Origin of the sequence: Rhodococcus sp. OK611 (genome assembly GCF_003050885.1) — a bacterium.
In the GTDB taxonomy this organism is placed as follows: Bacteria; Actinomycetota; Actinomycetes; order Mycobacteriales; family Mycobacteriaceae; genus Rhodococcus_G; species Rhodococcus_G oryzae.
Map to the genome: position 1 here is coordinate 114,295 of NZ_QAOZ01000003.1, position 115,343 is coordinate 229,637.

General features: G+C 68.8%; 101 protein-coding genes (2 of these 101 only partly in view). 52 read left to right on the plus strand and 49 right to left on the minus strand.

What is annotated here, in order from left to right:
- Positions 1-195, minus strand: the 5' portion of a protein-coding gene (gene nox / locus C8K38_RS04440; RefSeq protein WP_097210759.1) for a 4,4'-dithiodibutanoate disulfide reductase. 1,011 nt of this gene lie to the left of the window's left edge; the window shows 195 of its 1,206 coding nt (coding positions 1-195); it begins with the start codon at positions 193-195; its stop codon lies off the left edge, out of view.
- A 94-nt stretch (positions 196-289) separates the two neighbouring features.
- Between nox and C8K38_RS04445 the strand changes: the two genes are divergently transcribed.
- On the plus strand, positions 290-856 hold the full coding sequence (locus tag C8K38_RS04445) for a TetR/AcrR family transcriptional regulator (RefSeq protein WP_097210760.1): 567 nt from the start codon (positions 290-292) through the stop codon (positions 854-856).
- A 12-nt stretch (positions 857-868) separates the two neighbouring features.
- On the opposite strand, the gene C8K38_RS04450 is transcribed toward C8K38_RS04445, so the two are convergent.
- The 5 genes from C8K38_RS04450 to C8K38_RS04470 form a co-directional block, all read right to left on the minus strand.
- Positions 869-1,618, minus strand: coding sequence for a hypothetical protein (locus C8K38_RS04450; protein ID WP_097210761.1), 750 nt, complete (start codon positions 1,616-1,618; stop codon positions 869-871).
- Positions 1,619-1,674: 56 nt separating this feature from the next.
- Positions 1,675-2,259 (minus strand): RNA polymerase sigma factor SigM, encoded by a 585-nt coding sequence (gene sigM / locus C8K38_RS04455; protein WP_097210762.1) that lies wholly within the window; start codon positions 2,257-2,259, stop codon positions 1,675-1,677.
- Positions 2,260-2,314: 55 nt separating this feature from the next.
- A complete protein-coding gene (gene murJ / locus C8K38_RS04460; protein ID WP_097210763.1) occupies positions 2,315-6,253 on the minus strand; it encodes a murein biosynthesis integral membrane protein MurJ in 3,939 nt (1,312 codons plus the stop codon).
- Between the two features lie 206 nt (positions 6,254-6,459).
- A complete protein-coding gene (locus C8K38_RS04465) occupies positions 6,460-8,850 on the minus strand; it encodes a glycoprotein (RefSeq protein WP_097210764.1) in 2,391 nt (796 codons plus the stop codon).
- Complete coding sequence (locus tag C8K38_RS04470; RefSeq protein ID WP_097210765.1) at positions 8,847-9,404, minus strand: NUDIX hydrolase; 558 nt, start codon at positions 9,402-9,404, stop codon at positions 8,847-8,849. Before C8K38_RS04470 ends, C8K38_RS04465 begins: the two co-directional genes overlap by 4 nt.
- A gap of 93 nt (positions 9,405-9,497) precedes the next feature.
- Between C8K38_RS04470 and C8K38_RS04475 the strand changes: the two genes are divergently transcribed.
- The gene (locus tag C8K38_RS04475; RefSeq protein WP_097210766.1) at positions 9,498-10,946 is read left to right on the plus strand and encodes a CCA tRNA nucleotidyltransferase; all 1,449 of its coding nucleotides are present in this window, start codon (positions 9,498-9,500) and stop codon (positions 10,944-10,946) included.
- A 3-nt stretch (positions 10,947-10,949) separates the two neighbouring features.
- On the opposite strand, the gene C8K38_RS04480 is transcribed toward C8K38_RS04475, so the two are convergent.
- Both C8K38_RS04480 and C8K38_RS04485 read right to left on the minus strand, forming a co-directional pair.
- A complete protein-coding gene (locus C8K38_RS04480) occupies positions 10,950-11,672 on the minus strand; it encodes a hypothetical protein (RefSeq protein ID WP_097210767.1) in 723 nt (240 codons plus the stop codon).
- Between the two features lie 18 nt (positions 11,673-11,690).
- Entirely contained in the window at positions 11,691-13,190 is a 1,500-nt protein-coding gene (locus tag C8K38_RS04485) for a DUF4185 domain-containing protein (protein WP_097210768.1), read from the minus strand.
- 152 nt (positions 13,191-13,342) lie between these two features.
- Between C8K38_RS04485 and C8K38_RS04490 the strand changes: the two genes are divergently transcribed.
- The 3 genes from C8K38_RS04490 to C8K38_RS04500 are packed head-to-tail and all read left to right on the plus strand — an operon-like array spanning position 13,343 to position 16,183.
- On the plus strand, positions 13,343-13,945 hold the full coding sequence (locus C8K38_RS04490) for a TetR/AcrR family transcriptional regulator (protein WP_097210769.1): 603 nt from the start codon (positions 13,343-13,345) through the stop codon (positions 13,943-13,945).
- A complete protein-coding gene (locus C8K38_RS04495) occupies positions 13,942-15,144 on the plus strand; it encodes a DUF418 domain-containing protein (RefSeq protein WP_218840951.1) in 1,203 nt (400 codons plus the stop codon). Before C8K38_RS04490 ends, C8K38_RS04495 begins: the two co-directional genes overlap by 4 nt.
- Complete coding sequence (locus tag C8K38_RS04500) at positions 15,137-16,183, plus strand: alpha/beta hydrolase family protein (protein WP_097210770.1); 1,047 nt, start codon at positions 15,137-15,139, stop codon at positions 16,181-16,183. The genes C8K38_RS04495 and C8K38_RS04500 overlap by 8 nt, the downstream gene beginning before the upstream one ends.
- Positions 16,184-16,202: 19 nt before the next feature.
- Here C8K38_RS04500 and C8K38_RS04505 read toward each other — a convergent pair whose 3' ends face one another.
- Positions 16,203-16,577 (minus strand): nitroreductase family deazaflavin-dependent oxidoreductase, encoded by a 375-nt coding sequence (locus C8K38_RS04505; RefSeq protein ID WP_097210771.1) that lies wholly within the window; start codon positions 16,575-16,577, stop codon positions 16,203-16,205.
- A 111-nt stretch (positions 16,578-16,688) separates the two neighbouring features.
- Here C8K38_RS04505 and C8K38_RS04510 point away from each other — a divergent pair, with 111 nt between their 5' ends.
- Positions 16,689-17,348 (plus strand): TetR/AcrR family transcriptional regulator, encoded by a 660-nt coding sequence (locus tag C8K38_RS04510; RefSeq protein WP_257017167.1) that lies wholly within the window; start codon positions 16,689-16,691, stop codon positions 17,346-17,348.
- 53 nt (positions 17,349-17,401) lie between these two features.
- The gene (locus C8K38_RS04515) at positions 17,402-17,965 is read left to right on the plus strand and encodes a hypothetical protein (RefSeq protein WP_097210773.1); all 564 of its coding nucleotides are present in this window, start codon (positions 17,402-17,404) and stop codon (positions 17,963-17,965) included.
- Positions 17,966-17,975: 10 nt separating this feature from the next.
- Here the strand turns inward: C8K38_RS04515 and C8K38_RS04520 are convergent, their stop codons facing one another.
- Complete coding sequence (locus tag C8K38_RS04520; protein WP_097210774.1) at positions 17,976-19,238, minus strand: hypothetical protein; 1,263 nt, start codon at positions 19,236-19,238, stop codon at positions 17,976-17,978.
- Positions 19,239-19,346: 108 nt separating this feature from the next.
- Positions 19,347-20,294, minus strand: coding sequence for an NAD-dependent epimerase/dehydratase family protein (locus C8K38_RS04525; protein ID WP_097210775.1), 948 nt, complete (start codon positions 20,292-20,294; stop codon positions 19,347-19,349).
- Between the two features lie 136 nt (positions 20,295-20,430).
- Between C8K38_RS04525 and C8K38_RS04530 the strand changes: the two genes are divergently transcribed.
- Both C8K38_RS04530 and C8K38_RS04535 read left to right on the plus strand, forming a co-directional pair.
- A complete protein-coding gene (locus tag C8K38_RS04530; protein WP_097210776.1) occupies positions 20,431-21,135 on the plus strand; it encodes a TetR/AcrR family transcriptional regulator in 705 nt (234 codons plus the stop codon).
- A gap of 63 nt (positions 21,136-21,198) precedes the next feature.
- Entirely contained in the window at positions 21,199-21,804 is a 606-nt protein-coding gene (locus C8K38_RS04535) for a YqgE/AlgH family protein (protein ID WP_097210777.1), read from the plus strand.
- 19 nt (positions 21,805-21,823) lie between these two features.
- On the opposite strand, the gene C8K38_RS04540 is transcribed toward C8K38_RS04535, so the two are convergent.
- The 3 genes from C8K38_RS04540 to C8K38_RS04550 are packed head-to-tail and all read right to left on the minus strand — an operon-like array spanning position 21,824 to position 24,337.
- Positions 21,824-22,822 (minus strand): bile acid:sodium symporter family protein, encoded by a 999-nt coding sequence (locus C8K38_RS04540; RefSeq protein WP_097210778.1) that lies wholly within the window; start codon positions 22,820-22,822, stop codon positions 21,824-21,826.
- A gap of 28 nt (positions 22,823-22,850) precedes the next feature.
- Positions 22,851-23,819, minus strand: coding sequence for a DUF1648 domain-containing protein (locus C8K38_RS04545; protein ID WP_097210779.1), 969 nt, complete (start codon positions 23,817-23,819; stop codon positions 22,851-22,853).
- Between the two features lie 38 nt (positions 23,820-23,857).
- The gene (locus tag C8K38_RS04550) at positions 23,858-24,337 is read right to left on the minus strand and encodes an SdpI family protein (RefSeq protein ID WP_097210780.1); all 480 of its coding nucleotides are present in this window, start codon (positions 24,335-24,337) and stop codon (positions 23,858-23,860) included.
- A gap of 129 nt (positions 24,338-24,466) precedes the next feature.
- Between C8K38_RS04550 and leuS the strand changes: the two genes are divergently transcribed.
- Positions 24,467-27,313, plus strand: coding sequence for a leucine--tRNA ligase (leuS, locus tag C8K38_RS04555; protein WP_097210781.1), 2,847 nt, complete (start codon positions 24,467-24,469; stop codon positions 27,311-27,313).
- 70 nt (positions 27,314-27,383) lie between these two features.
- Here the strand turns inward: leuS and C8K38_RS04560 are convergent, their stop codons facing one another.
- Positions 27,384-28,853 (minus strand): lipase family protein, encoded by a 1,470-nt coding sequence (locus tag C8K38_RS04560; protein ID WP_257017171.1) that lies wholly within the window; start codon positions 28,851-28,853, stop codon positions 27,384-27,386.
- 202 nt (positions 28,854-29,055) lie between these two features.
- Here C8K38_RS04560 and C8K38_RS04565 point away from each other — a divergent pair, with 202 nt between their 5' ends.
- On the plus strand, positions 29,056-29,430 hold the full coding sequence (locus C8K38_RS04565; RefSeq protein WP_077039956.1) for a nuclear transport factor 2 family protein: 375 nt from the start codon (positions 29,056-29,058) through the stop codon (positions 29,428-29,430).
- Between the two features lie 132 nt (positions 29,431-29,562).
- Entirely contained in the window at positions 29,563-30,780 is a 1,218-nt protein-coding gene (locus C8K38_RS04570) for a heparan-alpha-glucosaminide N-acetyltransferase domain-containing protein (RefSeq protein ID WP_097210783.1), read from the plus strand.
- Here the strand turns inward: C8K38_RS04570 and C8K38_RS27495 are convergent.
- Positions 30,773-31,384, minus strand: a complete 612-nt coding sequence (locus C8K38_RS27495) for an FAS1-like dehydratase domain-containing protein (protein WP_245221094.1) — start codon at positions 31,382-31,384, stop codon at positions 30,773-30,775. The genes C8K38_RS04570 and C8K38_RS27495 overlap by 8 nt on opposite strands.
- Before the next feature lie 241 nt (positions 31,385-31,625).
- Between C8K38_RS27495 and C8K38_RS04580 the strand changes: the two genes are divergently transcribed.
- From C8K38_RS04580 to C8K38_RS04605, 6 genes are all read left to right on the plus strand, one after another.
- On the plus strand, positions 31,626-32,789 hold the full coding sequence (locus tag C8K38_RS04580; protein WP_097210784.1) for a Rieske 2Fe-2S domain-containing protein: 1,164 nt from the start codon (positions 31,626-31,628) through the stop codon (positions 32,787-32,789).
- Between the two features lie 48 nt (positions 32,790-32,837).
- A complete protein-coding gene (locus C8K38_RS04585) occupies positions 32,838-34,019 on the plus strand; it encodes an acyl-CoA dehydrogenase family protein (RefSeq protein WP_097210785.1) in 1,182 nt (393 codons plus the stop codon).
- Between the two features lie 42 nt (positions 34,020-34,061).
- A complete protein-coding gene (gene bphC / locus C8K38_RS04590; protein WP_097210786.1) occupies positions 34,062-34,967 on the plus strand; it encodes a biphenyl-2,3-diol 1,2-dioxygenase in 906 nt (301 codons plus the stop codon).
- Between the two features lie 111 nt (positions 34,968-35,078).
- On the plus strand, positions 35,079-36,587 hold the full coding sequence (locus C8K38_RS04595) for an FAD-dependent oxidoreductase (RefSeq protein ID WP_097210787.1): 1,509 nt from the start codon (positions 35,079-35,081) through the stop codon (positions 36,585-36,587).
- A 235-nt stretch (positions 36,588-36,822) separates the two neighbouring features.
- A complete protein-coding gene (locus C8K38_RS04600; RefSeq protein WP_097210788.1) occupies positions 36,823-37,686 on the plus strand; it encodes an IclR family transcriptional regulator in 864 nt (287 codons plus the stop codon).
- Entirely contained in the window at positions 37,683-38,615 is a 933-nt protein-coding gene (locus C8K38_RS04605; protein ID WP_097210789.1) for an alpha/beta hydrolase, read from the plus strand. Before C8K38_RS04600 ends, C8K38_RS04605 begins: the two co-directional genes overlap by 4 nt.
- A 4-nt stretch (positions 38,616-38,619) precedes the next feature.
- Here the strand turns inward: C8K38_RS04605 and C8K38_RS04610 are convergent, their stop codons facing one another.
- Positions 38,620-39,237, minus strand: a complete 618-nt coding sequence (locus C8K38_RS04610; RefSeq protein WP_097210912.1) for a PadR family transcriptional regulator — start codon at positions 39,235-39,237, stop codon at positions 38,620-38,622.
- A gap of 250 nt (positions 39,238-39,487) precedes the next feature.
- On the opposite strand from C8K38_RS04610, the gene C8K38_RS04615 reads away from it, so the two are divergent.
- The gene (locus tag C8K38_RS04615) at positions 39,488-39,985 is read left to right on the plus strand and encodes a flavin reductase family protein (RefSeq protein ID WP_097210790.1); all 498 of its coding nucleotides are present in this window, start codon (positions 39,488-39,490) and stop codon (positions 39,983-39,985) included.
- Positions 39,986-39,994: 9 nt separating this feature from the next.
- Here C8K38_RS04615 and C8K38_RS04620 read toward each other — a convergent pair whose 3' ends face one another.
- Positions 39,995-41,590, minus strand: coding sequence for an AMP-binding protein (locus C8K38_RS04620; protein WP_218840952.1), 1,596 nt, complete (start codon positions 41,588-41,590; stop codon positions 39,995-39,997).
- A 183-nt stretch (positions 41,591-41,773) separates the two neighbouring features.
- On the opposite strand from C8K38_RS04620, the gene C8K38_RS04625 reads away from it, so the two are divergent.
- From C8K38_RS04625 to C8K38_RS04635, 3 genes are read left to right on the plus strand one after another with little or no spacing between them, the layout of a single operon-like run.
- Complete coding sequence (locus C8K38_RS04625) at positions 41,774-42,145, plus strand: nuclear transport factor 2 family protein (RefSeq protein WP_077039968.1); 372 nt, start codon at positions 41,774-41,776, stop codon at positions 42,143-42,145.
- A gap of 20 nt (positions 42,146-42,165) precedes the next feature.
- Positions 42,166-43,830: an FAD-binding protein gene (locus C8K38_RS04630; RefSeq protein ID WP_097210792.1), complete on the plus strand. Its 1,665-nt coding sequence runs from the start codon at positions 42,166-42,168 to the stop codon at positions 43,828-43,830.
- Between the two features lie 14 nt (positions 43,831-43,844).
- Entirely contained in the window at positions 43,845-44,102 is a 258-nt protein-coding gene (locus tag C8K38_RS04635) for a hypothetical protein (protein WP_097210793.1), read from the plus strand.
- Between the two features lie 85 nt (positions 44,103-44,187).
- Here C8K38_RS04635 and C8K38_RS04640 read toward each other — a convergent pair whose 3' ends face one another.
- Complete coding sequence (locus C8K38_RS04640) at positions 44,188-45,036, minus strand: alpha/beta fold hydrolase (protein WP_097210794.1); 849 nt, start codon at positions 45,034-45,036, stop codon at positions 44,188-44,190.
- On the opposite strand from C8K38_RS04640, the gene C8K38_RS26795 reads away from it, so the two are divergent.
- The 3 genes from C8K38_RS26795 (at position 45,035) to C8K38_RS04650 (ending at position 48,052) form a co-directional block, all read left to right on the plus strand.
- Positions 45,035-45,343 (plus strand): hypothetical protein, encoded by a 309-nt coding sequence (locus C8K38_RS26795; RefSeq protein ID WP_143548394.1) that lies wholly within the window; start codon positions 45,035-45,037, stop codon positions 45,341-45,343. The genes C8K38_RS04640 and C8K38_RS26795 overlap by 2 nt on opposite strands.
- A gap of 119 nt (positions 45,344-45,462) precedes the next feature.
- Positions 45,463-46,983 carry an MFS transporter gene (locus tag C8K38_RS04645; protein ID WP_097210913.1) on the plus strand — a complete coding sequence of 507 codons (1,521 nt, stop codon included), beginning with the start codon at positions 45,463-45,465 and terminating at the stop codon, positions 46,981-46,983.
- A gap of 190 nt (positions 46,984-47,173) precedes the next feature.
- On the plus strand, positions 47,174-48,052 hold the full coding sequence (locus tag C8K38_RS04650; protein WP_097210795.1) for an alpha/beta fold hydrolase: 879 nt from the start codon (positions 47,174-47,176) through the stop codon (positions 48,050-48,052).
- A 70-nt stretch (positions 48,053-48,122) separates the two neighbouring features.
- Here C8K38_RS04650 and dmpG read toward each other — a convergent pair whose 3' ends face one another.
- The 3 genes from dmpG to C8K38_RS04665 are packed head-to-tail and all read right to left on the minus strand — an operon-like array spanning position 48,123 to position 50,919.
- Positions 48,123-49,157 carry a 4-hydroxy-2-oxovalerate aldolase gene (dmpG, locus tag C8K38_RS04655; protein WP_077039973.1) on the minus strand — a complete coding sequence of 345 codons (1,035 nt, stop codon included), beginning with the start codon at positions 49,155-49,157 and terminating at the stop codon, positions 48,123-48,125.
- Positions 49,154-50,098 (minus strand): acetaldehyde dehydrogenase (acetylating), encoded by a 945-nt coding sequence (locus C8K38_RS04660; RefSeq protein ID WP_097210796.1) that lies wholly within the window; start codon positions 50,096-50,098, stop codon positions 49,154-49,156. The genes dmpG and C8K38_RS04660 overlap by 4 nt, the downstream gene beginning before the upstream one ends.
- On the minus strand, positions 50,095-50,919 hold the full coding sequence (locus tag C8K38_RS04665; protein ID WP_097210797.1) for a 2-keto-4-pentenoate hydratase: 825 nt from the start codon (positions 50,917-50,919) through the stop codon (positions 50,095-50,097). Before C8K38_RS04665 ends, C8K38_RS04660 begins: the two co-directional genes overlap by 4 nt.
- Positions 50,920-50,988: 69 nt before the next feature.
- Between C8K38_RS04665 and C8K38_RS04670 the strand changes: the two genes are divergently transcribed.
- Both C8K38_RS04670 and C8K38_RS04675 read left to right on the plus strand, forming a co-directional pair.
- On the plus strand, positions 50,989-51,750 hold the full coding sequence (locus C8K38_RS04670) for an IclR family transcriptional regulator (RefSeq protein ID WP_097210914.1): 762 nt from the start codon (positions 50,989-50,991) through the stop codon (positions 51,748-51,750).
- 128 nt (positions 51,751-51,878) lie between these two features.
- The gene (locus C8K38_RS04675; protein ID WP_097210798.1) at positions 51,879-52,556 is read left to right on the plus strand and encodes a PaaI family thioesterase; all 678 of its coding nucleotides are present in this window, start codon (positions 51,879-51,881) and stop codon (positions 52,554-52,556) included.
- A gap of 85 nt (positions 52,557-52,641) precedes the next feature.
- Here C8K38_RS04675 and C8K38_RS04680 read toward each other — a convergent pair whose 3' ends face one another.
- The 8 genes from C8K38_RS04680 to C8K38_RS04715 all read right to left on the minus strand — a co-directional run bounded on the left by C8K38_RS04680 (position 52,642) and on the right by C8K38_RS04715 (position 59,907).
- On the minus strand, positions 52,642-54,096 hold the full coding sequence (locus tag C8K38_RS04680; RefSeq protein WP_257017177.1) for an HNH endonuclease signature motif containing protein: 1,455 nt from the start codon (positions 54,094-54,096) through the stop codon (positions 52,642-52,644).
- A gap of 131 nt (positions 54,097-54,227) precedes the next feature.
- A complete protein-coding gene (locus C8K38_RS04685; protein WP_097210799.1) occupies positions 54,228-54,905 on the minus strand; it encodes an SDR family oxidoreductase in 678 nt (225 codons plus the stop codon).
- Positions 54,906-54,937: 32 nt separating this feature from the next.
- Positions 54,938-55,699: an ABC transporter permease gene (locus C8K38_RS04690; RefSeq protein WP_097210800.1), complete on the minus strand. Its 762-nt coding sequence runs from the start codon at positions 55,697-55,699 to the stop codon at positions 54,938-54,940.
- Entirely contained in the window at positions 55,696-56,664 is a 969-nt protein-coding gene (locus C8K38_RS04695; protein WP_245221096.1) for an ATP-binding cassette domain-containing protein, read from the minus strand. The genes C8K38_RS04690 and C8K38_RS04695 overlap by 4 nt, the downstream gene beginning before the upstream one ends.
- Positions 56,665-56,703: 39 nt before the next feature.
- On the minus strand, positions 56,704-57,852 hold the full coding sequence (locus C8K38_RS04700) for a sulfate/molybdate ABC transporter ATP-binding protein (protein ID WP_097210802.1): 1,149 nt from the start codon (positions 57,850-57,852) through the stop codon (positions 56,704-56,706).
- Positions 57,849-58,661 carry an ABC transporter permease gene (locus tag C8K38_RS04705; protein WP_097210916.1) on the minus strand — a complete coding sequence of 271 codons (813 nt, stop codon included), beginning with the start codon at positions 58,659-58,661 and terminating at the stop codon, positions 57,849-57,851. The genes C8K38_RS04700 and C8K38_RS04705 overlap by 4 nt, the downstream gene beginning before the upstream one ends.
- 23 nt (positions 58,662-58,684) lie before the next feature.
- On the minus strand, positions 58,685-59,485 hold the full coding sequence (gene modA, locus C8K38_RS04710; protein ID WP_097210917.1) for a molybdate ABC transporter substrate-binding protein: 801 nt from the start codon (positions 59,483-59,485) through the stop codon (positions 58,685-58,687).
- Positions 59,486-59,502: 17 nt separating this feature from the next.
- Entirely contained in the window at positions 59,503-59,907 is a 405-nt protein-coding gene (locus C8K38_RS04715; RefSeq protein WP_097210918.1) for a TOBE domain-containing protein, read from the minus strand.
- Positions 59,908-60,138: 231 nt separating this feature from the next.
- On the opposite strand from C8K38_RS04715, the gene C8K38_RS04720 reads away from it, so the two are divergent.
- Positions 60,139-61,776 carry a GMC family oxidoreductase gene (locus C8K38_RS04720; RefSeq protein WP_257017179.1) on the plus strand — a complete coding sequence of 546 codons (1,638 nt, stop codon included), beginning with the start codon at positions 60,139-60,141 and terminating at the stop codon, positions 61,774-61,776.
- Between the two features lie 34 nt (positions 61,777-61,810).
- Positions 61,811-63,310 (plus strand): aldehyde dehydrogenase family protein, encoded by a 1,500-nt coding sequence (locus C8K38_RS04725; RefSeq protein ID WP_097210804.1) that lies wholly within the window; start codon positions 61,811-61,813, stop codon positions 63,308-63,310.
- A gap of 39 nt (positions 63,311-63,349) precedes the next feature.
- Here C8K38_RS04725 and C8K38_RS04730 read toward each other — a convergent pair whose 3' ends face one another.
- The 6 genes from C8K38_RS04730 to C8K38_RS04750 form a co-directional block, all read right to left on the minus strand.
- Positions 63,350-64,864, minus strand: a complete 1,515-nt coding sequence (locus tag C8K38_RS04730; protein WP_097210805.1) for an MDR family MFS transporter — start codon at positions 64,862-64,864, stop codon at positions 63,350-63,352.
- Positions 64,865-64,999: 135 nt separating this feature from the next.
- Positions 65,000-65,779 (minus strand): thioesterase II family protein, encoded by a 780-nt coding sequence (locus tag C8K38_RS04735; protein WP_097210806.1) that lies wholly within the window; start codon positions 65,777-65,779, stop codon positions 65,000-65,002.
- A gap of 2 nt (positions 65,780-65,781) precedes the next feature.
- On the minus strand, positions 65,782-68,127 hold the full coding sequence (locus tag C8K38_RS27500) for an aminotransferase class I/II-fold pyridoxal phosphate-dependent enzyme (protein WP_257017225.1): 2,346 nt from the start codon (positions 68,125-68,127) through the stop codon (positions 65,782-65,784).
- On the minus strand, positions 68,019-70,157 hold the full coding sequence (locus tag C8K38_RS27505; RefSeq protein WP_257017180.1) for a type I polyketide synthase: 2,139 nt from the start codon (positions 70,155-70,157) through the stop codon (positions 68,019-68,021). Before C8K38_RS27505 ends, C8K38_RS27500 begins: the two co-directional genes overlap by 109 nt.
- The gene (locus C8K38_RS04745; RefSeq protein ID WP_097210807.1) at positions 70,154-70,441 is read right to left on the minus strand and encodes an acyl carrier protein; all 288 of its coding nucleotides are present in this window, start codon (positions 70,439-70,441) and stop codon (positions 70,154-70,156) included. Before C8K38_RS04745 ends, C8K38_RS27505 begins: the two co-directional genes overlap by 4 nt.
- A 45-nt stretch (positions 70,442-70,486) precedes the next feature.
- Positions 70,487-72,223, minus strand: coding sequence for a fatty acyl-AMP ligase (locus C8K38_RS04750; RefSeq protein ID WP_097210808.1), 1,737 nt, complete (start codon positions 72,221-72,223; stop codon positions 70,487-70,489).
- A 209-nt stretch (positions 72,224-72,432) separates the two neighbouring features.
- Between C8K38_RS04750 and ggh the strand changes: the two genes are divergently transcribed.
- From ggh to C8K38_RS04770, 4 genes are all read left to right on the plus strand, one after another.
- Complete coding sequence (ggh, locus tag C8K38_RS04755; protein WP_077039987.1) at positions 72,433-73,773, plus strand: glucosylglycerate hydrolase; 1,341 nt, start codon at positions 72,433-72,435, stop codon at positions 73,771-73,773.
- 106 nt (positions 73,774-73,879) lie between these two features.
- Positions 73,880-74,755, plus strand: coding sequence for a TIGR03619 family F420-dependent LLM class oxidoreductase (locus C8K38_RS04760; protein WP_097210809.1), 876 nt, complete (start codon positions 73,880-73,882; stop codon positions 74,753-74,755).
- 74 nt (positions 74,756-74,829) lie between these two features.
- Positions 74,830-75,573 carry a glycoside hydrolase family 25 protein gene (locus tag C8K38_RS04765; protein ID WP_097210810.1) on the plus strand — a complete coding sequence of 248 codons (744 nt, stop codon included), beginning with the start codon at positions 74,830-74,832 and terminating at the stop codon, positions 75,571-75,573.
- A 90-nt stretch (positions 75,574-75,663) separates the two neighbouring features.
- Positions 75,664-76,968 carry a DUF2254 domain-containing protein gene (locus tag C8K38_RS04770; RefSeq protein ID WP_097210811.1) on the plus strand — a complete coding sequence of 435 codons (1,305 nt, stop codon included), beginning with the start codon at positions 75,664-75,666 and terminating at the stop codon, positions 76,966-76,968.
- Positions 76,969-76,979: 11 nt separating this feature from the next.
- Here C8K38_RS04770 and C8K38_RS04775 read toward each other — a convergent pair whose 3' ends face one another.
- Both C8K38_RS04775 and C8K38_RS04780 read right to left on the minus strand, forming a co-directional pair.
- Positions 76,980-78,092 carry a serine hydrolase domain-containing protein gene (locus C8K38_RS04775; RefSeq protein ID WP_097210812.1) on the minus strand — a complete coding sequence of 371 codons (1,113 nt, stop codon included), beginning with the start codon at positions 78,090-78,092 and terminating at the stop codon, positions 76,980-76,982.
- A 168-nt stretch (positions 78,093-78,260) separates the two neighbouring features.
- A complete protein-coding gene (locus C8K38_RS04780; protein ID WP_097210813.1) occupies positions 78,261-80,342 on the minus strand; it encodes a PhoX family protein in 2,082 nt (693 codons plus the stop codon).
- A 397-nt stretch (positions 80,343-80,739) separates the two neighbouring features.
- On the opposite strand from C8K38_RS04780, the gene C8K38_RS04785 reads away from it, so the two are divergent.
- A complete protein-coding gene (locus C8K38_RS04785) occupies positions 80,740-82,488 on the plus strand; it encodes an AIPR family protein (protein ID WP_097210814.1) in 1,749 nt (582 codons plus the stop codon).
- Positions 82,489-82,752: 264 nt separating this feature from the next.
- Here C8K38_RS04785 and C8K38_RS04790 read toward each other — a convergent pair whose 3' ends face one another.
- The 4 genes from C8K38_RS04790 to C8K38_RS27355 form a co-directional block, all read right to left on the minus strand.
- Complete coding sequence (locus C8K38_RS04790) at positions 82,753-83,493, minus strand: amino acid ABC transporter ATP-binding protein (RefSeq protein ID WP_179800475.1); 741 nt, start codon at positions 83,491-83,493, stop codon at positions 82,753-82,755.
- 3 nt (positions 83,494-83,496) lie between these two features.
- Entirely contained in the window at positions 83,497-85,299 is a 1,803-nt protein-coding gene (locus C8K38_RS04795; RefSeq protein WP_097210815.1) for an ABC transporter substrate-binding protein/permease, read from the minus strand.
- Positions 85,300-85,365: 66 nt separating this feature from the next.
- Entirely contained in the window at positions 85,366-86,160 is a 795-nt protein-coding gene (locus C8K38_RS04800) for an LLM class F420-dependent oxidoreductase (RefSeq protein ID WP_097210816.1), read from the minus strand.
- Between the two features lie 92 nt (positions 86,161-86,252).
- Positions 86,253-87,473 (minus strand): low temperature requirement protein A, encoded by a 1,221-nt coding sequence (locus C8K38_RS27355; protein ID WP_097210817.1) that lies wholly within the window; start codon positions 87,471-87,473, stop codon positions 86,253-86,255.
- A gap of 151 nt (positions 87,474-87,624) precedes the next feature.
- Here C8K38_RS27355 and C8K38_RS04810 point away from each other — a divergent pair, with 151 nt between their 5' ends.
- Positions 87,625-88,497, plus strand: coding sequence for an alpha/beta hydrolase (locus C8K38_RS04810; RefSeq protein WP_218840953.1), 873 nt, complete (start codon positions 87,625-87,627; stop codon positions 88,495-88,497).
- A gap of 103 nt (positions 88,498-88,600) precedes the next feature.
- On the opposite strand, the gene C8K38_RS04815 is transcribed toward C8K38_RS04810, so the two are convergent.
- Complete coding sequence (locus tag C8K38_RS04815; protein WP_097210818.1) at positions 88,601-89,257, minus strand: maleylpyruvate isomerase family mycothiol-dependent enzyme; 657 nt, start codon at positions 89,255-89,257, stop codon at positions 88,601-88,603.
- A 157-nt stretch (positions 89,258-89,414) separates the two neighbouring features.
- Here C8K38_RS04815 and C8K38_RS04820 point away from each other — a divergent pair, with 157 nt between their 5' ends.
- The 6 genes from C8K38_RS04820 to C8K38_RS04845 all read left to right on the plus strand — a co-directional run bounded on the left by C8K38_RS04820 (position 89,415) and on the right by C8K38_RS04845 (position 96,614).
- Positions 89,415-90,488, plus strand: a complete 1,074-nt coding sequence (locus C8K38_RS04820) for an ABC transporter ATP-binding protein (protein WP_097210819.1) — start codon at positions 89,415-89,417, stop codon at positions 90,486-90,488.
- A gap of 146 nt (positions 90,489-90,634) precedes the next feature.
- Complete coding sequence (locus C8K38_RS04825; RefSeq protein ID WP_097210820.1) at positions 90,635-91,912, plus strand: ABC transporter substrate-binding protein; 1,278 nt, start codon at positions 90,635-90,637, stop codon at positions 91,910-91,912.
- Positions 91,913-91,980: 68 nt separating this feature from the next.
- Entirely contained in the window at positions 91,981-93,066 is a 1,086-nt protein-coding gene (locus C8K38_RS04830; RefSeq protein ID WP_097210821.1) for a carbohydrate ABC transporter permease, read from the plus strand.
- A 185-nt stretch (positions 93,067-93,251) separates the two neighbouring features.
- Positions 93,252-94,052 carry a carbohydrate ABC transporter permease gene (locus C8K38_RS04835; protein WP_097210921.1) on the plus strand — a complete coding sequence of 267 codons (801 nt, stop codon included), beginning with the start codon at positions 93,252-93,254 and terminating at the stop codon, positions 94,050-94,052.
- A gap of 10 nt (positions 94,053-94,062) precedes the next feature.
- Positions 94,063-94,257, plus strand: coding sequence for a hypothetical protein (locus C8K38_RS04840; protein ID WP_097210822.1), 195 nt, complete (start codon positions 94,063-94,065; stop codon positions 94,255-94,257).
- Positions 94,258-94,343: 86 nt separating this feature from the next.
- Positions 94,344-96,614, plus strand: a complete 2,271-nt coding sequence (locus C8K38_RS04845) for a transglycosylase domain-containing protein (protein WP_097210823.1) — start codon at positions 94,344-94,346, stop codon at positions 96,612-96,614.
- A 79-nt stretch (positions 96,615-96,693) separates the two neighbouring features.
- Here the strand turns inward: C8K38_RS04845 and C8K38_RS04850 are convergent, their stop codons facing one another.
- From C8K38_RS04850 to C8K38_RS04865, 4 genes are all read right to left on the minus strand, one after another.
- A complete protein-coding gene (locus C8K38_RS04850; RefSeq protein WP_097210824.1) occupies positions 96,694-97,794 on the minus strand; it encodes an inositol-3-phosphate synthase in 1,101 nt (366 codons plus the stop codon).
- Positions 97,787-98,347, minus strand: a complete 561-nt coding sequence (locus C8K38_RS04855) for a PadR family transcriptional regulator (protein WP_027502104.1) — start codon at positions 98,345-98,347, stop codon at positions 97,787-97,789. Before C8K38_RS04855 ends, C8K38_RS04850 begins: the two co-directional genes overlap by 8 nt.
- A gap of 128 nt (positions 98,348-98,475) precedes the next feature.
- A complete protein-coding gene (locus C8K38_RS04860; protein WP_097210825.1) occupies positions 98,476-99,270 on the minus strand; it encodes a DUF1707 SHOCT-like domain-containing protein in 795 nt (264 codons plus the stop codon).
- Between the two features lie 27 nt (positions 99,271-99,297).
- Entirely contained in the window at positions 99,298-100,155 is an 858-nt protein-coding gene (locus tag C8K38_RS04865) for a DUF1707 SHOCT-like domain-containing protein (protein WP_143548395.1), read from the minus strand.
- 201 nt (positions 100,156-100,356) lie between these two features.
- Between C8K38_RS04865 and C8K38_RS04870 the strand changes: the two genes are divergently transcribed.
- From C8K38_RS04870 to C8K38_RS04880, 3 genes are all read left to right on the plus strand, one after another.
- The gene (locus C8K38_RS04870; RefSeq protein ID WP_027502101.1) at positions 100,357-100,785 is read left to right on the plus strand and encodes a DUF5318 domain-containing protein; all 429 of its coding nucleotides are present in this window, start codon (positions 100,357-100,359) and stop codon (positions 100,783-100,785) included.
- An 88-nt stretch (positions 100,786-100,873) separates the two neighbouring features.
- Positions 100,874-103,483, plus strand: a complete 2,610-nt coding sequence (locus tag C8K38_RS04875; protein ID WP_257017228.1) for a transglycosylase domain-containing protein — start codon at positions 100,874-100,876, stop codon at positions 103,481-103,483.
- Positions 103,484-103,657: 174 nt separating this feature from the next.
- Positions 103,658-105,148 (plus strand): glycosyltransferase family 87 protein, encoded by a 1,491-nt coding sequence (locus C8K38_RS04880; RefSeq protein ID WP_257017230.1) that lies wholly within the window; start codon positions 103,658-103,660, stop codon positions 105,146-105,148.
- Here C8K38_RS04880 and C8K38_RS04885 read toward each other — a convergent pair.
- Both C8K38_RS04885 and C8K38_RS04890 read right to left on the minus strand, forming a co-directional pair.
- Complete coding sequence (locus tag C8K38_RS04885) at positions 105,138-105,722, minus strand: GNAT family N-acetyltransferase (protein ID WP_097210827.1); 585 nt, start codon at positions 105,720-105,722, stop codon at positions 105,138-105,140. The genes C8K38_RS04880 and C8K38_RS04885 overlap by 11 nt on opposite strands.
- A complete protein-coding gene (locus tag C8K38_RS04890; RefSeq protein WP_245221100.1) occupies positions 105,719-107,101 on the minus strand; it encodes a glycosyltransferase family 87 protein in 1,383 nt (460 codons plus the stop codon). Before C8K38_RS04890 ends, C8K38_RS04885 begins: the two co-directional genes overlap by 4 nt.
- Positions 107,102-107,288: 187 nt before the next feature.
- Between C8K38_RS04890 and rpsF the strand changes: the two genes are divergently transcribed.
- The 8 genes from rpsF to C8K38_RS04930 form a co-directional block, all read left to right on the plus strand.
- Entirely contained in the window at positions 107,289-107,576 is a 288-nt protein-coding gene (rpsF, locus tag C8K38_RS04895) for a 30S ribosomal protein S6 (protein ID WP_027502097.1), read from the plus strand.
- Between the two features lie 65 nt (positions 107,577-107,641).
- The gene (locus C8K38_RS04900; RefSeq protein ID WP_097210828.1) at positions 107,642-108,166 is read left to right on the plus strand and encodes a single-stranded DNA-binding protein; all 525 of its coding nucleotides are present in this window, start codon (positions 107,642-107,644) and stop codon (positions 108,164-108,166) included.
- A 64-nt stretch (positions 108,167-108,230) separates the two neighbouring features.
- Positions 108,231-108,473: a 30S ribosomal protein S18 gene (gene rpsR, locus C8K38_RS04905; RefSeq protein ID WP_027502095.1), complete on the plus strand. Its 243-nt coding sequence runs from the start codon at positions 108,231-108,233 to the stop codon at positions 108,471-108,473.
- Between the two features lie 13 nt (positions 108,474-108,486).
- Positions 108,487-108,942: a 50S ribosomal protein L9 gene (rplI, locus tag C8K38_RS04910; RefSeq protein WP_097210829.1), complete on the plus strand. Its 456-nt coding sequence runs from the start codon at positions 108,487-108,489 to the stop codon at positions 108,940-108,942.
- Between the two features lie 539 nt (positions 108,943-109,481).
- Positions 109,482-110,870 (plus strand): replicative DNA helicase, encoded by a 1,389-nt coding sequence (gene dnaB, locus C8K38_RS04915; RefSeq protein ID WP_077043362.1) that lies wholly within the window; start codon positions 109,482-109,484, stop codon positions 110,868-110,870.
- A 1,155-nt stretch (positions 110,871-112,025) separates the two neighbouring features.
- Complete coding sequence (locus tag C8K38_RS28030; protein WP_373560236.1) at positions 112,026-112,550, plus strand: TnsA-like heteromeric transposase endonuclease subunit; 525 nt, start codon at positions 112,026-112,028, stop codon at positions 112,548-112,550.
- 135 nt (positions 112,551-112,685) lie between these two features.
- Positions 112,686-114,788, plus strand: coding sequence for a Mu transposase C-terminal domain-containing protein (locus C8K38_RS04925; RefSeq protein ID WP_097210831.1), 2,103 nt, complete (start codon positions 112,686-112,688; stop codon positions 114,786-114,788).
- A protein-coding gene (locus tag C8K38_RS04930; protein WP_097210832.1) for an AAA family ATPase crosses the window boundary here: on the plus strand, positions 114,785-115,343 show its 5' portion. Its footprint extends 575 nt past the window's final position; 559 of the gene's 1,134 nt are visible here — the first part of the coding sequence; its start codon is at positions 114,785-114,787; the stop codon falls past the right edge of the window. Before C8K38_RS04925 ends, C8K38_RS04930 begins: the two co-directional genes overlap by 4 nt.

The following is a 115,343-nucleotide window of genomic DNA, read 5'->3' on the forward strand; positions in this document are numbered from 1 at the left end:
CGCCACCGTGGTGAGCGCCGCTCCCCCAGCGGCCACCGCTCGGTGGAACTCGATGAGCTCGTCCGAGACGGCCCCGCGTGGCATCACACCCTCGAAGGTGGCGGCCTTGATGATCCGGTTGCGCAGGGTGAGCGGGCCGAGCCGGGCGGGCTCGAAGACGCGCGTCGCGGCTGGCGTCTCGTTCGGGGAGGTCATGTCGGATCCTTGCGTCGCGGAATTACGATGCCACCGGCCTCGTAATAGGACACGGTATAGCCCCGAGGCCGGACATGGAAGAGAATTCGGGGCAATGACTAAAACCGGATCGGGTCGGCCGCGGGACCCACAGATCGATGCTGAGGTGCTCGCGGCCGCTCGCGAGCTGCTGGTCGACGTCGGATTCGACCAGCTCAGCATGCGCGCGATCGCCGCGAGGGCCGGGGTGAGCCGGGCGGCGATCGACCGTCGATGGGACTCGAAAGCGCAACTCGTGCTCGACGCGGTACTGGGCGTGACCCCGGACCTGACCCCGTTCGCGGGGGCCGATCGGGAGGGATGGATCAGATGGGTGGTGACCGGGAGTTCGGAGCTGTTCCGCAGGCCCGAGGTGCGGGAGGCGGTGCCGGGACTGCTCGCCACGTTGCGCGATCAGGAGGATCTGCGTAACACGCTGTGGCGGGGCTTCAGCGGTCCGAGCAGCGCGCTGTACGCCGAGTCCTCCGGTCCGGATGACCTGCTGGATGCGCGCGCCCTCCTGGTCCTCGGGGCAGGTGCGGCGCTGTTCCTGTCGCTGATCGCCGTCGAGGAGGACACCCCCGAGATGCGGGAGCGGGTGTTGCAGATCCTGCTGCCGGTCGCGCGGGGCGAGCAGGGATGACCGCGCGGGCCGTCAGCCGATGTCGCTGCGCGCCAAGGTTTCCGGGCGCGATTCCGTGCACTCGGCACCGACCACCAGTGCGGTGATCTGAGGCGGTCGCGGACCCGCGAACAACATCAGGATGCCGCGGATCCCCCGGATCCGCACCGGGCCGGACCCGAGCAACGGGGTGGCCGGATCGACGCCGTTGGCGCGCAGACAACCGGCGAGCGCGTCGGGGCCGGACAACGGGCCGAGCGAGGACCGTCCCATCATGATGAGGGCGGCGCCGGGCGTCAGATCCGCACCCAGATCCGGCTCGTCGGTGCGGGGCAGGAACGGCTGGGCCATGGTCGGTGCCGGTGCTTCGGGATCTTCGTCGAACACCCCCGTACCGAGGGCGATGCCCCCTGCCAGCAGCAGGATCGCCGCGGCCGCGGCGGCGGGGATCCACGCTCGCCTGCGTCGGGGGTGCTCGGCGAGGGCCACCAGGGGGACCGTGTCCACCGGGGCCGGGGCGCCCTCGGCTGCCAACGCCGCGTGAATTCGGTCGAGCACCTCCGGGGGCGCCGGGGGTGCGGGGGTGTTGTCCGCACGGAGCTCGGCGAGCCGGGTGCTGACCGAATCGAGGGCGGCGAGGACTTGTCGGGCCTGCGGGTCGCTCGCCACCGCGGCGCCGAGGCGTGCCTCGAACGGGGGGTCGAACAGCCCTGCGTGCAGGTCGGCGATCAGTTCGGGGTCGAAAGGGGGCTGCAGGAGCGCTTCATCACCCTGACCGACCATGTCACCTCCCTGCTGAGTCCTCGAGTCTTACGGGCACGTCATTATGATTAGACCCCTCAAGGATGGATTTGGTTCCGCTCATTCTGCAAATATTTCAACTGCTGGGCCAGCTTCAGCCGGGCCCGGGCGCAGCGGCTCTTGACGGTGCCCTCCGGAACCCCGAGTAGTGCCGCCGCCTCCGTGACCGAATACCCCTCCAGGTCGACCGCCACCACGGCGGCCCGCTGCTCGGGCGACAGGGTGAACAGGGCGGCGTCGATGGCCATCGCGGTCTCGCAGTCGTCCATCGGGTCGCGGGGTCGCGCCGGCTCCTGGTGGTCGTCCTCCAGTGGCACGGTCGGTCGGGCCCGGTTGCGGCGGATCCGATCGAGACACGCATTCACCACGATCCGGTGCAGCCAGCTGCGCACGGCGGCATCCGCCCGGAACGACGCCGCCGTCCGGTGGGCGGACAGCAACGCCTCTTGGAGCGCGTCAGCCGCGTCTTCCGGCGTGTAGCTGGTCCGCTTCGCCGTCTGCCACAAATGGTCCTGATGTCTGCTCAACAACTCCGCAAACGCGCGTGCGTCCCCCGACGCGTGCGCTGCCAGGAGCTCGGCATCAGACATGCCAGCCCCGGCGACCCCCCTATAGATTCGCACGAGAAATGCTAACCGACCGTAAGGTCTGGAGTCACTCCGAGGGCTGAACCGACGTTCAGGGGGCCTTCGTGAAGCCGATCTCCGCGAGCGAAGACTGGTTCTTTCCGCCCTCGCTCGCCAGCTTGGTGATCCACACCAGGACCTTGCCGGTCTTGCCCTCGGCGGTCACCGGAATCGTGGTGACGCCCTTCCCGAGGACCGCCGCACCGATCACCTGGGTCTGGTCGAGGGTGGGGTTCGCCGTTGCGGCGGTGCGGATCTCGACGGAGGTGCCCGCGCTCGGCGAGTTGATCGAGACCTCGCGCAGCGCGCTCGGCTCGGCCAGGTCGATCATCAGGCCGACACCGTTCTTGAAGGTGGGGAACTGGTCGAAGTAGCCGTCCGTGGTCCACGCGGTGGCCGGGTTGCCGTCGATCGCCTGCTTCGCCGTTGCCGGGTTGTCCGGTGAGCCCTGCGGCGAGTACACGGCGGCGCCCGCGGGCACCACCGATGCCCCCGCGGGGACGGGCCCGGGTTCGGCGGTCGCCGACACGGAGGCCTCGGACGGGGCGGTCGTGAGGCCGAAGTTCTGGTCCGTCAGCGGTTCGCTGGAGCCGCCGCCCGCCAGGAAGTTGGCCAGCCACCAGCCGACCAGGGCCAACACGACGACGGTGAGGACACCGAGCGCGGACAGCGCGATGATCATCTTGTTGTCCTTGGCCCGCTTCGCCTCGGCCTCCTCGGGATCGAGAAGGGCGCGGCTGGTCGCCCCAGCGGGGCGCTGGCCGAGTCGCAGTGCGGGCATGAGGTCGGTCTTCTGGTCCACCACGGACGCCTGGTCCAGCACGTGCTGGACGGTCGCGGCCGTGCGGATCCCGCCGCCCTGCTCGAGGGCGCGGACGGCGACGGCGGAGATCTCGAACGGAACCTCGGGCCGGAGGCGTCGCGGCTCGACCGGCAGTCCGTCGTCGCCGCGGTCAGCCAGCCTCATCCCGCCCACGGTGCCTGCCGCGTGCGGCGTGCGCGGGTCGGTGCCCGTCTGGGGGGCCGCCGCCGGGCTACCGGACTCGGGCGCCGGTGCCGGCTCGCCGAGCGGCCACCGTGCGGTGATCAACGCGTACAGCATGGCGCCGAGTCCGCGCACGTCCGAGCTGGGATCGGCGTCGGCCAGGGTGGCGGGGAAGGCGAGCACAGCGTCGCCACCCGCGGAGATCCGGATCCGGTCCGGATGGTCGATCGACAGCGATCCGCCGCCGCGATGGGCTGCCTCCGCCGCCGAGGCGAGCGCACGGATCGCCCTGGCCGCGCCGATCGGAGACGGTTCGGTCTCGGCCATCTCCCGCAGCGACCGTCCGGGCGTCCACTCGGCGACGACGATGCCGCCCGAGCTGCCGCGGACCACGTCCAGGACCCGGGCGAGGCCGGGCGAGTTGATCCGACCGAGCCGCAGGGTGCGCGACAGGACCGCCTGCGGTCCCTCCGACTCGGACGTCGAGGAACTCGCGCGCTGGTCGGCGTCGACGAAGGTCAGTGCGACCTCGCGATCGAGCTTGATGTCGTGGGCCTGCCAGAACTTGAGTCCGCGGGCACCGCCGTGCGGGGCGAGGAGGCGGTAGCGCCCGCCCGCCACCGAGGCACCGGGGATCAGCTTGGGGCCACGCGTGGGCTTGGCCGTCCCGGTGGAGTCGCCGCCCACCCGCAGCGGGGGCAGTGTCGGCGAACCGATCGGGATGACACCGGTGTCGACGGTCAGGTCGCGCTCGGGGCGCTCCACCGCCGGCTTGTCGGCCTTGGCGGCAGCCTTGGCCCCATCGCCGTCCGGGGTCACCGTGGTGGGCCCGTCGTCCGTTGCCTCGATCTTCCGCGGGGCCGATTCGGGCACGGACGCCTTAACAGCGGACACGCCGGACTGGCCGTCGGCAACGTTCTCGTCGCTCACCCTCACTCCTTCGCGCATTAGTCCCGAAATCTCTCCTGTTGAGAACTGGTCCCCAGACCGCCGTGGATCAGCGTACGGGAGTGCAATCCCGCCGCTGAGGGGTATCTGAGCACCATCGATGACGGGGATCAACTCCGTCTCTGCCTCATAGAGTGGCACGACCTTCGGCGTATCGACGCGCGATTCCGGCGCCGACCGACCGAGAAGTCTGTTCACCACACGCCCCACCGCCACTGTGCCCGCGACCACCTCGGGCACCCGGGCGATACGCAGCAGCCCGAATGTCAGTCCGAGCATGATGACCGCGCCGATACCGACCTGGACGAAGGCACCCGGCCCGCCGAACCGGTCGCCGAGGCGGTCGAGTCGCAGCAGCTCCTCGGCCGTCAGCATCGTGATCCCGCCCGCCACCGAGGCGACGACGACCAGGAACGCGGTCTTGCCGACGTTCGCCATCCGCAGGTTACCGAGGCTCCGCCGGAGCAGGTATCCGCCGATCAGCGCGCCAACGGTGAAGCCGAGGCCGTTCGCGACGCCGAGCAGGCTGACGACCTGCTCGTCGCTGGTGGCCACCACTGGCGCCAGCATCGAGAGCCCGACCTTCACCCCGGTGATGCCGAGGATGATCCAGGTCGGTGTCCAGGCCTGCTCGCGGGCGTAGAACACCCGTAGGTGGATGAGGACGAGGGCGTACGGGATCAGGGTGAACGCGGACCAGCTCACGGCGTGTCCGAGCCGCTCGGCGTCGGCCTCACCGAAGTTGCCGTAGCCGAACAGGGCATGGCCGACCTGCGGGCCCGCGAAGGTGAGGAACACCACCACCGGCACCAGCGACACCATCGTCAACCGGGTCGAGACGGACAGGTCGTCGACGACCGCCGGGGTGTCCTCCGCGGCCGCATTGCGACTGAGCCGCGGCATGATCGCGGTGAGCACCGTCACGCCGAGGATGCCGTACGGCAGCTGCAGCAACAGCCAGGCCTGCTGATAGATCACCGGGCCAGCCGCGTCCGCCGCTGCGGCGATCCGGGTGCCGATGCTGAAGCCGATCTGGCTGATCAGGACGTACAGGACGATGGCGACGCCCATCCCGGCGAACATCTTCAGCCTGGCGTCGATCCCCCACAGCGGCTTCAGGCTGATGCCCTCGCGCCGGATGGCGGGCAGCAGGGTCGCGGCCTGGGTCACCACGCCGAGCGTCACGCCCAGCCCGAGCAACAGCACGCGCCCGGTGGTCATCTCGTCGGAACCGCGGGTGACCAGCCAGAAGACCGCGAGCACGCACAGCACAACGAGGTTGTTGAGCACCGGCGCCCACGCGCCGGGCTTGAACACGCCCCTCGTGTTGAGCAGCGCGGTCAACAGGGCCGACAGTCCGTAGAAGAGGATCGCGGGCAGCAGCAGGTAGGCGAACGAGGTCGACAGTTCGGCATCGACCTTGCCGTCCTCCGGGAGGAAGATCCGGGTCAGCAGCGGTGCAGCGACGACCGCGATCACCGAGGCGACGCCGAGTATCAGGCAGGTGATGGTGAACAGCCTGCGCACGAAGGCCGCGCCGCCATCGTCGTCCTCCTTCTCGGCACGCACCAGGACCGGCACCACGATCGCGGTCAGCACCGCGCCGAGGACCAGTTCCGAGATCATGGTCGGCAGCTGGCTGGCCACGGTGAACGAGCTGGCGGTCGCGGCGCCGAGCACGGTCAGCAGCAACACCTGCTTGAGGAAGCCGGTGATCCGGCTGACCAGGGTGGCCACCGCGATGGAGCCGGTGGACGCGAGAAGACGGGAGTTCGAGTTCGAGGCCGAGCTCTGCTCCTGCGGCTCCTGCGGCTCCTGCTCGGGAGTCGGCGCCGGATCCGGCGCTGGAGCCGCAGGCCTGTTGACGGCCGGGCCGGCCACGGGCTGTGTGGGCGGTCCCCCGCGCTGATGCGGGGGCGGCGGCAGGTAGCGCTGCGGGGCGGCCCGCGGCGGCGCGGGCTGCGGTCGGTAGGTCTGAGGCTGGGCGGGGCGGAACGGGCGCGGCTGGCCCGGCGGGAACGGCGGCTGCGGCCGGGGCGGTCCGGAGGGCGGCGGCATTCGTCCGGCCTGGTCAGGCGGCGGTACCGGCCGCGGTTCGGCGGGTCCGTGCGGTGCCGGGTTGGCCCGCTCCCACGGGGCGGGCGGCGCCGGTTCGGTTTGCTGAGGGGCCGGATTCTGGGGTCGCTGCGCGGGCTCCGCGCCCGGATTCTGGGGTCGCCCGCTTGGGTCCGCTCCCGTGCCCGGTGGGCGACGCGTGCTCCCCGTCATCGAGCTTCGTACCCTTCATCCGCTGGGTCTGGCTGACCCCGGAATCGGTGCCACAGGCGCCGTCCCGCAAGTAGCAACAGTAGTGCGCCCGCGCAGGCGGTGATGATCGCCAGCGCCTTGCCGTACGCGTTCGTCCGGATCGACACCGAGGTCGGCTCGCCCAGTTCACGGCCGTTCGTGGTGGTCAGCGCGACATCGACCACCAGCTTGCCGACGTTCTCGACGGTCGCCGGCACCTGCAGCGTCCGGCTGCCGCGCGGCGGCAGCTGCTGATCGCCGATGTCGGTGACCGTCATCTCCGGCGGCGCCGAGATCTGCAGCCGCACGTTGATCCCCACCGGCAGGTCGTTGCGCGCGACCAACAGCAGCGGGCTCTGCTCCGAGGCGAGGGTGTAGGCGCCGCCGGGGGGAAGCACCGTCACCGACGCGTAGATCTCGGTCAGCGCCTTCTCGACGTCGCTGACCCGGGTCTCGGCGGCGGCCGTCGCGGCGCCCCGGTCCCGGTCGCGTCTCCCGGACGTGCTCAGCGCCCGCAGCAGGTCCTCGCTCAGCGGCGCGGTGTAGCCGCGCGGGGTCAGCGCCGACTGCGGATCGTTCACCAGCGTCTCGGTGAGCGCATTGATCTCGGGGGCCACCGCGGCGGCTCCGGTCTGCACCCGCTCGGGCGCGCCGTCCTTAGCGGCCTGCGCCGGATAGTCGAGGTCGACCGGCGACTGTGCGGTCGGTCGATCGAGCAGGTCGGCGAGCGGGCGCGGGTTGGCCAGCCCCGAACGCATCAGGGTCGACACCGTCGAGAGGACGGTGCGCGCCTCGTCACCGTTCACAGACCAGTTCTGCGGCGGCACCACGAGCAGGCCGTGGTCCGCGTTCGGGGTGGCGTTCGGCGGCGGCGTCAGTGCCGGCCAGGCGATCGCGCCGAGTGCGTCCTGGAGTCGGGCGGTCCGCGAGTCGTCGGACAGGTCGTATCGAACATCCGCCGGGGTGTACGTGGGTGTCTGCGGGGTGGCACCGACGGCGGCGAGGGCGGTGGCCGCGGGCACATCGAACAGCGCCGCGGACAGCGGTCGATCGGCGGTTGTCCCGGCCAACGGCGCCGTCGACCGCGTGGTCTCCTCGGCCACCGCGTTGTCGGCCAGCAGCGCGGTCGGACCGAGCCCCCGGAGACCCGCCGCCTCGGGGTTGAGCACACCCGAGTCCGGCCAGGTCAGGCCACGGCGCGAGGTGATCCCCAATATGCCGTCGACGATCCCCGCCGGTGCCGACAGGGCTCGCTCCACCAGCGTCGGGTCGTCGGTCTTCTGCAACGCCGCGAGATCGACCTGCGCGAACGGCACTGCGGTCGTGCACAGTCGGGAAGACAGCGATCTCAACCGTTCGAGCCACTCGGTGGCCGGGGTCTGTCCGGTCCCCTCGTGTGCGGGGCCGTTCGGATCCGAGGGATCGTCGACCACCAGGTATCCCCTGGTCATGTTGCTCACGGTGATCAGCAGATCCGGGTCGACGGCCAGGCACATGCTGTCGGCGAGCTTGTGGTCGCGGTCGACGCTGTCCCCGGTGGCGAACTCGGCGGCGGCGAGCAACTGCTCGAGCCGCCCTCCGTCCGCCAGCGAGTCCGCCAGGTCGTCGTCGACGAGTCGGACCTTCTCGTCCGAGGATCCCGGGATGCCGGACGCGAGCCGGGGCTTGTCGGCGAACGGCCACATCAGGGTGATGGCCACGGGGTCGGTGATGCTCGGCGGGACCGCCGCCGCGTCGGGGCGATCGGCGCCGCGGATGCTGGGGTCGCGCGGGAGCCCGAGCACCGGCAGCAGGAATCGGGCGTCGTCGAGCCGGGCCTGGCCGCCGTACTCGGGTGTGCCGTTGACGTTGACCAGCAGGGGGTACACCCCGGGCTCTGTGATGCCGAGCGACACCGAGGAGGCCGACCGCAGCGGCATCGCAAGGGTGAACCGGCTGGACTGCCCCACCTGCAGCTTCTCGGTGACGGTGGTGAACTCCCCGACCGTGTCGTAGGCCTCCTGGTCGGCCGTGAGCATGGACCTGAGCTGCTCGGACTCCGAGACGGCCGGTGCGGCCTGGAGCCGCACCTTCACGTCGTGGACGGGACGGTCGCCGACGTTGCTGACCGAACCGGTGACCGTGACTAACGGTTCGCTGGAGGTGGTGACGGCCGTCGGGGTCACCTTGTCGATCGTCAGGCCCACGAACTCGCGCTCGTCGGTGTTCGACCGCACCCCTGAGGACGCGGGTTCGGTGGCAGCGGACTCGGCGCCGCTGTCGGGTCCGTGTGTGGGTGCGGCGGCGGCAACCGCGGCACCCATCGGGGCGGCGGCCAACGCCAAGGCGGACAGGGTCGTCACAGCAAAGCGACGCAGGGTGGCCCTCATCCGTTCTCTCGGGACGCTTCGCCGGTAGCGGACGCCATCTGGTCGATCAGCTCCCCCGCGACTCCCGCGAGCCGGCGTTCGTCGGCGTAGGCGAGACGGGACTCCAACTCGGCCAACGGAACCCACGCCACCTCGGTCACCTCGACGTCGGCGTCGGAGAGCTCGCCGCCCTGGAACCGGAGCAGATAGTGGTGCACGGTCTTGTGGACGCGCCTGCCCTCGGTCACGAACCAGTAGTCGATGCTGCCCAGTTCGGCGAGCACCGTGCCCTGGATCCCGGTCTCCTCCGCCACCTCACGCATCGCCGTCTGCTCGGCGGTCTCGCCCTGCTCGATGTGCCCCTTGGGCAGTGACCAGAGCAGCCGTCCCCGCCGGTCGGTCCGACCGATCAGCGCGGCGCACTGCTCGTCGCGGGGGCCGTCGAGGCCGTCGACCACGAGTCCGCCCGCCGACGTTTCGCGGACCGTACGCATGCGCGTGTTCGAGCGGTCGCCGTGCCCACTTCGTCGCCGCGGGTTGCGGCGACTGCGATTCGCGCGTTCGGCAGCAGACACCCAATCAATACTAGTTGCCCAGCGGGACCTGCCCCGAATCCCACACCGGCCGAGCGGCAAGCCGTCCCCCGCGCGTCGGTAAGCTGCGTACTCGTGGTTTCCCCTACTCCCGACGCCGATCGACGTGCCCGACTCCTCAAGGATGCCTCCGTGACCCTGCGGGGCCTCGCGGACGTGCTGACCCCCTTGGGTGCGCGGTTCGCCGCCGCCGGGCACGAGCTGTACCTGGTTGGCGGCAGCGTGCGGGACGCGGTGCTCGGCAGACTGGGCACCGATCTGGACTTCACCACCGACGCGCGGCCGGAGCAGGTGCAGGCAATCCTCAAGGGCTGGGCCGACAACCAGTGGGACACCGGCATCACGTTCGGGACGATCAGCGCCGCCAAGGGTGATCAGCAGATCGAGATCACCACCTTCCGCACCGATGCCTACGACGGGGTCACCAGGAACCCGGAGGTCGTGTACGGCACCAGCCTCGAGGAGGACCTGGTCCGCCGCGACTTCACGGTCAACGCGATGGCCGTCCGTATCGGCGCGGACGGATCGCAGGAATTCACCGATCCGCTCGGCGGCATGGACGCACTGCTCGACGGCGTGCTCGACACCCCCGCCGCGCCGGAGATCTCGTTCAACGACGACCCCCTCCGCATGCTGCGGGCCGCCCGGTTCGTCTCGCAGCTCGGCTTCGCCCTTGCGCCCCGGGTGCATCAGGCGATCGTGGAGATGGCCGGACAGATCGACCGGATCACGGCCGAGCGGGTGCGTGCCGAACTCGACAAACTGATCCTCGGCGAGTTCGCGATCGACGGCATCAACGTGATGTGCGAGACCGGACTGGCAGCCCGGGTCATCCCCGAGATCCCGAAGATGAAGCTGGAGATCGACGAGCACCACCAGCACAAGGACGTCTATCAGCATTCGCTCACCGTGCTGCAGCAGGCGATCGACCTCGAGGACGGCGACCCGGACCTGGTGCTGCGCTGGGCCGCGCTGCTGCACGACATCGGCAAGCCGGACACCAAACGCAACGAGCCTGCGGGCGGGGTCAGCTTCCACCACCACGAGGTGGTCGGGGCCAAGATGGTGCGCAAGCGGATGCGCGCGCTCAAGTACTCCAAGCAGATGATCGACGATGTCGGCCAGCTGGTGTTCCTGCACCTGCGTTTCCACGGCTACGGCGAGGGGCAGTGGACCGATTCCGCTGTCCGCCGCTACGTCACCGACGCAGGCGAACTGCTGCCGCGCCTGCACAAGCTCGTCCGCGCGGACTGCACCACCAGGAACAAGCGTCGTGCGGCGAAGCTGCAGGCCACCTACGACGACCTCGAGCAGCGGATCGCTCGGATCGCCGAGCAGGAGGACCTGGGCCGGGTCCGGCCCGACCTGGACGGCAACGCGATCATGAAGCTGCTCGGCATCCCCGCCGGGCCCGAGGTCGGCAAGGCATGGACCTTCCTGAAGGAACTGCGCCTGGACCGCGGCCCGCTCAGTCCGGAAGAGGCCGAGGCCGAGCTGCTCGCGTGGTGGGCACAGCAGCAGTAACCGCTATCCGATCAGCCGGAGCAGCTGAGTCAGATCGAACGAGCTGCTCAGCATCGGGATCTCGAGGGTGAAGCGGACGACGTGGCCGTCGCGGGTGGCGCGGACGTTGCGGGCGTCGTTGGGCAGTGGCGGCAACGGGATGACCGGCGCGGGCAGGTAGCGCCCCGGCACCGGGACCCCCCGCCAGCGGGCCCGGATCACCTCGATGCGCAGCACGTCGTCGGCGATCGAGGCGTCGACGAGGGCGGTCAGTCGGCGGTGCCGGTGCTCGGCGCGGATCAGTCCGGATTCCTCGGCGAACAGGATCCAGTCGAGGTTGCTCTGGAGATTGACCTGCGCCAACAGCGCCGACAGCGCGACGCGGCCCTCCAGATCGATCTGTGCGGTCCGGACCCGGGTCGGCGCGCCCGGCACGAGCCGAACCCCGTTGGCGACCGCCGTCACCTCCTCCAGCGCATGCCCGCCCCAGTCGATGCCCGTGAGCCGGGCCCGTGACTCGAAATGCGCGCCCTGACGTCGCACGCGAAACGAACCCAGCCGGGCCGTGACCGGCACGCCCTGCAGGGTGACGGTGACCTCCCGCCCGACGTACCGCCGCGCGATGCCGAGGCTGAGCGCGGTCATCACGCTGTCGGGGACCAGCGCCGTCATCGTGCCCGCGCCGAGGGTCGCCACCGGGTCGACCCAGGAGGTGGTGATCGACGACAACGACCATCCCGTGCCCATGACAGGCAACGATAGGCCTCAGCGCAGCCTCGCGTGCATCAGATAGACGTTGTAGCTGTCCCACTCCGACATGGTGAAGTACACATCGTCGGCGGTGGACCACGGATGCAGGAAGCCGCCGTACAGGTCCGGGTAGTCGGCGCTGCTCACCAGCGGGACTCCCGCCGACCACGCGCCCTGCGGGCTGTTCGCCTGGCGCAGCACGATGGTCTCGGCCGGTGCGTCCAGGTAGCTCATCTGCCACAGGTCGCGGGACCCGTCGTAGCGCACCGACACCTCCGAGGCCACACCGTCGAGGATGGGTGTGGGCGAATGCTCGCCGATCGGGGTCCAGGTCCCGTCGACCCAGTACTGGTAGGCCGACTTGTCGAGCACGTCGTCGGTGGCGACCCGGGCGAGGGCGATGGTGCCGAGCCGCCCGTTCGGGGTGCCGAACATGTAGACGTGGTCACCGGCAGGGACCATGCTCGTGACCTGGAATTGGTTCATCCCGAAGATGTTCTCCCACTTGGCATACGGGTCCTTGGTCCAGGTCTGGCCGCCGTCGTCCGAGTAGGCGATGCCGCCGTGGTTCGTGTACCACCTGCCGGGGACCATGCTCCAGCGCCGGACCGACATGTAGCTCATGTACTGCCGGTCGCCGATCGCGAAGCCGGAGGTCGGGATGGTCGTGGTCTCCCAATTCTTGACCTTGCGGCTGCCGAGCAGTTCGGCGGCGTGGCATGCGCTGTCCTGCACCATGGAGTCGAGGGTCAGGCCGTCGGAGAGGTCGCGGTCGGTGCTGTGCCCCAACACATTCGAGCGCCAGTCCTGGCCGTTCGCGCCCGGTGGTGCCCAACCCCGGCCGAAGGTGTCGCCGAACGCGATGGCCACCTCGCCCGGCCTGCTCTCCCACATGATGCCGAGGTCGGTGCCGTTGACCTGCCACCGCTTGTCGGTGCGGTTGATCGAACCGGGGCCGGTCAGCTGGGCCACCAGGGTCACCTCGTCGACCGTCGGTGCCGCGGCGGGGGTGCCGACCGGTCCCGGCTCCCATGGTGGGAACCGCGGGACCGGCGGCGGAGGCGGCGGCAGGCCGGGCCCGGGGATCGGGATGGGGATCGGTTCGGGGTCGGGGGCGATGGAGAACCGCGGTATCGACGATCCCCACGAGCCCGAACCCGAGGAGGAGGAACCGGACTCGGACGAGCCCGCGGGACCGGGTCCGGGCTGCTCGGGCGCGGTGTCGGTGATGTCCGGGCACGGATCGGCGCACGGGTCCGCGGGCAGCGGGGCCTGTGGGATGCGGGTCAGGTCCTGCGGCGGGTCGGGCACAGGGACCGGGACTATCTGGGGCCAGGGCACCTTGATGTCGATGCCGGGCGGCTCGGCGGACTCGTCCTTGGCGGACGGGTCGAAACCGGTCTCCCCGCAGGCGTTGGTGGGCGCACGCGCCCCCGTCGCGGTCGCCGGGGCGAGCACCGAGCCGGAGGCGGCGAGGGTGAGCACGAGCAGTGGTGCGCTCAGGCGACGGATCACGAAGCCCCCTTAGGCCTTCCCGATCGCCCACCGCCTCCGGACCGGCCACCGCGATCGTTGAGATGAATTTAGCAGTGGCCAACGACTCGCCGAGGGATTGATTAAGTGACCACTCAATGTATTATTGGCCACTCCGAGTACCAGGAGGACAGATGCGCACAGTCGACGTTGCCGCCAGGGCGGCCAAGCGGACCGCCCTGATGGACGCCGCGGCGCGGTGTTTCGCCGAGCGCGGCTACAGCGCCACCAGGACGGCGGACATCTGTTCGGGCGCGGGCATGAGTTCGGGCAATCTCTTCCACTACTTCCCCACCAAGCACGATGTGCTGCTCGCCCTCGTCGAACGCGACGGCGAGCAGACAAGCGAGGCGATGACCGATCTCGCGCAAGCCGGTGACCCCATGGCCGCGCTGCTTTCGCTCCTCGACGAGATCTGCGGGCTCGCGGGCGATCCGGTGTACTCCGGTCTCGCGCTGGAGATCTCGGCCGTCGCGCATCGCGACGAGGAGGTCGCGGCCCGGTTCAAGGCGAACGACCTCACCTTCCGGTACGGGCTGGCGACGCTGGTGGAACGGGCCGGGGATGCCGGTCAGCTGTCCACCGATCTCACCCCGGAGCACGCCGCGACCTGGCTGGCCGCGCTCGCCGACGGCATGTTCGCCCGCGTGGCCGCCGACCCGGATTTCGATCCCTCGGCCCAGGCCCCGATCCTGCGCCGGATCGTCACCCAACTCCTCGTGGGCGGTCCCGAGTGAGCCTGCGCACCGGCACCGTTTCCGCACCGGTCGCTCCCGACCGGCTCCGCAATGTCGATGCGCTGCGCGGGTTCGCGCTGTTCGGCATCCTTGCCGTCAACATCTGGGCCTTCGCCGATCCCTACTACGCCTCGCCGGAATCGAACCCGGCGTTCGATTCCGGGCTCGATCACGTCGTCCGGTTCACGGTCTCGCTGCTCTTCGAGACCAAGTTCTACCTGCTGTTCTCGTTCCTGTTCGGTTACAGCTTCACGCTGCAGATGGCGGCCGCCGAGCGGGCAGGAACGGCCTTCCTCCCGCGGATGCTGCGCAGGCAGAGCGGGCTGCTCGCCATCGGCCTCGTACACGGGGCCGTCCTCTACTACGGCGAGATCCTGTCCACCTACGCGATTCTCGGCCTGATCCTGTTGGCGTGCAGGCACATATCGCCCCGCCGTGCCGTGCAGATCGGCGTCGGACTGGTGGCGGCGGTGGGCGTGGTGTGGATGCTCCTCGGGCTGCTGACGCTCGCGGAAGGCGGGGGCGAGGGCGTCGCCGCATCGGATGCGGCGGTCAAGCTGACGGCCTTCGGCGGTGACGCGGCCGCGACCCTCGGCTTCCATTCCGGGCACCTGCCGGAGACCATCTCGGCTCTGGTGGCCCTGCAGGCACCGAGCGCGATGGCCATGTTCTTCTTCGGATTCGCCGCCGGCCGGGTGCAGGCGTTCGCGGACCCGGACCGCTTTCGGCCGCTGATGCGGCGGATCCTGGTCTTCGGGTTGCCGGTCGGGCTGATCGGCGCGCTCGCCTACGCGCTGGCCGCGGCCTACGCGCCCGGCGGCGGCGTGGAGACCTTCGCGTTCGGGCTCGGGCAGCTGACGGCGCCGATGCTCACCGCGTCCTACGTCGTGGCAGGGGTGATGCTGTTCCGTACCGCCCCGGGCAGGCGGATCGAGTCGGCACTGGCCCCGATGGGCACGATCGCGCTCACCAACTACCTGCTCCAGTCGCTGGTGCTGGGCGTGCTGTTCACCGGCTACGGGTTCGGCCTGATCGACCGGATGCCACCGCTCGCGGTCCTGACGGCCGTGCCGGCGATCTTCGCGACCCAGCTCGTCCTCAGCCGCTGGTGGCTGCGCGGGCACAGGTACGGTCCGGCGGAGTGGGCGCTGCGCGCGATCACCATCGCGGGCATCCCGCCCTGGCGGCGTCGTGGCTAGCGGGTCGCCGTCGCCCCGCCGCCGACGGCGTCGCCGCGGCGTTGGCGGCCTCGCGGCGCTCCTGGCCCTCGTCCTGATCGGCGGGTTGGCGGTCGTCGCGGGCAACAGCTACGCGCTCCGCGAGGAGCGGGTCACGATCTCGACCGCCGCGGGCGCGCTCCGCGGCGTCCTCGCCCTCCCCCGCGATGCGGAGGGGCCGGTCGGACTCGTCGTCTTCGTGCACGGGGACGGGCCGGTGGAGGCGACCAGCGAGGGGTTCTATCGGCCCATCTGGGAGGCCCTGGCCGAGGCCGGCTATGCGTCGCTGTCCATGAGCAAGCCCGGAGTCGGCGGCTCCCAAGGCAATTGGCTCGAACAGTCCCTCCACGACCGTGCCGTCGAGGCCGGGGCGATGATCGACTGGGCGCTCGATCGCCCCGAGATCGACCCGCGGCGTATCGGGCTCTGGGGAGCGAGTCAGGGCGGCTGGGTCCTGCCCGAGGTCGCCGTCGACCGGCCGGAGGTGTCCTTCGTCATCGCGGTTTCACCGGCGGTCAACTGGCTCGACCAGGGCCGGTACAACCTGCTGGCCGAACTCGATGCCACCGGTGCGGGCGAAGCCGAACGTCGGGCCGCGATCGCCGAGAGCGACGCGGTCCGCGCCCTCCTGAATCGGGGCGCCCCCTACGAGGAGTATCTCGAGGCGTCGGCCGACGACGAGCCCATGGACCGCGACCGCTGGGGCTTCGTCCTGCGCAACCACACCGCCGACGCGACGGCCGCGCTCGGGGAACTCGGGCGCAGGGACATCCCGGTGCTGCTCGTCCTCGGCGAGGACGACCGCAACGTCGACGTCGGCGACACCAAGCGCGCCTACGAGCGTCTGCTCGGCGCCCGGCTCACCACGGCGCGTTTTCCCGGCGCCGCGCACACCCTCGCCCGGTCCGGCGTCGAGGAATCGGAGCTGTGGGGAGTCCTGGTCGGCACGTTCGCGCCGCGCCAGGTCTTCGTGCCCGGATATCTCGACGCCCAGCGCGACTTCCTCGCCGGCCTGCCATGACCACCGCTCCCACCTCTCGTCAGTCCCCGACCAGGTCCATGCGGAGGAACTCGCTGATGCGGAGCAGCCTCGGTGGGCGGGCCACGTCGTCCGAGAGGGCCTGGAACGCCTCGGCCTCCTCGACCAGGCGTGGCGCGGCGAGATCGACCTCCCGCCCATCGACTCGGAGCCGCGCACCGTCGGCCGCCAGGACGTTCTGCACCCAGTCCGAGCGCGATCCGTACACCAGAACGAACAGGTAGCCGCCGTCGACGGGAAAGGCGTCGAGCGGTGTGCGGTAGGTGGCGCCGGAGGTGCGACCCACGTGGGTCAGCACCGGCCACTTCCCGCCCGCGATCGCGCGAGGGTTGAACACCCGCTTGTTGATGTGCCCCCACCACCTCGGCATCGGCATCGGGTTCTCCTTCCCTCGTTCGGTTGATTCCCGGCGGGAGTCCTTACAGATGTAAGGCTGACTTACGCCTGTAAGCTTGTCAACATTTCCGCACCCTGGAGTTGAGCCCTCGTGTCACCATCACCGCAGCCGCCACGGCAACCACTCAGCCGAGATCTCGTGTTGGAGGCCGCGATCCGGGTCGCGGATCGTGGTGGCGTGGAGGCGATCACGATGCGCCGGGTGGCGCAGGAACTCGGCGTGGAGGCGATGTCGCTCTACCACCATGTGCCGAACAAGGACGCGATCCTCGACGGTGTGGTCGACGCGGTGTTCGCGGCGATCGCACTACCCGATGCCCGGTGCGACGACTGGCGCGACGCGATCCGGGTCCGCGCTTCCTCCGCGCGCACTGTCCTGTCACAGCACAGTTGGGCCCTCGGCCTCATGGACTCCCGTCGCAACCCGGGTCCGGCGACGCTACGCCATCACGACGCAGTCCTCGGCGTCCTCCGGGAGGCCGGATTCACGCTGCCGATGGCCGCGCACGCCGTCTCGCTGGTCGACAGCTATATCGGCGGGTTCGTCCTCCAAGAGGCGAACCTGCCGGTGACGACGCCGGGCGATGTCGAGGAAGTGGCGGGCAGCATCCTCGAGCAGCTCCCTGCGGCCGAGTTGCCGTACCTCACCGAGATGATCGTCGACCACGCCCTGCAGCCGGGCTACGACCACACGAGCGAGTTCGGCTACGGCCTGGACCTCATCCTGGACGCGCTCGAGGCCAGGAGGTAGCGCGCAGGAAGTCGCGGTCGGAACCGGCGTCGCCGCTCGCGCGTCCAACACGTATGGGACTGGTGGAGTACTCGTTCGGCACCGGCGAGGGCGCGCCGCGGGACTGGGTGTCCGAGGCGGACCTGGACCTCGGCGGCATCGGGGCCGCGGACGCGGTGAGCCTCGACTTCGACGGCGACGGTCTGCTCGACGACGCGATGTGGGACAGCGACGGGGACGGGGGCGCGGATCGTTCGGTGCTGGACGTGGGTGACGAGGGTCGGTACTTCGAGGACGCCTCGGGTACCGGGGTCTGGGACCTCGAGGTCCCGCCGCCTCCCGCCGAGGCCGGGCACGAGCTGCGCTGGACCGACCCCGGGGGCGTGGACCGTAGAGTGCCGGGCGGCGAGGACGCGCTGCCGGTGGAGGTCGACCTCGACCTCGACGGTGCCCCCGACATCGCGGTGATCGACACCGACGGGGACTCGCTGGTCGACGTCACCCTGCTCCGGTCGGGCCCGGGCGGCCCCTACGCCGCGATCGAGGTCGACGAGCGGTTCGACGGGGCGGCGGACGTGACGCTGTCCGATACTGACGGCGACGGCCGGCTGGACACAGTCGTCCGCGGTTCCGGTTGATCGCGGGCGCTCAGCGTGGCGCCCGACGCAGCGAGTTCGCCGCAACCCCCGCCAGGCCGAGCCCGTACACCGCGGCCCCGGCGAAGACGAGTCCCGGTGAGTGCCCGTCGGGGGCGACCACCGTCGCCGCGGCGGCCAGCGCGCCGATGAACGCCATGTTGAACACGGTGTCCTGCAACGCGAACACCTGCCCGCGCCGGGCGTCGTCGATGTCGATCTGCATCGCCGCGTCCCCGGTGAGCTTGATCGTCTGCCCGGCGAGGCCGAGTAGGAACGCGCCGACCAGCAGCATCGGCTGGGTGAGCCCGGAGATCACCCCCAGTTGCACGGCGGTCGCGAACACCAGCGCGCCCACGACAGTCGGGGACCTGCCGATGCGTGGGATGAGAAACGGGGTGACGGCCGCGGCGAGCAGCATGCCCGCCGCCGCGGCGCCGACCGCGACCCCGAATCCGGCGAACCCGCCCGGCAGCGCGCCCGCATACGAGGGATCCCGGAGGATCAGCACCATGATCAGCGTGTTGATCCCGAACACGATGCGGTGCACGCCGATTCCGATCATCGCGGTGGTGACGCCGGGGGCGCCCCACACGGCGGTGGCCCCGGTGCGCAGGCCTGCCAGCACCGCCCGGACGGCGTCGAGGCCGGTCGGACCCGCATCGGCGAGGTCGCCGGTCGGTCCGAGGCGGTGCGCGGCGAAGCCGACCGCGGCGAGGGCGCCGATCGCGGAACCGACGGAGGCGATGGCGACCGTGAGGCCGGAGCCCCGATCCCCCTCGCCTAGCACTCCGAGGAGCGCGACCGCCGTCCCGGCCCCCGCGGCGGACACCCCGGCCCCCGCGGTCGCCAGCACGGAATTCGTTGACACCAGCCAGGATTGGCGCACCACGTTCGGCAGTGACGCCGAGACCCCCGCCAGCACGAAGCGGCTGACCCCGACCGCGGCGAGCGCGAGCAGCAGCAACGGGGTCTGAGGTCCGCCGGTCAGGAGCACGGCCGCGGCCGCCAGGATCAGGCCGCCGCGCAGCAGGTTCGCCCACATCAGGACGGCGCGCCGGTCCCATCGGTCGAGCAGGGCGCCGGCGAAGGGGCCGACCAGCGAGTAGGGCAGCAGCAGGACCGCGAACCCCGCGGCGATCGCGATGGGATCGGTCTCCCGTTCGGGGTTGAACAGGATGGCGCCGCCGAGCGCGGCCTGGAAGAGCCCGTCGCCGAACTGGCTCGCGAAGCGGACGGTGGTGAGTCGGCCGAGTCCGGGTGACCGGCGCAGCATGGAGCGCAGGCCGCCGTGCTCGCGCGTCGGGTCGGTCGGGGTCGGATCGGGTGGCGTCGACTCCCCCGGCGTCGCGCTTCCCGGCGTCGAGTTCACCACCAGCTGACCCTATCGCGGCGCCGGCGCGAGCTCCCGTGTGCGCCACCACGCGACGGTGGCGGCGGCCGCATCGGCCAGTGGGGTCGGCGCCAGCCCCAGCAGTCGCTCGCTGCGGCCGGAGTCCAGCACGAACGGTCGCTCGAACTGGTACAGCATCTCCGCCAGTTCGCGGCTGTCGCGGTGAACGAGTCCGGCGCCGCGGAGCAGCCAGCCGGGCAGCACGCCGGTCTTCGGGTCAGGCACGCCCGCCGCCGAGGCGTAGGCGTGCACCATCGCGCGCTGGGTGATCGCGGGGCCGGTCGGCGCGTGCAGGACCGAGTTCCACAGCGAGGGGTCGGCGGCCGCGGCGATCATGGCCGCCGCGAGGTCCGGCACGTAGGTGAACGAGTGTGGGGTGTCGAGGCCACCCATGACGCGAACGGTCTTGCCCGACAGAATGATCGGCACCATTCGTTCGCCCGCATGCGCCATCAGCACCCGCGGCCCGAAGAAGTCGGAGGCGGCCACGCTGACAGTGGCGGTGTCCGAGGCCTCGCGCTGGCGCAGCAGTTCGGTGCGGATGCCCAGCTTGCCGTCACGGGCCTCGCGCGGGGTGTCCTCGGTGATGGGACCGTCGACATGCCCGTAGGAGTACAGGCTCTCCGGGCACACCACGACTGCCCCTGCCCGGCCGGCGGCGGCGAGCACGGCCCGCTCTGTGGAGGGCAGCTCGCGACGCCAGGCCTCGGCCGAGTACGCCGAGCCGTGGGTGCAGTGGAACACCGCCGCGGCGCCCTCGAGAGCGGCGTCGAGCGCGCCAGGCACGGAGACGTCGACGCGGAGCCGCTCCACGTTGGGGCGCTCGGGTCCGGAACCGGACCTGGTCAGCACGCGGACCCGGTGTCCCTGTGCCGCCAACTGGTCGGCGACCGTCCATCCGACGGGTCCCGCGCCGGTCACTACCTGCACTGTCGACATCGCAATCACTCCTTGGTGTGGTTTCGGATATTCGAGAGCACTGCTCTCGAAACAACAGTGCGCCGGCTTCGAGAGAATGTCAAGAGCACTGCTCTCTTTTGTTGACAGTGCTCACGAAACCGGTCAGGCTGGGGCGGTGACCGGTACCCCGCGCGAACGCGCACGCGAGCAGACCCTGGCCGACATCACCCGGATCGGCCGGGAGCACCTGGCCAGGGACGGGGCGGCGGCGCTGTCGCTACGCGCGGTCGCCAGGGACCTCGGGGTGGTCTCCTCGGCCGTGTACCGGTACGTGGGCAGTCGCGACGAACTGCTCACCCTGCTCGTCGTGGAGGGATACACCGAGTTGGGTGACGCGGTGGACGCGGCGGTGGCCGCCGTGCCCGCAGGAGATCCGCGTGCCCGGTTGCACGCCGTCGGGCATGCGGTCCGGGACTGGGCGCTGGCGGAGCCGGCGTGCTACGGGCTGCTGTTCGGTAGTCCCGTGCCTGGTTACCGGGCCCCGGCCGAACGCACCACCGGGCCGGGCACCCGCGTCGTCGGCGTGCTGGTCCGAATCTTCGACGACGCCAACCGATCCGGTGAACTCGTTGTCCCACAGACAATTCCGATTGGTGAGTCGCTGCGTGCGAACCTGCGGGCGATCCGGGCGGAGCTGGGTCTCGACCTGTCCGAGGAGGCACTGGCGCGCGGGGTCCTGGCCTGGTCCTCGCTGTTCGGCGCGGTGAACTTCGAGGTGTTCGGTCAGTACGGGGTGGACACCTTCGCGGACCCGCGGGCGCTGTTCGAGCACCATCTGTCGGTGCTGGACGAGATGGTCGGGCTCACCCCGCCGGAGTGAGGCGGCCGGCCGGGCGGCGCGTTACCCGGCACGCGTGTCGTCCGCCGGTGCGATGATTGTCCGGTGGACCACGCAGAAGAACCCGAGGACCGGATGGCGCCGACCGAACCGATCGTGCGCCCGGGCAGCCTGCTGATCTCCTCGACCGAGCTCACCGAGCCGGCCTTCCGCCGCACCGTGGTCTACGTCATCGAGCACAACGACGCGGGCAGCCTGGGTGTGGTGATCAACCGGCCGAGTGAGACCGCGGTGCAGGCGGTGCTGCCCCAGTGGACCGAGCTGTGCGCCAATCCGCGGGCGCTGTTCATCGGCGGCCCGGTGAAGCGGGACTCGGCGCTGTGCCTGGCCACGCTGCGTACCGGCGCGAACATCGACGGGGTGTCCGGGGTGCGCCGGGTGGACGGCCGGGTGGTCATGGTCGACCTCGATTCCGATCCGGACGCCGTCGGCCCGCTCATCGAGGGCGTGCGGGTCTTCGCGGGGTACTCGGGCTGGACCATGGGGCAGCTGGACTCGGAGTTGCAGCGCGACGACTGGACAGTGCTGTCCGCGCTGCCGTCCGATGTGATCGGCCCGCCGCGGATCGATCTCTGGGCGCACGTCCTGCGCCGCCAGCCGCTCCCCCTCGCGCTGCTCGCGACCCACCCGATCGACGTCGACCGGAACTGACCAGCCCGGCCCGCTCGGTTCACCGGCCGGGCGCCGCGCCCGCCGGTTCCGGGTCCTGGCGGCGGGCGAACCGCTGCGCCAGCGCGGCGCAGACGATCAGCTGGATCTGATGGAAGATCATCAATGGCAACACGATCAGGCCGACCGGCTGCCCGGCGAAGAGCACCGAGGCCATCGGCAGCCCGGTCGCGAGCGACTTCTTGGAGCCACAGAAGAGGATCACGATCCGGTCCGGCAGCGAGAACCCGAGCGCGCGCCCGGCGAAGGCCGTCACCCCGAGCACCGTCGCGAGGATCGCGCAGCAGACCGCGACCAGCGCCAGCACCCGCCAGGCGGAGAGCCCGCTCCATGCGTGCTCGTTCATGCCCGCGCTGAACGCCGAGTACACCACCAGCAGGATCGAGCCGCGGTCGACGATCTTGGTCGGTGCGGCATGCCGCTGCAGCCAGCCGGTCACCCACGGCCGGATCAGCTGACCGATGACGAACGGCAGCAGCAGCTGCAGCACGATGTCGACGATCGAGGACGCGTCGACGGTCGCCTCGCCGGTGGTGTTCATCAGCAAGATCACCAGCAGCGGCGTGATGAACACCCCGATGAGATTCGAGAACGACGCGCTGACGACCGCCCCCGCGACGTTGCCGCGCGCGATCGAGGTGAACGCGATGGACGACTGGACCGTCGAGGGCACCAGGCACATGTAGAGCACGCCGGTGTACAACTCGTCGGTGAGGACCGTGGGTGCCAGCACGCGCAGCGCGAGCCCGATCAGCGGGAACAGCAGGTAGGTCGACGCCAGCACCACCGAGTGCAGGCGCCAGTGCTTGAGCCCCTCGAGCGCCTCGCGCGGGTGCAGCCGGGCGCCGTAGAGCAGGAACAGCAGCGCGATCGCGATCTTGGTGGCCCAGTCAAGTGCCGTCTGCCCGCCACCGGATGCGGGGAAGATGCTGGCCACGACGGCCACCGCGATGATCGACAGGATGAACCCGTCGATGTAGAACCTGCTCAAGAACTTCACATCGGTAACGGTAATCCGGGGCCGAATGTCAGCGGTCGGCCAGCCGCCGGTCCGCGAGGGCGTTCAGCGCGCCTGCCATCTCCTCTGCCCGTGGCGTGGTGACCGTCAGCCGCTGCCCGTTCGCGGCGGTGAAGACGACCGCGGGCCCGGTCGTGGTGACCACCCCGTAGTTGCCGCGGCCCTTCAGGCGCAGACCCCATCCGCCGAAATCCCTGGACGGGTTCACCTCCTCGACGTGGGCCCCGGCCAGCTCCTCGATCCCGTACCCGACCGCGGTCATGCCCAGGTTGCGCACCCACAGCCCCGTCTCGTCGAGGGTGACGCGGAAGCGCAGCAGCCCGACCATCAGCACCGAGACCGGCACGAAGACCGCCAGCGGCCACCACGAGCCCGCCCGCGCGCAGAGCCCGGCGGTGATCGCCGCGCCGACCCCGAGCAGCACCGCCGTGGTCATGGGCCCGAGCCCGAGCCGCTGGGTGATCGGCAGGTTCACCTGCCCGCGGGGCAGCCGGGGGTCCGGCGGCATGGTCGCCGAGGATCGTTCGCGATAGTCGCGCAGGGACGAGGCCCCGAGGATGCCGACGGCGGCGCCTGCCACGATCCCGAGCCCGATCCACGACATCGGCAGCGTCACGTTCACGGCCGTAGCGAGATCCAGTTGCGCGGCGAGCAGCGCGATCCACAGGGTGAACAGCAGGCCGACCACGGTCAGGCCGACGATCAGCATCGCGCGGCGCATCATCAGCATCGCGCCCGCGAGGGCGGCGATCGCGCTGGCGCCGCATCCGACGAGGAGGATCACGATCACCATGGTCGCGGCCAGCGACCCGGGCGTGCTGAAGCCGTCGGGGCCGGTCCCGGACCAGTGCGTGGCGATGGTCTCGGGCAGGCGTGCGGACCAGAGCCTGGTGAGCGTCAGGCCTCCGCCGGCCGCGAGCGCGGGCACACCGATGCCGAACAGGACGCCGGCCGGATCGAAGGTCCGGGAATTGCTCATGGGCGCCGATTCAACCAGGTGCTCGCGCGCGGACCCCTTCAGCTGGGCAGGCAGGCGCCCTTGAGGGCGCACGATCCGCAGGAGTCCATGCCGCAGTCCGCGGCGGCCGCGGCGTCGGCAGCGTGGTCGGCGGACTCCGGCTCGGCGGGGCTGCCGCAACCGCAGTCGTGGCCGCAGCCACCGGCAGGGGCGGCCGCGGCGGCTGCGCGGGCTCCCATGGATCCGCCGTACCCGGCGGTGACCAGGGCCGCGACCACGGCGACGGCGACGGCGAGAAGTCCGCCGGCCGTGCCGAAGGCGAGGGCGCCGATACCGCCGATGACCAGCAACAACGCGGCCGCGGCCATGGTGGGCGCGGCGATGCGGTTGGCGAGGCGGAAGGCGTCGTCGCTGGCGAGGGCCTCGGGGGTGGTGACCCCGGCCCAGCGGTTGCGCGGCAGCCGGCCGGCGATCCCGGCGACCGCCACCACGCCGACGGCGAGGGCGACTACGAACAGCACGGTTGCGACGATGACCACGGGTCCAGGGTACGGCGGGGACCGATGACCGGGACTATTCGGGTGACACCTTAGGCTGGTCGACGGTAATCCATGCCCGAGAACCAGCGCCGAGACGCCGAGCTCAGCGCAGAGTAGATAGCGAAACACGTGACCGAGCCAGTGCAGCAGCCAGCGGACGACGCCACCCCTCAGCACCGATACACCGCGGAGCTCGCGGGTCGGATCGAGCGGCGGTGGCAGGAGCTGTGGAGTGAGCGCGGCACCTTCAACGCGCCGAACCCGGTCGGCGATCTCGCCGGGGAGCTGCCCGCGGACAAGCTCTTCGTCCAGGACATGTTCCCGTACCCGTCCGGCTCGGGCCTGCACGTCGGGCACCCGCTCGGCTACATCGCGACCGACGTGTTCGCGCGCTTCCACCGCATGCACGGGCACAACGTGCTGCACACCCTCGGCTACGACGCCTTCGGCCTGCCCGCCGAGCAGTACGCGGTGCAGACGGGCACCCACCCGCGCACCACCACCGAGTCGAACATCGAGAACATGAAGCGGCAGCTGCGCCGGCTCGGGCTCGGCCACGACGAGCGGCGCTCGCTGGCCACCACCGATGTGGACTTCTACCACTGGACGCAGTGGATCTTCCTGCAGATCTTCAACGCCTGGTATGACATCGACCTCAAGCGGGCCCGCCCCATCGCGGAGCTGGAGGCGGAGTTCGAGTCCGGTGCGCGCACCGCCCCGGACGGCCGGTCCTGGACCGCGCTCGACGCGGGTGAGCGCCGCACGGTGATCGACTCGTATCGCCTTGTCTACCGGTCGGATTCGATGGTCAACTGGTGCCCCGGGCTCGGCACCGTGCTGGCCAACGAGGAGGTCACCTCCGACGGTCGCAGCGACCGCGGCAATTTTCCGGTGTTCCGTAAGCATCTGCAGCAGTGGATGATGCGGATCACCGCGTACTCGGACCGCCTCGTCGACGACCTCGAGTTCCTGGACTGGCCGGACAAGGTCAAGGCCATGCAGCGCAACTGGATCGGGCGCTCGCACGGTGCCCAGGTCCGGTTCGGGGTCGACCCGGCGGTCGACGACGTCGCGATCGAGGTCTTCACCACCCGTCCCGACACCCTGTTCGGTGCCACCTACGTCACCCTCGCCCCCGAACACGAGCTGGTCGATCGCCTGGCCTCGGGCTCGTACGCGGACGACGTGGACCCCCGCTGGACCGGCGGCGCGGCCACCCCGGCCGAGGCCGTCGCCGCCTACCGCGCCTCCATCGCCGCGAAGACAGACCTGGAGCGGCAGGAGAACAAGGAGAAGACCGGCGTCTTCCTCGGCGAGTATGCGGTGAATCCCGTGAACGGGCACCGGCTTCCGATCTTCATCGCGGATTACGTGCTCACCGGGTACGGCACCGGCGCGATCATGGCGGTGCCCGGGCACGACCAGCGCGACTGGGAGTTCGCGACCACCTTCGGCCTCGACATCGTCGAGGTCATCGCAGGCGGCGACATCACCGAGGCCGCCTACACGGGCGACGGTCCGCTGGTGAACTCGGACTACCTGGACGGCCTCGACGTCGCGGCGGCCAAAGCCGCCATCACCGCGCGCCTGGAGGCGGACGGCACCGGCAAGGGCACCATCCAGTACAAGCTGCGGGACTGGCTGTTCGCCCGTCAGCGGTACTGGGGCGAGCCCTTCCCGATCGTCTACGGTGCGGACGGCGTCGCGCACCCGCTGCCGGAATCGATGCTGCCGGTGGAACTCCCGGAGGTCGAGGACTACGCGCCGGTCTCCTTCGACCCGAACGACGAGAACTCCGAGCCGTCCCCGCCGCTGGCGAAGGCCACCGACTGGGTGAACGTCGAGCTCGATCTCGGCGACGGACTGCAGAGCTACCACCGCGACACCAACGTGATGCCGCAGTGGGCGGGCAGCTCCTGGTACCAGCTGCGCTACATCGACCCGACCAACAACGACGAGTTCTGCGCCAAGGAGAACGAGCAGTACTGGATGGGTCCGCGTCCCGAGCTGCACGGCCCGAACGACCCGGGTGGCGTCGACCTGTACGTCGGCGGCGTCGAGCACGCGGTGCTGCACCTGCTGTACTCGCGGTTCTGGCACAAGGTCCTCTTCGACCTCGGCTACGTGAGCTCGAGCGAGCCGTACCGCCGGCTGTACAACCAGGGCTACATCCAGGCCTACGCCTACACCGACTCGCGGGGCGTCTACGTGCCCGCGGAGGAGGTCACCGAGCGCGACGGTGAGTACTTCCACGGCGACGAGCCGGTCCACCGCGAGCACGGCAAGATGGGCAAGTCCCTGAAGAATTCCGTTGCGCCGGACGAGATCTGCGAGGAGTACGGCGCCGACACCCTGCGCGTGTACGAGATGTCGATGGGGCCGCTGGACACCTCACGGCCGTGGGCGACCAAGGACGTTGTCGGGTCGCACCGGTTCCTGCAGCGCGTCTGGCGCACGGTCGTCGACGAGGAGACCGGTGAGCTGCGGGTCACCGACGAGGTGCCGACCGACGACACCCTGCGCGCGCTGAACAAGACGATCGACGGCGTCAACGCGGACTACGCCGCGCTGCGCGACAACACCGCGGCGGCCAAGCTGATCGAGCTGAACAACCACCTGACCAAGGAGTACCCGAACGGGGCGCCGCGGTCGGCGGTCGAGCCGCTGGTGCTCATGCTCGGCCCGCTGGCCCCGCACCTCGCCGAGGAGCTGTGGTCCCGGCTCGGGCACGAGACCTCGCTTGCGCACGGTCCGTTCCCGCTGGCCGAGGACAAGTGGCTGGTCGACGACACCGTCGAGTACCCGATCCAGGTCAACGGCAAGCTGCGCAGCCGGCTCACCGTGGCCGCCGACGCCGACCCGAAGTCCATCGAGGCCGCGGCCCTGGCCGACGAGAAGATCGTCGCCCTCCTGGAGGGCAACGCGCCCCGCAAGGTGATCGTGGTGCCGGGCAAGATGGTCAACATCGTCAAGTAGGCGCTCCGCGCCCGTGCGCGGTTAGCGGGTCCAGGGACCCGCTAACCGCGCACAGGTGGCGAAGCCGCCTTCAGCACTCGGTCGGTGCCGGTTCCCCGCGCAGCCGGGCGTCGACCCAGTCGAATGCCCCGGAGTTCCCGGTGAGTTCGCCGAGGATGTGTTCCCCGGGCACCTGCCGGTACAGCGCGCGCACGCCGTAGCCGCACTGCTCGTCGTACAGGTTGCGGGAGCCGAGCGCCGGGATCCAGAACTCTTGCCCGCCGCTGTAGATGTACAGCGGCGTGCCGGACTTACGGTCCGCCATCTTCATCTTCGTGTAGATGTCATGTGCGACAGGTGAATCCAGCGCTTGCTTCACATTCGCGAGTGCTTCGGCCGGTATCCCGAAGACGCCGGCCAGCGCGAGGGTGTTCGCGCATTGGTCCTTGATGGACGTGATGCTCAGCCGCTGTCCGAGAGTGTTGATCAGCGGGAGGATCTCGGGGTTCTCCCTCGTGATCCCGAACAGCGCCGCGAGGAACAGTCCCCCGGCGAGGTTGCCGTTCATGGTGCGTCCGAGCATCTCGAAGTCCGCCGGTATCCCGCCCATCGCGGCGCCGACGATGTCGCCTGCCAGTTCGGGGGCATAGGAGTCGATCAGCTTGACCGCGCCGTGCGTCGCGATCGAACCGCCGGAGTAGCCCATCATGGCGAGCTTGCTGCTGCCGAACTCGGCGGGGAACACGGTGCGCATGCCGCGGATGGTGTCGAGGATCGCGTGCCCGGCGACGAAGGGTTCGGCGTACGCCATCCGGGGGCCCTCGTGATCGGGGATGAGCACCGCGTAGCCGCGTTCCTCGGCCTTCGTGGTGACGGGCCGGAGCAGCTCGAGGAAGTTCTCCGTCGGTGTGATCCCGTTTCCGAGGGTGTGGCCTGGGGTGCAGCTCCGCCCGAGCCCGTTGATCGGCACGTTGTTGACCAGGACCGGCCGCGGTCCCGGGCCGGGCCAGGGCGTGGCGGGTACGACGAGAGTCGCGGTCGCGAACGACGGCGCGCCTGCCGAGTCGGTGCTCTTCACCTTGATCTGGCGCACCTCCCGCACCGGCCCGCGCAGGAGCGCTCGGGCGGCAGGCGTCACATCGCGGGTCTCGATGACCTGGCCGTTGGTCATGCCGGGGAGGCCGGGCGGGTACACGTCGAAGAACGGATCCCCGATCGGTTTGGGCAGCATCTCGGCGCGCAGCGTCTCGAGGGGCGGGGGATCGAGATCGGGCCCCGGGATCACCGAGCCGACCACGCCCGGAATCGCGGACCCCAGCGGTGATCCGGCGGCGGAGCCGGTTCCGAGAGATCCGGTGATCAGCGTCGTCCCGTTCAAGGGCGTGCCGTCCGAGGCGGTGCCGTCGGTCAGGGACCCGGTGCCGATCGAGCCCTCACCTCCGGCGCTGCCGGAGGATTGGGCGACGGCGGTGCCGACCGACGTGCCACCCCCGATCGCGACGCTGACCGCCAAGGCGGCCACACCCATTCGTACCCAGAAACCCCCGTGCTGGATAGGCATGCGCGGCACCGTAACACCGGATTGCCGCGGCCCGAACGGCTTTCGGAGACCACGGTTATCACATCGTGAGCTGCGGTCCACCGAATACGGACGAACCGGACGCGGTGACGGATCGATGCCGGCTCCTCGTTCCATGGAATCCCGTCGGCATCGCCGGTACCCTCGCAACTAGAACAGGTTCTAACAATGAAGGGGTACCGGCATGGCGGCATCACGCGAAGACATCCTGAACACCATCGAGAGCTACGTGAAGTCGGTGGCGGGCGGCACCGTGGACGACGTCCTGGCGCTGTACGCGCCCGGCGCCACCGTCGAGGATCCGGTCGGCACCGACCCGCGGACCACCGAGGAGTCGCTGCGCGAGTTCTACGGCATCATCGAGCCGCTCGAGCAGACCGCCGAGCTCGGCGTCGTCAAGATCGCGGCGGGCACGGCCGCCTTCAATTTCACCCTCACCACCATCATGGGTGATCAGAAGGTCGAGATCTCCGTCATCGATGTGATGACCTTCGACGACGACGCCAAGATCACCACCATGAAGGCGATCTGGGGTCCGGAGGACATGGTCGCCAGCTGACCGCCCGCCCGGGTTCGGCCTGCGGGTCATACTCAGGTCGGACCCGGGATCAGCTCCAGGCCTGACGACAGCTGGCCGTCGCCGCAATACGTTCGGATCGCAACAGAATCACCAGGCGACCGAAAGCGTGTGATGACCCAGATCTTGTCCCAGGCCGAGGCCCCGCCGACTCCCCGCTCACTTACGCGCATAGTGGGCGTGGACGTCGCGCGGGGCCTCGCCGTGCTCGGGATGATCGCCGTGCACACCGCCAGCGCCGAACAGATCGGCGAGTTCGCCTTCTTCGCGCTCAGCGGCCGATCCGCCATTCTCTTCGCGGTCCTCGCCGGGGTGTCGCTGGCCCTCACCACCGGCGGCACCCGCCCGCCCGCGGGGCCAGGGCTGGCCGCGGCGCGCAGGTCCATCGCCGCGCGGGCTCTCGCCCTCTTCGTCCTCGGCCTCGTCCTCACCCAGCTCGGTTCGCCGGCGATGGTCATCCTCGCGACGTACGCGGTCCTGTTCCTGATCGCGCTGCCGCTGCTGCGGCTGAGCTGGCAGTGGCTGGCCGCCGCCGCGGCCGTGGCCGCCGTCGCGGGCCCGCTGCTCTCGTTCGCCATCCGTTCGCACGTGGCGGTGCCCGACACCTTCGGGGAGACCGCGCGATTCGACATGCTCACCTCGGTGGACGGGATCCAGCACCTCGGTTCGGTGATCCTGCTGCAGGGCACCTACCCGGTGCTCACCTGGGTGCCGTTCCTGCTCGCGGGCATGGCCATCGGTCGCTGGGGCCTGCGGCGTGAGCGGGCGGGCCTCATCCTGGTCGCGCTCGGCTCGGCGCTGGCCGTGCTCGGGCTCGGCGGGTCCTGGGTGGCGCTGAACCTGTTCGGCGGCAAGGACGCGTTGGTGGCCCACCTGGACGAGGTGATGCCGGGCGAGGGCGCCCAGCTGCTCGCGGACCTGCTCCGCATGGGGAGCTTCGGCACCGTCGGCACCGATCCCTGGCAGTGGATGCTCACCAGCACCCCGCACGGCGGCACCGTGTTCGAGGTACTGGGGTCCGGCGGCGTGGCCGTCGCCGTTCTCGGCCTGTGCCTGCTCGCGGCGAGGGTCGCCCCGCGAATCCTGGTGCCGCTGGCCGCGCTCGGCTCGATGCCGCTGACGATCTACGCCGGGCACATCGTCGCGCTGGCGCTCCTGCTGCGCACCGAGTCGTTCACTCAGTCGTGGGCGACCCTGCTCTGGTTCCTGGCGGTACCCCTGGTCTTCGCGACGCTGTGGCGGCGCTACCTCGGGCGGGGTCCGCTCGAATGGGCGCTGAACAAGATCGGGGCGGGCGCCGCCCGGCTCGGCTCCCGGCCCGCGGTCAGCTAGCGCGCGCGAACGTCGCCCAGGCCTTGGCGGCGACCGCGCCGCCGGGCCGGGTCGCGGTGAGCACCACGTCCACCCGCGGCTCGCCGTCCTGGACGTACTCCTGCAGCACCTCGCCGGAACAGGCCAGGGTGTCCGCGGCCGACACCCGCTCCAGGAACCGGGTCCGGAACCGCCGCACCGACTCCGGGCCCAGCCAGTCGGTGGCGAAGTTGGCCAGCAGGCCGGAGGCGACGGCATCGGTCGCCGAGCCGTGCGACCAGGAGTCGGCGATCAGCCTGCCCTCGGCGTCGCGGAACTCGGTCAGCTGCTCGGACTCGTTGCCGCGGGAGTGCACGTTGAGCCGATCGCCCGCCCGCGGCGGGGGGCCGAAGAACCGGCAGTCCTGCTCGGCGGGCATGGCCTGCTGATCCGGCCTGGCCGACCCCGGCACGAACCCTTCGGAGCAGAGGTAGGTCGGCGGCACCACCGGGCGCTCGGCGTCGCGGTACGCGCCGTGGGTGGAGCGGATGGCCTCCGCGAACTCGAGGATCTTGCCGCGCTCCAGGTCGACGGTGATGCCGGTGAACGGCGCCCCCACCGGGCTCGCTGCGGTTGTGGTGATCATCGATCCGCACCTCCTTCGATCAGTTCGGATACCGCGACGTTAGGTCCGCGCGAGGGTTCGACGGCATCCCCTTCCCGCTGATCGGGAGACCCCGGGCACCGGCTTGCTGGGCGGGGGCGAAATCGTCCCGGTCAGCGGGAAGGCCCCATGAACTCGCATGCCGTCGCCCCGAAGTATGAGGCGCATCACATCAGTGCGTTTCTCGAGCGCGTTTGTCTCGAGAGTGAGAGAAGAGGTGGCAATGGCGCTGCAATCCAAGTCCGAAGCCGACGAGGTCAGGATGATCGAGGCGGCGGCGGCCCCTACCCGGTTTGCCCGCGGGTGGCACTGCCTTGGCCTGCTGAAGTCATTCCAGGACGGAAAGCCGCACGAGGTCAAGGCATTCGGCACCTCGCTGGTGGTGTTCCAGTCGGAGTCGGACGGCAAGATCAACGTGCTCGACGCGTTCTGCCGGCACATGGGCGGCAATCTCGCCCAGGGCACCGTCAAAGGTGACTCGATCGCCTGCCCGTTCCACGACTGGCGCTGGGGCGGCAACGGCAAGTGCACCGACATCCCCTACGCCCGCCGCGTTCCCCCGCTCGCGCGCACCCGCTCCTGGCCGACGCTCGAGCGCAACGGCCAGCTGTACGTGTGGCACGACCCGCAGGGCAGCAAGCCCACCGATGAGGTGACCATCCCCGAGATCGAGGGCTTCGGCTCCGACGAGTGGACCGCCTTGACCTGGAACTCCATGCTGATCGAGGGCTCGCACTGCCGCGAGATCGTCGACAACGTCGTGGACATGGCGCACTTCTTCTACGTGCACTACTCGTTCCCGCGTTTCTTCAAGAACGTCTTCGAGGGCCACGTGGCCACCCAGTACATGCGCTCCACCCCGCGGCACGACATCTCGGTCGGCACCAGCTACGACGATCCGAACTCCACCCTGCGTTCGGACGCCTCGTACTTCGGTCCGTCCTACATGATCGACTGGCTCTGGAGCGATGCCAAGGGCATGACGATCGAGACGGTCCTCGTCAACTGCCACTACCCGGTCGACGAGAACTCCTTCGTGCTGCAGTACGGCGCGATGGTCAAGAAGCCGCAGGGCATGTCGGACGAGGCGGCCGAGGGCATGGCCGAGCAGTTCGCCGAGGGCGTCGAGATGGGCTTCGAGCAGGACGTCGAGATCTGGAAGAACAAGGCGCCCATCGACAACCCGCTGCTGTCCGAGGAGGACGGCCCCGTGTACCAGCTGCGCCGTTGGTACAAGCAGTTCTATGTGGATGTCGAGGACATCACCGAGGACATGACCAAGCGCTTCGAATTCGAGATCGACACCGATCGGGCCGTGAAGAGCTGGGAGGCGGAGGTCGCCGAGAACATCGCCAACGGCGTCGTCCCGCTCCAGAGCAACGCCTGAACCACCACCGACTTCCAGCCTCACAGCTAGACAAGAAGGAACATCACCATGACCAACAAGGCCATCGACAACCTCATCGAGATCGCGGATCAGATTCGCGACCAGGCAACGGAGGCCGAGCGGATCGGCCGCCTGCCCGACGACACGGCGAAGAAGCTCAAGGCGGCAGGCCCGATCAAGCTGCTGCAGCCCAAGCAGTACGGCGGCTTCGAGGCGCATCCCCGCGAGTTCTCCGAGACCGTGATGAAGGCGGCCTCGCTCGATCCGGCCACCGGCTGGGTGTGCGGCATCGTCGGCGTGCACCCCTGGCAGCTGGCCTTCGCGGACCCGAAGGTCCAGGAAGAGATCTGGGGCCAGGACCACGACACCTGGGTGGCATCGCCGTACGCGCCCACCGGCATCGCCAAGCCGGTCGACGGCGGCTACATCTTCAACGGCCGCTGGCAGTTCTCCTCCGGCACCGATCACTGTGACTGGATCTTCCTCGGCGCCATGGAAGGCGACAAGGACGGCAACATGGCGCTGCCGCCGCGGATGCTGCACATGATCCTGCCGCGCAAGGATTACGAGATCGTCGAGGATTCCTGGAACGTCGTGGGCCTCAAGGGAACCGGCTCCAAGGACATCATCGTCCGGGATGCCTTCGTGCCCTCCTACCGGGTGATGGACGGCGACGAGGTGATCAACGGGACCGCGCAGAAGAACGCCGGGATGACCGAGACCCTCTACAAGATGCCCTGGTCCAACATGTTCCCGCTCGGCATCTCCTCCGCCGTCATCGGTATCGCCGAGGGCGCCCTGGCCGCGCACCTGGACTACCAGCGTGACCGGGTCGGGGCGCAGGGCACCGCGGTCAAGGACGACCCGTACGTGCTCTTCGCGATCGGCGAAGCCGCCGCGGACATCAACGCCGCCCGCCAGGAACTGCTGGCGAACGTCGACAAGATGTGGGAGATCGTCGAATCCGGCAAGGAGGTCTCCTTCGCGGATCGCGCGGCCGGTCGTCGCACCCAGGTTCGTGCCGCCTGGCGCGCCGTCGGCGCCGTCGACCAGATCTTCGCCCGCTCCGGCGGCAACGCGCTGCGCATGGACAAGCCGCTGCAGCGATACTGGCGTGACGCGCACGCCGGCCTGGCCCACGCCATCCACGTGCCCAGCACCGTCTACCACGCTTCCGCGGTGAGCTCGCTCGGTCTCGACCCGGCCGACAACCTCAAGTCGATGATCTGATCCGGTCCCGCACAAGCACTGAAAACAGAAGAAGGACAACACATGACTGACATCAAGGGCTTGGGCTACATCAAGGTCCAGACCAACGACATGGAGCGCTGGCGCAAGTTCGCGTTCGAGGTGCTCGGCTTCGCCGAGGGCTCCGGTCCGGACGAGAACGCCATCTACCTGCGGATGGACGAGCGCGCCGCGCGCATCGTCGTCGTGCCGGGTGACACCGACGAGGTCGTCACCATCGGCTGGGAGGTGCGCGACCACGCCGCCCTGGTCCGCGTGCAGGAGGCCGTCGAGGCCGCGGGTATCGCGGTCAAGCCTCTCGCGCTGGAGGAGGCCGACGCCCGCCGGGTCGAGGAGGTCATCACCTTCCAGGATCCGACCGGTGCCACCCTCGAGATCTTCCACGGCGCGGTCCTCGACCACAGCCCGGTCGTCACCCCGTTCGGTGCCAAGTTCGTCACCGGCGCACAGGGTCTCGGCCACGTGGTGCTGCCGGTGATGGACATCAACGGTGCGTTCGCCTTCTACACCGAGGTGCTCGGGTTCCTGCCTCGCGGCGCCTTCCGCATCCCGGCTCCGCCGGAGTTCGGCCCGATGCGGGTGCGCTTCATGGGCGTCAACGAGCGCCACCACAGCCTGGCGCTGTGCCCCGCCCCGCACGGCGGTGCCCCCGGCCTGGTGCACATCATGGTCGAGGTCGACACCCTCGACGCGGTCGGTCAGGCGCTCGACCGCGTCGTCAAGGACGGCTTCTCGGTCTCCTCGACCCTGGGCAGGCACACCAACGACAAGATGGTCTCGTTCTACGTTCGCGCTCCCGGAGGCTGGGACATCGAGTTCGGAACCGAGGGCATGCGGGTCGACGAGAAGTACTACTCCTCGGAAGAGATCACCGCCGACAGCTACTGGGGCCACGACTGGTCCGGCAGCGAGCCCCTGGCGGCTATGTAGTCACACCCCCCCCTCACTTCGCGCGCGGTCCCACCGTTCGTGTGCTTCACCAGAGCACAGGCACCGGGTCCGCGCGCGAGGTGTATCCAGACCCAGATCGAGAGGACCGCAATGACGAGCAATACCGTGACCGTCCATCCGAGGTCGGCCGACGAGATCGAACAGTGGGACCACGAGGCCGATGTGGTGGTGGCGGGGTTCGGCGTTGCCGGCGCGTCCGCGGCCGTGGCCGCGGCCCAGGAAGGCGCCGACGTGCTGGTGCTCGAGCGCACCGGCGGATGGGGTGGCGCGGCCGCGATGGCAGGCGGGTTCATCTACCTGGGCGGCGGCACCCCCCTCCAAAAGGCCTGTGGCTTCGATGATTCCGTCGAGAGCATGAAGGCCTTCATGACGGCGGCGCTCGGCCCCGGCGTGGACGCGGAGAAGATCGACGCGTATTGCCAGGGCAGCGTGGACCACTACGGCTGGCTGGTCGAGTGCGGCGTGCCGTTCAAGGCGAGCTTCTGGGGTGAGCCGGGCTGGGAGCCGCCGGGCGACGACGGTCTGCAGTACACCGGTGGCGAGAACGCCGCGCCGTTCGCCGCGACCATCCCGCCTGCCCCGCGCGGGCACGTGCCGCAGATGGCGGACAAGCAGTCCGGCGGCGAGCGCGGTGGCGGCTACATGTTGATGAAGCCGCTCACCGACACCGCGGCCGAGCTCGGCGTGCGCTCGGTCTACGACATCCGCGTGCAGGCGCTGGTCACCGACGACAGCACCGATGGCCCCGAGGCTTCGCCCGAGGGGATGGGCCGGGTGGTGGGCGTGGTGGCGACGCAGTACGGGAAGGAGATCGCCATCCGGGCCCGCCGCGGCGTCGTGCTCGCAACCGGCAGTTTCGCCTACAACGACCGGATGGTCGAGGCGTACGCGCCTCGGCTGGTCGGCCGTCCCGCCGCCTCGATCGAGGAGCACGACGGCCGCGCGATCCTGATGGCGCAGGCGCTCGGCGCGGACCTGGCGCACATGGACGCCACCGAGGTCGCGTTCTTCTGCGACCCGCAGCTGTTCATCCGCGGCATCCTGGTCAACGGCCGGGGGCAGCGCTTCATCAACGAGGACACCTACCCCGGCCGGGTCGGGCAGGCGACCCTGATCGAGAACCAGAACCAGGCGTTCCTGGTGATCGACGAGGCCGCGTACGAGGAGGCGTTGACCACCCCCACCGCCACCCCGTTCCTGCGGCATCAGCCGACGTGGGTCTGCGAGACGGTCGAAGAACTCGAGGCGGAGATGGGGCTGCCCACGGGGACCCTGCAGTCCACCGTCGAGGTCTACAACCGGCACGCTGCGAATGGTGAGGACCCGGTGCTCGGCAAGAAGCCGGAATGGGTCAAGCAGATCGGGTCGCCGGTCGCGGCGATCGACCTGCGCGGGTTCACCGGCGGGTTCACCCTCGGCGGGCTGCGCACCAGCGTCGACTCCGAGGTTCTGCACGTCTCGGGTGCGCCGATTCCCGGCCTGTTCGGCGCCGGCCGGTGCACCGCGGGGGTGTCCGCGGGCGGGTATGCCAGCGGTGCGTCGCTCGGCGACGGCAGCTTTTTCGGCCGCCGTGCGGGCCGGTCCGCCGCCAAGGGCTGATCCCACTGAACGGACGATAACCGCTGGTCAACAGCAAAGGGCCCCGGGTCGAGTCAATCGACCCGGGGCCCTTTGCCGTCCCGTGACAGAAAACGAACCACTCGGTCGTGTGTGACAGCCGACACAAGCTCGTGCTATCAATAGTCATATTCCTAATCGAAACACCCCGGTCGGACCCCCAGCCGATCGTCGCACCAACCCGGCGCCCCCTGCCGCAGCACTCCCGGAGGACCCCATGACAACTTTGGTCGACGCCAGCACCCCGAGCGCCGTACTCGATCGCGTCTCGCTCGTTCTGGATGCCTTCGACGGACCGGGCCGGCTGACGCTCGCTCAGGTGGTTCGGCGCACCGGGCTGCCGCGCTCCTCGGCACACAGGATGCTCGAGCGGCTCGTCCACCTCCGCTGGCTGCGCAGGCAGGGTCGCGACTACGAGCTGGGCATGCGCCTGGTCGAGCTCGGCTCCCTCGCGGTGCACCAGGATCGGATGCACCGGGCCGCGCTGCCCTTCCTGCACGAGCTGCACCGGGTGACCGGCCACGTCGTCCACCTGGCGATCCTCGACGGGCCCGACGTGGTGTACCTCGAGAAGATCGGTGGCCGGATGGCCGCAGCCATCCCGACCCGCGTCGGCGGCCGCTACCCCGCGCACTGCACCGGGGTGGGCAAGGCGATCCTCGGGTTCGCGGGCGAGGCCCAGCTCGCGGCTCTCGACGGCGACCTCCTCAGCCGCAAGACCAAGTACTCCATCTCCACGGGGGCCCAGCTCCGCGCCGAGCTGGCCAAGGTGCGCGAGCAGGGCATCGCCTACGAGCGCGAGGAGTCGCTGCCCGGGTTCGGCTGCGTGGCGGCCCCGATCGGGAACATCGGCGAGGCGGTCGCGGCCGTCTCGATCTGCGGGCCGGTCTCGCAGATGAAGCTCGACCACCGGCTGGCCGCACCCGTGCGGATGACCGCGCTGGGAATCTGGCGCAACATCGAGGGCGGCCCGGTCCGGGTCCAGCCGACTCTGCAGCAGCAGCCGCGCCCCATCCTCGGCGGGCCGTCGGCCCACCGCGCCCGCCCCGCGGCGGCCCCGACGGATCTGCAGTACGCATGAGCGTCGACGCCGAGGTGGCAGCGATCCTCGACGCGCTCAATGCCGGCTTCCCGAAGGTCGAGACGATGACCGGCGCGCAGGCGCGCGCCGCGATCCGGGCCAGGCTGGTGGTGCCGGATCAGCCGGAGCCGGTCGCCGAGGTCGCCGAACGTGTGCTCCCCGGTCCCGGCTCTGACCTGCCGGTCCGGATCTACCGGCCCGTGGCCACCTCGGGTGCAGAGGCCCCGATCGTGGTGTTCGCGCACGGCGGCGGGTTCGTCTTCTGCGACCTGGACACCCACGACGGGATCTGTCGGGCGATGGCCAACGGCGTCGGGGCGATCGTGATCTCGGTCGACTACCGGCTGGCCCCGGAGACGCGGTGGCCCGCCGCCGCCGAGGACGTCTACGCCGTGGTGGCGTGGGCGGCCGACCACGCGGCGGAACTCGGTGGCGACGCCGGCCGCATCGTGGTCGCCGGGGACAGCGCCGGTGGCAACCTGGCCGCGGTGACCGCGCTCATCGCCCGTGAGCGTGGCGGCCCGGCCCTCGCGGCGCAGCTGCTGCTGTACCCGGTGATCGCCGCGGACTTCGAGACCGATTCCTACCGGGAGTTCGCGACCGGGCATTTCAACACCCGTGCCGCGATGCAGTGGTACTGGGACCAGTACGTCGCGGTCGAGGACCGGGATCACCCGCATGCCTCTCCCCTACGCGCGGAGCTCGCCGGCCTGCCGCCGGCCGTGGTGGTGACCGCGGGCTGTGACCCGCTCCGCTCGGAGGGTGACGCCTTTGCGGATGCCCTTGCCGCCGAGGGTGTTCGGGTCAATCATCGTCGATACGACGGGGCGATTCACGGGTTCATGACGATGGGCATGCTGGCCCTTGCGCGCACAGCGCAGAAGCAGGCGTGGGCGGACATGAGGGAAATCCTCGACCCGGCCCGCTAGGGGCTCACTCGAGGTCGGGGTTCTCCGACTCGGTCTCGACCTCCACCTGGCGCCAGGCGCCGGGGGTCGGCTTCGGGAAGCCGGCGTCGTCGCCGTCCTTGACCTGTGCGAGGACGGCGTCGGCCTTGTCGATGTCGGCGATCAGCTGCTCGGCCAGATCGCGCTCGGCGGCGTAGTACCGCTCGGCCCACCGCAGCACGATCTGCGAGTACGCCCATGCCGGTTCCTTGTCCGCGCCGGAGGCATCGGCCGCGGCGCGCCGTTCCATCTTCGACACGTACTCGATGTGCTCGCGGAGGATCTCCTTGAGCCGTTCCGGTTTGTTCAGGTGCCCGAGCCAGATGCGAAGCATCACACCGTGTTTGAGAATGGGCGGATCGATCGGCGCCTCGTTGGACCAGCGCCCGACCGCGGCGGTGCCCGCCTCGGTGATCTTGTAGAGGCGGCGGCCGCGGACGCCGTTGTCGTGCTGCACCCGGGAGGTCACGAAACCGTGCTTCTCGAGCTTCTTCAGCTCCGTGTAGACCTGGCTGAACGACGGGCTCCAGTAGAAGAACTTGATGCTCCAGTCGGCCCACTTCTTGAGCTCGTAGCCGGACAGCTCCTCGTCGAACGCGAGCATGCCGAGTACGGCCCAGCTGGTCGCGGGCAGATTGGGTAGGTCGGACTCGGAGGCCGGTTCGGTCGGTGCCACCTGGGGAGCCTAACAACTGGACAGATGACCTGGACAAGGCAAGCTACCACTGACCGGGAACCTGGATGGTGCCGCGCACAGGGTGTGGCGATCCTGGTTGTTGCCCGTTTCATCAGGAGGAACCGCAATGAGTGCAGAGATCACAGCCGTCGCGTCGAGGCGAGCGGAGCGACGGGGGATGTCAGAGCAGGACGCTCTCTCGGCTCCCGACGCCGCCACACTGAGAAAGGTGATGGGGCACTTCTGCACCGGCGTCGCGGTGATCGCCGCCCACGACGGCGACCGGCCCCTCGGGTTCGCCTGCCAGTCGGTGGTGTCGGTGTCGCTGGATCCGCCGTACATCTCGTTCTGCCCCGCGAAGACCTCCACCAGCTGGCCGTTGCTGCGGGAGGCCGGTTCGCTGTGCATCAACATCCTCGCCCACGATCAGAAGGACGTCTGCTCGACCTTCGCGGTGAGCGGCGGCGACAAGTTCGCCCAGGTCGACTGGAGCCCGGCGGGCAACGGCGCCCCGGCGCTCGGCGGCGCGCTCGCGAGGATCGAGGCCACGGTCGAACTCGAGCACGACGCGGGCGACCACACCATCGTGCTCGCCCGGATCACCGACCTGACCGCGGATGCCGAAGGCAGGCCCCTGCTGTTCTTCAAGGGCGGGTTCGGCGGGTTCTCGGAGTAGCCACGCGCCTCAGGCGGTGCCGCGGTGCTCCGCGCGCCGCTGCAGGGCCAGCTCGCGCAGCGCTCGCCGGGATGGCTTGCCCGCGGCGATCCGCGGCATCTCGCTGAGCAGGATCACCTCGGATGGCACCTTGTAGCCGGCGAGCGCATCGCGACAGTGCTCGATCAGCTGCCGTCCGGTCACACTGTGCCCGGGGCGCGGGACCGCATACGCGATCCCGCGCTCCCCCATGCGCTCGTCGGGCACCCCGACGACCGCGACCTCGCCGACCGCCGGGTGCCGGCTCAACACCTGCTCCACCTCGGAGGGGTACACGTTGAAGCCGCCGACGATGAACATCTCGCCGATCCGGTCGACGATCCGCAGTTCCCCGTTCTCGAGCACCCCCACGTCGCCGGTGTGCAGCCAGCCGTCGCCGTCGAGAGTTCTCGCGGTGGCCGGCTCGTTCTCGAAGTAGCCCGACATCACGTTGTATCCGCGGACCAGGACCTCGCCCGAGGTGCCGTCCGCGACGGCGTTCCCCTCGGCGTCGACAACGCGCAGCTCCACCCCCGGCAGCGGCGGTGCGGCGAGTGAGACGGTCTGTGGTTCGGGGTGTCTCGCGGTCACGGTGCCGCTGGCCTCGGTGAGTCCATAGCCGGTGACGATCAGGGGGATGCCCAGCACCCGGCGGATGTGGTCGAGCAGCGGGGCCGCCACCGTCGCCGCGCCGGTGACCGCGAGCCGCGGGGTGTGCGCCCGCGGGTCTCGCTCCGCGGGCGAGGCGGCGATCAGATCGGTGAACAGCGTCGGCGGCCCGGACAGCACGGTGATCCGTTCGGTCGCGATCCGGGTGAGCGCGGCCGCCGGGTCGAACACGTCCACGGCGACGTAGCAGCCGCCGGCGGCCAGCGCCGCCAGCAGGCCGGCGTTGAGGCCGAACGAATGCGACAGCGGGGTCACCCCCAGGATCCGGTCGCCGCTGCCGATCCCCAGCCGCCCGGACAGGGCCCGGTACACGCGCACCAGTTGTCCGTGCCGGAGCATCACGCCCTTGGCCGGACCGGTCGAGCCGGACGTCGACATGATGTAGGCGAGGTCGTCGGGCCCGGGCGGTCCCGGCCGGTGGTGCGCCCGCAGGTCGACGGTGCGTGGCTTCGCCGCGCACCCGAGGAACTGCGCCCAGCTCGCGATGTGCAGGTCCGGCTCACGGTGGAAATCGACGATCCGCTCCAGATCCGGGAGACCGAGCACCGGCCGGCCGGGTCCGGATTCTCCTGCGGCCGCCCGGAGCATCGCGGCGTAACCGGTGCCGAGGAACCCGTCGTCAACGAAGAGCACCCGGCTCCGGGTCGTGCGCAGCTGATGCGCGGCCTCGGTGCCGCGAGCCCTGGTGTTGACGGGCACCACCACCGCGCCGATGGAATGGGCGCCGAGGGCGACCACCGCCCATCGCGCGGAGTTCGGCGCCCACAGGGCGATGCGGTCGCCGTGCCGGATCCCGCTGGCGGACATCGCCATCCCCGCGCGGGAGGCGGCCGCCGCGAGCTGTTCGTAGGTGAGCCGCTCCCGTCCGTCCACGACGGCCTCGCGTTCGGGGTGGCGCCGCGCGGACTCGCTCAGCACAGCCCATATCGTGTCGGGGGAAATGTCGCCGACGGTCATAACCGAGGGACCGTACCGGACATCGGGGCACCTCTGTTCCGCTGGTCGGCGGTCTCCCGCTGGGCGGGAAGGCCGGGGGGCACGTGCGGGCCGTTGTGGCTACCGTCACACGTACAGACCGTACCCATATGCCCGGGAGAGATCATGGCCTCAGCAGACGACATCCGTTCGACGGTGTCGAAGTACCTCGACGCGGTGGGGGGCGGAACGTCGGCCGACGTCGCCGCCCTGTACGCGGACGACGCCACCCTCGAGGATCCGGTCGGCACCGAGCCGCTGGTCGGCCGCGAGGCCATCGAGAAGTTCTACAGCGCGCTGGACGCGGTGCAGAACAAGACCGAACTGCTCTCCATCCGGGTCGCGGGCAACTCGGCCGCCTTCGCGTTCCGGGTGGTCACCGACACCGGCGAGCAGACCATCACGATCGAACCGATCGACGTCATGACCTTCGACGACCAGGCGCGGATCACCAGCATGCGCGCGTTCTGGTCGCAGGACGACATCAGCTTCGGCTGAGTATCACCAGAGAGAGAACTATGTCTGCAAGCGAACAATCCTGGGACCATGAGGTCGATTTCGTCGTGGTCGGCAGCGGTTGCGGCGGCCTCACCGGCGCCCTCTCCGCGGCCGACCGGGGCCTGGACACCCTCGTGATCGAGAAGGCCGCCGTGTACGGCGGCACGACCGCACTGTCCGGCGGCGGCATCTGGGTCCCCAACAACCCGCTGCTCGTCCGTGAGGGACTCGGCGACTCGCGCGCGGACGTGCGCACCTACCTCGACGCCGTCGTCGGGGACCGGGTGCCCTCGAAGAACCTCGACGCGTTCATCGACGAGGGCCCTCGCACCCTCGAGTTCCTGGAGACCTCGAGCCCGCACATGCGGTTCCAGTGGTGCACCGGCTACTCCGACTATCACCCCGAGCAGCCGGGTGGCCGCCCCAACGGCCGCACGATCGAGCCGCTCCCGGTGAACCTCAAGGAGCTCGGCGAGGACGAGGACCTGCTGCGTCCGGCCGCGCTGGCGACTCCCCCTGGGCTGTTCATCACCTCGAAGGACTTCGTGCAGCTCAACATGGTGACGCGGACCTGGAAGGCCAAGTGGACCGCGCTGCTCACCGGTCTGCGTGCCGTCAAGGCCATCGTCCTGCGCCGGCACATGGACACCCTCGGCCGCGCGCTCATCGCCCGGCTGCGGCTGGCGCTCAAGGATGCCGGTGTCCCGCTGTGGCTGAACACCGCGCTGCAGTCCCTTGTCACCGACGAGTCCGGCGCCGTCACGGGTGTGGTCGCCGAGCGCAACGGCAAGCAGGTGCGGATCCGCGCCCGCCGCGGCGTGCTGCTGGCCAGTGGCGGCTTCGAGTACAACGAGGAGATGCGCAAGCGCTACCTGCGCGAGGGCGGCAAGGACAACTTCAGCGCCGCCGCTGTGGAGAACACCGGTGACGGCATCATCGCGGGCGAGAAGCTGGGCGCCGCTTTGGATCTCATGGACGATGCGTGGTGGATGCCGTCCTTCAGTCGCCCCGACGGCATCAACCAGGTGCTGGTCTCGGAGCGCTCGATCCCGCGTTCGATCATCGTCGACCAGCACGGCAAGCGCTTCACGAACGAGGCGTCGCCGTATGTGACGTTCGTGCACGATCAGCTCGCGGGCGGACACGAGCCCACCTGGTTCGTCTTCGACCACAAGGCCAAGGGCCGCTACCCGATCGGTGGCATCATGCCCGGCCAGAAGTTCCCGAAGGCCTGGCTGGAGAGCGGTCTGATCCAGACCGCCGAGACCGTCGAAGAGCTCGCGGCGAAGATCGATGTCCCGGTGGCGGCGCTCGCCGACACCGTCAAGCGGTACAACGGATTCGCCAGGGCAGGCCGGGACGAGGACTTCAACCGGGGCGCCAGCGCCTACGACAACTACTACGGCGACCCGACCCTGGCGCAGCCCACGCTGGACGTGCTGGACCAGGGGCCCTACTACGCGCTGCGTACCCGGGCCGGGGACCTCGGCACCAAGGGCGGGCTGGTCTACAACGAGAAGGCGCAGGTGCTTCGTGCCGATGGCGAGCCCATCGCGGGCCTCTACGCCACCGGCAACACCTCGGCCGCGGTGATGGGCAACGACTACGCCGGTGCAGGCGCGACCATCGGTCCGGCAATGGTGTTCGGCTACATCGGCGCGCGGCACGCCGCCGGGGTCAACTAGGAGACGAGGCGACCATGCAGGAACTGAGCTGCACCAGCTGTGGGAACCGGGTGTTGGTGGAGAAGTACAGCCCCACCCACACCAGCATCCAGTGGCTGGCGGACGCGGAGGAGTCCTGCCCCGAGTTCGCGCGGCAGGCCGCGCTCGGCATGGACAGCAAGTGGATCCCCACCTGCACCGCGTTGCGTGACTCGATCGAGGAGGCCGCGATGAAGGGTGTGCTCGAGACCGACGCGCTCCGCAGCTATCCGGTTCCCGGTCGCCTGGACTGATCCGAGCCAGACCCGTTGACCCAATGTCACATTCGTTCAGTTCGGCCGAACGAGTGTGACATTGGGTCACGGTCGTTTCTGGGGCCTAACGCCCGAGGAACTCCAGGGTGAGGCGCTCGAAGTCCGCCTTGCGCTCGATCTGTGCCCAGTGCCCGCAGCGCGAGAACACGTGCAGTTCCGCGTTCGGCATCTGCCGGAACGGGAACAGGCTGCCCTCGTAGGGCAGCATCCGGTCGTCCCGGCCCCAGACGAGCAGCGTCTCCTGCTGCACCTGGGACGCCCTGGCCCACAGCTGCGGTCGGTCCGCGAACCGCGGGTCGGAGAACGTCTGAAAGATCTTGAAGGTGTTGGCGATCGCGCCCGGCGCAAGGGCGTTCGCCAGCCGCTGATCGATCAGTTCGTCGGTGACCACCGCGGGGTTGCCCACCATCGTGTCCACCCACGCGACCATGCCCTCGCGCGTCGGGTTCGCCAGGAACTCGAACAGCCGGCGTGAGCCCTCGCTCACCGGCGGCGCGAAACTGTTGACCGCGAGCCCGCCGGGGCCCATCAGCACCATCCGGCGCACCCGCTCCGGGTGGGCCAGGGCGAATTCCGTACCGACGTTGCCGCCCATGGAGTTTCCGACGATGTCGACGCTCTCGATGCCGAGCTCGTCGAGGAAGAAGCGGATCGCGTCGGCGGCCACCCGCGGGTACACGTCGTTCCACTCCAGTGCCGGGCTGCGTCCGAAGCCGGGCATGTCCAGGACGATCGTGCGGTGGTGCTCGGCGAACACGGGGAGGTTCCCCGCGAAATTCGACCAGCCGCTCACCCCGGGGCCGGAGCCGTGCAGCATCAGCAGCACCGGCCCGGTACCCGCCTCGTGATAGTGCAGCTCGTACTCGCCGGTGATGGTCCTGCTGGTGCTCTCGTAATCAAGGGTGGCCGTCATGGAACTCCTTCTGGTGGTCGACATCACATTCTTCGGCTCCAAGGTAGCCAGCGCGCCTGGCGTGCGCGGCGATCTCGTACCGCTCATCGGGAGATACGGACGCGGTCGCGGGTGCAGCTGCCCTACGCTGCCCAGCCCCGTGGTGAGGGCTCGTGACGATCGTCTCGTGGCGGGCGGCGCCGGACAGTGCTACACGCCCGATTTGCCTATTTACCTCTGCATTTCGGTCCGAATCGACGCGCAAACCGCACGGATCTCCCGCTGGGCGGAACAACGGATGGTGCTGGGAGGGCATCGCGAACTGTGATGTCGATTACACATTCAGTCGGCAAGCACCTGGTGAATGTGAACACCCACCACATGCCCGGCTCGAATCCTCGTCGGTCTCCGACACCGAGTTCGCGGAACACCCGAAAGGACCCGATGATGGTCGCTCCAGCTCAACCCGGCGGATCTGTCCCGCCGCAGGTTCAGGACGCACTCCCGCAGCGGTGGACGCCGCGGCTGATCTTCTCCCTGGCCTCGATCGTGCTCGTGCTCGAGATGCTCGCGATCAGCTACATGATGATCTCGATGGCGATCCCGGCGATCGCCGGGCACTACCAGACCACCCAGGGCGCGTGGCTGCTCACGTCGTTCCTGCTCGTCGGCGCGATGACCGCGCCCCTGATCGGCAAGCTCGCCGACATGTACGGCAAGCGCAAGCTGCTGCTGGCGTGCATCGCGATCGCCGCGCTTGGGTCGTTCGTCTCGGTGATCGCGGGGAGCTACGCCGTGCTCATCGTCGGACGCGCACTGTCCGGCCTGCTGGTGCCCTGCCTGTTCCTGAGCTACTCGCTGATCCGTGACGTGTTCCCGGCCAAGACGATCGCGCTCGCGGTGAGCATCGCGACCAGCGGCATGGGCCTGATCGCCATCCCCGCCCCGTTCATCACCGGCTGGCTGATCGACAACCACGGCTTCCGCAGCATCTTCTGGTTCTTCGTGATCGGCCTGGTGATCCTGGGCGGGATGATCTTCGTGAGCACCGACGAGTCCACGGTGCGGCTGCACTCGCGCCTGGACTTCCTCGGCGCCCTGCTGCTCGGTGGCGGTATCGCCGGCATCCTCATCGCGATCAGCTTCGGCCCGACCTGGGGCTGGAAGTCAGGCTCGACCCTGGCCTACCTGTTCGGTGGCATCGCGCTGGTCGTGGCGTGGCTCGTCTCCGCGGCCACCATGAAGGAGCCGCTGATCGACCTCAAGGTGCTGCGTCGCCGTCCGGTCATCCTGACCGCCACCGCGGCCGGGTTCATCTACGGCGTCAGCGGCCTGTACACGATGCTGCTGCCGATGATGGTCATGACGCCGGCGATCATGGGTCTCGGCTACGGGTTCGGTGTCGACGCCGAGGGCTTCGCGATCTTCCAGGCTCCGATCGGCGCCATGACCGTGGTCGGCGGCCTGATCGTCGGCGTGCTGGTCGGTCGCCACGTCAAGCCGCGTCCGCTGCTGGCCATCGGCATGGTCTCGGCCGCCATCGGTTGCTCCCTGACCGCCTTCTCGCACGACTCCAAGGGCACGCTGATCGTGTTCGCGGGCCTGGTCGGTCTCGGCATGGGCATGGGCTACGCATCGATCCCGAACCTGCTGATCGAGGCGGTCCCGCCGCAGCTGCAGGCGTCCACCGCGAGCATCGTCGGCGTGTTCCAGAGCGTGTTCCCGGCCGCGCTGCCGGTGATCGCGTTCACTGTCATGAACAACTCGCACATCGCGCCGATCCCCCTGGAGATGACGCAGGGCATGGCGTTCTACACCGACAAGGGCTTCCAGATCGCCTTCCTCATCGCGGCGGCCGCCGCGGTGGCGGGCCTGGTCGCGGGTCTGCTGCTGCCGCGCCGCATCGAGCAGGTGGCGGTGCCCACCTCCGCGGCCGCGGGCGAGCCCGCGATGGCCACGGTCGACTAGTCGCCCGCAGGCGACACCTCGCCAGGTGAAGGGCACCCCGTCCGGTCCGACCGGATGGGGTGCCCTTCACCCGTGTCCGGGCTCGGGTTGCCCACTGACCGGAACGGCACCTGGGAGTGGGGCCGCGGCGGTGGCAGCGTGGCGGGTAATCGGCGGGCTGAGACACCGCATCTTGAGACGGAGGTAGGCGATGACATCGGACCTGAGCTACGAGGGCACCCTGCGGGAGGTCACCACCGACGCGGGCGTCCTGCGCTATCACGAGGCGGGCGACGGTCCCCCACTGTTGCTGCTGCACGGGTCGGGCCCCGGCGTCACCGGGTGGCGTAACTACCGGGGCAACCTCGGGTTCTTCGCCGAGCATTTCCGTTGTCTCGTACTGGAATTCCCGGGCTTCGGCGTCAGCGACGACTTCGGCGGCCACCCGATGGTCACCGCGCTGCAGTCGGTTGAGGTGTTCGTCGACGCGCTCGGTCTCGACAGCGTCGACATCATCGGCAACTCGATGGGCGGCGGCGTCGGCATCAGCTACGCGATCAACCACCCCGACAAGGTGCGCCGGCTCGTGACCATCGGCGGCATCGGCAAGAACATCTTCAGCCCCGGCCCGGGCGAGGGCATCAAGCTGCTCCAGGAGTTCACCGAGGCGCCGACCCGCGAGCGCCTCATCCAGTGGCTGCACTCGATGGTCTACGACCCGGCGATGGTGACCGAGGAACTCATCGAGGAGCGCTGGACCCAGGCCACCGATCCGGAGACCCTCGACAGCGCCCGCCGGATGTACGGCAAGGCAGCATTTGCGCAGATGGTGAAGATGATGGAGGCCTCGGATGCGCCGCCGCCGTGGGCGATGATGCACAAGGTGAAGGCGCCCACGCTGCTGACGTGGGGTCGCGACGACCGGGTCAGCCCGCTGGACATGGCGCTGATCCCGATGCGCACCATCCCCAACGCCGAGCTGCACGTGTTCCCCAACTGTGGGCACTGGGCGATGATCGAGCAGAAGGAGGCGTTCGAGTCCGCCGTCCTCGCCTTCCTGCTGCGCAAGGACGCGGCGGGCAGGCCCTGACGCCACCGTCGCCTGGGAACAACAAGGGGGCTGTGACCTTTCGGTCACAGCCCCCTCGTCGTACCTGAGGTCAGGCGCTGGCGCCCTTGCCCTCGCGCTCCGCAACCAGGTTCAGAGCGATGTCGACGAGCATGTCCTCCTGGCCGCCGACCAGCTTGCGCTTGCCGGCCTCAAGCAGCAGGGTGCGGACGTCGATGCCGTAGCGGGCCGACGCCGTCTCCGCGTGCCGCAGGAAGCTCGAGTACACACCGGCGTAGCCGAGGGTGAGGGTCTCGCGGTCCACCCGGACCGGCCGGTCCTGCAGCGGACGGACGATGTCGTCGGCGGCGTCCTGCAGGGCGAATACATCGCAGCCGTGCTTCCACTCGTACAGGTCGGCGACCGCGATGAACGGCTCGATCGGGCAGTTACCCGCGCCCGCACCGTGCCCGGCGAGTGACGCGTCGACGCGGTACACACCCTCCTCGACGGCGACGACGCTGTTCGCCACCGACAGCGAGAGGTTCTCGTGGGCGTGGATGCCGATCTCGGTGCCCTCGTTGAGGACCTCGCGGTAGGCGCGGACCCGGTCGCGGACCCCACCCATGGTCAGGCGTCCACCCGAGTCGGTGACGTAGACGCAGTGCGCGCCATACGATTCCATCAGCTTGGCCTGCTTGGCGAGCTCCTCGGCGGGAGCCATGTGGCTCATCATCAGGAACCCGGAGACGTCCATGCCGATTTCGCGGGCGGTCTCGATGTGCTGGGCGGAGACGTCGGCCTCGGTGCAGTGTGTCGCGATGCGCACCGACCGCACGCCCAGCTTGTAGGCGTGCTTGAGCTCCTCGATGGTGCCGACTCCGGGCAGCAGCAGCGTGGTCAGGCGGGCGTTCTGGATGGACTCCGCCGCGGCCTCGATCCACTCCCAGTCGGTGTGCGAGCCGGGACCGTAGTTCACGGACCCGCCGGCGAGACCGTCACCGTGGGCGACCTCGATGGCGTCGACGCCGGCGGCGTCGAGGGCCGACACGATGCGCTTGACGTCCTCCGGCGAGATCCGGTGGCGCACCGCGTGCATGCCGTCCCGGAGGGTGACGTCCTGGACGAAGATGGTGGGGTTGCTCATCGGGTGGCTTCCTTCTTCTGTGCGATCCGCTCCGCGATCTGCTGTCCGGCGGAGGTCATGATGTCGAGGTTGCCGGCGTAGGCGGGCAGGTAGTGTCCGGCGCCCTCGACCTCGAGGAAGATCGACACCTGGTGGGTCGGGCGGTTGCCGTCGACGACCAGGGTCTCGACCGGCTGGTCGGCGGGGATCTCGGTGATCTGAACCTGCTGCTTGAGGCGGTATCCGGGGACGTAGGCCGAGACGTCGCCGACCATCTTCTCGATCGACTGGCGGATCTCGTCGTGGGTGGCCGGGTCCGGCGCGTCGACGAGGCAGAAGACCGTGTCGCGCATGATGAGCGGCGGCTCGGCGGGGTTGAGGATGATGATGGCCTTGCCGCGCTTGGCGCCGCCGACCGACACGATCGCCGCGGACGTGGTCTCGGTGAACTCGTCGATGTTGGCGCGGGTACCGGGGCCCGCCGACTTCGACGCGATCGACGCGACGATCTCGGCGTACGCCACCGGGACCACCCGTGAGACGGCCGCGACCATCGGGATGGTGGCCTGGCCACCACACGTCACCATGTTCACGTTCGGCGCGTCGAGGTGGTCGTCGCCGTTGACCGCTGGGATCACATACGGCCCGATGGCGGCCGGGGTGAGGTCGATCATGCGCTTGCCGAGCGGGGCCAGACGCGCGTCGTTTGCGACGTGCGCCTTCGCCGACGTGGCATCGAAGACGATCTCGATCTCGTCGAAGTTCGGCAGCGCGACGAGGCCCTCGACGCCCTCAGCGGTGATCGGCACGCCGAGCTTCGCCGCCCGTGCCAGACCGTCGGAGGCGGGGTCGATACCGACCATCGCGCCCATTTCCAGGTGCTCCGAATGGTTGAGCACCTTGATCATCAGATCGGTGCCGATGTTGCCCGATCCGATGATCGCAACCTTGACTTTGCTCATGCTTCCTTCTCTCCCACGAAACTGGCGGTCACGGTGCCGAGACCGGACACGGTGACGGTGACGGTATTGCCGGCGGCGACGGTCGCCATCGGGCCGAGGGCGCCGGACAGGATGACCTGACCGGCGAGCAGCGGCTGGCCGAGGTCGCGCGCCGCGCGGGCGAGCCACACCACGGCCTCGATCGGGTCGCCGAGGCAGGCGGCGCCGTTTCCGGAGGAGACCTCCTGGCCGTCGACGGCCATCGACATGACGACGTCCACCGGATTGATCTCGTCGAGCGTGCGCTGCTCGGATCCGAGGACGTAGACACCGGACGATGCGTTGTCGGCGACGGTATCGCCGAAGCGGATATCCCAGTTCTCGATGCGGCTGTCGCAGATCTCCAGTGCGGCGACGGCGTACTCGATCGCGCCGCGGACCTGGGCGGCGTCCAGCGGGCCGTCGGCCAGGTCGGCGCCGAGCACGAATGCGACCTCGCCCTCGATCTTCGGCTGGATCAGCAGGCTCATCGGGATGTCGGCGCCATTGGCGTACGCCATGGTGTCGAACAGGACGCCGAGGTCGGGCTGGTCGACGCCGAGCTGCTGCTGGACGGCGACCGAGGTCAGGCCGATCTTGCGGCCCACGACTGTGGCGCCGGCCTGCTGCCTGAGGTCGTTGACGCGCTGCTGGACGGCGTAGGCGGCGGCGAGGTCGTCGGCGCCGATCAGATCCCGCACCGGCGAGCAGGGCACACCGGCCGCGGTGGCGGACGCGAGGCGTTCCGCGGCGGTGGCGATGTCGGACTCGCTCGCCGCGATGGAGTTCGTGGGCTGGCTCATGGCCCCTACTGTTACGGGATCCGTGCGGCCGAACCAGCCCTTCGTCTCACTCAGCGATACGCTCGAATGATGACGGGCGCCGCGGACCTCGATACCGTGCTCGGCAAGGCGGTGACGATCCTGCGCGCCTTCCGGGCCGAGGACCAGGTGCTCACCCTCGCCGACCTGGTCCGACGCACGGGGCTGCACAAGGCGACCGTGCATCGACTCGCCGGTGATCTGGTCGCGAACCGACTGCTCGACCGCGTCGATGGCGGCTACCGCCTCAGCGGCGGGCTCTTCGAACTCGGGATGCGGGCTTCGGTCGAACGCAGCCTGCTCGAGGTCGCGATGCCCTTTCTGCAGGACCTGTACGAGCGAACCCACGAGACCGTCCATCTCGGCGTCCGGGAGGGTCACGACGTCGTCTACATCGCGAAGATCGGCGGTCACCGCCAGGCGAAGTCGCCGTCGCGAACCGGAGGACGAAATCCGTTGCACTGCACCGCGATAGGCAAGGCACTCCTTGCGCATGCGGGTCCGGACATCCAGCGGGAGGTGCTCTCGTCGCCCATGGCCAGGCGTACCGCGCACACGGTGGTGGCGCCGGGACTGCTGCGCCGTCAGCTGACGAGGATCGTGGAGACGGGCGTGGCCTTCGAACACGAGGAATCCGCCCTCGGCCTCACCTGTGTCGCCGCGCCGGTACTCGGGCAGGGCGAGGAGCCCCTCGCCGCCATCAGCGTCACCGGCCCGACCGGGCGGTTTCGGCCGGAGAGCCAGGTCGGGGCCGTGCGTGCGGCGGCCGCGGGGCTGGGGAGCACGTTGGCGCGGCGCGAGCGCCTCCGGTAGGACCGGCCGACGGCGTCCGGGGACGCACCCTCGGTCGTATGTAGAGTGCACATCGCACGCATGACGCTCCGTGCACCAGGACCGTTGCCCTCGTGCCCGGTGTCGACTTCCCGCACTAGTGAGGCACTGTGACTGACTCGATCGCTCACCAACAACAGCTCTATGTCGCCGACGGACTGTCCGACGACGAGATCGCGCAGCAGGCGGACCTGTACGGGCCGCTGACCGACAGCGTCCGAGAGCTGATCGAGATCGCGCTGCTGACCGAGGTCGACGACCCGGAGGTGCGCGCAGCGATGGAGCACATCGAGTCCGCCAAGCAGTTGCTGCGGAAGCGGATGATCCCCGGACCGTACGGCGTGCGCTGGGGCGCCTCGGGTCAGAAGCGGGCCTGGGGCAATGCCGCGGCCGGGCTGCGCAACGCGATCGCGCCGCCGTTGGTCATCGACTGCGACCCCGACGGGCGCGCGTCGACCGACTTCCACCTGGGGTCGGCCTACGAGGGTCCCGCCGGCCTCACGCACGGTGGTGTGTCCGCTCTGGTGCTCGATCAGGTGCTCGGTGCGGCCGCTGAGGCGGGCGGTGCGCCCGGCATGACCGGGACGCTGACTCTGCGTTACCGCCGCCCCACCCCGCTCGGCGCGTTGCATGCCGAGGCGCGCATCGATCGCCTCGAGGGCGTCAAGACCATCGTCGTCGGGCATCTCGCCGGGCCGGACGGTGTCTGCGTGGAGGCGGAGGGGGTCTTCATCCTGCCGCGCTGGGTTCGGGACAGGAACAGCGCCACGGTGTCCGATCCGGTCTGATCGCCGGGCGTCCGCCCCTACTCCTCCGCACGCTGTCACGGCTCGTCGTCATCACCTGTTCTGTCGTCGCTATGTGGCGTTCCGCTCACCCGGCCACGTCGTCGGACGTGGGTTTCGTTGTGTTCCATCGCTGTTCGACTGGCGCGGTCGAGGAGTTCCCCGGGATGGGGCGGTGGTTGACCCGCGGCCGCTGCAGCGGGTCGATGTGCGGGGGTGGGGTCCATTGGGCACGGCCGGCGAAGGCGGTGCCCTCGGGGGCGATGCCGGTCTGCCGGCCGCCGGGCCCGTCGTGGATGAGGGCGTGGCAGGCGTCGCAGCCCAACGTCAGCTCATCGATGTCGGTGTTGCCGCCCTTGCGCCAGTCGTGGACGTGATGAACCGCCGTCATGGTGGCGGGGGCGTCGCAGCCGGGCCGGGTGCAGCCGCCCTCGGAGGCGATCAACGCAAGGCGTTGATCGGCGGAGGCGAGCCGTTTGACACGCCCCAGGTGGAGCGGTCGGCCGTTGTGATCGAACAGCGCCAGCACAGGGTGGGAGCGTTCGGCCATCCTGAGTGCGTCCTTGATCGGGACCGCGCCTCCGGAGGCCGTGGTGACGACGCCGGTGGCGTGCTCCAGTTGATCGACGCGCATCGTGATGATCGCCGTCACGGGCAGCCCGCGGTGGGTGCCCAGCCCTCCGGACCCCAGTAGCCCGCGCAGGACCTGCTTGACGGCGTCGTGATTCCGTTGTGCGGCGGTGCGGGTATCTCGGGCGGCTGCCCTACCGAGCTCGTTCCGATCGATGCTCGCGGATTCTGCGTCTCCACAGGGTGATTGGGGGTCGTCGGGATTGTTCATCCCCCGTCGGGCGAGTTTGGCCAGTACCGGATCCAACAGTGCCCTGGTCTCCGGATCCAGCCACCCGGACACGGGCGTCATGAGGTCGGAGTCCTGGCGCCCGAGTCGGAGCCCCCGGCGGCGGGCCCGATCCTTGTCGTCGGTGAGCTTGCCGTCCGGGTTCAGGTACGCCAGTAGTCGTTGGCCTGCTCTCGCCACGTCCTCGGGCGTACCGCGCCGGGCCAACTCCGCCAGTACCCGCTCGGCGGTCTCGACCTCAGGGGTGGGGGTGGCGCCGGGGATCTTGTGGACCACCTCGCGCACTGCCGCGGCATGCTCGGCGCCGATGTCGCCGTCGCGTTGTGCGGCGGCGGTCGCCGGGAGGGTCGCCGGTAGCTCCTCGCCCGACAGGGTGCGCCAGGTGCCGAGCTTCCTCGCGGCGGTCACCCTCCGGCTCGCGTCCCCCGCGGAGATCCGCAGCACTTCGATCAGGAGCTTGTTGACCGACGCGCAGCCGTTCTTTCCTGGGAGTCCACGCTCGACTGATTCGACGATCAGGCGGTGCCCGATCGCGGCGGCCGTGCGCAGCGTGGCCTCCATCCCACGTGGCGCTCCCAGGATGTCGGAGTCCGGCAGTCCGGTGAGATCATCGGCGCACAGTCCGTCGACCGCAGCGGCCAGTCCCGACAGGTGCTCTGCGACCTGATGGATCCCCCACCGCACGCGCTCGAACGCATGTGCTAATTCTAGCGAGGGGGTCCGACACGGATGCGTCGTCGATACAACGCGCGAATCGGTCCGAGCTGCCACCGGTGAAGCGACACCGGAGCCGCCGCGGCGTCCGGGAGGACGGACTACCGTGCGATCGGACGCAGGATGACCTCGGTCGGGTGTCCGTCGCGCGGCGTCTCGATCGCGGCCCGAACCGCGCCCGCGACCGTGCCTGCCTTGAGGAACTGGTCCGGGTCGTACTCGCCGCCCTCGGTCGTGATGATGTCGCGCTGCATGTCGGTGTCGATCCGTCCCGGGTGGATCGAGGTCACCCGCAGGGCGGGCTCCTCCAGCCGCAGCGTGTCGCCGAACGCGCGCAGGGCGAACTTGCTGGCAGCGTAGGCGCCCCAGCCGGCGTTGGCACGGATCCCGGCACCCGAATTGATCAGCACCACATGACCGTTCGCCGCGCGCAGTGCTGGCAGCAGCAGCCGGGTCAGCTCCGCGACGGCCACCACGTTCGCCTCGAACGTCCGGCGCCACACCTCGGCGGGGATCTCGGCTACCGGGCCGAGCTCGACTACCCCCGCGTTGTGCACCAGGACATCGAGGCGTTCGATTCCCGCGACCGCGGCGGCGACCGCGGCGTGGTCGGTGAGATCCGCCGGCCAGCCGACGGCACCGGGCAGCTCCGCGAGTATCGGCTGCAGCGACTCGGGGCGGCGCGCGCCGAGCAGCAGGTCGTGGGTGGGCGCGAGCTCGCGGGCGATGGCGGCGCCGAGCCCGCGGCTCGCCCCCGTGATCAGTGCAGTCGGACGCATGGAGTCGAGGCTAGCCGAACCGTCGGGGCGCCTTACGCGTTCTCCTTGGCGAAGGTGCGGGCCCCGATCAGGCCCAGCACCAGCGCGAGGCTGACGGTGACGAGGGTCCCGATGTAGACGTCGGAGGACCCGAAGTCGCCGCGGAACAGGGCGCGGGCGGCGTCGACGGTGTGCGAGAGCGGGTTGAGCCGCGCCAGCGTCTGCAGCCACCCGGGGCCGAGGGTCATCGGCAGCAGGATTCCCGAGAGCAGCAGCAGCGGAACCGAAACCATGTTCAGTACGGAGGCCAGCGAATCCTCGGACCGTGTGGCCAGGGCGAGCGCGTACGAGGCGGAGGACATCCCGGCCGCGATGATGGCGACCAGGATCAGCGTCAGCACGAAGCCGAGCGGGTTGGGCCGCAGGTCGAAGAGGACCACCGCGACCAGGGTCAGGATGGTGGCCTGGACCATGAGCACCACCATGTCCTTGAGTACCCGGCCGAGCAGCAGTGCCCCGCGGCTGGCCGGGGTGACCCGCTGGCGTTCGATGATCCCGGCGCGCAGCTCGTAGACCATCGCGAAGCCGGCGAACATCGAGCCGAACAGTCCGATCTGCATGATCAGTCCTGGCGTGAACACCAGCCAGGGGTCGGTGCCCGCGCCCATCGAGCCGGCGACGCCCTCGAGCAGCGGGCCGAACAGCACCAGATAGAGGATCGGCTGGGTCAGCCCGATCAGGACCCACAGCGGGTTGCGCAGGTTCGCGCGCAGATGCGCCCAGAAGATCAGGCCGGTCTCGTTGAGGAAGCTCATGCTCGGTCTCCGTCCCGAAGGGATCGTCCGGTCACGGTCAGGAACACGTCGTCGAGGCTCGGTCGTTTCACGGTCAGCGAGCCGGGGACGATGCCTGCGCCCTGCAGCGCGTGCAACAGCGGGATGACCGCCGCGTCGCCGTGCTCGACGGTCAGGTGCACGTGGTGGCCCTCGGTCAGCTGCGAGCGCAGGTCGAGGGCGTCGTCGGCGACCGCAATCGCGCGCGCGGCCAGCTCGGGTGCGATCTCGAGGCTGATCACGTCGCCCGAGATGCGCCGCTTGAGCTCGTCCGGGGTTCCCTCCGCGACGATCTCCCCGTGGTCCATCACCAGGATGCGGTCGCAGAGGGCGTCGGCCTCGTCGAGATAGTGCGTGGTGAGCACGATGGTGGTGCCGCGATCGCGAAGCGAGCGGATGTGGTCCCACAGGTTGGCGCGGCTCTGCGGGTCCAGTCCGGTGGTCGGCTCGTCGAGATAGATGAGGTTCGGCTGGTGCACGAGTCCGAGCGCGATGTCCACCCGTCGCCGTTGACCGCCAGAGAGCTGCTTGCACTTTCGGCCGCCGAGGCCGTCCAGGTCGAGGGCGGCGAGCAGCGCCTCGGCGTTCGCGACGGCGGCCGCCTTGCTCAGCCCGAACAGCCTGGCCTGCAGGATCAGTTCGTCGAGGACCAGTTCCTCCTCGTTGGTCGACCCGCCCTGCGCGACGTAGCCGATCCGGGAGCGGACCCCGCGTGGGTCCCGGCGCAGGTCCGCGCCGGAGACCGTGGCCTCGCCCGCGGTCGGGTTGATGAGGGTGCTGATCATGCGCAGCGTGGTCGTCTTGCCCGCACCGTTGGGACCGAGCAGTCCGAGGATCTCGCCCTCGTACACCTGGAAGTCGATGCCCTTGACGGCCTCGACGGGTCCGGTCTTGGTCGTGAACGTGCGCGCGAGCCCCGAGACGCTGATCATGGCTGGGATGCTCATGGGCTCACGATAAGCAGACCCACCGACATCCGCGACCGATTAGTTGTCCGTCGGGCGCGCGGGCGCGGTCGGGGCCAGCGCCGGATGCAGCTCCATCTCCTGCGTCTTGACGACGAAGTAGACGTGCTGCCCCGGGGCGAGGTCGAGGTCGGCGACCGCGGCCGCCGTGACATCGGCGGCGGGTCCGGTGCTGCCGTCCGGGTGGTCCACTCCCCTGACCCGGACTGTGGCCCCGTGCACGTCCAGCTCCGCGATGGTCACCGCGATCACGTTGCGGGGGCTGGCGTGTGGTGGCGGCTCGAGGTGCACGGCGACCGCGCCCGGCCGGAACAGGGCGACGGCATCGGACCCGACTGCGGCCTCGCCGATCCCGGACAGCGTTGTGCCCCAGGATGTCCGGAGAATTCCCTGCTCCTCGATCGTCCCGGACACCAGATTGACCCCCGCCATCCGGGCGGCGAAGGCGCTGCGCGGAGAGGTCAGCACCTCGCGCACGCTCCCCCGTTCGACGATCCGCCCGGACTCGAGGACGATCACGCGGTCGGCGAGCGCGAGGGCGTCGAGCAGGTCGTGGGTGACGAGCACGGCGGTACGCCGCTCCTCCCGCAGGATCCGGCGCAGCAGCCGGCGCACCGCGGGCGCCGAGCCGACATCGAGGGCCGCCATGGGTTCGTCCAGCAGCAGTAGTCGCGGGTCGGCGGCGAGGGCGCGGGCGATCGCGACGCGCTGGGCCTGGCCGCCGGACAGCTGCGTCGGCCGCCTGCTCGCGAGCTCGTCCGCCTCCACCTCGTGCAGCCAGCGGTCGGCGATCCCGCGTGCCGCGGAACGGGTTTCGCCCCGGCTGCGCGGCGCGAACGCGACGTTCTCGGCGACGCTCAGGTGCGGGAACAGCAACGCCTGCTGCGACAGCATCGCCACGCCGCGCGCGTGGGCCGGTACGAACTCCCCCGACGCCGTGTCGGTGAGCACCCGTCCCTCGAGTTCGACGCGTCCCCGGTCGGGCCGGACCAGCCCGGCGATCAGCGAGAGCAACGTCGACTTGCCTGCCCCGTTCGGGCCGAGGACGGCCAGCACCTGCCCGGGCTCGAGGTCCAGGTCGAGGTCGACGTCGCGATGGTCGAGGCGGGCATGGACCCGGAGCCCGTCGCGGCCCGTCGCCCGGGCCGTGGTCTCGGCGGCCCGGTTCACAGCACACCGCCGGACCGGCGCCTGCTGGTGCCGATCACGATCAGCGCGGCGACAAGGACGAGCAGCAGCGACAGTGCCACCGCGGCCTCCGGATCGGTCTCGCGCTGCAGGTAGATCTCCAGGGGCAGGGTCCGGGTGACACCCTGCAGCGAGCCCGCGAAGGTGAGGGTGGCGCCGAACTCTCCGAGAGAGCGCGCGAAGGCCAGCACGGCGCCGGAGATCAGTCCGGGCAGCACGAGCGGGAGGGTGACCCGGCGCAACACGGTGGTGGGCCGGGCGCCGAGGGTGGCGGCCACGGTCTCGTAGCGCCTGCCGGCCGTGCGCAGCGCGCCCTCGAGGCTGACGACGAGAAACGGCAGCGCGACGAAGGTCTGCGCGAGGACCACCGCGGTGGTGGTGAACGCGATCCGGATCCCGAACGCCTCGAGCTGATGCCCGAGCAGGCCCTGGCGGCCGAAGGTGTAGAGCAGCGCGATGCCGCCGACGACGGGGGGCAGCACGAGCGGCAGCAGCACAAGCGATCGCAGCACCGACTGGCCGGGAAAGCTGCTGCGGGCCAGCACGAGCGCCATCGGGACCCCGACGAGCACGCACAGGACCGTGCTCGCGGTTGCGGTCTTCATGCTCAGCAGCAGTGCGGCCCTGGATGATTCGGAGGTGACGAGCGGCACGAAGTGGGCCCAGTCGATCTCCAGCAGCATTGCCACCAGCGGCAGGATCACGAAGCATGCGCCCAGCAGGGCCGGGAGGTACACCCATCGGGGCAGTCCCACCGCGACCTCGCCCCCGGGTCCCCGGGAGCGGGTCACGGTGCGGAGCACCCCGAGGGGCGTCACGGTGCGGCGAATCCCGCCCCGGCGAGCACCTGGCGGCCGGTGGGCCCGGTGACGAGTTCGACGAACTCTGCTGCGACGGGGCTGTTCTCGGAGCTCTTGAGCTCGGCGATCGGGTAGGTGTTCACGGCGCCCGACGACTCGGGGAACGGGACCGTGGTGACGGCGGCGCCCGCGCCCGCGGCGTCGGTGACGTAGACCAGCCCGGCGTCCGCCTGGCCGGAAGTGACCTTCCCGAGCACGTCGGTGACCGAGGCCTCCTCGCTGACCGGCGTGATGTCGGTGCCGGTTGCCTCTTCGATCTTCTGGGTCGCCGCCCCGCACGGCACCTGCGGCGCGCACACGACCACCTGGTTGCCGGGGTTCGCGAGGTCGGCGAAGGTGGCGATGTGCCTCGGGTTGCCGGGTGGGGTCACGATGGTGAGCGTATTGGTCGCGAAGTTCACCGGGGCGGCGGCGGTGAGCCCGGCGTCGACGGCCTTGGTCATGTTCTTGGTGTCGGCGGAGGCGAACACGTCCGCGGGCGCGCCCTGGGAGAGCTGGGCGACCAGGTCGGACGAGCCGGCGAAGCTGAACTCGACGTTGGTGCCGGGGTGCTCGGCCTCGAACTTCTCGCCGAGCTCGGTGAACGTCTTCTTCAGCGAGGCCGCGGCGAAGACGGTGATGTCGCCGGTGACCGGGGAGGCCGCCGCGGACGTGGTGGTGTCCCCGGCCGGCGTGGAGTCCGAGCTGGAGCAGCCGGCGACGAGGGTAGCGGCGGCCAGGGCCGCGAGCGCGGCGGCCGTGGGGCCGATGCGCATCGCGCGGGAACTGCGGGTCACGACATTCCTCCTGGAGTTTCGACGATCACGGTGGTCGCCTTGACCACCGCCACGGCGACCTTCCCGGGCTCGAGCCCGAGTTCGGCCGCGGATTCGCTGCTCATCAGCGAGACGACGGTGAAGGGGCCGCATTGCATCTGCACCTCGGCCATCACCTTGTCGGCGGTCACCTTGGTGACCAGGCCGACCAGGCGGTTGCGGGCGGAGCTGCCCACCCCGAGCGGGTCCGGCGGGGGCGTTGCGTGCTCGCGGGCGAAATCGGCGAGGGCCTTGCCGTCGACGACCTTGCGCCCCGACTCGTCCTTGGTTGCGGCGAGGCTGCCGCCGTCGATCCAGCGACGAACGGTGTCATCGCTGACCCCGAGCAGCGCGGCCGCGTCCTTGATCCGTATCGATGACATGAGCATTCCCGTCTATGTTCTTATCTGCGTCCTCAAACTCACTCTAGATCTGTGAATGCGGAAGTGCAGCCCTAGATCATCCGTGTTTGCGTATCCCTCGCTTCAGTTGCTGAGCGGGGAGCATCCCGGATTCTTCAAAGGCTGTGGTGTCGGCTCCGGTATTCCTAGACTGGACGGTGCGGTGAGACATCCGTCGCGCCGCGGCGGCACGACCGAGGTCGAGGAGCACCCGTGGCTGGAGAAACCGCGTCGGAGCAGGCTGGCTTGAAACAGGACGTGTTCAACTACGTCATCGTCGGGGCGGGTAGCGCCGGATGCGTGCTGGCGGCCCGCCTGACGGAGGACCCGAGCGTCTCCGTGCTGCTGCTCGAGGCAGGCAGCGAGGACGACGCCGACGAGATCAAGATCCCGGCGGCCTTCCCGACCCTGTTCAAGACCAAATGGGACTGGAACTACGAGACCACCCCGCAGAAGCACCTGGACGAGCGCCGCGCGTATTGGCCGCGGATGAAGGCGCTGGGTGGCTGCTCGTCGATGAACGCGATGATCTACATCCGGGGCAACCGTGCCGACTACGACGGCTGGCGAGACGAGCAAGGAGCGCAGGGCTGGGGGTACCAGGATGTGCTGCCGTATTTTATTCGCGCGGAACACAATTCGAGCCTCTCGGGTCCGTATCACGGCACCGACGGCCCGCAGCGCGTGGAGGACCGCCGCTACACGCACGAGTTGACCGACGCCTGGGTCGCCGCCGCGGTGTCGGCGGGGATCAAGCCGACCGAGGACTTCAACGGCGCCGAGCAGGAGGGGGCGGGCCGGTACCAGGTCACCTGCCACAAGGGCAGGCGCTGGTCCACCGCCGACGGCTACCTCAGGCCGGCGCTCGGGCGGCCGAACCTCACCGTGCGTACCGGCGCCCACGCCACGCGAGTGCTGCTGCGCGGGGACCGCGCGGTCGGCGTCCGCTACCTGCGTGGCGGTGTCGAGGGCACCGCCCATGCGTCCGTCGAGGTGATCCTGAGCGGCGGAGCCGTCAACAGCCCGCAGCTGCTGATGCTCTCCGGTATCGGCCCCGCCGACCACCTGCGTGAACTGGGCATCGACGTGGCGGTGAACCTGGCGGGGGTCGGTGAGAACCTGCAGGACCACCCGGTCACCCCGATGCTGTGGGACACCAGGAACACCACCGATCTGGCCGACTTCTCCACCCCGCTGCGGCTCGCGCAGTGGCAGGCCACCGGGCGCGGACCGCTGGCGTCCAACGTCGGCGAGGGCGGTGCCTTCTTCGCCAGCCGCGACGGTCTCCCGGCGCCGGACCTGCAGATCCTGGTGGCCGCCTCGGGCTTCTACGACAACGGACTCCGGGAACCGGTGGGCAAGAGGTTCACGGCCGGGGTCACCCTGGTCGACGTCGCGAGCCGCGGCCGGCTGCGGCTACGTTCGGCGAACCCGCTGTGGCGGCCCGAGATGGATCCCGCGTACTTCGAGGAGCAGGTCGACATGGATGCGATGCTGGCCGGCTGCAGGCGCGCCGTCGACATCGCCGGTGAGTCCGCCATCGCGGCGTTTCTCGACGGGCCGAGCCTGCCGATCCGGATGGACAGCGACGGCGATCTCGTCGATCACATCCGCGCCTGGTGCCAGACCCTCTACCACCCCGTTGGCACCTGCGCGATGGGCGACGGCGAGGATTCCGTGGTGGATTCGCAGCTGCGCGTCCACGGGGTCGAGGGGCTGCGGGTGGTCGATGCCTCCGTGATGCCGACCGTGCCCCGCGGAAACACCAACGCCCCCACGATCATGATCGCCGAGAGGGCCGCGGACCTGATCCTCGGCAAGACGGTGATCGACACACCGGCACCGCGATGACCATCTCTCCCACAACCAGATTCGAGGACATCACATGACCACGCTCGAGACCGACCCCACGACCGATGCGGGCGCCACCTTCGACTCGCTGAACCCCGGGACGGGTGAGGTCGTCGGCACCTACCCCGTGCAGGACGCGGAGGCGGTCGCCGCCACGGTCGAGCGCGCGCGGGCCGCGGCGAAGTGGTGGTCCGGGCTGAGCTTCGCGGAGCGCCGGACCCACCTGGACGCGTGGGCCGGGGTGCTCACCCGCCGGATCGCCCAGCTGGCCGAGGTGATGCACGCCGAGACCGGCAAGCCGCATTCCGATGCCCAGCTGGAGGCCGTGATGGCGATCGGCCATCTCGCATGGGCGGCCAAGAACGCACCGAAGGTGCTGGGGCGCAAGCGTGTTCCGTCGGGCCTTGAGATGATCGACCACTCCGCGAGCGTGGAGTACCTCCCGCTCGGGGTGGTCGGCGTGATCGGGCCGTGGAACTATCCCGCGTTCACGCCGATGGGCTCGATCGCCTACGCCCTCGCGGCGGGTAACGCGGTGGTCTTCAAGCCCAGCGAGTTCACCCCCGGTGTCGGGGCCTGGCTCGTCGACACCTTCGCGCAGGTGGTTCCGGATCAGCCGGTGCTGCAGCTGGTCACCGGTCTCGGGCCGACCGGGGAGGCGCTGTGCCGCTCCGGCGTCGACAAGCTCGCCTTCACCGGATCGACCGCCACCGGGAAGAAGGTGATGGCCGCCTGCGCGGACACCCTCACGCCGGTGGTCATCGAGGCGGGCGGCAAGGACGCGCTGCTGGTGGACGCCGACGCGGACCTCGACGCCGCCGCCGACGCGGCGCTGTGGAGCGGGATGTCGAACGCGGGGCAGACCTGCGTCGGGACCGAGCGGGTGTACGTGCACGAGCGGGTGTACGAGCCGTTCCTGGCCAAGCTCGTCGCGCTCGCCGATGGCGTGCGTGCGGGCACCGATCCCGAGGCGAAGATCGGCCCTATGACCATGCCGACCCAGTCCGCGGTGGTGCGCAGCCACGTGCTCGACGCCATCAAGCGGGGCGGCCGCGCGGTGGTCGGAGGCCCGGACTCGGTGGGAGACAGCCTGGTCCAGCCGACCATCCTCGTCGATGTCCCCGAGGACTCGATCGCGGTGACCGAGGAGACCTTCGGCCCGACGCTGACGGTCGCGAGGGTTCGCGACATGGACGAGGCGATCGAGCTCACCAACGCCTCGCGTTACGGACTGGGGTCGGCGGTGTTCAGCAAGCGCCGCGGCACCGAGCTCGCCCGCCGGATCCGGTCGGGGATGACGGCGGTGAACTCGGTGATCGCGTTTGCGGCGATCCCCTCGCTGCCGTTCGGTGGGGTCGGCCAGTCCGGCTTCGGTCGCATCCACGGCCCGGACGGGCTCAAGGAGTTCACCTACTCGAAGGCCGTCGCCCGCAGGCGGATGCCCGCGCTGATGGCGCTGACCAGCTTCACCCGCACGGCCAAGACCGACAAGATCCTCGCCACCATCGTGTCGCTGAGGCACGGACGCGGGTGACATGAACCGCCGTTCGCGCCCCCTGAAGGGTTACCCCCTTCATGGGCGCTGAGCAGGTACGTCCACAGGTGCGGTGGCTGGGTGGTCTACCGCGCCGTCCGCCGGTTCCACCGAGTCCGCCGGCTTGCGAACGAAGAGGCACACCGCGATCAGTACGAACGACAGGATCCCGGCGAGGAGAAAGACCGCCCGCACACCCTCGACGATGGCCTCGGGTGAATCGGCAGGGTCAACGGATCGCGAGGAAACCACCGTCATCACCGTGACGAACAATGCCGTGCCCGCGGCACCGGCAACCTGCTGGAACGTGCCGACAACGGCCGAACCGTGCGCGTAGAGGTGCGGGGCCACCGATCCCAATCCCGATGTCATCAGCGGTGTGAACGTCGCCGACAGACCAAGGCACAGCGCCATGTTCGACAACAGCAGCCACCACAGCGAGGTCGAAGTGCTCACCGCCGTCAGCATCCACACACCGATGCTGACGAGGATCGATCCGGGGATGACCAGGACGAGTGGACCCCGCCGGTCGTAGATGCGGCCCACGATCGGCCCGGCGAGACCCATGAGCAGGCCGCCGGGGAGGGTGATGAGACCCGTTTCGAACGGGTCGAGGTGAATCACCGACTGCGCGAAGTACGGGACGATGATGAAGGTGCCCATCATCGTTCCCATGCCGACCAGCATCGCGACAACGGAGATGGTGAACTGGCGGTATCCGAACACGCGCAGGTCCAGCAGGGCGCGATCCTCGCGTTGCAGCCTGGACTGTCGTGCGATGAAGCCGAACATCGCGGCCGCACCGATGAGGAACGGCAACCACACCGGGGTCGTCGAGGATCCCTGCGCCGATTCACCGATGCTCACCAGGCCGTACACGAGTCCACCGAATCCGAGTACCGCGAGTGGGACCGACAAGAGGTCGATGCGTGCCTTTGATGTCGCGGACACCGACACGACGAATCGTGCGCCGATGACCAGCGTCGCCAACGCGAACGGGGCCACGAATCCGAAGATCCAGCGCCACCCGAAGTGGTCGAGGATGAATCCCGACACGGTGGGGCCGAGGGCAGGCGCAACCGCGATCACGATGGAGATGTTTCCCATCATCGCCCCCCGGCGCGCGACCGGTACGAGTGTCATGATCGTCGTCATCAGCAGTGGCAGCATGATGGCCGTACCCGATGCCTGCACGATGCGGGCGATCAGCAGCACACCGAAGCCGGGTGCGGCGAACGCGATGAGAGTTCCCGCCGTGAACAGCGACATGGCGAGCGTGAACAGGGTGCGGGTGGGGATGCGCTGCATGAGATAGCCGGTGAGAGGGATGATCACCGCCATCGTGAGCATGAACGCGGTCGTGAGCCACTGCCCCACGCTCGGAGGTACGCCCAGTTCGACCTGCAGGACCGGGATGGCGATGGTCATCACCGTCTCGTTGAGGATCACCACGAAGGTGGCTACCAACAGCACACCGATCACCTGGAGGTGGCGCCGTTCGATTCGGTCGCCGACGACGACGCCATCGGTCTCGAGACGGGTGGACTCGGTCACGGTGGACCTTTCGGGTGGTGGGAACTGGGGTCACCCCGGCGGCCGACGGAACAGGGTGGGGTGGCTATCGAACTTACTGGTCCGTCACGCAGCCTGCCACTCGATTTCCGTGCGTGATTCGTGACCATGATCCGATCACTCCTCGCGGTCGGCGGAGGCGGCGCGCGCGTAGCCGCGGACCAGCGGCCGCATCAGGCGGAACAGCTCGTCGGGTGATTCGTCGAGGTAGAAGTGATCGCCCTCGAGGATCTGCGGGTCGGTCGGGTGGGTGGTGTGCCGGCTCCAGGCACGGAGGTCGAGCTCGCCGACCAGTGGATCCGCATCGGCCCCGAACAGGTGCATCGGGCAGGCCAGCGGCGCCTCGCCGGGATCCCGGTGATCCGCGCACATCCGGACGTCGTCCCGGATCACCGGTAGCGCCGCGTCCAGCCAGGCGGGCCAGCCGAGGATCTCGGCCGGCAGCCCGCCGATGGCGGTGAGGAACCGAGCGAGCAGGGCGTCGTCCAGGTGGTCGATCGGCGGCAGCGGTGCAGGGAGGTGCGGGGCCGCGTACGCCGACAGCAGCAGCGCCTCGGGCAGCCGGTGGCCGCCCGCATCGCGGCGCCGCGCCAGCCGGTACGCGACGAGTGCGCCCATGCTGTGCCCGAAGAACACGTGGGGGCTCGAGAGGTGTTCGGCGAGATGGTGTTCGAGATCGTCCAGCAGCAGGTCGAGGTCGACGAACCGTTCGTGTTCCGCCCGCCTGCCCCGTCCCGGCAGGTGCACGGGCACGACGGTGACGTGCGGGCCGAGGGCGCGATGCCACGCCCGGTACATCGACGATTCGCCGCCCGCGTGATGGAAGCAGAACATCCGCAGCGCCGTGTCGGATCCGACCCCGTCCTCGAGATAGGGCGTCAGGGGCGCGGTCTCCATGATCAGTGCCCCTCTTCCAGCAGGGCGAGCTCCTCGGCCGTGGTCTTCACGGTGTAGCGGATCTGATCCTCGGTGTGGCAGGACGTCACGAAGAAGCGCAGCCGGGCCTGATCCTCCGGCACCGCCGGGTACAGGATCGGGTTGACGTTGATCCCCCGGGCGAGCAGCGCGTTGGACAGCTTCAGTGTCTTGATCGAATCGCCCACGATGCAGGGGATGATCGGGGTGTCGCAGCTGTCGCCGGTGTCGAGCCCGGCCTCGACGGCCTGGGTCAGGAAGAGCCGGGAGTGCCGGTGCAGGCGCTCGAAAAGCTCTGGCTCGGTGCGCATCTGCCGCAGGGCGGCCAGCGAGGCGGCGGCGTTCGACGGTGTCATGCCGACGCTGTAGATGAACCCGGGGGTGGTGTATTTGAGGTACTGGATCAACGCGCGGCTGCCGGCCACGTAACCCCCGCACCCCGCCAGGGCCTTCGACATCGTGCCGGACCACAGCTCGACGTCGGCACGGTCGACGGCGAAGTGCTCGCCGATGCCGCCGCCGGTGGCACCCAGCACCCCGATGCTGTGTGCCTCGTCGATCATCAGCAGGGCGTGATGCTTGCGCTTGACCGCGATCAGGGCGGGCAGATCCGGGATGTCACCGTCCTGGCTGTACACGCCCTCGATGAGGATCAGCACCCGGCGGAACCGCGGCCGGATCTCGGTGAGGATGGCGTCGAGGGCAGCGTGATCGTTGTGCGGGAACGACCTTCGGGTGGCGCCGGAAAGCTTGCAGCCCTGCAGAATGCTGTCGTGGGCCAGGCTGTCGTGGATGACGAGGTCGCCCTCGCCGACGAGGTGACCGATCACGGTCACGTTGGTGGCGTGGCCGCTGACGAGCGCGATGGCGTCCTCCGTGCCGAGCAGCCCGGCGAGCTCCGCCTCGAGTTGCCCGTGCAGGGGCTTCTCGCCGGAGATCAGCCGACTGGCCGAGCAGGAGCTGCCGTAACGGGCGACCGCGTCCTGCACCGCGGAGACGACGCGTGGGTGGCCGGACATGCCGAGGTAGTTGTAGCTGGAGAAGTTGAGGACCTCCTGCCCGTCGATGATCGAGGTGTCCCTGGTGATCCCGTCGTTGACCAGGAAGTACGGGTTGGACAGCCCGGTGGCCTCGCCGAGAGTCAATCGCTCGGCGATCTCCCTGACCTCGGGGAACTGCTCGATGCGGTAGGTCTCGGTCGCGATCTCGTCAGTCGCTGCGATCGGCGGCGCGACGGGACGCGCGGACCCGGTGTCGGCCGCCTTGTCCGGCGCCGCTGGGGCGGGCGCCGCGCCGAGCTGCGCGGACACCAGGGCCACCAGGTCGCCGACTGTGCTGGTCGGCGAGAACCAGGCGGGCTCGGCGGTGAGTTCGGGGAACCTGCGCGCAAGCCCGGACACCAGGTCGGCCACCATGATCGAGTCGAACCCGAGCTCGCCGGACATCGTCTGGGAGGACCGAAGTGTGTCGGCGGAATAGCCTGCGATCCGGGCGATCTCGGCCCTGACCGCGGCGGTGACGGTGTCGGCGGTGACCTCGCACGCCGGGGACACGGCGGTCGCCTGCGGCCGGGCCGCCGCCGTGGCGGTCACGGTGTCGGGCCCGGCGCCCGCTGCGGCCGGGCCGGACTGGGCGGCGGCGAGCAGTGCGGTCTGCTCACGGAAGAGGGAGATCAGGTTGTCCATGGTGGTGTCCTCGCTGCGTGCGGGTATGGGGGCATCGTCGGGTGACTCTTGTTCCGGTGCCGTCGAATTCGTCGATGGTGCGGACACGCCATGCGTCCAGTAGCGGTGGGTGGTGTCGAAGTCGTAGCCGCCGAGCGCCGTACGAACCCGCTGCGCCGGTTCGTACAGGGCATCCCAGTTCGGGTTGTGGCCGTCCCGGTACAGGGCCGTGACGACCTCCGTGAGCTCGCGCCCCGTCGCCGCCGGACCCGGGCAGGGAACGAGGCAGGTGAGTTCGGGATTGGCGCGGGCGACCATCGGTGCGAGTACGCGCCTCGGCCCGAGCTCGATCAGGTGGGTGGGACCACTTTCCAGCCCGGCCGCCAACGCATCGCCGAACCGGACCGTCCCGCGGATGTGCTCGGTCCAGTAGTCGGCGTCCATCGGATCGCCGAGGCCGAGGAGGCCCCCACGCAGGGTCGAGTAGACCGGGATGCGGGGCGGCTCGAAGGTGCAGTCCGCGGCGACGGCGGCGAACGCGGCCACCATCGGCTCCATCAGCGGGGAATGGAAGGCATGGGAGACGGGCAGCGTCCGGACGGATACGGAGCGGGCGGTGAGTTCCTCGGCGATCCGCGCGAGGGTCTCGGCGGCGCCCGAGAGCACCAGCTCGCGTGGGCCGTTGACGGCGGCCACGCCGCCGTGGGCTCGTCCACGAGGAGGTCGGCGACCTCCGCCGCGGCGGCGCGGACGGCGAGCATGGCGCCGCCGGCGGGGAGCTGCTGAATGAGCCGTCCCCGCGCGACGACCAGCCGGCAGGCATCGTCGAGGCCGAACACCCCGGCGAGCGTCGCGGCCGCGTACTCGCCGATGCTGTGGCCGATGACCCACGACGGTTCGACGCCGGACTCGGTGAGTGTCCGTGCCAGCGCGTACTGCACCGCGAAGATGGCCGGCTGTGCGTGCTCGGTCCGGTCGAGGTCCTCTCCGCCCAGCATCAGGTCTCGGATCGACCGGCCCAGGTGCGTCGCCATCCGCTCGTCCACCTCGGCGAGCGCGCGCCGGTAGCTCCCGGACTCCGCGTGCAGCGCAACGGAGATGCCCCGGTACTGCGAACCCTGGCCGGTGAACAGCCACCCGGTGCTCACTCCCCCGGCCAGGCCCGCCGCGGCGGCGAACCGGTCGTCGTCGGTGACCAACCCGCGTAGGTCCGAGACCGCCTGGTCGCGGTCCCGCACCGGCAGGGCCAGGCGATGGCGCCCGGACGACTTGACCTTGTTGCTGGACCAGCACATCTGGGCCAGCCGTCCCTCGGGTAGTCCGGCGAGATCATCGGCCATCCGGGTTACGTTTCGCCGCAAACCGTCCCGGCTCGACGAGGAGACGGTGAGCACTCCACCGCCGGGGCCTTCGGAGGCCGGTGCGCGTTCGGGTGCGCTCCCCAGTAGCAGGTGTGCGTTGGTGCCGCCCATGCCGAAGCTGCTCACGCCGCCGTAGACCGCGCCTTCGGGTAGGGGCAGCGCCTCGGTGAGCAGGTCGAGGCCGTGGTCGGCCAGGCGAAGGCGTGAATTCTCCTGTGCGGCAAATCGACTGGGTGGAACCATGCGGTGGTGCAGGCTCAGTGCCGCCTTGATCAGTCCGGCGACGCCGGCGGCGCCCTCGGTGTGGCCGAGGTTGCCCTTGATGGAGCCGATCGCGCAGGGCTTCGGCCGCGGCACCGCATGCAGATGGCCGAGTGCCTTGGCCTCGATCATGTCGCCGAGCACGGTCCCCGTGCCGTGGGCCTCGACGAAGGCGACCTGCTCGGGGTGCACACCCGCGCGCCGGTACGCCTCGCCGACGACCTGCTGCTGCGCCCAGCGGTTCGGCGCGGTGATCCCGTTGCTGCGGCCGTCGGAGTTGACCGCGCTGCCCTTGATCACCGCATAGATCGGAAGTCCTTCGCGCTGAGCGTCATCCAGGCGGCGCAGCGCGATTACGGCAACACCCTCGCCGCGGCCGATGCCATCGGCATTCTCGCTGAACGGTTTGCAGCGCCCGTCGGGCGCGGAGAGCCCGGCCTGGGCGTAGAAGACGTTGAGGGTGGGCGTGAGGATGATGTTGACACCCCCCGCGAGGGCCTGATCGCACTCGCCCGCCCGGAGGGCCGCGCAGGCCATGTGGACGGCGACCAGCGAGGACGAGCAGGCGGTGTCGACCGCCATGCTCGGGCCTCGCAGGTCCAGCTGGTAGGAGATCCGGTTCGCGGTCATGAAATATCCGTTTCCGGAACCGAGTTGGGGTGTGATCTTCGCGTAGTCGCTCAGGTGCAGGTTCGCCCATTCGTTCGCCATCACCCCGACGTAGACGCCGGTGTTCGAGCCTGCCTGGGCGCGCGGATCGAGCGTGGCGTCCTCGAACGCGTGCCAGGCGGCCTGCAGCAGCAGTCGCTGCTGTGGATCCATCGCCTCGGCCTCGCGCGGGGGGATGCCGAAGAACTCGGGGTCGAAGGCGTCGGCGTCGCTCAGGAAGCCGCCGCTCCGGTTGTTGACGCTGCCGGGGCCGCCCTCCGGGTCATAGAAGTCGTCGGCGCGCCACCGTTGCGCGGGGATCTCGGTGATGCCGTCCGCACCGTCCATCAGCAACGCCCACAACGCTTCCGGGTTCGGGGCCTGCGGGAACCGGCAGTCGAGTCCGACGATCGCGATGTCGGTCATGATGCCGCCGCTTTCGGCGCGAGCTCGTCCGCGAGGTATCCGGCGATCTCCGCGATCGTGGGGTAGTCGAAGACCAGGGTGGCATCCGCCGGGATCCGCCACCTCTCCTCGACGTCGCCGCACAGGCTCAGTGCGAATACCGAATCGATCCCGATCTCGGCGAGAGGCGTCGTCGGATCGATGTCCCGGGCGGGGACGTCGAGGTAGCCGGCGACCCGTTCGACGAGCCAGCGCGTGATCGGCGCGAGAGCGGCGGCGGTGGGGGTGGAGATTGTGTTGGACATGGGGGTACTCCTCGTGGTTCCGGGGTGAGTGGCAGCGGACCGCGTTTACGCGGAGCCGCGCAGCCGTTGCACGGTTGTGGCGATGTCTTCGTGGAGCAGCGGGTGGATCCGGTTCTCCAGGAACGACGTGCGCATGGAGCGGCGCTGAACCTTGCCGCTGGTCGTGCGGTGCACACCCCGACGATCGACCAGGACAACATCGGGGGCGGGTACGTCGAAATGTCGGGACACCGCGACCTTGATCAGCGAGGTGACCTCGGCCAGGGAGGCGCCGTCGAGCAGCGCGGTCCGGACCTCCTGGATCACCAGCAGTCGCTCCTGCTGACCGGCGTCGATCGAGAGAGCCACCCCGGCGGTCCCGGCGAGAGCGGGATGAACGTCACGGACGACCTCTTCGATGTCCTGGGGATAGAGGTTGCGCCCGTTGATGATCAGGAGATCCTTCAGCCGGCCAGTGACGAAGATGTGGCACTGGTGGCGCAGGCCGAGGTCCCCGGTGCGCAGGTACGCCCCCTCCCCCGCCAGCTCGGCGCCGAACCTGGCCTCGGTCTCGTCCGGGCGGTTCCAGTAACCGGCGGTGACGCTCGCTCCCCGAACCCAGATCTCGCCGACTCGGTTGTCCGGCAGCGCTATTCCGGTGTTTGGGTCCACGATGCGGATGTCGAGATCCCGCGGGGGTCCGCTGCTGACCAGCCGGACGCCGGTGTCGTCGGTGGTCAGTACGGCCACGTTGCGTTCCAGGGCCGCCGCGTCGACGTCGATGCGGACCGGCGGGTCGCCGACCCGGCTCGCGGTGGCGAGCAGCGTCAGCTCGGCCATGCCGTACGCGGTGACGAACGCGTTCGGCGGGAATGCAGCGGTCCCGAGCCGCTCGATCACGGCGTCGAGGGTGCGGGACCGGATCGGCTCCGCACCGTTGAGGGCAACCCGGAGCGAGGACAGGTCGAGCCCGGCCAACTGCTCGTCGGTCGCGCGCCGGGCGACCAGCTCGTAGGCGAAGTTCGGTGCGAGGGTGAACTCGGCGCGGTAGCGGTCGATCATCTCCAGCCAGCGGACCGGCCGCTTGAGGAAGGCCAACGGGGACATGAACACGAGGTCACCCCCGGCGTAGAGGGGCAGCAGCATCGAGATCAGGCCCATGTCGTGGAAGTGCGGAAGCCAGCTGACCCCGGTCGCCGCGTCGTCGAAGCCGACCGTCGCCGCGATGGTCGCCTCGTTGTGCAGCAGGTTGCCGTGGGTCACCATGACGCCCTTGGGTTCGCTCGTCGAACCGGACGTGTACTGCAGGAAGGCCACCGTGTCTCCGTCGAGGTCGGGCATCCGCCATGATTCGGCGTCGCCCAGGTCGTCGGCGTCGGTGTACACGCAGGACACCGTCTCGGCGCGCCCGTTGTCGGCGATCCACGCGGTCAGGAGCTCCGCGTAGGCGGAGGTGGTGAGGACGAGGCCGATGTCGGCGTCGTCGAGCATCCCGGCGACCCGCTGTGTGCTCTGCTGGTCGTGCGGCAGCGGGGCGGGCACGGCGATGACTCCCGCGTACAAGCAGCCGAGGAAGGCGGGCAGGAAGTCGATGCTGTCCAGGTACAGCAGCAGGACCGGTCGGTCGGCCTCCGGACGCTGCGACAGCCAAGCGGCCGTTGCCCTGGCCCTGCGGTCGATCTCGCGAAAGCTGAGAACCTCCTCGACCAGCTCGAGCCCGACCTCGCGGTGGTAGGCGTAGAAGCGGGTGTCGCCGTGAACGTCGGCCTGGGCGCGGACGTGTGAAACGAAATCGGGATACACGGGGGCTCTTTCCTCGGGGTGCACGATGCTGTCGAATGACGAGTTCGGGGTGCGCTGGGAACTTCCTCAACACTTGTTGGCCGCGGCCCCGGTGACTACGGACCCTTGGGGTGGTGCGACGGACCCCGGGTGTGGGCATTTCTCACCAAGGAAGGCCCGAGACGTCACCCCGACGGGCGCAATCGGCGCGGCGGACGCAAACTAGGACGATGGCCGCCGATCCCGGATTCATCCCGACGCAGCTCGCGGCCCGGGCCGCGTACCTGCTGCGCGGCAACGACCTGGGCACCATGACCAGCGCGGCGCCGCGGTTGTACCCGCACATGTGGAGCTGGGACGCGGCGTTCGTCGCGGTCGGACTGGCGCCGCTGAGCGTGGAGCGGGCCGTCGTCGAGCTGGACACGCTGCTGTCCGCGCAGTGGGGCAACGGAATGATCCCGCACATCGTGTTCGCGAACGGCGTCGACGGGTACTTCCCCGGACCCGCGCGCTGGGCCTGCGGGGATCTGGCGGCGACGGCCCCCGTCGTCCCGCAGACCTCGGGCATCACACAGCCGCCGGTGCACGCGATCGCGGTCCAGCGCATCCTCGACCACTCCCGCAGGCACGGTCGCAGCACCCGGGCGGTGGCCGAGGAGTTCCTCGACCGGCGCTGGGGCGACCTGGTGCGCTGGCACCGGTGGCTCGCGACCGCCCGTGACCCGAAGGACAACGGACGAATCAGCCTGTACCACGGCTGGGAGTCCGGCATGGACAACTCGCCACGCTGGGATGCCGCGTACGCGAACGTCATTCCGGGACCGGTGCCGCCTTATCTGCGCGAGGACACCGCGATCATCTCCGACCCAACGCAGCGGCCCTCGAACGCCGAGTACGACCGCTACCTGTGGCTGCTCGAGGAGATGAAGTTGGCGCGCTACGACGACGCCGAGCTGGCGTCCACGATGAGCTTCGCCGTCGAGGACGTGTTCGTCAGCGCCGTCTTCTCGCTCGCCTGCGACGTTCTCGCCACCATCGGCGAGGAGCATTCGGCGCCGAAGTCCGATGTCCGGGACCTGCGGTACTGGGCCGAGAAGTTCCAGCGGGGCACCATCGCCACCACGGACCCGCGTTCGGGCGCCGCCCGCGACTTCGACCTGCGGTCGGGGCGCTGGATCCCCACCGAGACGCTCGCGATGTTCGCCCCGCTGCTGTGCGGCGGGCTGGACCGCGACGCCGAGCGCGCGCTGGTGCGGATCTTCGAGGGACCGCGGTTCTGCGGTCATCCGGATCTTCGGTACGCGGTGCCGCCGTCGACCTCGCCGGTCTCGGGCGACTTCCGGCCGCGCGAATACTGGCGCGGCCCGGTGTGGCCGGTGATGACCTGGCTGTTCTCCTGGGCGTTCGCCCGCCGCGGGTGGGCCGAGCGGGCCCGACACCTGCGGGCGGAGGGCCTGCGACAGGCCGCCGACGGCAGCTTCGCCGAGTACTACGAGCCGTTCACCGGTGCACCGCTGGGCAGCATGCAGCAGTCCTGGACCGCGGCCGCGGTGTTGGACTGGCTCGGCTGAACCCACCCGCCGATTTCGTCTCGCTGGGCGGGAGGTCGGGATTCGGTACCCCGGGTGCGTCGGGTCAGGTATGACGTAGACCACACCGGACCGAAGGAGCAGGGCTGTGCGATTCACCTATGCCGAGGCCATGACCGACCTGGCTTTCTATGTGCCGCTCGCGCAGGCGGCGGAGGAGGCCGGCTATCACGGGATGTCGATCGCGGACAGCCTCTGCTATCCGAAGGAATCCGATTCGGTCTATCCCTACACGCCCGACGGAAGCAGGGAGTTCCTCGAGAACAAGGCGTTCGTCGAGGCGTTCGTCCTCGCCACCGCGCTCGGGATGGCGACGACCACGCTGCGCTTCACCACCTTCGTGCTGAAGCTGCCGATCCGTCCCCCGGTCCTCGTCGCCAAGCAGGCCACCTCGGTGGCCTACATGATCAACAACCGGCTGAGCCTCGGAATCGGTCTGAGCCCGTGGCCGGACGACTTCGAGGTGCTGGGCGTGCCGTGGGAGCGGCGCGGCAAGCGGACCAACGAGGCGATCGACATCCTTCGCGGTCTGGTGAGCGGTGACTACTTCGAGTACCACGGCGAGATCTTCGACCTGCCCGCGATCAAGCTGAGCCCGGTACCGAGCGAGCCCATCCCGATCCTCGTCGGCGGGCACAGCGACGCCGCGCTCCGGCGCGCGGTGGTCCGGGGCGACGGGTGGATGCATGCGGGCGGCGGCGACGAGGAACTCGACGTCCTGCTCGCGAAGCTGCAGCGGATGCGCCGGGAGGAGGGCACGGAGAACAGCCCGTTCGAGATCCACGTGATCTCGCCACAGGCCTACACGGTCGACGGGATCAGGCGACTCGAGGACAAGGGCGTGACCGACGTGATCGTCGGCTTCCGCGACCCCTACAGCGTCGCGCAGGACACGGAGCCGCTGGGCCAGAAGGTCGCAGCCCTGACGCACTATGCCGAGACCGTGATGTCGAACTGCGGGTGACGCGGGCGGGCCGACGCCAAAAGTTCATCCTCGGTTTCGTGGTCGTGTCCGAAATATCGGTTTAGTCTCGGGCGATGACGTCGTCGAGTCGTAAGCGTGTCCGAGCCGTCACCCGCCTGGTCCCGGTGCTGCTGGCCGGTGCCCTCGCCTTCGCCGTGCCTGGCACCGCGAGCGCCGAACCGTACAACGGTCCCGACGTCGCCTCGTGGCAACACCCAGGCGGGTCGGGCATCGACTGGTTCGCCGTCCGCGCCTCCGGCCACGAGTTCGCGATGGTCAAGGCCACCGAGGGACTCTGGTACGTCAACCCGTTCTTCGTGCAGGACGGGATCGGCATGCGCGCGGCCGGGATGTCCCGCGGCGCCTACCACTACGCCGACGTCCGGGAGTCGCCCGAGGCGCAGGCCGCGTTCTTCGCATCGACGTCGTTCCCGGTGATCGGGGGCGACGGACTGCCGCCGGTGCTCGACATCGAGGACGCCAAGGGCCTGCCGCCCGCCGCGGTGATCGACTGGACGCGCCGCTACCTCAACTCCGTCCAGGCGCTCACCGGCAAGCAGCCGATCATCTACACGTACCCGAACTTCTGGCGCACCGCGATGGCGAACACCACGGAGTTCTCCAACTACCCGCTCTGGATCGCCGACTACAACGGCAGGGACGAGCCCGGCCCGCTGCCCGGCGGCTGGCGGCACTGGACGTTCTGGCAGTACACCAGCACGGGCCGGATCCCCGGCGTGAACGGCAACGTGGACCTCAACATCTACGGCGGCGGCCTCGGCGACTTCGGCAGCTCCGCCAACCCGTTCGGTTCCTGAGGTCCCGTTCCGTTCTGAGCTCGCCGTTCGGCTCCCGAGGTCACGGATCGGCCATCCGCGCAGCGCGATCGGCGGGCGTACGCTTCGGGGGTGCGCAGGCGCGAGGCAGCCTGGGAGTATCTCCGCGGCGCGCTGTGGGTGCTACCCGCCATAGCCGTGGTGCTGGCGCTGGCCCTCGGGTCGATCCTGTCGTCCGTGAACACCCGCCCCGGCACCTGGATGCACCGGTTGGCGTTCCAGGGCACCCCCGATGACGCCCGCACGCTGCTCATCGGCACGGCGGGCACGATGATCACCGTCATCGCGCTGACCCTCGGGCTCACCGTGGTGGCGCTGCAGCTCTCGTCCACCCAGTTCTCGCCGCGGATCCTGCGCAACTTCCTGCGTGACCGCCCGAATCAGGTGGTGCTCAGCGTCTTCGTCGCGACCTTCGCGTACAGCATCGCCGGGCTCTACACGGTTGGCGTGTCCGCGGGCAGCCGGACCGCGGACTATCCGCGGTTCGCGGTGAGCTGGGCGATGGTGCTGCTGTTCCTCAGCCTGGGCGCGCTGGTCTACGAGATCCACCACCTGACCCATTCGCTGCAGATCGACGAGGTCATGCGCACGGTGGAGCGGAACACGCGCGAGGTGGTGCGGCACGGGCTGCCGGGCACCACGGCGCCGTCGGCGCTCCCTGACCCGCCGCCGTCGGCGACGGTGGTGCCCTCGAGCCGCACCGGCTACGTGCAGGCGGTGCACCCGGACGAGCTGGTCGGGCACGCAGCACGGCACGGGGTGACCATCAAGATCGCGCCCCGCGTCGGGGACCACATCGCCGCCGGATCCACCCCGCTGGCCTGGGTGTGGAGCGAGGCCGGCCGCGATTTCGACGCGGTGGGGGTCGGCCGCGCGGTCGAGCAGTCCGTGCGGATCGGGTTCGAGCGGACACTCGAGCAGGACGCCGCGCTCGGCATGCGTCAGCTCGTCGACGTCGCCTCGAAGGCGTTGTCCCCCGCCATCAACGACCCGTACACGGCGGTCCAGGCACTGGATCACCTCACCGCGATCATGTCCTCGCTCTCCCGTCGGGACCTCGGGTCGCTCGTATTGCCGGCCGGCCCGGGAGGCCGCACGGTCACGGTCCCCGCCTACACCTTCGCCGACTATCTCGATCTGGCCTGCGCCCAGATCCGGCGCTACGGCGCGCGCGAGCCCACCGTCGCGCTCGCGCTGATCCGGCTGTTGCGGGACAGCGCGGCGGCCACCACCGATGACGGTCGCCTCACCGCGATCGGGTTTCAGCTCGGGCTGCTCGAGGCGGACGCCACCCGCGAGATCGTGCAACCGGCGGACCTGACCGCCGTCACCGCGGCCGCGGGCGAGCTCCGGGATCGGCTGGAGCGCGCCCGCTGACCGAGGGCGGGTCAGCCGCAGATGGCCGCGTCCACGATCCCGTAGACGGCGTCCTCGGAGTCGGGGCCGAGACCATTGGTCACCGACGCCTCCATCCGCCTGCTGCCGTCGAGGGTGGTGAAGGCGAGGGTGGTGTAGCCGGGGATGCCGCCGCTGTGACCCCATGCCGTCACCCCGCACGGGGTGTTCCTGGACTGGGCGCCCAGCCCGTAGCCGTGCCCGTCGGTGATCGACCGGGCGGAGGTCAGCTCGGCGAGCTGGGCGGGCCGCAGGAGACGCCCGTCGGCCAGTGCGGTCAGGAAGAGGTCCAGGTCGGAGGTGGTGGAGATCATCTCGCCCGCGGCGCCGCCCCAGCTCGGGTCGAGTTCGGTGGTGTCCACCGGCACCCCCGCGACGGGGTGGTAGCCGCGGGCGTGCGGTCCGGGGATGAACACGCTGCCGTGCGGGGCGCTGGTCGCGAGCATCCCGAGCGGTGTGGTGATCCGAGCGGCGACCTCGGTGTCCCAGGATCGTCCGGTCACCTTCTCGATCAGCATGCCAAGCACGATGTAATTGGTGTTGGAGTAGGCCCAGTCGGTTCCGGGCGCGAAGTTCAGAGGCTTGCTCGTCGCCAGGTCCACCAGCTCGTTCGGGGTGTAGGGCCGGAACCGGATGCTGAGGAACTCGCCGTCGTCCAGCGGGAGGGAATCGGTGTAGTTGTACAGCCCGCTGGTGTGCTGCAACAGCATCCGGACGGTGATGGTGTCGCCGTCGGGCAACAGGCCGGGCAGGTACCGGGCCACCGGCGCGTCCAGCTCGACCCGTTCGTCTTCCACCAGCTGCAGCAGCACGGTGGCGACGAACGTCTTGGTCACGCTGCCGATCCGGAACCGGCCGTCGTCGGGAACCGCCCATGGCGTGCCGAGCACACTCGAACCGGCGGTGGCGGTCGTGGTCCGTCCGTCCCACGTCGTCCGGACCTGTACACCGACCGCACCGTTCGCGAGGATGCGGTCCATCGCCTGCTGCACCGCCGCGCCGGTGGCGGTGGCGGGTGCCTGCGGCTGCGCGAGCGCGGGCGTCGCGCCGACGAGCAGGGCGGTGACCGCGACGGCGAGCCCGGAGGCTACGAGTCTGCTTCTCATGGTGGGGTTCTCCTCGATTGTCGCCCGATAACTCTCGGCACCGACGCTATTGACGCGCGACGGGTGCGACGATCCCCCTGACTACCGGATCTGAGGTACAGCCTGCCCCACCTCGGACACGAAAGGGCGCCCTCCGGAGAACCGGAGGGCGCCCAGGGTTCGCGAGGGTCAGACGCCGACCCGCCCGCCGCCCGACTTCCAGGCCGCGACGACCGACGGCCGGGGCTGGCTGTCGCCGCCGTCCGGCCAGTGCGAGGCCGGCTTGTCGGCGCTGGCGCCGTCGAGCTCACCCGGGTGCTGCACGCAGACCACGACGCGGGACTCGCCGATGATCGGTCCGCAGGTCTCGCCGCCCTTCGGGACGGTGAGGAACTGCTTGGTCTCGCCGCGCCGGTCGCCGTCGAGTACCACGCTGAACAGGCCGTCGTTCGACTTCAGCGCGTTGCCATCGGTGGAGATCCACAGGTTGCCGTGCGGGTCGAACGCCAGGTTGTCGGGGCAGGAGATCGGGCTGACCTGCGTCTTGTCGAACCCACCGAAGTAGGTGTCGGCTGCCGCGGGATCGCCGCAGACCAGCAGCAGGTTCCACGTGAAACCGGTGCCTGCGTGCTCGTCCTCGATCTCGAGGACCTGCCCGTTCTTGTTGTTGTTGCGGGGGTTCGGCTCGTCGGCGGCGGGCTTGCCCTCCTCGCCGCGCTTGGTGTTGTTGGTCAGCGCGACGTACACCTTGCCGGTCTTCGGGTTGGGCTCGAAGTCCTCTGGGCGGTCCATCTTCGTGGCGCCCACCTTGTCGCCGGCGATCCGGGTGAACACCGCGACCTCCTCCGTGCTCATCCCGTCTACCAGGGACTCGGCCTTGCCGTCCTCGCCGGTGCGCAGCAGCGGAATCCACTCGCCCTTGCCTGCGAAGCGCCCGGAGGACGGCAGCTTGCCGGAGCCGTCGATCTGGTCCGGCTCGTCGCCGGTCAGCTTGGCGACGTACAGCGTGCCTGCGTCGAGGATGGTCAGGTTGTGCCGCATGCTGGATTGGCCGTTGCCGGGCATCATCTTTCGCGCGGACACGAACTTGTACATGTAGTCGAACCGCTCGTCGTCGCCGCTGTAGGCGACCACAGTGCCGTCGTCGGTCACGTAGATGGTCGCGGCCTCGTGCTTGAAGCGGCCCATCGCGGTGTGCTTGATCGGGGTGGACGCCGGATCCCACGGGTTCACCTCGACGACGTAACCGAAGCGGTTCGCCTCGTTCGGCTCCTGCACGAGGTCGAAGCGGGGATCGAAGCGCTCCCACTTCCGCTCGCTCGCCCCGCCCTCGATGCCGTACCGCTTCAGCCTGGCCGCGACGGTCGGGTCGGTGACCTGATCGGCGTTGGCGAAGTACTGGTTGAAGTTCTCCTCGCCGGAGAGCACCGTGCCCCATGGGGTGACGCCACCGGAGCAGTTGTTGAGCGTCCCGGTCACCCGGGTGCCGGTGGGGTCGGCGGTGGTCTTGAGGAGGTCGCTGCCCGCGGCGGGCCCGGTCACCAGGAACTCCGAGTTCGCGGTGATACGGCGGTTGTTCGGACCGAATTCCGGTGTGAGCCTACCTGTTCCGGCCTCGCCCTTGACCTGGACGACGGAAAGGCCGTGCGCGGCGATCGCGGTCTGGAACTGCTGGAGGGTGGGGTTCGCGGGGTCGTAGCCGGTGAACATGAAGGGCTCGGTGGTGTACTCGTGGTTGACCACCAGCAGATAGGTGTTCGGCTGGCCCTCCACGGGGAGCAGGCCGGCGAAGTCGTTGTTGAAGCCGAACTGCATCTCCTGCGCCTGCGGCGTCTGGTTGGCGAAGTCGAAAGCGGGCGCGCCGGGCAGCACCGGGTCGCCCCAGCGGATCACGACGGCCTGCTCGTAGCCCTCGGGCACCACGACGGCGTCCTCGGTGTTCGGTGCGACCGCGGTGAACGCGGTGCCGCCCGGGGCCGCGCCGCCGCCCGCCGCCGCCGTCGTGGAGCCCCCGGCCGAGCCGCTGCCGGAGTTGTCGGAGCACGCGACCAACGCGCCGCCCGCACCGACCGCCAGCACCGCGACGGCGCCGGACTTGAGCAGCCCGCGCCGCGACATCGCGGCGCGCACGATGTCGCCGAAGTACTCACCGCCGGAGGTGTTGGGCACCTCGTGCGAGCAGGCATTGCCGCACTTGTACTGGCAGGTGATCGATGCCCGCGATGATTTGCCGTCGTGATTGACAAACAGCGCGAGGGGCTTGAGCTTCACGTGGTTCTCCTGATCGAAGGTTCAACTCGGGAGACCGTAGAAGTCTTAAGCGAGGGCAAAGGAACGGCAAAGTGAACGACCGGACAATGAGGGTGCCCTAACGGGCCACCCAGATCGGCTGCCGATCAACGATGTTTGGGTACAGCCGCAATCGTCCTGGCGGTGACGGTTCAGTCGCAGGCAAATCGGCATGCCCGCGGACTCGGGTCCGCCAGTTCCACGCGCGCGCCCTCGCCCATTCCAGGGCAGGAGTGATGGTGTCCTGGACGTCGTGGTCGTGGTGGTAGCTGGCCGTTTCCGTAGAACGATTACTTCAGTGGGTGAATTTCAAGCGGTGATACTAACTCAGTTGTATGCTGGCGATCTATTCTTGTGTCGACGAAAGTGGTGTTAGCGAATGACCAATGCGCTGCAGGCTTTTTCCAGCAGGGCCGATCTTCAGCAGTTCAATCCAAACGGGCTTTTACTGTTTGCTCTCGAATTGCGATTCGGAATTGATGATATAGCAACAGTTGCGGCGAGTGCGATTACAGATGGATCGAAAGACCGAAAGTGTGATCTAGTATATATCGATGCAGAAACGCGAACCGCGGTGCTCGCGCAAGGTTACTTTGCGGGCGATTCTTCAAAGGCGTCGGCGCCCTCGAACAAAGCTGCGGATCTGGGCATCGCAGCGTCCTGGGTGTTGGGAAATCAGCGTGCCGATGATTTGGGAGTCAGCCTTCGAGCTGCCGCTGAAGATCTTCATGAAGCGATTGAAGCGGGCGAGGTTGACGTTGTAGAGCTTTGGTATTCGCACAACCTGCCCGAATCAAAGAACGTTGCAGACGAGCTTGACAGGGCAACTCATTCAGCGAAGGCGCTATTGTCGCAATGCTATCCCGATCATCAGGTCGAAGTTCGTTATCTTGAGGTTGGAAGTGCGACCCTCAACGATTGGTACGCGAGTACCAAAAGTCCAATTTTGGTAACCGATGATCTGGATGTCCCTGCGACCAGTTGGTTTTCGGAGACTGGGGACGGTTGGGAGGCGGTCTGTACATCAGTGCCCGCAACGTGGCTGCACGGTCTATTCGATAAGCATGGTGACAGGCTCTTTTCGGCAAACGTGCGTGGATATATGCCGCGCCGTCGTACAGCGCTCAACATTAACTTTGGGATTGAAGAGACAGCCCGGAACCATCCGGGAAGATTTTGGGCATTCAACAACGGGGTTACCGCGCTCGTCAATTCGATAAGTGCGGATGAACCTAACAGTAGCCTCAGCCTGTCGGGGATTGCGGTGGTAAATGGAGCGCAGACAACGGGCTCGCTTGCGCGCGTAGAGCTATCTGCGTTGGATGAAGCCCGTGTTCTAATCAGGTTTGTCCAGGCCAGCAATCCTGATCTCGTTCAGAACATTATCCGATACAACAATAGTCAGAATCAGATCAAGCCCTCAGATTTTCGAAGCGGAGATCGCATACAAAAGCGATTGCGTGAAGATTTCAAGAAGATCCCAGATGCGACCTATCTCGGAGCAAGGCGCGGTGGGAGCGATGACAGGGCGCGAAAACCATCGAATCTAATTGCATCGGATACTGCTGCTCAGTCTTTGGCGGCATTCCATCAGGATCCGACTACCGCATATCATAATCTCAGTAGCATCTGGGACAACGACGAAGTATATGCACGGTATTTCTCAGACCATACCACTGCAGCACATATCGTCTTCTGTTATTCGCTATGGCGTGCAGTTGCTCAAACGAAGGCTGATCTGACGGGCCTGCCGGCGGCGGCGCAAACGTCGGATGACAAGGAGGCACTTGACTACCTGCGGAAACGGGGTTCACTCTATCTTCTTGTTGCCGGTATTGCAAACGTTGCTGAGATTTACTTGGGTCGAGCACTCCCAAATACTTTTGCGCTATCTTTCGGCAAGCGTGTTAGCCCTGAGGAGGCAACCAAATACTGGATGCCGCTAGTCGATGCACTATTGCCTTTTGCGCCTAGTCAGCTGGGGCCTGCATTCGATAATGGTGGTGTGAGGCGACGAGAGATCGTAAAGAACAATGTCAGCGCCTTCCGGTCCGTCGTTGCATCGACCAAACGCGCGAACGCCTCCGTTTTTGATGAATTCCGCAATCGAGTGGACATCGCAACCTAATCGGATAGACGATCAGTGCGCGAATATATCTGCCGGAGGAGGGTGCTTTCATAAAGGAGTTCGAGGTTCGCGGCCCTAGCGCATCTTTGGCTAGGGCCGTGAGCCTTCATGTTTGCACCTACATGATTTTTAGTGAAGGTCAGTGAGACGCTGCTCCGGAGGTGATTTGTTAGGGGTCAACGTCGATGCCGACTACTGGAATCGCAGTCGATAGAGTCTGTGATCGTGTGGGCGATCAAGGTCTATCGACCTCTCGCGTAAGCGCTACAGCACCTGGGAGAGGAAGGCCTGCAGGCGCTCGGTCTGTGGGTCGTCGAAGAGCGCCTCCGGTTTGCCGGTCTCCACCACCACCCCGCGGTCCATGAACAGCACGGTGTCGGAAACCGAACGGGCGAAACCCATCTCGTGCGTGACGACGACCATCGACATGCCGCCGGACGCCAGGTCCGTCATCAGCGCCAGCACGCCCTTGACGAGCTCCGGGTCCAGCGCGGAGGTGGCCTCGTCGAAGAACATGATCTCCGGCTTCATCGCCAGAGCCCGGGCGATCGCGACCCGCTGCTGCTGGCCGCCGGACAGGTTGCCCGGCCGGGACTGTGCCTTCTCCGCCAGCCCCACCAGCTCGAGCTGTTCGAGGGCGACCGCGCGTGCCTGCTCCTTCGACAGCCCTCGCAGCTTCCGGGGTCCGAGGGCGATGTTGTCGAGCACGGTGCGGTGCGGGAACAGGTTGAAGTGCTGGAACACCATGCCGATCCGCTGCCGCAGGGTGTCCGGGTTGTCGCCGAGCACCGATCGGCCGTCGAGCAGGATGTCGCCCTGTTCGGGCTCGTGCAGGCGGTTGAGCACCCGCAGCAGCGTCGACTTGCCGGAGCCGGACGGGCCGATGACCGATGTGGTCTTGCCTGCGTCGACGTGGATGTCGACGCCGCGCAACACCTTGTTCGTGCCGAAGGACAAGTGCAGGTCGGTGCCGGTCAGCGAGACCGAATTGGTCGCGGTGGTCACGGGCTATCCCCTTTCCACGACGATGGCTTGTTCGAGCGGGTCGAGTGTGCCGGAGGTGTCGGCCCTGCCGGTCCGCAGGCGCCGGTCGATGTAGTTCACCAGGTGGGTGAGCGGGATCGTCAGCGCCAGGTAGAACAGGCCGGCGGCCACCAGCGGCGACAGGTTCCCGGTCTGCGCGTTGAGGTCGCGCCCGACCGCGAAGAGCTCCCGCTGGGTCGCCAGCAGGCCGAGGAAGTAGATCAGCGAGGAGTCCTTGATCAGCGAGATGAACTGGTTCATCAGCGCGGGCAGCACCCGGCGGACGCCCTGCGGGATCACCACCAGGGTCATCGCCCGGCGGTAGCTGAAGCCGATCGCGCGGGCCGCCTCCAGCTGCCCCGGCTCTACGCTCTGGATGCCGGAGCGGAAGATCTCGCCGATATAGGCGGCTGCCAGCAGGGCCAGCGCGGCGGCGCCGAGCCAGTACGGGTTGTTGCCGGTCAGACCCTTGACCACCGGTCCGACGCCAAGGCCGATGATCAGGATGATCACGACCGCGGGCAGACCGCGGAAGACGTCGGTGTACACCCGCGCCGGCCAGCGCAGCCAGCGGGTGCGCGAGATGCCCGCGACCGCGAGCAGCATGCCAGCCACGGTGCCGATCACACCCGAGGTGACGGCGAGGATCACCGTGTTGGGCAGGCCGGTCTTGAGCAGGTCCGGGATGGCCTGGCGGTACAGATCCCAGTCGAAGAAGGTGGCGCCGAGCTGGGCGAGCGTCGACTGCTGGGCGGTCTGCGACTGCTCGGATCCCGGTGTCTCCGGCTTGGCCAGCGCGGCGAAGTCAGGCAGCTCCGGCTCCGGCGCCGCCTTGCTGCCCGGCTTCCAGCCCTCGGGCAGCTCACGGGGCACCCAGTCCGAGTACAGCGACGCCCAGGTGCCGTCGGCGATCACCGCGTCCAGCCCGGAGTTGAGCGCGTCGATCAGGGGCTGGTTGTCCTTGTTGACGGCCCAGCCGACGAAGTTGTTGAGGCTGAAGGTGTTCTGCACGATCGAGGTGGGGTCGCCGGGCTTGATCGCGCCCTCCGCCTGCTGGGACGGGGCCACCCACGCGTCGATCTGGCCGGTCTTGAGGTTCGCGTACGCGGTGTTGTAGTCGGGGAACTTCACCGGGTCGAGCCCAAGCGTGTTCACGACGTAGTCGTCCTGGACGGTGCCCTGCACGACCCCGATCCGGGTGCCGGCGTTCAGGTCGGAGAACCCGTGGATGGCGCTGCCGTTCGGCACCACCAGCGAGAAGTAGCCGAAGTCGTAGCCATTGGTGAAACCGACGGTCTTGCGCCGCTCGTCGGTGGTGGTGATCGAGGACGACCCGACGTCGAATCGGTTCGTCGCGACCTGGGAGAGCAGCCCGGCGAACTCGGTGCCGGAGAACTCGATCTGCAGGCCGAGCTTGGCGGCGACGGCCTTGAGCAGCTCGTTGTCGTAGCCGGTGAAGCTTCCGGAGGAGTCGACGCAGATGCTCGGCGGCGCGTCGGACAGGGTGCCGACGCTGAGCTTGCCGGGGGTGGCCAGGCCGAGCGCGCCGGTGTCGATCTGGTCGAGCGGCTTGGTGGTCGGTGTGGTGTACCGATCCTCCGTGGACGTCGCGGCGGCGGCGTCCAGGTTGGTGGGTGCGGCCGAGGCGCTGCCGACGCCGGGCGGGGCGCACAGGTCGGTGGCCGAGGTGGCCGAATCGTCGCCACCACCGCACCCGGTCAGCGTCAACGCGAGCAGCGCCAGCAGGGCGATGAGCACCCGACTCTTCACGACATGTGGACGAACCATGCTGAGGAGCCTAGCGGCGCCGGGGTCAGGGACCCGGGAACCTTTCTGTTCGGTGAAGGAGGCTGCTCAGGCCAGGCCCTCGATCGGCTCGGGCAGCCGGTCGGCGCGCCAGCGCAGCGCCTCCATGACCGTGGACAGGTCGTAGTCGGGTCCACCGGTACCGACGGTGAACAGGGTGACGCCCGCATCGAGGAAATCCTGCGCGGCCTCCGGGCCGGGCCAGGCGACCGACCGCTCGATCCGCGCGGGTTCGCGGCCGACGGCCGCGCAGTGCTCGGCCAGCACCTGCGACTTGTGCCGCAACGCGTCGAGGTCGGCGAAGCTGTGCCACACGTCGGCGTACTCGGCGACCAGGCGCAGCGTCTTGCGTTCGCCGCCGCCGCCGATGAGGACCGGGATGTGCCGGGTGGGGGCCGGGTTGAGCCTGTCCAGCCGTGCCGAGATCCGCGACAGGGTCTCGCCGAGCAGCTTCAATCGGTGCCCCGCGGTGCCGAACTCGTAGCCGTACTCGTCGTAGTCCTTCTCGAACCAGCCCGCCCCGATGCCGAGGATGAGCCGCCCGCTGCTGATGTGGTCGACCGTGCGGGCCATGTCCGCGAGCAGGTCCGGGTTCCGGTAGCCGCCGCCGCTGACCAGCGCGCCGATCTCCACCCGCTCGGTCTGCTCCGCGAAGGCGGCGAGCATCGTCCAGCACTCGAAGTGGGCGCCGTCGGGGTCGCCGTAGAGCGGATAGAAGTGGTCCCAGGTGAAGACGATGTCGACGCCCGCGTCCTCTGACCGCAGTACCGCGTCGCGGATCAGGCCGTAGTCGGGGGCGTGTTGCGGCTGGAGCTGGACGCCGATGCGAAATCCGTGGGTCATCTGCACTCCTGACTCGTCGAGGAAGGCCGGATCCCACGGTAGTCCGAAGGGCCCGACCCCGCAGTCCTCCGCGACCGTTCAGGCGCAGCGCGTCAGAGCTGCGTTTCGCGCCGCGCGATCCGTGGCAGGCGAAGGAGCGGGAGCGGCCGGTGGGTGGTGACGATCCAGGCCTCGTATCCGTTCAGCGCGAGCAGGACCGCGAGGACCAGCGCGGCGGTGGCGATGGCAGGCAGCAGCGGCGCCGCCACCGCGATCGCGCAGCAGGCGAGGGCCGCGGCGGACCGCTGCAGGGTGGCCGCCCCGAACATCCGCCACCGGGCGTAGCAGAACCCGAACAGGTACAGCGCCACGCCGGGGGCGAGCAGCAGCTCGGGGAACGAGTGCGGCACGGACAGCGGATAGGCGAGCAGTTTCTTCAGGCCAACGGCGATCATGATGATCGCGGTGACGTAGATGAGGTGGGCGTAGCTGAAGACATCGGTGACGATGCGAGCCTGCTCGGGACTGTGCTCCAGGCTGTGGCGCACGGCGGGGGCGCCGTAGTGGAAGTACGTCCACCACAGCAGGACGATGATGAGGAACGCGAGCGCGAAGGCGGCGTAGGTGGGCCCGTCGAGGTCGATCCCGGCGGCCTGGCCGCCGACCGCGACCACCGTCTCGCCCAGCGCGATGATCAGGAACAGCCCGAACCGCTCCGGCAGGTGCGCGGTCTCGATGCGGACGTGGTTCATGCCCGCGGGCAGCACCCGCGGGGCGATCAGTTCGATCAGTTCGATCAGGGCGGCCGCGGTCCACGCGGCGATCCGCCATGGTCCGTCGAGGAAGGCGCCGAGCAGGAACAGCGGCGCGGCGACGAAGGCGGCCACGGCGAAGGGCTCCAACCGGAGTCGGGCGGACCCGCCGGGAAGTCGGCAGGAGAAGGCCCACAACAGGAGTCGGAGCACGACATAGCCGGCGGCGAAGACAAGGGCGCGGTCGCCGAACGCCCCTCCGACGGCCACCGACATCAGGAGCCCACAGCCGGCGACGCTGAAGAGCGCCACCCGGCCCAGCGCCCGATCCACGAGGTCGCCCGCCCGGTTCGCCAGCAGCGTCGCGCCGACCCACCCCCACCACAGCGGCATGAACAGCAGCATCAGGCGAGCCGCCTCGCCTATGTCGTGCGCGCCTGCCAGGGCGGTGGCGATCTGGGTGACCGCGAAGACCCAGATCAGGTCGAAGAACAGCTCGGCCCACGCGACCCGCTGCTCGGGTGGAGGTTCGGTCGGAGCGTCGGCCACCGAATCGGCGCCGTCGAGTGCTGGCTGGTCCACGCGGTCTCCCCCATCGCCGACTGGTACGGCGACGAAGTTTAGGTGCCACTCATCCTGGGCGGCAACGGCTCTCCGATTTGTCGACGGACGCCTACTGTGTCGGGATCAGCACGGGCGGGCGATCGTGTCCGCAACCGACGGGGAGGTCACAGTGAACACGGAGCGTGTCGAGTTTCGCGCGGAGGACGGCACCGGCCTGGTGGGAATCCTGCGCCGCCCGGCCGGGGCGACCAGGGCGGTGACATTCACCGGCCCGTTCACCGGGGTGAAGGAACAGGTCGTCGGCACGTACGCCGACGCCCTCGCGCGCGCCGGATTCGCCACGCTGGCCTTCGACCATCGGAACTACGGCGAGTCCGGTGGTGTGATCCGCAGGCACGAGGACGCCGCGGGCAAGCTGACCGACCTGCGCGCGGCCGTCGGCCACCTGGGCGCACTGGGATTCGGACGGATCGGCCTGACGGGCGTGTGCCTGGGTGGCGGGTACGCACTCAAGGCCGCCGCCCAGGATCCCCGGGTGGCCGCGCTGGCCTGCGTGGCGGGCGCGTACCCCGGTGCCCCGGGCAGCTTCGCCCGTCGCGGCGGTGCCTACCGAGAAGCGTTGCGGGACATATGGGATCACGCATGGACCGAGGACGGACAGCCGGTCTATCAGAAGGCGGTGACCGATGACGGCGGGCCGGCGGCGATGGCGGGTGCGGAGCCGTTCGAGTACTACGGCACGGAACGCTCCTACAGTCCCCACTGGGAGAACTCCGTCACCGTCGCGTCGGGGTATCAGACGATGACGGTCGACACCCTCGCCGCCGCCGACCTGATCTCCCCAACCCCGCTGCTCGTGGTGCACGGCACCACCGATGAGTTCTGCAGTCCCGAGGGCGCTCAGGCGGTGTACGACAGGGCCGGTGATCCGAAGAAGATCGTCTGGCTGCCGACCACGAACCACATCGACCTCTATGACATCCCGGAATTCGTGAACCCGGCCGTCGACGAGCTCACCGCCTTCTTCTCGGAACACCTCTGACGCACGGGTCAGCGCGCGGATCAGGCGCCGAGGTCCCCCTCGTGTACCGCGACCGCCCAGCGTTCGATCAGGCTTCGGATCTGCTCGGAGTCATCGGTCATGATCAGTCCTTCCCGTTGAACCGCTGTGTGAACCGCGGTGCCTGCTCGCCCCGCAGCCGATCGTGTGGAAGCCTCCGTCCGCAGAGGGCGAGGAGGATGTCCTGCGCGTGTCCGGTGACGGGCGTTCCCGACCCGATGGCGAAGTCCAGGTCGGTTGCCCGCAGCTCGACACCGCGCAGGTCGGTGCCGAAGTACTTCAGGTTCTTGGTCGACAGGCTGCCCAGGACGACGCGCAGACGGTCGGCGGGCACCGTGCGGTCGAGCCCCAGCGCGGTGGTGATGTCGAGGCCGTGGATCACGTCGTGCGACAACGCGCCCTCGTAGCCGCCACCCGGCGGCTTCCATGGATGGTCCACGTTGTCGCGGAGCGAGGCCACGAGTTGCCCCGAGGTCAGCTCCGCCGCGTCCCTCCTTGCCGCCCGGTCGGCCATCCGGTTGAAGTTGCCGCCCGCCTTGGCGATCCCGAACACCACCCGCAGCATCGAATACCGGTACGCCATGGTCATGTGCGAGACGACCTCGCGGACCCGCCAGCCCTCGCAGAGCGTCGGGGAGTCCCAGGCCGCCTCGGGCAGCCCCGCCAGCAGGTCCGCCAGCTCCGTCCGCTCCGCCGCGATCATCGGGCGGATCTGCTCCTGCGTCAGGTCGCCACCGGGCATCGCACAATCTCCTGCCATCGGGCCCATCGGGCGTGTGAACAGGTAGACCCGCCTCGACGGCGGAACTCATCGGCGCGCTCTGCGATACTGGCCGCGCACCACCCTCAACTCGGATCGTCCGGCACGTTCCTGCCGGTGAAGGGATCGATCGACACTCATGGCGACAGTCACCTACGACTCCACCAGCTGCGTGTTCCCCGGCTCCACCACGCCGGCCGTGGACAAGCTGAACCTGCACATCGAGGACGGCGAGTTCCTCGTCCTGGTCGGCCCGTCCGGCTGCGGCAAGTCCACCTCGCTGCGCATGCTCGCGGGACTGGAGGAGGTCGACTCCGGCCGCATCCTGATCGGCAACAAGGACGTCACCGGCACCGAGCCGAAGGACCGGGACATCGCGATGGTGTTCCAGAACTACGCGCTGTACCCGCACATGTCGGTCGCCGAGAACATGGGCTTCGCGCTGAAGCTGGCGGGCACCCCGAAGGCGGAGATCCGCCAGCGGGTGGAGGACACCGCGAAGCTCCTCGACCTCTCGCAGTACCTCGACCGCAAGCCGAAGGCGCTCTCCGGCGGCCAGCGGCAGCGCGTCGCGATGGGCCGCGCGATCGTGCGCCAGCCGCAGGTGTTCCTCATGGACGAGCCGCTCTCCAACCTTGACGCGAAGCTGCGCGTGCAGACCCGCACCCAGATCGCGCAGCTGCAGCGCCGGCTCGGCACCACCACCGTCTACGTCACCCACGATCAGGTCGAGGCGATGACGATGGGCGATCGGGTCGCGGTGCTCAAGGACGGACTGCTGCAGCAGTGCGCCTCGCCGCGCGAGCTCTACTCCCGGCCGGCCAACATGTTCGTGGCCGGCTTCATGGGCTCGCCCTCGATGAACCTGTTCACCCTGCCCGTCACGGACGGCGGCGTGCTGTTCGGCGAGACCGTGATCCCGGTGCCGCGCGGCGCCCTCGCCCTTGCGCACGAGCCGGAGGTGGTGCTCGGCATCCGCCCCGAGCACCTGGAGTTCTCCGACCGGGGCATCCCGATGGAGGTGGACGTGGTCGAGGAGCTCGGCTCGGACGCCTACATCTACGGCCGGACCACCCTCGCAGGCGCCCCGCACGAGGTCGTCGCCCGCGCCGACTGGCGCAACCCGCCGCAGAAGGGCCAGCAGGTCCGGCTGCACGTCGACCCCTCCGAGCTGCACTTGTTCTCCGCTGCGGACGGCCGCAGGCTCGACTAGATTCCTGACCGATTCAGGTTCGACGTAATGTCTCGGTTCGGCGGTGTTCCGTGCCACAGTAGGCAACGACACGGGCATCGGCGTCGCGCGTTTCGTGCTGCGCCGAACCGACCGATCCGATCCACCGACTACCGGGGAGATACTCCATGGTTCTGAATACGAAGGCGGTCCGCCGTGCGGCGGTCGCGGCAACCGCCGCATCGCTGCTCGCGATCACCGGTTGTTCGAGCGACAGCGGCTCGGGCTCCGGCGATGCCTCGGCGGAGAACACCGGCGGCCGTGGTCCGATCTCGTTCGCGATGGGCAAGAACGACACGGACAAGCTCACCCCGGTCATCGCGAGCTGGAACGCCGCGCACCCGGACGAGAAGGTCGAGCTCAAGGAACTCCCCGGCGAGGCCGACGACCAGCGCGACAAGCTGGTCCAGTCGCTGCAGGCCGGCAACTCCGACTACGACGTGATGGCGCTCGATGTCACCTGGACCGCCGAATTCGCCGCCAACGGCTGGCTGCAGCCGCTCGAGGGTGACCTGGCGATCGAGACGTCCGGTCTGCTGCCCGCGACCGTCGCCAGCGCGACCTACCGCGACAAGCTGTTCGCGGCCCCGCAGAACACCAACGCGCAGCTGCTCTACTACCGCACGGACCTGATGCCCACGGCGCCGGCGAACTGGCAGGCGCTCACGGACAGCTGCGCCACGGCCACCGCCAAGTCCGTTGACTGCCTGGTCACCCAGCTCAAGCAGTACGAAGGCCTGACCGTGAACACCACGCAGGCGATCAACTCGTGGGGCGGCTCGGTCGTCGGCCCCGACGGCCAGACCCCCGAGGTCGAGTCGCCGCAGGCCAAGGCAGGCCTGCAGTCGCTCGTCGACGCCTACGCGAAGGGCCAGATCGCCAAGCGCTCCACCGGCTTCACCGAGGAGGAGACCAACCTCGCGTTCGTCGGTGGCGAGTCCATGTACGCCTACAACTGGCCGTACATGTACACGAACGCCGAGAAGGACAGCTCCAAGGTCAAGGGCAACGTCGCGGTCGCGCCGATCGTCGGCCCCACCGGCCCCGGCGCGTCCACCCTTGGCGGCTACAACAACGGCATCAACGTGAACTCGAAGAGCAAGCAGACCGCACGCGACTTCGTCGCGTTCGTGCAGAACCCGGAGAACCAGCAGTCCTTCGCGGACGCGTCGTTCCCGCCGGTGCTCGCGTCCGTGTACGACGACGCCGCGCTGATCGCCAAGTACCCGTACCTGCCCGCGCTCAAGTCCGCGCTGGAGAACGCCGTGCCGCGACCCGTCACGCCGTTCTACAACGCCGTCACCAAGGCGATCCAGGACAACGCGTACGCCGCCATCACCGGCAAGATGAGCGTCGACCAGGCGACCGCGGACATGTCCGCGGCGATCTCGGCCGCGTCCAAGTAAGTCAGTAAGGCCAGGGCCCGGCTCGGGCCCTGGCAGTTCGAACACGAAGAGAACCAGGTACACCAACGATGGCTGACTCTGCTGGGCCACGGCAGGCAGACGAGGCTCGCGCCGCGGCCGGAGTCCTCACCGACTCCGGCCGCGACGTCAGCGCCTCCGGGCGCGAGGTACCCGACAGCGGGTATCCGGGTCACGACGACATAGCACCACCACCGCGCAAGAGAGACCTGCGGGCGGTGTGGCTGATCGCGCCGACGATGGTGATCCTGGCGATCGTCATCCTGTACCCGGTCCTGCGGGCCATCTGGCTCTCGTTCCAGGCCGACAAGGGCCTCGACCCGGTGACCGGCACGTTCACCAAGGGCGGCTTCGCCGGCTTCGACCACTACCTGATGTGGCTGACCCAGAACTGTGGTTCAGGGATGGGGTCCTGCCCGCCCGGCACCCTGGGCGCGGACTTCTGGCCGTCCGTCGGGATCACCTTCTTCTTCGCGGCCGTCACCGTGACCATCGAGGTCCTGCTGGGCCTGTGGATGGCGACGATCATGGGCCGCACCTTCTTCGGCCGTTCGCTGCTGCGGGCCGCGGTGCTGATCCCGTGGGCCATCCCGACGGCGGTCACCGCCAAGCTGTGGTTCTTCATCTTCGCGGAGAACGGCATCGCCAACAAGATCCTCGGGACCGACATCGCGTGGACGACGGATCCGTGGGCATCCCGGTTCGCGGTGATCGTCGCCGACGTCTGGAAGACCACGCCGTTCATGGCGCTGCTCATCCTGGCCGGTCTGCAGATGATCCCCCAGGACGTCTACGAGGCCGCCAAGGTGGACGGCGCCAGCGCCTGGCAGCGGTTCACCCAGATCACGCTGCCGCTGGTCAAGCCCGCGCTGATGGTGGCGGTCCTGTTCCGCACCCTCGACGTGCTGCGCATGTACGACCTGCCCGCGATCCTCAACGGCGACAGCGGCGCCACCCCGACCACCACGATGTCGATCCTGGTGGTCGCGGACATCCGCAACGGCAACTTCAACAGTGCGTCCGCGCTGTCGACGCTGGTGTTCCTGATGATCTTCGCGGTGGCCTTCATCATGGTGAAGTTCCTCGGCGCCAACGCGGTGCGCACGCAGGACGAACAGCGCAAGGGAGACAAGTAGTGATGGCGGGACGGCACCGCAGCGACGAGCTGGCGAAGTCGCCCTTCGGTCGCGGCGACGCGCTTGCGAAGTCGCCCATCGGTCGCGGCGACGCGCTTGCGAAGTCGCCCATCGGGCGGGGCCCCGAACAGGCCGCGCCGATCGAGCGCCGCAGGCGGTCCCCCTGGCCGAGCGTGCGCACCTACATGGGTGCGGCCATCATCCTGATCTGGGGGCTGGCCCCGTTCTACTGGATGGTCATCACCGCGTTCCGGGACGTCGACCACACCTTCGACACCACCCCGTGGCCGACCTACGTCACGCTCGACAACTTCCGGGACGCGCTGGCCACCGACAAGGGCAACGACTTCCTCGGTGCCATCGTCAACAGCCTCATCATCGGCGCCGCGACCACCGCGGTGGCGATGATGCTCGGCATCTTCACCGCGTACGCGCTGGCGCGGATCGAGTTCCGCGGCAAGTACGTCGTGACCGGCATCATCCTGGCGGCCTCGATGTTCCCCGGCGTCGCGCTGGTGACGCCGCTGTTCCAGCTCTTCGGTGACATCGGCTGGATCGGTCACTACCAGGCGCTGATCGTCCCGAACATCTCGTTCGTGCTGCCGCTGACCATCTACACGCTGACCTCCTTCCTTGGCGACCTGCCGTGGGAGCTCGAGGAGGCGGCCCGGGTCGACGGCGCCTCGCGGGGGCAGGCCTTCCGGAAGGTGATCCTGCCGCTGGCGGCGCCTGCGTTGTTCACCACCGCGATCCTCGCCTTCATCGCGACGTGGAACGAGTACATGCTGGCGAACATGCTCTCCACCCGCGCGACCGAGCCGGTGACGGTGGCGATCGCCCGGTTCGAGGGCCCGGACTCCTTCTCTCAGCCGTACACCGCGGTGATGGCGGCGGGCACCCTGGTGACGGTCCCGCTCGTGATCATGGTGCTGATCTTCCAGCGCCGCATCGTGTCGGGTCTGACCGCGGGCGGCGTCAAGTCGTGAGCCGCGGCTCGTGAAGAACCGGGCGCGGCGTCGCCAGCAGGTCGAGATGCTGATCGGGATCCTCGGGTTCTTCACGGTCATGGCGTTCATCGCGGCGGTGGCCGGGATCGTGCGCGGCGAGGCTGGTGTCACCGAGTCGCTGGTGCTGGCCGGCTGTGCGGTGTTGCTCGGGCTGGCCGTCGCGGTGTGGCGACGGGTGCGCTGACCCTCATCCGTCGCGGGTGAATCTGGTGGCCCGTCCAGTTCGGCTCGGCGGAATTGTGGCGCGTCGATGGCCACGCCTGTTTACGAATGTCAGGATGCAGGGAAGACTCGGTCTCCCAGACAGGAATCCTGCATGTGAGCTCGCCCGCCAGCAATGCCCCGACGACCCCGCCGCCGCCCGAAGAACCGGGTGGTGGCGACCCGCCGGGTGATGAGCCCACTCCCCCGAAGCGGAGCAGGCGCCGCCTGTTCCTGTGGATCGCGGCCGGGCTCGTCACGCTGCTGGTGGTCGTGCCTGCCGCGGTGTTCGCTGTCGGCTACTGGCAGGCCGAGGTGCCGCATCCCTCGGACATGCGTACCAACCAGGTGGCGACGATCTTCGCCACCGACGGTTCGACGATCACGAAGGTCGTGCCGCCGGAGGGCAACCGCACCGATGTGGAGCTCGCGCAGATCCCCGAGCACGTCCGGCAGGCGGTCCTGTCCGCCGAGGATCGGGATTTCTACACCAATCCCGGTTTCTCCGTCTCCGGCTTCGCCCGGGCAGCACGCGACAACATCCTCGGCAAGGCCAGCGCGGGCGGCGGCTCGACGATCACCCAGCAGTACGTCAAGAACACCCTCGTCGGCGCGGACCGGAACGTCGTCCGCAAGATGCGTGAGCTGGTCATCTCCTCGAAGATGGCCCGGCAGTGGTCCAAGGACGACATCCTCGCCGCCTACCTGAACACCATCTACTTCGGTCGCGGCGCGTACGGCATCGCGGCCGCGTCGAAGGCCTACTTCAACAAGCCGGTCGAGGAGCTCACGGTCGAGGAGGGCGCCGTGCTCGCCTCCGTCATCCAGAGCCCGTCCAGCCTCGACCCCGAGACCAACCGCGCCAGGCTCGAGTCCCGCTGGCGGTACGTGCTCGACGGCATGGTCAGCCAGGGCCAGCTGTCGAAGGAGGCGCGGTCCGCCGCGCTGTTCCCGGCGGTGGTGCCGGCGAGTCAGCTGGTGGATGCGAACGCGGCGCGCGGACCGGAGGGGCTGATCCGGGCGCAGGTGCTCGCCGAGCTGGCCGCGGCCGGGATCAGCGAGCAGCAGCTGAACACCGAGGGGCTGCAGATCACCACCACCATCGACCCGAAGGCGCAGGACGCGGCGCTGGAGTCGGTGCGCGAGACGATGGCGGGCGAGCCGCAGGAGCTGCGCGCTGCGGTGGTGTCCATCGATCCGCGCAGCGGTGCGGTCCGCGCCTACTACGGCGGATCCGACGGTGCCGGTTTCGATTTCGCGCAGTCGCCGCTGCAGACCGGGTCCGCGTTCAAGGTGTTCGGGCTGGCCGCCCTGCTCAAGGAGGGAAAGGGCCTGCAGACGATGTTCAACAGTGCCCCGCTCACTGTCGGTCAGGTGGAGATCACGAACGTGGGCGGCGACGGCTGCGGGACCTGCACCATCGCGCAGGCGCTCAAGCAGTCGCTGAACACCAGCTTCTACCGGCTCACGCTGTCGATGGAGAACGGCTCGCAGAAGATCGCCGACGTCGCGCACGAGGCCGGCATCCCGAAGCAGATCCCCGGCGTCGAGGGCGAGAGCCTGACCCAGAACGGCGGCCCGCCGGAGAACGGAATCGTGTTGGGGCAGTACCAGTCCCGTCCGATCGACATGGCATCCGCGTACGCGACGCTTGCCGCATCCGGGATCTACCATCAGCCCTACTTCGTGCAGCGGGTGGTGACCGCGGACGGCGCCGTACTGCTGGATCGTCCTGCGCCGCAGGGGGAACGGCGGCTCGATGCCGCGGTGGCCGACAATGTCACCCAGGCGATGCTCCCGATCGCGGTCTACTCGAACGGGCACGCCCTGTACGGAGGGAGGCCGTCGGCCGCCAAGACCGGGACCGCGCAGTTCGGTGACACCGGGATGAACAAGGACGCGTGGATGGTCGGCTACACGCCGTCGCTGTCCACCGCGGTCTGGATCGGTACCGAGCAGTCGCAGGCGATCGTGAACCAGTGGGGCGGATCGATTTACGGGTCCGGGCTGCCCTCGGACATCTGGAAGGGCACGATGGACGGCGCGCTGGAGGGCACCGACTTCGAGTCCTTCCCGTGGCCGCAGCCCATCGGTGGCCAGTCGGGTGTGCCCGCGTACTCGGGTGGCGGCACCGGTGATGGTTCCCGCACCAACACGGGTGGCTCGGGACAGCAGGCGCCGCTGCCGCAGGCCCCGGCGGCCCCGGCTGTCCCGGATGGCGCACCCCCGGTCGAGGCCCCGGCCCCGCCGGTATTCGTGCCGCCCGCGCCGCTTCCGCCGCCGCCCCCGCCGCGGAATGTGGAGATCCTGCCTGGCATCGTCATCCCGCTGCCGGGGTAGGCGCTTCGCACGGGCGCGCGGGTGCGCAAAGGCCCCCCGAACGGAATTCGTTCGGGGGGCCTTTGGATGGCTGCGGTGTTTAGTCGTCCGCTCCGATGATGAAGGCCTCGAGCTCGGCGCGGGCCTTGTCGTCGGCCATCTGGACCGGCGGGCTCTTCATCAGGTACGCCGACGCCGGGTAGACCGGTCCGCCGATGCCGCGGTCGAGCGCGATCTTGGCGGCGCGGACGGCGTCGATGATGATGCCTGCCGAGTTCGGCGAGTCCCAGACCTCGAGCTTGTACTCCAGGTTCAGCGGGGCGTCACCGAAGGCGCGACCCTCGAGGCGGACGTACGCCCACTTGCGGTCGTCGAGCCACTCGACGTAGTCCGAGGGGCCGATGTGGACGTTGCGGTCGTGGACCTTGCCGGCGAGTGCACCGGTCAGGTTCGACGTCACGGCCTGGGTCTTGGAGACCTTCTTGGACTCCAGACGCTCGCGCTCGAGCATGTTCTTGAAGTCCATGTTGCCGCCGACGTTGAGCTGGTAGGTACGGTCCAGCACGACACCGCGGTCCTCGAACAGCTTCGCCATCACGCGGTGGGTGATGGTGGCGCCGACCTGGCTCTTGATGTCGTCGCCGACGATCGGGATGCCGGCGTCCTTGAACTTGGCGGCCCACTCCGGGTCGGAGGCGATGAACACGGGCAGGGCGTTGACGAACGCGGCGCCCGCGTCGATCGCGCATTGGGCGTAGAACTTGTCGGCATCCTCGGAGCCCACCGGGAGGTAGGACACGACGACGTCGACCTTGGCCGCCTTGAGGGCCGCGACGACGTCGACCGGCTCGAGGTCGGAGACCTCGATGGTCTGTGCGTAGTACTTGCCGATGCCGTCGAGGGTCGGGCCCCGCTGCACGGTGACGTTGCTCGGCGGCACGTCGGCGATCTTGATGGTGTTGTTCTCGCTGGCGAGGATCGCCTCGGAGAGGTCGAAGCCGACCTTCTTGGCGTCCACGTCGAACGCGGCGACGAACTCGACGTCGCGGACGTGGTACTGACCGAACTTCACATGCATCAGGCCCGGCACGGTGGCCGTCTCGTCGGCGTCCTTGTAGTAGTGGACTCCCTGGACCAAGGACGAGGCACAGTTCCCCACGCCCACAATGGCCACGCGCACCGAGGTGCTGTTCTCACCCATGGTCGGGTTCTCCTTCTTTCTTGGGTACTGCTGTCGATGTTTGTTCGGCCACGATCAGCTCGTTGAGCCAGCGCACCTCGCGCTCGCTCGACTCGAGACCGAGCTGATGCAGCTGCCGGGTGTAGCGGTCGAGGGAACCGGTGGTCCGCCCAACGGCCTCACGGAGCCCCTCGCGGCGCTCCTCGACCTGACGTCGCCTTCCCTCGAGGATCCGCATCCGCGCCTCGGCGGGGGTGCGGCTGAAGAAGGCGAGGTGAACGCCGAAACCGTCGTCCGTGTAGTTCTGCGGACCGGTGTCGGCGACCAGTTCGGCGAACCGCTGCCTGCCGGCAGGGGTCAGCTCGTATACGCGGCGGGCACGTCGCATGGAGGCACCCGTCGGCCCGGCGTCCTCGGCGATCAACCCGTCGGTCTGCATGCGGCGCAGTGTCGGGTAGAGCGAACCGTAGGAAAAGGCGCGGAACGCGCCCAATAGGCCGGTCAGCCGCTTGCGCAGCTCGTATCCGTGCATGGGTGATTCGAGGAGCAGCCCGAGAATCGCGAGTTCGAGCATTACTGCACCTCCTGAGTCACCTATCGATTGATGCGACAGCAAACTATATCGCGCCGATATATAGGAGCCTACGACAAGGCGCGTTTGTGTGACAAGGCGTCACGGCTAGACGTACGCTCCGGGCCGGGCTAGTCCGTCGCGGGGTAGATCGAGAAGACCTCCCCGTCGAACCCCGCGGTTATGTGTCCGGACGTGCCCATCCGCCCGTCGGACAGGTACATCGACACCTCGGGGCCCTGGTCCCCGTTCTCGACGGACATGTGGATCGAATCCGGTGTTGCCACGCCCAGCGTCTGCGGGGCGCCGAGCAGCAGCCCGACCACGGCCGGAATGTCGAGCCGGGCCAGATCGACCGGGATCGTCTTGGGGTCCCGACCGGTGCGGGAATCGGGCTCCTGGAGTCCGTCCCGATAGTCGATGTCCTGGGACATGCCGGGCGCCCCCGGCTGGGCGCGCTGAATCCGCGCGTACTCGGGATAGATCGTCGCCTCGTCGACCACCGCGTCGCCGTATCCGGCGCGCAGCTCGTCGATCATCTGGGCGAGCCCCGGAGCGGACAGCACGTTCTCGGGGCGGTCGGGAGCGTCCGCGTCGCCGTCACCGCCGCCGATCGCGAAGAAGACGACGGCGCCGAGCGCCGCCACGGCCCCGATGGCGATGGCGAGGCGCGGGCGGAGGTGCAGGCCGAGGCCGGGGCCGGTCGGCGGGAGGGGCAGCGACCCCTTCAGCTTGTCGGGGATCTGCAGGTCCGACACCAGCGCGTCGAGCTCGGCGAGGGTCCGGGCGGCCATCGCCGCCTTGGTGCGGTCGCGGTGCTCGAAGTCGGAGAGCTGGCCGTCGTCGTGGGCGGAGTCGAGGAGCCCGCACACGTCGACGCGGTCGGTGTCGCGGGCGCGCATGCGCAGCGAGGAGTTGCTCGGCACCCGCCGAGCATAGGAGCGCGCCGCCGATCAGCTGGGCGTGGACACGCGGGTTACCTCCCCCGTGGGACTCAGCTCCAGGTAGCCGCTCGCGCCGGTCTCCTCGTTGTCCACGTAGATGGACACCGTCGGGTCGCCCTGTTCGAACTGCATCCCGATGTAGTTGATCGCCCCGCCCGGGACCCGCACCGACTGGGCGGCGCCGAGGAGGTGGCCGGCCAGGGCGTCGAGGTCGACGCTCGCCAGGTCGAACGGCGGATCGTCGCTGGTGTGGCTCGACACGCTGTCGGGGTCGAAACCGCCGCGGAAGGTGTAGTCCTGCTCGCGGTCGGGTTGGTCGGGCATCATCCGCGTGATGCTGACGTAGTCGCTGCGGAAGTTCGCGTCGTAGACGAGGGTGTCACCGAATCTCTCCCGATATTTACGGATGAACTCCTCGATGCCGGCCGCCGTGAGGGTGTCGATCGGCGCGATGACCCTCGGTGCGACGTCGGCGTACTTGTCGGGCGCGGGCGCTGCGGGGGGAATCGGTGCCAGCGGCGCGACCGGCGGGGCGGCCGTCGCGGGCGCGGGATCGGGGCCGTCCTGGTTGATCAGGATCAGCGCGACCGCTGCGGCGACCACCACGGCGATGCCTGCCACCAGCGCCCCACGGCGCGGCGGCGCGGGCCGGTCCGCCGCGCTGAGCGTGTCGGTCAGGGCCGTCGGCAGCTGCAGGTCGGTGACCAGTGACTCCAGCTCTCTGAGAGTTCTGGCGGACATGGCCGCTGCCGTGCGCGACTTGTGCTCGTCGAAGTCGAGCTGGCCCTCGCCGTACCCGGCGTCGAGCAGCGTGCAGGTGTTCGAGCGGTCGATGTCCCGCGCTCGGGTCGTATTGCGGCTGGCCACGGTCGAAATGATAGGAGAAGCGGCGCGACGGGGTCCGGCAGCCGGGTAGTGGCGCGATCGACAGTGCCGATTCGCGATCCGGCACGGGCACGGCGCAGCCACTGGTCGGGCGGGGTGCGCCGCGGGTGTCGGCCCGGCGTGTCGCAGCTCGCGCCGCCGCCAACCCGAGACCTCGCACGATTGCCCACGTACTCTGGTCACGTGCGATTGCAGCGGCAGGTGGTGGACTACGCGCTACAGCGGCGATCCCTGCTGGCCGAGGTCTACTCCGGCCGGACGGGTGTCGCCGAGGTGTGCGATGCCGGTCCCTACCTGCTGCGCGCGGCGAAGTTCCACGGCAGGGGCTCCGACGCGACCTGTCCGATCTGCAGGAAAGAACAGCTCACCCTCGTCTCGTGGGTGTTCGGCGACAGGCTGGGCCCGATCTCGGGTTCGGCACGTACGTCGGAGGAGCTGGTTCGGCTGGCGACGACCCAGGAGGAGTTCTCCGTCCACGTCGTCGAGGTGTGCCGCACCTGCAGTTGGAACCACCTGGTGCAGTCGTATGTGCTCGGAGCGGCCCCCGCCCCGAAACGGGCTCGCCGACCCTCGGGTGCGCGTGCGCCGAGTCGCCGCATTGCGAGTGAGTGAGCACCACCAACCCGCCGAACGATGTAACTGACACAGCCGTGTCTACGTGAGCACTGGAGATTCCTACGTGAGTTCCCCCTACGACAACATGCAGGGTGGTCGACCCGCCGGACAGCCGCGGCCGAGTGGCCCGCCACCGGGGGGCCGACCGCCGGGGTACTCACAGCCCAACGCTCAACCCGGATACCCGCAGGCCCGGCCCAACCAGGCGCCCGGGTATCCGCAGGGCGCGCCGCCGCGCCCCAACCAGGCCGCCGGGTACCCGCCGCCGAACCAGGGGCAGGTCAACTACGCCGCACGTGGCCAGGCGCCCCGCCCCGCGGCGCAGCGGCCTCCGGCTCAGCGCCCCCCGGCACAGCGGCCCGCCGCGCCCCGCACCGCGTCTGGTAGCGGTAACGGACCCGGTGGTCGTCCCCCGGCGGGCCCGCCGCCGAAGGGCAGGGGTGGCTCGTCGGGCGGTCAGCCGCCGAAGCCGCCGAAGAAGAGCAGCTCGAAGCGCTGGAAGATCATCCGCCGCACCGTGATCAGCCTCGTCGCCCTCGGACTGGTGGTGCCGCTGCTGACGTTCATGGTCGCCTACACGGGCGCCGACGTGCCCAAGCCCGGCGACATCAAGACGAACCAGGTCGCCACGATCTACAACAGTGACGGCACCTCCGTGATCAGCACGATCGTCCCGCCGGAGGGCAACCGCACCGACGTCACCATCGACCAGATCCCGCCGCACGTGCGCAACGCCGTGCTCTCGGCCGAGGATCGGGACTTCTACACCAATCCCGGGTTCTCCGTCTCCGGCTTCGCCCGGGCCGCGCGCGACAATGTCCTCGGCAGGGAAGACGCGGGCGGTGGCTCGACGATCACCCAGCAGTACGTGAAGAACGCGCTGGTCGGTGACGAGCGCGCTCTCACCCGCAAGATGCGCGAGCTCGTCATCTCCTCGAAGATGGCCCGGCAGTGGTCCAAGGACGACATCCTTGTCGCCTACCTGAACACCATCTACTTCGGCCGCGGCGCGTACGGCATCGCGGCGGCATCGAAGGCCTACTTCAACAAGCCGGTCGAGGAGCTCACGGTCGAGGAGGGCGCCGTGCTCGCGGCGAGCATCCAGCTGCCGTCGCTGCTCGACCCCGAGACGAACCCGACCGGCGCCGAGAGCCGGTGGGGCTACGTCCTGGACGGCATGGTCAGTGCGAACACCCTCAGCGCGGGCGAGCGGGCGGGCGCCAAGTACCCGCACACGATCTCGCAGTCCGAGGTCGACAACGGCGTCTCGGCGAAGGGTCCTGACGGCCTGATCCGTAGCCAGGTGATCAAGGAACTCGCCGCGAACGGCATCAACGAGCAGGTCCTCAACACCGAGGGACTGCAGATCACCACGACCATCGACCAGCAGGCCCAGCAGGCGGCGGTCGACGCGGTCAACAACAACATGGAGGGCGAGAAGCCCGAGCTGCGCACCGCGGTCGTCTCGGTCGACCCGAAGACCGGCGGGGTGAAGGCCTACTACGGCGGCGCCGACGGCGCCGGCTTCGACTTCGCCCAGTCCGGGCTGCAGACCGGTTCGTCGTTCAAGGTGTTCGGGCTCGCGGCGGCCCTCGATCAGGGCATCCCGCTGTCGAAGATGTACGACAGCGGGCCGCTGACGATCGGCGGCATCACCATCACCAACGTCGAGGGCGAGTCCTGCGGCACCTGCACCATCGCCGAGGCGCTCAAGCGGTCGCTGAACACCAGCTTCTACCGGCAGATGATGTCCATCGAGAACGGCCCGGAGAAGATCGCGGACATCGCGCACAAGGCCGGTATCCCCGAGGAGATCCCCGACGTCAAGGGCATCACCCTGCAGGAGCCGAACGGGTCCTCCGAGTACGGAATCGTGCTGGGCCAGTACCAGTCTCGTGTGATCGACATGGCATCCGCGTATGCGACCCTGGCCGCCTCCGGCGTCTACCGCGCGCCGCACTTCGTGCAGAAGGTCGTCACCGGCGACGGCACGGTGCTGCTCGATCGCGGGCCCGCGCCGGCAGGCGAGGCCCGGCTCAAGCCGGCGGTCGCCGACAACGTGACGTCCGCCATGCAGCCGATCGCGGGTTACTCCCGCAACCACGGCCTGGCAGGCGGGCGTCCGTCCGCCGCGAAGACCGGCACCGCGCAGCTCGGCGACACCGGCCAGAACAAGGACGCCTGGATGGTCGGCTACACCCCGTCGCTGGCCACCGCCGTGTGGGTGGGCACCGAGCAGGGCCTGCCGCTGCAGAACAGCTACGGCGGACTGATGTACGGCTCGGGGCTACCGTCCGACATCTGGAAGGCCACGATGGACGGCGCGCTGAAGGGCACCGACGTCGAGACCTTCCCGAAGCCCGAGGCGATCGCCGGTCAGGCAGGCGTGCCCGCGTACACCGCGCCGTACGTGCCGCCGAAGACCACGGCCGTCACGCCGAGCCCGACGCCGGCACCGGGGCTGACGCTGCCTCCGGTCATCATCACCCCGCGCCAGGTGGAGGTCCTGCCCGGCGTGACGATCCCGCTGCCGGGTCTGGCGCCGAGGCCGACCACACCGCCCGCGACGGTCGATCCGGGTCCGTCGCCGGGCCAGCCGACGCAGGACGAGGTCGAGGCCGAGGACGGTCTGAGCCCGGGAGCCAACGCGCAGGGAGGCAGCCCGCAGGGAGCGCCGATCCGGCCGAACCGATAGCCGATCGGTAACGTCACTGCGGTGGCCGAGCAACCTGACGACAGCACCGTGACGGTCGTTCCGCATGCTCCACCACAGGAGCCTGCGGGCGGCGCGGTCATCGCCTCGCCGGGCCCGTTGGCGGACGACTGCCGGTCAGTCGTGGACCGGGACCTGCCCGGGCGCACCGATCCGATGGTGGCCGAGCTCAGCGGCGTCATCGGCGGACCGGTCGGGCGGCACGCGCTCGTCGGCCGGACCCGCTTCCTCACCCCGCTGCGGGTGATCCTGCTGCTGGCGGTCGTCTTCCTCGCCCTCGGCTGGTCCACCAAGGCGGCGTGTCTCCAGCAGGCTCCGAACGGGCCCGCCGGTGCGCTCGGCCTGGACTGGAGCGGCAGCCGCCAGTACACCGCGCTGTGCTACTCGGACACGGTGCCGCTGTACGGCGCGGAACGGCTGGACGAGGGCGCCTTCCCGTACAAGAAGTCGTGGGAGGAGAAGGCCGGCGACGGGTCCACGCAGGTGCGGTACATGGAGTACCCGGTGCTCGCGGGGCTCTACCAATACGGCTCGATGAAGGTCGCCAAGGCCTGGGACGCGGTCTCCTGGTTGCCAGGGGCGCTGCAGGTGGTCCTCTACTTCAACGTGGTCGCGCTGGGATTGTCGCTGGCGTGGCTGGTCACGGTCTGGGCGACGGTGCTACTGGCAGGCAGGCGGGTCTGGGACGCGGCGCTGGTCGCGGTGTCCCCGCTCGTGGTGGTGCACGCGTTCACCAACTTCGACCCGCTGGCGACGGCGTTCGCGGCGGGCGGCCTACTCGGCTGGGCGCGCAGGCGTCCGGTGCTGGCAGGCGTGCTGCTCGGGCTCGGTGGTGCCGCCAAGATGTACCCGCTGCTGCTGCTCGGTCCGCTGCTGGTGCTGTGCCTGCGGGCCGGCCGGATGCGGCCGTGGCGGCAGGTCGTTGCGGGCGCGGCCGCGGCCTGGCTGGTGGTGAATCTGCCCATCGCGCTGTTGTTCCCGGCCGGCTGGCGGGAGTTCTTCCGGCTCAACTCCGAGCGTGGCGCCGACCCGGACTCGATCTACAACGTGATCTCCTCGTTCACCGGCTGGCCCGGTTTCGACGGCCCGCTGGCCGGCGGTGAGACCCCGACGAATCTGAACGCGGTGTCGCTGGTGCTGTTCGCCACCGCCTGCGTCGGCATCGGGTACCTGGCCCTGACCGCCGCCCGCAGGCCCCGCGTCGCGCAGCTGTGCTTCCTGGTGATCGCGGCCTTCCTGCTCACCAACAAGGTGTGGAGTCCGCAGTACTCGCTGTGGCTGGTTCCGCTCGCGGTGCTCGCGCTGCCGCATCGTCGAATCCTGTTGGCGTGGATGACGATCGATGCCCTCGTCTGGGTGCCGCGGATGTACTACTACCTGGGCGTCCAGAACAAGGGGCTGCCCGAGCAGTGGTTCACCGCGACGGTGATTCTCCGGGATGTCGCGGTCGTCGCGCTGTGCGTGCTGGTGATCCGGCAGATCCGCCGCCCCGAACTGGACCTGGTGCGCGAAGCCGGGGTGGACGACCCGGTCGGTGGTGTCCTCGACGGCGCCCCGGACCGGCCGCCGGGGTGGCTGCCGTCCTGGCTGCGCCCGCGGGACCGGCGCGGCACGCAGGCGTGGTCGGAGGCGCCGGTTATTCGCTGATCCGCGCCTCGAGCTGGGCGCGGGCGAGCGGCCAGTCGTCGTCGATCATCGAGAAAAGTGCTGTGTTGCGCCAACTTCCGTCCTGGCGGCGGCGGTGTTTGCGGAGCAGCCCCTCGAACTCGGCGCCGAGCTTGGCGATCGCGCCGCGCGAGTGTGCGTTGAGCTCGTCGGTGTGCCATTCGATTCGCACCGCACCGAGATCCTCGAAGGCCCGGCGCAGCAGCAGCAGCTTGGCCTCCGGGTTGATCCGGCCGCCCTGGGCGGAGCGGGAGAGCCAGGTGTAGCCGATCGCGAGCGACTGGTGCAGCGGGTCGATCTGGTAGTACGAGGTGGTGCCGACCACCACGCCGGTAGCAGTGTCGATCTGGACGTACGCCAGCCGCTGCGGGTCGTCGAGCGCGTGGGAAATGTACTCGGTTGCGTCCGAGACGCTTTCGATCGGGCGCCAGGTCCAGTGGAACAGTGTCGGGTCGTCCGCGGCCCGGTACAGGTCCTCGGCATGCGCGAGGGTCAGCGGCTCGAGGCGGACGAATTCGCCGGTGAGCGTGGGCTGCTCGAACCAGGGTCCGGTCATGACGCCGCCGTGAGGGCCGGATCCCGATGACCGAGGCCGTGCCGCGGGCCTGCATCGGCGCCCGCGGCGTCCCATCGCGGGCGTGCACGGAGGAAGACGAAGAACAGCACCACCAGCAACGCCGCGCGCCCCCAGACGCCGAACTGCACGACGAACTCCATCACGGACGCGTCCGATCCGCTCGCGAGCTCGTAGAAGTAGCGGAACACCCCGATCCCCATCGCCAGGTCGGCGAGCAGGTAGCCCCCGATCAGCGCCCACGGCACCCGCAGCAGCACCAGGAAGGGGATCAGCCACAGCGTGTACTGCGGCGAATGCACCTTGTGCAGCAACATGAAGCCGCACAGCATCGCCGCGCTCACCGCGATCCAGGGGTAGCTGCCCTCGCGGCGATACCGGCGCAAGCCGAGCCAGAGCGCCAGCGCGAACGACGCGGCGATGAGCAGCGGTGAGGCCAGGCCGACGAAGGACGCGTAGGCGCTGTCCGGGCCCTCGACGCCGCCGAACAGCTGCCGCACCCCCCAGTACCAGATCGAGTTGGTGGTGATGTCGGCCTGGCGATCGGACTGGAAGGTGAACGAGGCGAGCCAGCCGGGATAGCCGGCGAGCGCGAACGGCAGGTTGATCGCGATCACCGTGCCCGCCGCAGCGGCGGCCACCATCAGCGCACCCTTCGGATCGAACCGGCCCCGCACCGAGGAGGGCAGCTCGGCGCCGTCGGCCCCGCCGGTGAACACGAAGGCCATCAGCGGCAGCACGAAGGCGCCGGGGTAGATCTTCAGGCACAGGCCGATCGCGAGCAGGACGGCGGCGCCGATCGCCCTGGTGCGCAGCGGGATCCGCTGGTAGTACACGACCACGAAGATCGCCGCGGTGGCGGCCGCGACGACCGGCAGCTCCCAGTTGTGGAATGCGTAGAGGACCAGTGGCGGGGCGGCCGCCCACAGCAGCGCAGGCCAGCCCGCGAGCCGACCGAGCATCCACGCGGTGGCGAGCCCGAACGGCACCAGGATCAGCGCCGAGTTCAGCAGGAACTCGGCATCGTTGTGTGCACCGATCCCGCCGAGCCACATCAGCAACCCGCTGAGCACGGGGTACTCGACGGTGCCGCCGGTCAGGAATCCGTCCGGCGTGATGCCGCCCGTGAGGTAGGGGAAGACGTGGTTGTCGATGTCGCGGCCGAGCCAGAGGAACTGGATGTCGGAGTAGCAGAAGTTGCTGTCCTTGAGCCGGTCGAAGACGAGGCTGCGGCCGTTCTCGGCGAATGGGGCGCCCGCGCACCTGGCCTTGTTCAGATAACCGAGGGCAAGGGTGAGCCCGCACAGCAGCGTCACGGTGACCGCCACCGCCGGTGTCCCTGCCTGGGCGCGCGTCCGCATGGTTGTCAGCCTAGGTGGTCCAGGCCGCGGGAGGGATCCCTCCGCCCTCGTAGCCGTCGCCCGGACGGACGCGATTTCGCAGGTCAGGGGCCGCTCGTGTAACCTGCATGGGTTGCTGACGCAACGACCCTCCTGTCACGGATAGTCCGTGGCCGTTTCACTAGTCCATAGGAGGTGATGAGGTCTTATGCGTCATTACGAATTGATGGTCATCCTTGACCCCAGCCTGGACGAGCGCACCGTCGCTCCGTCGCTGGATACGTTCCTCAATGTTGTTCGCCAGGACGGCGGCAGTGTCGACAAGGTCGACGTTTGGGGTAAGCGCCGTCTCGCCTACGAGATCGCCAAGCACAGCGAAGGCATCTACGCGGTGATCGACATCAACGCGACCCCTGCCACCGTGAACGAGCTGGATCGTCAGCTCGGCCTGAACGAGTCGGTGCTCCGCACCAAGGTTCTGCGCCACAACAAGTGATTTCTGTCTGCGCCTGGCCCTAGGCTCGGCGCAACAGGATTCCACACACTGCAGGAGGAACCCACATGGCAGGCGACACCGTGATCACCGTCATCGGAAACTTGACGGCTGATCCCGAGCTTCGATTCACCCCCGCGGGGGCCGCGGTTGCGAACTTCACCGTCGCATCGACGCCCCGCACCTTCGACCGTCAGTCCAATGAATGGAAAGACGGCGAGGCGCTCTTCATGCGCTGCAACATCTGGCGTGAGGCCGCAGAGAACGTTGCCGAGTCCCTGACTCGCGGTTCTCGGGTGATCGTGAGTGGACGGCTCAAGCAGCGGTCCTACGAGACTCGCGAGGGCGAGAAGCGCACTGTCATGGAACTCGAGGTCGACGAGATCGGCCCCTCGCTCAAGTACGCCACGGCCAAGGTCAACAAGGCCAACCGCGGTGGCGGCGGAGGCGGCGGAGGGTTCAGTTCCTCGGGCGGTTCGGGCGGCGGACGCCCGGCTGCCAACTCCGGCGGCGACGACCCGTGGGGCAGCGCCCCGCAGTCGTCCGGCTCGTTCGGTGGCTCCGGTGGTGGAAACGACGAACCCCCGTTCTGATCTCCGCTCTGGCGACAGCGCCGGGATCTGATGCGAACGAACATTGAAAGTACGGAGAAAGACAATGCCGAAGCCGCCGTTGCGCGACAAGGTGATGAAGAAGAAGGTCTGCTCCTTCTGTAAAGAGAAGAACACGCAGATCAACTACAAGGACACGACGCTGCTGCGTAAGTACGTCAGCGACCGCGGCAAGATCCGCGCGCGCCGTGTCACCGGCAACTGCGTCCAGCACCAGCGGGACGTGGCCGTTGCCGTGAAGAACTCGCGTGAGGTCGCTCTGCTTCCTTACGTCTCGACGGCTCGCTAAGGAAAGGGAAGACATGAAGCTGATCCTCACTGCAGACGTGGACAACCTCGGTGCGCCCGGCGACACCGTTGAGGTCAAGGACGGTTACGGCCGTAACTACCTGCTGCCCCGCGGTCTCGCGATCGTCGCCACCCGTGGCGCCGAGAAGCAGGTCGACGGCATCCGCCGTGCGCAGGAAGCCCGCGCCGTGCGCGGACTCGACCACGCCAAGGAGATCAAGGCCGCGATCGAGGGCCTCGAGAGCGTCTCGCTGACCGTCAAGACGGCCGGCGACACGGGCAAGCTGTTCGGCTCGGTCACCGCCGCCGACGTTGCCGGCGCCATCAAGGCCGCCGGTGGCCCTGTCGTCGACAAGCGCAGCCTCGAGCTGCCGAAGGCGCACATCAAGGCGACCGGCAAGCACGCCGTGGTTGTGAACCTGCACCCCGACGTCGTTGCCAAGTTCCACCTGAACGTGGTCGCCGGCTAGTCCGACCCACGTTCGCCCTCGGGGCCCCGCGGACCTATGGTCTGCGGGGCCCCGAGTCGTTTGTGGATAACTTTTCGCCCGTTGTGACCGGAACCCAAGACAAGCGTCCAGTTCGTGTGATCGATCACTGTGATGCAACTCATATTGCGAGGTCAGCGCGTTTCGGCAACACGCCCGGATGCCCAACCCGTGGGACACGCCGAAAGTATTTTCATCCACAGGTGTGTGAATAAGAAAAGGTACGATCACCTGCGCAGATGGGAAGTAGTCACACAGTTATCCTCAGGTTGTCCCCAGGGCGCTAACACTGGTCAACTGTGGTTTCCACAATTCATCCACAGTTGTGTACACAGCCCGTGTTGAACGAGCCGGTCCGGATGCCTAACGTCGTGCGCGCGCGTCCTGCGGCGGCTGTGCCGGACCCCGATTTCGGGGGTCGGGATCAACCTGTCGGTCCGGGCGCGTATGTATTGCGTGTGGACGCACCGGACGGCGTGGCCGACCGGGCGTCGAGGTTTGCGGGAGAGGACGGTTATCGCGTGGCGGTTGTCGATGATCGGGGTCACTCGGACTACTCGGAGCCGGCTGAGCCGCCCCGTGAGGATTTCGGGCGCCAGCCGCCACAGGACATGGCGGCCGAGCAGTCCGTGCTCGGCGGCATGCTGCTGAGCAAGGACGCGATCGCGGACGTGCTCGAGCGGCTGCGGCCCGGCGACTTCTACCGGCCCGCCCACCAGAACGTCTATGACGCGATCCTGGACCTGTACGCCCGCGGCGAGCCCGCCGACCCCGTGACCGTGTCGGCCGAGCTGGAGCGTCGTGGCGACCTGCGCCGGGTGGGCGGCGCGCCGTATCTGGTGACGCTCACCCAGACGGTGCCCACCGCCGCGAACGCCGGCTACTACGCCGAGATCGTCGCGGAGAAGTCGATCCTGCGCCGTCTGGTCGAGGCCGGCACCCGGATCGTGCAGTACGGCTACGCCGGGTCCGAGGGTCAGGACGTGGCCGAGGTGGTGGACCGCGCCCAGGCCGAGGTCTACGACGTCACCGAGCGCCGCACCAACGACGACTTCGTTGCGCTCGAGGAGCTGCTGCAGCCGACGATGGACGAGATCGACTCCATCGCCAGCCGCGGTGGTCTCTCGCTCGGCGTGCCCACCGGGTTCACAGAGCTCGACGAGGTCACCAATGGCCTGCACCCCGGGCAGATGATCATCGTCGCGGCCCGCCCCGGTGTCGGTAAGTCGACCATCGGAATGGACTTCCTGCGGTCCTGCTCGATCAAGCACGGCATGGCCAGCGTCATCTTCTCCCTCGAGATGGGAAAGACCGAGATCGTCATGCGTCTGCTGTCGGCGGAGGCGAAGATCAAGCTCGCCGACATGAAGTCCGGCAAGATGAACGACGAGGACTGGACCAAGCTGGCGCGGCGGATGAGCGAGATCAGCGAGGCGCCGCTGTTCATCGACGACTCCCCCAACCTGACCATGATGGAGATCCGCGCCAAGGCGCGCCGGCTCAAGCAGAAGCACGACATCAAGCTGATCGTGCTCGACTACCTGCAGCTGATGTCGTCAGGCAAGAAGGTCGAATCGCGTCAGCAGGAGGTCTCCGAGTTCTCCCGAAGCCTCAAGCTGCTGGCCAAGGAGCTCGAGGTCCCGGTGGTCGCGATCTGTCAGCTCAACCGTGGTCCCGAGCAGCGAACCGACAAGCGCCCCATGGTGTCCGACCTCCGCGAGTCCGGCTCGCTCGAGCAGGACGCCGACATGGTCATGCTGCTGCACCGGCCCGACGCCTTCGAGCGGGACGACCCGCGCGGCGGAGAGGCCGACATCATCCTGGGCAAGCACCGTGGTGGTCCCACGGCAACGATCACGGTCGCGCACCAGCTGCACCTGTCGCGGTTCGTGGACATGGCGCGGGGCTAGCCCTTTGCCGCTGTAGGTTCCGGATCTAGTTGGCCTTTTCCGGACCTATATGTCTCACGCTTGTCATGAATCCAGGCTATTTGTCCAAACTGGCTGCATGCCGTCAGCGGGCACCGTTTCGTGGCACTCAGTGTCGTCAATGTGCAGGAAATTCTCCTGTAAGCGGTGCAAGGTGAGAAGGCGGCTTGAGCCGGCTGTCCGTGTGTCTCGATCCAGGGTGGGATCTGACGAGCGTGCATCGTGACGGCACGGTTTCGTCTGTTGCAACGAATTGGTGGGGCATGGCGTGTATTGGACGAGCTACTAATATCCGTGTCCGATGCCGGCGATGCATGTTGACACGAACCCGCCGAACCCACGACGGTGGTCCCGTGGCACGAAAGAACGGTCGGCGCAATCAGAATCGGCCGCCGAGGATTAGGGACGCCGACGTCCTGTCGGCGCCAACTCGTCGGCTACCCAGGTTTCCGGGACATGACCGACTTCTCGTTGAGCGTGAGATGGAGAATCAGTCCTTCCCCATCTTGTGCCGCGCTTCTTGAGTCCGGGCGCTCTCAGACGCCGAGCGAGTCGAGATTCTGGCGTCGCACGACGGCGTAGCAACTGTCCGAACAATCGCTGGCCTCCAGTGAGGCAAACTACGTGAACGCGTGGACGGCGTGTCCGATCCACCGTCTGGCCATTAGGTCGTGCGGTCGCCTCGAGGTCGAGGATCGCTGTCGGTTTGGCGAGGTGCCGGATCAACCCAGTTGCGGCTGTTCGCGACGGGTCAGGGAGGCACGACGAGCACCTCTTCTCGGTGGTAGGAGGCAGGGCTGCGCGTTATCACTCCGAGACAGTTCCGTCGGCGGATGGGGGTGTGCGGGATCCAGGACGACACGTTGCGGTTCGAATGTGGCCTTAGGCGCGGTTTCTTGAATCACGACTGACTGGGCAATTGTATGTGTGAAAGCGACAGTCGGGCGATATTCAGGGCACAGTTTGCTCTGTATTACCTTGATTGGCAGGGTATTTCAGTTCAGTTGCATGCATCGTTAGCTGTGTGTAGCTGCTGAGGCTGGGTGGGATGATTAGCCGTGTTGAGGTATTGCTATGGGTACGTGTGCGGATGAGCTGACGATCCGAGTCAGGAGCGAGTCGGGCATGTTGACGACCATGCCCTTGGAGGCCGTCGGAGTCGACCAGTTCAGTGGGATACGGCCGGTTCGTTCGTTGGCGTGGTATTCGGGTCAGAAGTGCTTTCCCGGCTGGTATTGGTCAGCGACGATGCGTGCTCACGTGCAGTATGACTCTCGTCTCGAGTTGTCTCGGCTTCTGTTGGCGGATTTCGACTCTTCGGTGGAAGTAATTGTCGCGCAACCATTCCAAGTAGCCGAGACGGTGGACGGCACGGTACTGCACCGGCAGATTCCTGATTTCCTACTGGTGCATGCGGACCGAACGGTGACGGTTGTCAACGTCAAGACACCTGTTGCGTTGGCAGACGACGCGGTGCGTTCGACGTTCGAATGGGTGGCTACTGTCCTGGCGGCCCACGGCTGGCGTCACGAGGTTTGGTCGGGCGGTGACCAGGTGCTGTTGGCGAACGTACGCTTTCTCGCGGGGTTCAGGCGGGCTCACCATCGCAAAAGATCTCCTACGACTTGTCGCAGAGCGCGCTCCCGGTCATGTCATCGGTGACGTTGCGACCGTGGTTGGAAGCGACTGCGACAGGCTCGAAGTGCGTCCGGCGGTGTTCCATCTTTTGTGGTGGCATGTCCTTCGATCAGCACTGGACGAACCCTTGTCCGCGGCTACCCTGCTGCAAGGACCGTAATGTCCGTAAGTACAACGCCTCTCCACGTCGGCAGCTTGATCCGACGTGATGGGCAGGTCTGGACTGTTGCGGAACTGCACGCGGACCGAGTTCTGGTCCGAGCGGGCGGCGCGGCATCGGTTGTCTCGATCGACGAACTGATCGACGACCCCCACACAATCTTCGCCGACGAACAGCCTGTCGCCGGCGACAATTGCGCGGTCCTGATCGACGACCTCACGAGGGACCAGCAGAAGCAGTGGGTCGACAGGGTAGGTGTAGTACGTGAGGTGCTGACGGGATATCGGTCGGGATTCGGTGAGGATCCGCGGCCTGGCGAACCGCGGCCGAGCTTTCTGCCCGGGGTCGCACTGGCCACGCGATACCAAGCGAAGGCGGCAGAGATCGGTGTGTCTGTTCGGACGGTTCGCCGCTGGGTCGATGCGTACCAGCTTGCTGGGCCTGCCGCATTGATCGACCGCCGCCACACGGTTTTACGCCCGGCACTTGCCGGGCTCGACCAGCGGTGGGTCGACACGTGCCGGCGGGTGTGCGAGGAGTTGACGTTCGCGGCCACCCACACGAAGAAGTACGTGCTGTTTGAGGTGGAGTCCAGACTTCGGGCGGAGTACGCGGAAGGGGTAGTCAACGTTCCCGGGAGGACTCGGGCATATGAGGCATTGGACGAGATCACAAGCGGGACGAACATGTTCCACGGCAGCGCAAAGGGTCGACGGGAGATCGCCGACCGTCCTAAGGGCATGTACGGGTCCCTGCGCGCTACCAGGTTGGGCGAGTACGTCATCCTCGACACCAATTGCCTGGACGTCTACGCGATGGATCGGTTGACTCGTCGATGGGTCAACACCGAGCTCACCGCGGCTATGGACGTCTACGGGCGGATCATCTGTGGGTTTCGTCTGTCACCGATATCCACCAAGAGTGACGATGTCGCTTCGGTTCTCTTCGAGGTGGTCTGCCCGCGCCCGGTCGGCGATCCGAAGCAGTTGCCGTTCATCGGAATTCCTGAAACCCTGCTGGTGGCCAGCAATGCCGGCGAGGACGTATCCGGGCGTGCGGCGATACCGATCGAGTGCGTGGTCGTCGACCACGGCAAGGTGTTTATGTCCATGCACATACGGACGGTGCTCGATCACTTCGGAATCTCGATCCAGCCCGTGCGTACGTACAAGGGCTCTGACAAAGGGCCACTTGAGCGCTGGTTCGGCACTCTTCGCGTAGGACTCCTCGAATACCTTGACGGCTACATGGGGCCGGATCTGTATTCACGTGGCAAGGACGCCGAGGCCGGCGCCTTCTACTTCGTCGACGAGTTGGAGGCGATCATTCGCCGCTGGATCCGCGAGGTTTACCACAAGAGACCCCACGGCGGCCTCGTCCTGCCCGCCGATCCGCGCCTCACGCTGTCGCCGAGCGCGATGTACGACGTCGGGATCGCCACAACCGGTTACCGCAGAATTCCGACGAACAGGGACACTGTGTATGACTTCCTGCCCGTCGCGTGGCGTCGAATCAACCATTACGGCATCGAGTTTCACGGGCTCAAGTACAACGATGATGTCCTGTACGAGTTCATCGGGTGCGCCAGTCCCCACACAGCACACGAGGGCAAGTACCCGATCCGGTACGACCCGGCCGACATCAGCCGGATCTACTTCCAACACCCCGATGACGGCGCCTGGCATCAGATCGAGTGGATACACGCAGGCGAACTCAAATGGCCCTTCAGCCTCGACGCCCTCACCTACGCCAGAAGACTGGCCACACAACGCGACCCTGATCGATTCCCCGACGACCGGTTGGCCCTCGCTCAACTTCTCGACCGCTGGAGCAGGGACACCACCTTGAACCGACGTGAACGCAAGATCGCCGTGCAAATGCTGGACGACTCGTCGACCAGTCTTCTCCGGCTAGCACTGGACGAGCGTGCCGCATACGACAACCCCGTGAAGCCTGTTTTCGAGCATATGGGCGGACTGACATCCGATGATGACCACGAGACCGACCGTGACGAACCACTCGACCCCGACGACCTGTGCGATGACTTGTGCGATGACCCAGATGCCTACTACAAGAACGCAACCAAGATCGTGGCGCCATGAGCACCCTCCAGGGATCCCGTAGCCGTAGCCCGCTCTGTCGAAAGGAGGGATGGTTCCGCTACGCCGAAGCACCACCGAGAACTCGACCAGCCAAGCTGTCCTGGCAAGAACTCAAAGCCCTCGGTGACGACGCTCGAGAACAGTACAACGAGGAGCGTAAGGACTGGCACGCCAACATCGGTCCGCTCGACACACCTCAGCTCCACTCGTCGCACGAGTCGATGTGGGAGATCGTCGACAGCAATCGACAGGACACCGGACACGCCAAGGGAGCAATCGCGCTAGACGCCTATCCCGGACTGGGTAAGACAACAATCGCTGACTCGTTCGGGTTCAAATACCACCGAGCGCTCCTCGCCCGGAACGGGCCGACCACCGAAGAAGGGGACGAGCGAATCCCTGTCTGCCACATCGGTCTGACGTCGAACACGACGATGCGCACCCTCAGCATGATGATCTGTGACTTCTACGGCCACCCCGCCACCACCGGTTCAGCCGCAACCTTCGGCAGACGAGCACTCGACTGTGTCCTGAGCTGCGATACGCAATTGGTCA

Coding starts and splice junctions, on each gene's coding strand:
- C8K38_RS04445 (WP_097210760.1), top strand. CDS start 290: ATGACTAAAACCGGATCGGGTCGGCCGCGGGACCCACAGATCGATGCT.
- C8K38_RS04450 (WP_097210761.1), bottom strand. CDS start 1,618: ATGGTCGGTCAGGGTGATGAAGCGCTCCTGCAGCCCCCTTTCGACCCC.
- murJ (WP_097210763.1), bottom strand. CDS start 6,253: ATGCCGCCGCCCTCCGGACCGCCCCGGCCGCAGCCGCCGTTCCCGCCG.
- C8K38_RS04465 (WP_097210764.1), bottom strand. CDS start 8,850: ATGAGGGCCACCCTGCGTCGCTTTGCTGTGACGACCCTGTCCGCCTTG.
- C8K38_RS04480 (WP_097210767.1), bottom strand. CDS start 11,672: ATGGGCACGGGATGGTCGTTGTCGTCGATCACCACCTCCTGGGTCGAC.
- C8K38_RS04490 (WP_097210769.1), top strand. CDS start 13,343: ATGCGCACAGTCGACGTTGCCGCCAGGGCGGCCAAGCGGACCGCCCTG.
- C8K38_RS04505 (WP_097210771.1), bottom strand. CDS start 16,577: ATGCCGATGCCGAGGTGGTGGGGGCACATCAACAAGCGGGTGTTCAAC.
- C8K38_RS04515 (WP_097210773.1), top strand. CDS start 17,402: ATGGGACTGGTGGAGTACTCGTTCGGCACCGGCGAGGGCGCGCCGCGG.
- C8K38_RS04520 (WP_097210774.1), bottom strand. CDS start 19,238: ATGCTGCGCCGGTCACCCGGACTCGGCCGACTCACCACCGTCCGCTTC.
- C8K38_RS04525 (WP_097210775.1), bottom strand. CDS start 20,294: ATGTCGACAGTGCAGGTAGTGACCGGCGCGGGACCCGTCGGATGGACG.
- C8K38_RS04545 (WP_097210779.1), bottom strand. CDS start 23,819: ATGAGCAATTCCCGGACCTTCGATCCGGCCGGCGTCCTGTTCGGCATC.
- C8K38_RS04560 (WP_257017171.1), bottom strand. CDS start 28,853: ATGCCTATCCAGCACGGGGGTTTCTGGGTACGAATGGGTGTGGCCGCC.
- C8K38_RS04565 (WP_077039956.1), top strand. CDS start 29,056: ATGGCGGCATCACGCGAAGACATCCTGAACACCATCGAGAGCTACGTG.
- C8K38_RS04570 (WP_097210783.1), top strand. CDS start 29,563: ATGACCCAGATCTTGTCCCAGGCCGAGGCCCCGCCGACTCCCCGCTCA.
- C8K38_RS27495 (WP_245221094.1), bottom strand. CDS start 31,384: ATGATCACCACAACCGCAGCGAGCCCGGTGGGGGCGCCGTTCACCGGC.
- C8K38_RS04580 (WP_097210784.1), top strand. CDS start 31,626: ATGGCGCTGCAATCCAAGTCCGAAGCCGACGAGGTCAGGATGATCGAG.
- C8K38_RS04585 (WP_097210785.1), top strand. CDS start 32,838: ATGACCAACAAGGCCATCGACAACCTCATCGAGATCGCGGATCAGATT.
- bphC (WP_097210786.1), top strand. CDS start 34,062: ATGACTGACATCAAGGGCTTGGGCTACATCAAGGTCCAGACCAACGAC.
- C8K38_RS04595 (WP_097210787.1), top strand. CDS start 35,079: ATGACGAGCAATACCGTGACCGTCCATCCGAGGTCGGCCGACGAGATC.
- C8K38_RS04600 (WP_097210788.1), top strand. CDS start 36,823: ATGACAACTTTGGTCGACGCCAGCACCCCGAGCGCCGTACTCGATCGC.
- C8K38_RS04605 (WP_097210789.1), top strand. CDS start 37,683: ATGAGCGTCGACGCCGAGGTGGCAGCGATCCTCGACGCGCTCAATGCC.
- C8K38_RS04610 (WP_097210912.1), bottom strand. CDS start 39,237: ATGCTCGCGTTCGACGAGGAGCTGTCCGGCTACGAGCTCAAGAAGTGG.
- C8K38_RS04615 (WP_097210790.1), top strand. CDS start 39,488: ATGTCAGAGCAGGACGCTCTCTCGGCTCCCGACGCCGCCACACTGAGA.
- C8K38_RS04625 (WP_077039968.1), top strand. CDS start 41,774: ATGGCCTCAGCAGACGACATCCGTTCGACGGTGTCGAAGTACCTCGAC.
- C8K38_RS04630 (WP_097210792.1), top strand. CDS start 42,166: ATGTCTGCAAGCGAACAATCCTGGGACCATGAGGTCGATTTCGTCGTG.
- C8K38_RS04635 (WP_097210793.1), top strand. CDS start 43,845: ATGCAGGAACTGAGCTGCACCAGCTGTGGGAACCGGGTGTTGGTGGAG.
- C8K38_RS26795 (WP_143548394.1), top strand. CDS start 45,035: ATGGAACTCCTTCTGGTGGTCGACATCACATTCTTCGGCTCCAAGGTA.
- C8K38_RS04640 (WP_097210794.1), bottom strand. CDS start 45,036: ATGACGGCCACCCTTGATTACGAGAGCACCAGCAGGACCATCACCGGC.
- C8K38_RS04645 (WP_097210913.1), top strand. CDS start 45,463: ATGGTCGCTCCAGCTCAACCCGGCGGATCTGTCCCGCCGCAGGTTCAG.
- C8K38_RS04650 (WP_097210795.1), top strand. CDS start 47,174: ATGACATCGGACCTGAGCTACGAGGGCACCCTGCGGGAGGTCACCACC.
- dmpG (WP_077039973.1), bottom strand. CDS start 49,157: ATGAGCAACCCCACCATCTTCGTCCAGGACGTCACCCTCCGGGACGGC.
- C8K38_RS04660 (WP_097210796.1), bottom strand. CDS start 50,098: ATGAGCAAAGTCAAGGTTGCGATCATCGGATCGGGCAACATCGGCACC.
- C8K38_RS04665 (WP_097210797.1), bottom strand. CDS start 50,919: ATGAGCCAGCCCACGAACTCCATCGCGGCGAGCGAGTCCGACATCGCC.
- C8K38_RS04670 (WP_097210914.1), top strand. CDS start 50,989: ATGACGGGCGCCGCGGACCTCGATACCGTGCTCGGCAAGGCGGTGACG.
- C8K38_RS04685 (WP_097210799.1), bottom strand. CDS start 54,905: ATGCGTCCGACTGCACTGATCACGGGGGCGAGCCGCGGGCTCGGCGCC.
- C8K38_RS04690 (WP_097210800.1), bottom strand. CDS start 55,699: ATGAGCTTCCTCAACGAGACCGGCCTGATCTTCTGGGCGCATCTGCGC.
- C8K38_RS04695 (WP_245221096.1), bottom strand. CDS start 56,664: ATGAGCATCCCAGCCATGATCAGCGTCTCGGGGCTCGCGCGCACGTTC.
- modA (WP_097210917.1), bottom strand. CDS start 59,485: ATGCGCATCGGCCCCACGGCCGCCGCGCTCGCGGCCCTGGCCGCCGCT.
- C8K38_RS04715 (WP_097210918.1), bottom strand. CDS start 59,907: ATGTCATCGATACGGATCAAGGACGCGGCCGCGCTGCTCGGGGTCAGC.
- C8K38_RS04725 (WP_097210804.1), top strand. CDS start 61,811: ATGACCACGCTCGAGACCGACCCCACGACCGATGCGGGCGCCACCTTC.
- C8K38_RS04735 (WP_097210806.1), bottom strand. CDS start 65,779: ATGGAGACCGCGCCCCTGACGCCCTATCTCGAGGACGGGGTCGGATCC.
- C8K38_RS27505 (WP_257017180.1), bottom strand. CDS start 70,157: ATGACCGACATCGCGATCGTCGGACTCGACTGCCGGTTCCCGCAGGCC.
- C8K38_RS04745 (WP_097210807.1), bottom strand. CDS start 70,441: ATGTCCAACACAATCTCCACCCCCACCGCCGCCGCTCTCGCGCCGATC.
- ggh (WP_077039987.1), top strand. CDS start 72,433: ATGGCCGCCGATCCCGGATTCATCCCGACGCAGCTCGCGGCCCGGGCC.
- C8K38_RS04765 (WP_097210810.1), top strand. CDS start 74,830: ATGACGTCGTCGAGTCGTAAGCGTGTCCGAGCCGTCACCCGCCTGGTC.
- C8K38_RS04775 (WP_097210812.1), bottom strand. CDS start 78,092: ATGAGAAGCAGACTCGTAGCCTCCGGGCTCGCCGTCGCGGTCACCGCC.
- C8K38_RS04785 (WP_097210814.1), top strand. CDS start 80,740: ATGACCAATGCGCTGCAGGCTTTTTCCAGCAGGGCCGATCTTCAGCAG.
- C8K38_RS04795 (WP_097210815.1), bottom strand. CDS start 85,299: ATGGTTCGTCCACATGTCGTGAAGAGTCGGGTGCTCATCGCCCTGCTG.
- C8K38_RS04800 (WP_097210816.1), bottom strand. CDS start 86,160: ATGACCCACGGATTTCGCATCGGCGTCCAGCTCCAGCCGCAACACGCC.
- C8K38_RS04815 (WP_097210818.1), bottom strand. CDS start 89,257: ATGCCCGGTGGCGACCTGACGCAGGAGCAGATCCGCCCGATGATCGCG.
- C8K38_RS04820 (WP_097210819.1), top strand. CDS start 89,415: ATGGCGACAGTCACCTACGACTCCACCAGCTGCGTGTTCCCCGGCTCC.
- C8K38_RS04825 (WP_097210820.1), top strand. CDS start 90,635: ATGGTTCTGAATACGAAGGCGGTCCGCCGTGCGGCGGTCGCGGCAACC.
- C8K38_RS04830 (WP_097210821.1), top strand. CDS start 91,981: ATGGCTGACTCTGCTGGGCCACGGCAGGCAGACGAGGCTCGCGCCGCG.
- C8K38_RS04835 (WP_097210921.1), top strand. CDS start 93,252: ATGGGTGCGGCCATCATCCTGATCTGGGGGCTGGCCCCGTTCTACTGG.
- C8K38_RS04845 (WP_097210823.1), top strand. CDS start 94,344: ATGTCAGGATGCAGGGAAGACTCGGTCTCCCAGACAGGAATCCTGCAT.
- C8K38_RS04850 (WP_097210824.1), bottom strand. CDS start 97,794: ATGGGTGAGAACAGCACCTCGGTGCGCGTGGCCATTGTGGGCGTGGGG.
- C8K38_RS04855 (WP_027502104.1), bottom strand. CDS start 98,347: ATGCTCGAACTCGCGATTCTCGGGCTGCTCCTCGAATCACCCATGCAC.
- C8K38_RS04875 (WP_257017228.1), top strand. CDS start 100,874: ATGCAGGGTGGTCGACCCGCCGGACAGCCGCGGCCGAGTGGCCCGCCA.
- C8K38_RS04880 (WP_257017230.1), top strand. CDS start 103,658: ATGGTGGCCGAGCTCAGCGGCGTCATCGGCGGACCGGTCGGGCGGCAC.
- C8K38_RS04885 (WP_097210827.1), bottom strand. CDS start 105,722: ATGACCGGACCCTGGTTCGAGCAGCCCACGCTCACCGGCGAATTCGTC.
- C8K38_RS04890 (WP_245221100.1), bottom strand. CDS start 107,101: ATGCGGACGCGCGCCCAGGCAGGGACACCGGCGGTGGCGGTCACCGTG.
- rpsF (WP_027502097.1), top strand. CDS start 107,289: ATGCGTCATTACGAATTGATGGTCATCCTTGACCCCAGCCTGGACGAG.
- C8K38_RS04900 (WP_097210828.1), top strand. CDS start 107,642: ATGGCAGGCGACACCGTGATCACCGTCATCGGAAACTTGACGGCTGAT.
- rpsR (WP_027502095.1), top strand. CDS start 108,231: ATGCCGAAGCCGCCGTTGCGCGACAAGGTGATGAAGAAGAAGGTCTGC.
- rplI (WP_097210829.1), top strand. CDS start 108,487: ATGAAGCTGATCCTCACTGCAGACGTGGACAACCTCGGTGCGCCCGGC.
- C8K38_RS28030 (WP_373560236.1), top strand. CDS start 112,026: ATGCCCTTGGAGGCCGTCGGAGTCGACCAGTTCAGTGGGATACGGCCG.
- C8K38_RS04925 (WP_097210831.1), top strand. CDS start 112,686: ATGTCCGTAAGTACAACGCCTCTCCACGTCGGCAGCTTGATCCGACGT.